The following is a 115,343-nucleotide window of genomic DNA, read 5'->3' as shown; positions in this document are numbered from 1 at the left end:
GTTCAGCCAACTGCTGGCAGACAGTGGTTGCATGGTCATGGGTAGCCCTTTTTAGTTTTTGTGGGATGACCGGAGTCTAAACAAGGGCGAGGGACGGGCAAGTAACGAAGGGGAGGTGAAATGTCACCATCTGGTGACATTCAATCGTTTCGATCGCTCCTAAGCTCCGCGTGGTAATGCAGCCCGTGGTGCGCTGCGCCCCCCATGCACAGCCGGTTGCGGGGCGCGAGCGTCCATGGCGGCACCGATCATTGGCCCAGTGGGGTGACCCGCGCCGGCGCGTTGAGCTTTTGGTTCAGGTTCTGCACCTGGCTCTGCAAGGTGGTGATGTTGCGCGTGGTCTGGATGCGGAACACATCAAACTCTTTATTGGTTGGCGCATCACTGTTGGCGAGCTGGTTTTCCTGCGCGCTTTTGAGCACTAGCAGGTCTTGTTCCAGACGGGCGATGGCTGCGCTCGGGTTGCCTTGTTTCTTCAGGGCAGCCACGTCAGCGGACAGGTCCTTGATCTCACCCTGCGTCGCCTTGAGCGTGGCCACGGCCTCGGTCAGCGCCTGTACCTGGCCCTGGAGCCTGGCATTCGCGCTCGACAGCTCGGTGGTGCTGGCGCTCATCTGTGCCAGGCGTTGGTCGAGTTCAGTCGCCTGCCCGGCCACGCCGACTTGCTGTTTGCCTTGCTCCAGCAATTGGGTTTCCAACTGCTTGATCTGCACCTTGAGGGCTTCGCTGCCGTTGTTGACGTTGGCCTCACTGGCCACCACCTTGCCGGAAATGTCCTGCAGGCGCCCCGCCGCTTCTTCGCTGATGCGCGCAAAGCTTTCCTGGGTGGCGACCAACTGCTGGCCCATCAGGGAAATCTGCTGGAAGCTCCACCAGGCCAGGCCGGCGAAGGCGATCAGCAGCGCGCCGACCAAGGCCCACAGGGGGCCGGTGCTGGCGCTCTTGACCTTGACCACCTTGGTTGTGCGCGAGCGCACGGAGGTGGCGGGAGTCGGCTCGAAATCATCATCGTCCCCGATGTCGGCCCGCAGGCTGGGAACGTTGTCGAAATCGTCTTTGGCATCGTTACGCATGAATCAACCCTGAATCGGTGAGATGGCGACCGCAATAGCCGAGCGTGCGGAGTATAAACCCCGTTCGCGCCGCATTGGTCGACCCGGAAGCCTGAATTCGGTTCCCGATGTGTTGCTGGTTGTGAGCTTATTTCAGCCCCGGATCCTGAGCTTTCCACCAACTGCAGAACTCATCGAGCGCCGTCCACAGGCTGACCTTGGGCTCGTAGTCGAGATAATGCCTGGCGCGGCTGATGTCCAGGGTGAAATCTTTGTTCATGACCTGCATGCCCAGACGCGACAACGACGGCTCCGGGCGCCCCGGCCACATCGCACAAAATGCCTCGTTCAGCGCCGCCACGCTGTAGGACAAACCGTAAGACCGATACCGGGTGACCTGGGGCATGTCCATCTGGCGCATCACGTAATTGACCACATCCCACACCGGTACCGGCGCGCCATTGCTGATGTTGTAGGCCTTGCCCAAGGCCGAGCCGGTGGCGAGCAAGCTGCTGAGCAGCGCCTCATTGAGGTTGTGCACGCTGGTGAAATCGACCTTGTTCAAACCGTCACCGACAATGGCCAGGCGGTTCTTGCGCTGCATTTTAAGCAAGCGCGGGAAGATACTCATGTCGCCCGCCCCGGTGACAAAACGCGGGCGCAGCGCGAGGACTTCGAGGCCGAACTCCTGGGCGCCGAACACCTTCTGTTCCGCCAGGTACTTGGTGGCGGCATACGGATGCTTGAAGCGCTTGGGCACTTGCTCCTCGGTCAGCCCCAGATGGTCGCGGCCATCAAAGTAGATCGACGGCGACGACAAGTGCACCAGACGCCCGACACGCTCCTTGAGGCAGGCCTCGACGACGTTTTCGGTGACCAGCACATTGCCCTGGTGGAAGTCCTGGTACTTGCCCCACAACCCGACGGCCCCGGCGCAATGCACCACGGCTTCGACATCGCGGCACAGCTCGCGCACCAGGTCGGCATCATTGAGATCACCCTGGATAAACTCGGCGCCACGCCTTACCAGGTGCTCCACACCTTCGGCGCGCCGCCCGTTGACCCGCACGTCCAGGCCCTGCTCCAGGGCGAAACGCGCAAAACGCCCGCCGATGAAGCCGCTTGCGCCGGTGACCAGAATTTTCATTTGTTACCCCATGTTCTTTCGTTTTTCATCGCTGTTGCCTTGACGCACGCCATCAGTCCAACGGCACCAACCATTGGCCACAGGCCTGGGCCAGATGATCGGTCAGCAGCCCCAACAATTGCCCGCCACTGCGCCAATGATGCCAGTACAACGGCACGTCGATGGGCTTATCTGGCAACAACTCGACTAATTGGCCGGTTTGCAGCTGGTCGCGTACCTGGAGTTCCGGGACCAGGCCCCAGCCCAGCCCGGCTTCGGTCAGGCGAATAAAACCTTCGGAGGACGGGCACAAATGGTGCTCGAAACCGCCGTCCACGCCCAGAGAGGCCAGGTAGCGGTGCTGCAGGAAATCATCCGGGCCGAACACCAGCGCCGGCGTGCGTGCCAACTGATCGGCACGCACGCCCTCGGGAAAATGCCGCGTTATAAAGGCAGGGCTCGCCAACGCACGGTAGCGCATGGCACCGAGCAACAGGCTGCGCGCCCCGGCCACCGGGCGTTCGCTGGCGCAGATACAGGCCGCCACTTCACCGGCGCGCATGCGCTTGAGGCCCACGGTCTGGTCTTCTACCACCAGGTCCAGCAACAAATGCTGCTCGGCGCAAAAGTCGCTGACGGCTTCGGCCCACCAGGTGGCGAGGCTGTCGGCGTTCAAGGCGATGCGCAGGCGCTCGGGCATGCCCTCCTCGTCCAGCGCCGGCACCTGGCTTTGCAGGTCGCGCTCGAGCAAGCGCACCTGTTGCACATGGTTGAGCAAACGCCGGCCGATGTCGGTGGGTGTCGGTGGCGTGGCCCGCACCAGCACCGGTTGGCCTATACGCGCCTCCAGTAACTTGATGCGCTGGGAAATCGCCGACTGCGAAAGCCCCAGCACCTGGGCGCCACGCTCGAAGCCGGCCTGCTCCACCACCGCCGCCAGGGCGGAAAGCAATTTATAGTCGAACATCAGTTTCTCTAATGAGCGATCAGCAATATTGGTTTTTCTTATACAGCCTGGGCCGGGAGAATGACCAGCATTGCTTCTCTATTAAAGGAACCCACACATGGCTGGCGAAACCGCGCTGACAACCCTGCTGCGCAGCATGAGCCCTCATCTAAACGAAGGCGACTACGTGTTCTGCACCCTGCCCGACTCACGTATCCCGGCAGGTTGCGAGATCATTGGCAGCTTTCGCGAGCAGGAAGGTTTGACCCTGATTGTGGAGCGTCAGCAAGCGGAACACGCCGGGCTGGCCTTCGACTATGTGGCCGCCTGGATCACCCTGAACGTGCATTCGGCCCTCGAAGCCGTGGGCCTCACGGCCGCGTTCGCCAGTGCGCTGGGCAGCGCCGGTATCAGTTGCAACGTGATTGCCGGGTTTTATCACGACCACCTGTTCGTCGGCCGCGCCGATGCCGAGCGGGCCATGGATATATTGCGCCAACTGGCGGCAAACGCGGAGTAATGACCATGTGGCAAAGCTACGTAAACGGGCTGCTGGTGGCTCTCGGGCTGATCATGGCGATCGGCACCCAGAACGCGTTTGTATTGGCGCAAAGCCTGCGCCGTGAACATCACTTGCCGGTGGCGGCGCTGTGCATCGTGTGTGATGCAATTCTGGTGGCGCTCGGGGTATTTGGCCTGGCCACCGTGCTGGCGCAAAACCCGCTGCTGCTGGGCATTGCTCGCTGGGGCGGCGCGGCGTTCCTGTTGTGGTACGGCACCTTGGCGTTGCGTCGGGCATTTTCCCGGCAAAGCCTGGAACAAGGCGCCAACCTCAAGGTGCGCTCATTGCGCGCCGTGCTGCTCAGTGCCTTGGCGGTAACGCTGCTCAACCCCCATGTGTATTTGGACACCGTGCTGCTGATCGGCTCACTGGGCGCACAACAAACCGAGCCCGGTGCGTATGTCGCCGGTGCTGCCAGCGCTTCGTTCCTGTGGTTCGCCACTCTGGCACTCGGCGCGGCATGGTTGGCGCCGTGGTTGGCGCGCCCGGCGACCTGGCGTCTGCTCGACCTTCTGGTTGCGGTGATGATGTTCAGCGTCGCGTACCAATTGATCAGTGCCGGGTGAATATTCCAAAACGCTCTGGAACCTCTATCCCACACAGTTGTTGCGTGGTTTTGCCGCACCCCCGGTGCTATGATCCGGACCCTGCGCCGCAAAGAGTACAAACTCCCCGGCGCTTGTTTGGCCGCCCGTGATCGGCCTTGCGCTCACCGCAACTGACCTGATTAGGAGAATCATCATGGCTTTCGAATTGCCGCCGCTGCCTTATGCACACGATGCCCTGCAGCCGCACATTTCCAAGGAAACCTTGGAATACCACCACGACAAGCACCACAACACCTATGTCGTGAACCTGAACAACCTGGTGCCTGGCACCGAGTTCGAAGGCAAGACCCTGGAAGAAATCGTCAAGTCTTCTTCGGGCGGCATCTTCAACAACGCCGCTCAGGTCTGGAACCACACTTTCTACTGGAACTGCCTGGCGCCAAACGCCGGCGGCCAACCGACCGGCGCGCTGGCTGAAGCCATCAACGCAGCCTTCGGTTCGTTCGACAAGTTCAAGGAAGAGTTCACCAAGACGTCCGTCGGCACCTTCGGTTCCGGTTGGGGCTGGCTGGTGAAAAAAGCTGACGGTTCCCTGGCCCTGGCCAGCACCATCGGCGCCGGCAACCCGCTGACCAGCGGCGACACCCCGCTGCTGACCTGCGACGTGTGGGAACACGCCTACTACATCGACTACCGCAACGTGCGTCCAAAGTATGTGGAAGCGTTCTGGAACCTGGTCAACTGGAAGTTCGTGGCTGAGCAGTTTGAAGGCAAGGCCTTTACTGCTTAAGCAACGCTTGCAGTAAAAAGAGCCCGGCAATTGCCGGGCTTTTTTGTGGCCGATGAAAAATGAAATTAATGCAGGACGTGTGGAACTCACTAAAAGGAATTGGCCACCCAGCAATCGAGAGAAATAACTCTCTCATTTCATCCTGTAGGAGAGTCCGCAATGGATCCGTTATCGATAGGTATGTCAGCCGTGTCTACAGCGTTGCCACTCGCAGGCAAAGGCATGGACCTGCTGGGTAAAGGTATGGACATGCTGGGTAGAGGTATGGACATGACGGGCAGACTGCTCAATTCCGCCAGTCAGGTCGCCAATGTGGCCCAAGGTAAAATCGGCGGGGATACCCACCAGAAGCACGAGCATCAGATCACGTTCAAATAAGTAAACCAACGCTCAATCAAAGTAAGCCCGTAACACTCGATGTCGGGATATCGAAGGCGTTCCCTTCCTTTCCTGCGCGGTCCCCGAGGGCGGTGGATATCATCGCCCTCTTCCTTCCAGGCATTCCCTCCACAGCCTCCAGGCGCCTTAGCCGCAATGTCCCTTTGACTGCCATCACGAGATTGCCAATACTCATGGCATATTGAGGCCGCCCGCATGGAACAAGGAATGACCCTTTGAAGCTGGAACTCAAAAACAGCTTGTCGGTGAAGTTGCTACGGGTTGTGCTGCTCTCGGCATTGATCGTGGGCGTGGCGCTGAGCGTGGCGCAGATCGTGTTTGATGCCTATAAGACGCGCCAGGCCGTGGCCGGTGACGCGCAGCGGATCCTCGACATGTTTCGCGACCCCTCTACCCAGGCAGTCTACAGCCTGGACCGCGAGATGGGCATGCAGGTAATCGAAGGCTTGTTTCAGGACGACGCCGTGCGCATGGCCTCCATCGGCCACCCCAATGAAACCATGCTGGCGGAAAAAAGCCGCGCCTTGCAGCAGTCCCCCACACGCTGGTTGACCGATCTGATTCTTGGCCAGGAACGCACCTTTACGACTGCGCTGGTCGGCAAAGGCCCCTATAGCGAGTATTACGGCGACCTGAGTATCACCCTCGACACTGCCACCTACGGCAAAGGTTTTATTGTCAGCTCGGTAATCATCTTTATTTCCGGCGTGCTGCGTGCCCTGGCCATGGGCCTGGTGCTGTACCTGGTGTATCACTGGCTGCTGACCAAGCCGCTGTCGAGGATTATCGAGCATTTGACCTCGATCAACCCCGACCGCCCCAGCGAACACAAGATCCCTCAGCTCAAGGGCCATGAACGCAACGAACTGGGGCTGTGGATCAACACCGCCAACCAGTTGCTCGAGTCCATCGAACGCAATACGCACTTGCGGCATGAGGCGGAATCGAGCCTGTTGCGCATGGCCCAGTACGACTTTCTTACCGGCCTGCCGAACCGTCAGAAGCTGCAGGAGCAACTGGACAAGATCCTCACCGACGCCGGCCGCAGGCAGCGCCGGGTGGCCGTTCTGTGCGTAGGGCTGGATGACTTCAAAAGCGTCAACGAACAGTTCACCTACCAGGCCGGCGACAAATTGCTGCTGGCCCTGGCCGACCGCCTGCGCGCCCACAGCGGCCGCCTCGGCGCCCTCGCCCGCTTGGGCGGCGATCAGTTTGCGCTGGTGCAGGCCGATATCGACCAGCCTTACGAAGCCGCCGAGCTGGCGCAAAGTATCCTTGATGACCTGGAAGCCGAATTCGCCCTCGACCAGGACCAGATTCGCCTGCGCGCCACCATCGGCATCACCCTGTTCCCGGAAGACGGCGACAGCACCGAGAAGCTGCTGCAAAAAGCCGAACAGACCATGACCCTGGCCAAGAGCCGCTCGCGCAACCGCTATCAATTCTATATCGCCAGCGTCGACAGCGAGATGCGCCGGCGCCGGGAACTGGAAAAAGACCTGCGTGAGGCCCTGAGTCGCGAGCAGTTCCACTTGGTCTACCAACCGCAGATCAGCTACCTCGACCATCGCGTGGTGGGCGTAGAGGCATTGCTTCGCTGGCAGCACCCGGAACACGGCCTGGTGCCGCCGGACTTGTTCATCCCGCTGGCGGAGCAGAACGGCACCATTATTCCGATTGGCGAATGGGTACTGGACCAGGCTTGCCGGCAGTTGCGTGAATGGCATGACCTGGGCTTCACCGAGCTGCGCATGGCGGTCAACCTGTCCACCGTGCAGTTGCACCACACCGAGTTGCCACGGGTGGTCAACAACCTGATGCAGATCTACCGCCTGCCGCCACGCAGCCTGGAACTGGAAGTGACCGAGACCGGCCTGATGGAAGACATCAGCACCGCCGCCCAGCACCTGCTGAGCCTGCGCCGCTCCGGGGCCTTGATCGCGATTGATGACTTCGGCACCGGCTATTCATCCCTCAGCTACCTGAAAAGCCTGCCGCTGGACAAGATCAAGATCGACAAGAGCTTCGTCCAGGACCTGTTGGATGATGACGACGACGCAACCATCGTGCGCGCCATCATCCAACTGGGCAAAAGCCTCGGCATGCAGGTGATTGCCGAAGGCGTGGAAACCGCCGAGCAGGAGGCCTATATCATTTCCGAAGGTTGCCATGAGGGCCAGGGCTACCATTACAGCAAACCGCTGCAGGCCCGTGAGCTGGCGGCGTTTTTGAAACAGTCCGAGCGCAACAACGCGGCGATTCTCTGAACCGACAAATCGATACCAAATATTTCCCTCGCATAAACCTTTACACAAAATGCAAATCTTTCGCATTATGTCGCAGTTTTTGCGCTTCCCCGCGCGCCCTATCAACAACCGAAGCAGGATGTTCGCCATGATTCGTATGCCCCTGGCCACCGCCAGTCTGCTGGCCATTGCCATTTCTCTCGCCGGTTGCGGCGAAGGTAAAGACAAGGCCGCCGCGCCTCAAGCGCCGACCCCGGCCGCCAGCACCACCGCTCCAGCGGCTGCCACGCCTGCCGGCCAGGTCGACGAAGCAGCTGCCAAGGCCGTTGTCGCGCATTACGCCGACATGGTGTTCGCGGTGTACAGCGACGCCGAATCCACCGCGAAGACCCTGCAAACCGCGATCGACACCTTCCTCGCCAACCCGAACGACGACACCCTCAAAGCCGCCCGCACCGCCTGGGTCGCCGCCCGTGTGCCGTACCTGCAGAGCGAAGTGTTCCGCTTCGGCAACACCATCATCGACGACTGGGAGGGCCAGGTGAACGCCTGGCCCCTGGACGAAGGCCTGATCGACTACGTAGACAAATCCTACGAGCACGCGCTGGGTAACCCGGGCGCCAATGCCAACATCATCGCCAACACCGAGATCCAGGTGGGCGAAGACAAGGTCGACGTCAAGGAAATCACCCCGGAAAAACTCGCCAGCCTCAATGAGCTGGGCGGTTCCGAAGCCAACGTCGCCACCGGCTACCACGCCATCGAATTCCTGCTCTGGGGCCAAGACCTCAACGGCACCGGCCCAGGCGCGGGCAACCGCCCGGCCTCCGACTACATGACCGGCGACGGTGCCACCGGTGGCAACAACGAGCGCCGTCGCACCTACCTGCGCGCCGTGACTCAACTGCTGGTCAGCGACCTGGAAGAAATGGTCGGCAACTGGAAACCCAAGGTCGACGACAACTACCGCGCCACCCTGGAGGCAGAACCTGCCACCGACGGCCTGCGCAAAATGTTGTTCGGCATGGGCAGCCTGTCCCTGGGCGAGCTGGCCGGTGAGCGCATGAAGGTTTCCCTGGAAGCCAACTCGCCGGAAGACGAACAGGATTGCTTCAGCGACAACACCCACAACTCGCACTTCTACGACGCCAAGGGCATCCGCAACGTTTACCTGGGCGAGTACACCCGCACCGACGGCACCAAGATGACCGGCGCAAGCCTGTCGTCGCTGGTGGCCAAGGCCGATCCAGCCGCCGACTCGGCGCTCAAGGCCGACCTGGCGTCGACCGAGGCGAAGATCCAGGTCATGGTTGACCAGGCCAACGCCGGTGAGCACTACGACCAACTGATCGCTGCCGGTAACGACAAAGGCAACCAGATCGTGCGTGACGCGATTGCAGCACTGGTCAAGCAGACCGCCGCGATCGAAACCGCCGCGGGCAAGCTGGGCATCAGTGATTTGAACCCGGATAACGCTGATCACGAGTTCTGATCGGTGCGGTGTTGAACAAGGCGGCCTTCGGGTCGCCTTTTTTGTGCGCGTTCGCCCTTCCCATACCCACTGTGGGAGCTGGCTTGCCTGCGATAGCCATAGGTCTGCTACAGATGGGTGGCTGACAGGTCGCCATCGCAGGCAAGCCAGCTCCCACAGTCGAACTGCTTCGCCTCGTACACCCCGGTTTACAAGACCCGCACCGCAGGTAGAATGGCGCCACTCTCTCAAACCCGAGCTTTCTTCATGGCGTTGCCGACCCTACGCATCATCGGTTTCATCATCGGCATCTTCCTGATCACCCTCGCGATCGCCATGGTCGTCCCGATGGCCACCCTGGTGATCTTCGAACGCACCAGCGACCTGCCCTCGTTCCTGTGGGCCAGCATGATCACCTTCCTGGCCGGCCTGGCGCTGGTTATCCCTGGCCGCCCTGAACACGTGCACCTGCGCCCCCGGGACATGTACCTGCTGACCGTCACCAGTTGGCTGGTGGTGTGCATCTTCGCCGCGCTGCCGTTTTTGCTGACTCAGCACATCAGCTATACCGACTCATTCTTTGAAAGCATGTCGGGCATCACCGCCACCGGCTCCACCGTACTGAGCGGGCTGGACAGCATGTCCCCTGGCATCCTGATGTGGCGCTCGCTGTTGCACTGGCTGGGCGGGATCGGCTTTATCGGCATGGCGGTAGCGATCCTGCCGCTGCTGCGCATTGGCGGCATGCGCCTGTTCCAGACCGAATCCTCGGACCGTTCGGAAAAGGTCATGCCGCGCTCGCACATGGTGGCGCGCCTGATCGTGGCGGCGTATGTCGGCATCACCATCCTGGGCAGCCTGGCGTTCTGGTGGGCCGGGATGGGCTTGTTTGATGCGATCAACCACGCGATGTCAGCGATTTCCACCGGCGGGTTTTCCACCTCCGATGAATCCCTGGCCCACTGGAAACAACCTGCGGTGCACTGGGTGGCGGTGGTGGTGATGATCCTCGGCAGCTTGCCGTTCACCCTGTATGTAGCCACATTGCGCGGCAACCGCCGGGCGCTGATCAAGGATCAGCAGGTGCAAGGCTTGCTCGGTTTGCTGATCGTGACGTGGCTGGTCCTCGGCACCTGGTACTGGTGGACGACCAACCTGCACTGGCTGGATGCCTTGCGCCATGTCGCCCTGAACGTGACCTCGGTGGTGACCACAACCGGCTTTGCGCTGGGGGACTACAGCCTGTGGGGCAACTTCTCGCTGATGTTGTTCTTCTACCTGGGCTTTATTGGCGGCTGTTCGGGCTCGACGGCGGGCGGGATCAAGATCTTCCGTTTCCAGGTCGCCTATATCCTGCTCAAGGCCAACTTGAATCAGTTGATCCATCCACGCGCGGTGATCAAGCAGAAGTACAACGGCCACCGTCTCGACGAAGAGATCGTGCGCTCGATTCTGACCTTTTCGTTTTTCTTCGCTATCACCATCTGCGCCATCGCCCTGGCCCTGTCGCTGCTGGGGCTGGACTGGATGACCGCGCTGACCGGCGCCGCCAGCACCGTGTCCGGCGTCGGCCCCGGCCTTGGCGAAACCATCGGCCCAGCCGGTAACTTCGCCAGCCTGCCGGATGCGGCCAAGTGGATCTTGTCATTCGGCATGCTGCTGGGAAGGTTGGAGATTATTACCGTGTTTGTTCTGTGCATTCCGGCGTTTTGGCGCCACTGACCGTCGATGCCTGCAGCAACTTCGCCCGGTATTCGCCGGGCGTGACGTCGAACCAGCGGCGGAATGCGCGGAAGAAATTGCTCGGGTCGGCAAAACCCAACAGGTAGGCGATTTCCAGCAAGGTCATGCTCGGCTGCGCCAGGTACTGCTCGGCAAGCTCGCGGCGCGTGTCGTCGAGCAGCGTCTGGAAACTGGTGCCCTCCTCCTGCAAACGCCGCTGCAACGTGCGCTGGGACAGGTGCAGGGTTTGTGCCACCACTTCACGCTTGGGCTCGCCCTGGGGCAGCAAGCGACACAGCACCTGGCGCGCCTTGTGGGTCACGCGGCTCTCGGAAAAACGTGCCAGGTATTCGCCAGCAAATCGATCATGCAGCAACGCCATGGCCTCATTGGCGGTGGGCAGCGGCGCATCCATGTCGGCCTGCTCGAAAATCAGTGCATCGTAAGGCGCATTGAACTCCATCGGCGCGTGGAAGGCCTGCTTATAGGGCGCCAGGTCGGCCGGTTGATCGCCTTGCAGCACCACCTTGCGCGGCTGCAGGGTGCGGCCGGTCAGCCAGCCGCACAAGGCCAGGGCACTGGCCAACGAGGCTTCGGCGCTTTGCCGGGTCGGCGGCAGGTGATCGCCATGCACCGTCAGAATCAGCGCATAACCTTCAGGCAGCAGTCGAAAACTCAGGTCGGCGCTTTCGGCGATGATGCGCTGGTAACGCACCAGGCGCATAAAACCTTCGGCCAGGGTGTTGCTGGACATCAAGGCGTAACCGGCCACATGAAAAGACGCCGGGCGCACCACCTTGCCCATGTTCAAGCCGATCGCGGGGTTGCCTGACAACTCGACAGCGCGCTGCCACAGCCGGGTCATGGAGTCTTGCGCAAAACGTGCGTCAGGGTCACTGAGGGCGGCGTAGTCCAGGCCCAACTGCTTGAACAGGACACGGCAATCCAGGCCGTCCATTTCCAACGCTTTGACGATGCCCATTGCCCAGCTTGCAGAAGTTGTTCGTTCGCTCATGGCGTCTTCTTGAAAAAAGCAGGCTTAAACGGCAGCCAGGAAGCCAAGGATACTAAAGTGGCATCTATTGTCACTGGCTGTTACCACTGATCACTCTAGACTCAAATAAGCTCCCCGCCGAACACCTGTTGGGCGGCATCACCAGCCCAGGGCCGATCACTGTGGAAAACGTCAAAAAATTCAACAACTTCGCTGAGTTTTACCCTTACTACTTGAGTGAGCATGCCAACAGCACCTGCCGGCGCCTGCACTTTATCGGCACCACCCTGGTGATTGGGATTCTGGCCTATGCCATTGGCCGTGGCTCATTGGGCTTGCTGCTGGCCCTGCCGGTCGCCGGGTACACCTTTGCCTGGATCGGGCACTTCTTCTTCGAAAAGAACCGGCCGGCGACGTTTCAACATCCGTTTTACAGTTTGCTGGGGGATTTTGTGATGTATCGCGACATGATTTTGGGGAAGGTGCCTTTTTGAGGTGTTTGTGGGTTTTTGTGAATTTCGTGGGGGGCTGCTGCTGAGTACATATCCGTTGCTGCGGTAACGGCGGCCTATGGTTCCGCTCTTACAGCGGGTCACTTTTGGCAAACGCCCCAAAAGTAACCAAAAGGTCTGTGCCCCACCACTCGGCACCTCGCCTAGGCTCGGTGTGCCCTCACTCCGGCTTGAATCCGTGGGCCGCCGCGATGGGCCATCCTTGGCCCAGCGCGGCTAACCCGGCGTCCTGCCGGGTTACCCACGGATTCAAGCCTGCGTTCGGCCATCGTGGTTGACGGGGCGCCTCAGATCAAAAGCAAGATCAAAAGCAGAGCACGGCGGCCTGAAAGCCGACCTGAGTGGTTGAAGCAAAAGCCAGATCAAGTGCAAGTCAAAAGCCTTTCTACCTGATGCAACTCGGTCAAAATGTGGGAGCGGGCTTGCTCGCGAATGCGGTGTGCCAGTCAATTCATCTGTCACTGACCCACCGCATTCGCGAGCAAGCCCGCTCCCACAGTTGACCGCATGTGGTTTTGAAAATGAGGTCGGCTGCGGATTTGCATGCACTGAAGAGCTGCTTCTCTGTGGGAGCTGGCTTGCCTGCGATGCAAGCACCTCGGTACATCAGGTACACCGAGTTGATGCCATCGCAGGCAAGCCAGCTCCCACCTCTAACCGAGTAGGGCTCTGCTGTTGCTGTTGCTCTGGCCCTTACATCCTTTTCGATGACGAAGTCAGCGGTCTTTTGATCTGCGCTTTTGATCTTGATCTTGATCTGAAATCGCCCCGTCAAACACGATGGCCGGAATTCGACAGTGATTTGGGGGGTAAACCGGCAGGGATGCCGGTTTAGCCGCCCCGCGCCATGGATGGCGCGTGGCGGCGGCCCCCCAAATCACTGTCGGATTGCGGGCATGCCGAGCCACAGCGAGGCACCGAGTGTTGGGGCGAAGACCTTTTGGTTACTTTTGGGTCTTTCCAAAAGTGACCCGCTGTAAGAGCGGAACCAATATCAGCCATCACCCAAATAACGGATATGCCCCCAAACCCAACACCCACCCAGCCACCCAGCCACCCAGCCACCCACCCTGCGACCCCATGCCACTTGCGCAAAAGAATGAAAATTCGTAAATCCACCGACATAAAATTCTTTTTGTCATTTTCAGTGCTGTATCCTGCCAAGGCTTTTTGAGAGCGCGGAATCACCTGCGATTGATAAAACAGATCTTGCGAGGAGCGACGACGATGCACGAGATACCTAATCTCCCCTTCCCAAGCCTGCACCCAACTGAGCAGCCAACACCGCAGCAGGCCAGTGATAAACAGTCTGAGGCCAAAGAAGCAAAACCAGTCGACAGCAAACGCCAGGACTGACGCCGTACCAGACCGTGTGGAAAGCGCACTTCAAGCGCTTTCCACACTGCCTGAATCATCGAGACCCCCGCCATGACCGACACCCTCCCCGACACCCCGGACGCCGCAGTACTGGACGCTGCCTTGCAGATGATCGAAGTCTGGAACCGCCTCAGCGCCGACAAACAAGCCCTGTTGCTCAAGCGTTTCGGTACCCAGGAAAACGCCCTGGCCGCCCTGGTGACCACGCAAATGCTGGCCCCGCCTCAAGCCTGAGGTTTTTTTGCGCTGACGTTTTGCTTTTTACCGCCCTGCGCAAGCCAAAGCATCGGTATCATTAGCAGCCTATCTTTACCTGCTGCGACGGTGGACTTCCCCCATGCCAGATACCCAGCGCCCCATGGCGGTCACGCTGCAAGTCGTTTCCATCGTGCTGTTTACCTTTATCGGCTACCTCAACATCGGCATTCCCCTGGCCGTATTGCCGGGCTATGTGCACAGCCAACTGGGCTATGGCGCGGTCATCGCGGGCTTGGTGATCAGCGTGCAATACCTGGCCACCCTGCTTAGCCGTCCGTATGCCGGCAAAATCATCGATAACCTGGGCAGCAAGCGCGCGGTGCTGATCGGCTTGGTCGGTTGCGGCCTGAGCGGCGTGTTCATGTTGCTGGCTGCGTGGTTTTCCAGCCTTCCGGGCGTCAGCCTGATCAGCTTGCTGATTGGCCGGCTGGTGCTGGGCAGCGCGGAAAGCCTGGTGGGCTCTGGCGCCATCGGCTGGGGCATCGGCCGGGTCGGCGCCGCCAACACGGCCAAGGTTATCTCGTGGAATGGCATCGCCAGCTATGGCGCGCTGGCCATCGGTGCACCGCTGGGTGTGCTGCTGGTCAGCCACTTGGGGCTGTGGAGCATGGGCGTCAGCATCATCCTGCTGGCGGTGCTGGGCGTGCTGCTGGCCTGGAACAAGGAAGCCGCGCCAATTGTGGCCGGCGTGCGCCTGCCCTTTATGAATGTACTGGGCCGCGTGCTGCCACACGGCTGCGCCCTGGCATTGGGTTCAATCGGCTTTGGCACTATCGCGACGTTTATCACGCTGTATTACACCACCCAGAGTTGGGACAACGCGGTGTGGGCATTGAGCCTGTTCGGCGCCAGTTTTATTGGCGCGCGCCTGTTGTTCGGCAATTTGATCAACCGGATCGGCGGCTTTCGTGTGGCGATTGCCTGCCTGTCGGTAGAGGCACTCGGCCTGCTGTTGCTGTGGCTGGCACCCGACGCGCAATGGGCGCTGGCCGGTGCGGCGTTGAGCGGGTTTGGCTTTTCGCTGGTGTTTCCAGCACTGGGCGTAGAAGCCGTCAACCTGGTGCCGGCCTCCAGCCGTGGCGCGGCGGTGGGGGCTTATTCGCTGTTTATCGACTTGTCATTGGGTATCACCGGCCCACTGGCCGGGGCGGTGGCGGCAGGCTTCGGCTTTGCGTCGATCTTCCTGTTTGCTGCCCTGGCTGCCGTCGGCGGCCTACTGTTGAGTGTGTATTTGTACCGGCAAGCACCCAAGGCCCGCGAGGCGAGAGGCGCCTAGAAGTCGACCTTGCCGCGCCCGGCCTTGATGCTGCCGCGCTTGGTCTTGGATTCCAGGCGACGCTTTTTCGAACCCAGGGTGGGTTTGGTCGGGCGGCGCTTTTTTTCGACCTTGGTGGCGCTGAGGATCAACTCCACCAAACGCTCCAGCGCATCGGCACGGTTCTGTTCCTGAGTGCGGTACTGCTGGGCCTTGAGCACCAGCACGCCTTCACTGGTGATACGACTGTCACGCAGCGCCAGCAAACGCTCCTTGTAGAACTCCGGCAACGATGACGCCGGGATGTCAAACCGCAGGTGCACCGCGCTCGACACCTTGTTGACGTTCTGCCCACCGGCGCCCTGGGCGCGAATGGCGGTCAACTCGATCTCGGCATCGGGCAAGTGCACGTTGTTGGAAATTACCAGCATCAATCAAAAACCTTAGGCAACGGGCGACAACCACATAAACAACAAGGACGCAGGACCATGAAAAGGCTATTCATCACTGTGCTCGGCACTTTATCACTCATTCAAACGTCACTGTCCTTTGCGGACACTGCCAACGGCAAAAACCTGTATTCACAGCGATGCGCCATGTGCCACGGCCCAGACCTCAAGGCCAGCGGGCCATTGGCCAGGAAAAGCAGCCCGCCCACGCCGGACCTCACCACACCGGCTTTCAAAAAACGGCTGGCGGATTATCCGGGCGTTATTGTGTCTTCGGTGATCCTTCGCCCCAATGGCAACCTGATCCCCAAAACCCTGCAAGACAATGGTGTGAAGGTCGCGCCGCATGCCTGGAGCGTCAAGGATTTTCGCGACTTGAACGACTACATGAGTGGCGTTATTGCAAACAGCCGATAAATCTCATCGCAAAAAAATACCCCTCAATAGAGGGGTATTAATCACGGATGGAGCGCCGCTTACTTCAGCGCTGCACTCGCCGTGCTTAGCGCAGCTTCAGCACTGCGCTTGTTTTTGATCCAGTAACACACCGCCATAAACGCTACCCACACCGGGATGGCGAACACCGACACCTGAATCCCCGGAATCATCAGCATGATCACCAGGATAAACACCACGAACGCCAGGCAGATGTAATTGCCATACGGATACCACAGCGCCTTGAACAACGGCACCTGGCCGGTTCGGTTCATGTGCTGGCGGAACTTGAAGTGCGAGAAGCTGATCATCGCCCAGTTAATCACCAGAGTGGCAACCACCAGCGACATCAGCAACTCCAGCGCGTGTTGCGGGATGAAGTAGTTCATCAACACCGCCACCAGGGTGACCGCCGCCGATGCGAGGATCGAGCGCACCGGCACGCCGCGTTTGTCGATTTTGGCGAGTGCCTTGGGCGCGTCGCCCTGCTCAGCCATGCCCAACAGCATGCGGCTGTTGCAGTAGGTGCCGCTGTTGTACACCGACAATGCCGCCGTCAGCACCACAAAGTTGAGGATATGCGCGGCGGTGTTGCTGCCCAGCATCGAGAACACCTGCACGAACGGACTGCCGCTGTAGGCATCGCCGGACGCGTTAAGGGTCGCCAGCAGGCTGTCCCACGGCGTCAGCGACAACAGCACCACTAGGGCGCCGATGTAGAAAATCAGGATGCGGTAGATCACCTGATTGATCGCCTTGGGGATCACCGTACGGGGCTGGTCGGCCTCGGCGGCGGTAAAGCCAAGCATTTCCAGGCCGCCGAACGAGAACATGATGATCGCCATGGCCATCACCAAACCGCCGACGCCATGGGGGAAGAACCCACCGTGGTCCCACAGGTTGCTCACCGACGCTTGCGGGCCGCCGCTGCCGCTGACCAGCAAATAGCTGCCCAGGGCGATCATGCCGACGATGGCCACGACCTTGATGATCGCGAACCAGAATTCGGCCTCACCGAAGACTTTGACGTTGGCCAGGTTGATCAGGTTGATCAACACGAAGAACGCCGCCGCCGAAACCCAGGTCGGGATCTCCGGCCACCAGTAGTGCACGTACTTGCCGACCGCAGTCAGCTCCGACATGCCCACCAGAATGTACAGAATCCAGCAGTTCCAGCCCGACAGGAAGCCGGCGAAACCGCCCCAGTACTTGTGGGCAAAGTGGCTGAAGGAACCGGCGACCGGCTCTTCGACGATCATTTCGCCGAGCTGGCGCATGATCATGAAGGCGATGAAGCCGCAGATGGCATAACCCAGGATCATCGACGGGCCGCGCGGATTTGAGCACGCCGGCTGAGCCCAGAAACAGGCCGGTGCCGATGGCGCCACCGAGGGCGATCAACTGGATATGCCGATTTTTCAGGCCGCGTTTCAGCTCGCCTGAAGAAGATTGGGGTCCACTCATGAAAAGGGTCTCACGCAAGGTTTGAGAATGTCGAATGCAGGTTGCTGCCTTGAATTACCGACTCAAGCAGCGCCGCTCAAACCCCAGCGCAGGCACCAGGAGTACAGCGTCTTTCTAACGGTCATGCGTCACCTGTTTGTTTTTATCTGTGACGAAATCGAACCCGTCCGACTCGTGGCCGTACGGAGTGATCAGGGTGGGTAAACCCTGAGGTCTTGGCCTTACGCGTGGATACGCAAGGGGGGTCACAGTAAAACGCGGCGCATTGTACACCGCTCGACAGCTTCAGCACGCCCCAACAGGGTGCACGCGACAAACTGTCAGCTAATCCTTACAGCGGGACGCCACTGCGCAACGCCTGGGCAAACTCGTAAAACTATCGTTACACCCCGGAAACTCAGCGTTACAGCCAGACTTTTTCATCGGCTAACGGAAAACTGTCAGTGGCAAGCGTCTGAAGAATCGGTTCAGCCAATTGGCTGTTTTTTCTCGATAAAGAAACACTCCGAAAAAACAGAAGAAAAAATCCAAATGAAACCGTGTCAATAAATATTTTGCATTTTCAAACACTCTCTCCTAGGTTCTTTCACTTGCCAGCGAAGCCCGTTGGCAAGCCGTTCTCAAACAACGTCCTCTAGGAGAAACACCATGCAAGCACTGGAAAACGACCTGGAAACCGAACTGCAACTCGACGATTGGTTTGAAGCGCCGACCCATGAGGCCGCCGTTGAAATGATGCAAGCCGATGCCGTTGTGCCCTTCGGCACTGCGATGTGGCCTTTCTAACACGCGGCAGGCATCCGGCAGGTGCTGTGCACGGCACCTGCCCCCTTACCCAAGGCACAGAAGGACACCCGTCATGGACAAGGCCCGCGCCGTCGAACACTTTCTCTACTACCTCGCGCACCACCCGGCACTTAACGGCCTGAGCCGCCCTACGGTGTTGCTGGGCCATATCGAGCGCTACGACGCCATCGCCGAAGCGATCACCCATAGCAGCGCCGCACGTTTCAATTTCCAATGCCAACGGCTGGACCTGACGCCCAGCGACACCCTGGCCCACGCCATCGAAACCTGTGACCTGTACCTGTTTCTGTATGACTCTTCGACCCTGCCCAACCCACGTGCCGAAGGCCCGGATTTTATTCGCGCCCTGCAAGGCGTAATGGCCGAACACTGGAAGAAATCCCTGCTGTTCAAGGATTATGGCGACTATTTCTACGACACCTTCAGCGTCGAGCCGCAACGCATCGCCGACCTCAACGCCACGCTGATCCGGCGTATGTCCCAGGCCAACGTGCTGAGCTTTACCGACAAACACGGCTCCCGCCTTGAGGCGCCGCTGAGCAGCATCAAGAAGTGGACCAATATCAACGGGGTCGGCAACCACGACCTGGCACCGGGCGAAATCGCCACCCACAGCGAGGCCATCAATGGCCAGGTGCGGTTTGTCGGCACCTTCCTCAGCACCATTCCGTTTGCGCGCAAATACGGCGTGCTGCAATCACCGTTGGAACTGTGGATCGAGAACTCGACGGTTTGCAGCGTGGCCAGCGACGTGCCGGGGCTGGCGGATGATTTCAACAAGTACCTGAATGCCAACCCGTCCAACCGGCGCGTGGAGGAATTGGGGATTGGCACCAATGAAGGCGTGAAAGACTTGTATGCGCGCAATGCCGGCTTCGAGGAGCGCCATTGCGGCCTGCACCTGGGATTGGGCGGCGGGCAAAAGGGTAGTCATCACCTGGATCTGATCTTCGCCAGTGGCGTGTTGGCGCTGGATGACAAGCCGGTGTTCGATGGCAGATTTGCGTTCTAAACACACCTCGTTGAAACAAAGCGGATCCCTGTGGGAGCTGGCTTGCCTGCGATAGCATCACTGCGGTTTGCCTGGTAAACCGAGGTGCCCGCATCGCAGGCAAGCCAGCTCCCACACTTGAAAGCATTTCAAATCAAGGCCCCAAAAAAAACGCCAACCCGAGGGTTGGCGTTTTTTTATACCGCAATCAAATCACTGCGGCTTCTTGCGACCAAAACCCGGGCGCTGACCGGAACCTGCCGGGGCGCCACGGCGCTTGCCCGACGGCTCGTCGGCGACCAGTTTCGGACCAGGGCGTTTGTTCGCCGCTGGCTTGGCCGGGCGCTTGGTGCTGGCGTTGTCCGCTGGGCGGTCCGCTTCACCACGGTTGCTACGGCCACCGCTGGGTGCTTCACCACGGGCAGGACGCGGAGTGCGCGGTGCACGCTCGCCTTCCTGACGCGATGGCGCGGTTGGGCGACGCTCGCCTTCGATGTGCGGCTCGCGGGAGATACGCCCACCGGTTGCCGGTGCATTCAGCGCCGGGCGCAAGGTGCGGGCAACACGCTCGGTCCGCGCCACAGGACGCGAGGATTTACGCTGCATACGCTCAAGCTTGTCTTTGCTCTTGGCGTTCATCTGCGGCATGGCCACCGGCGTCAGGCCGACTTCGGCGCTGAGGATGTCGACTTCGTACTGGCTCATTTCGCGCCAGCGGCCCATCGGCAGGTCGGAGTTGAGGAACACCGGGCCGAAACGCACGCGCTTCAGGCGGCTGACCACCAGGCCCTGGGATTCCCACAGGCGACGGACTTCACGGTTACGGCCTTCCATCACCACGCAGTGATACCAGTGGTTGAAACCTTCGCCACCGGGTGCCTGCTTGATGTCGGTGAACTTGGCCGGGCCGTCTTCCAGCACCACGCCGGCCTTGAGGCGTTCGATCATCTCGTCATCGACTTCGCCGCGTACACGCACAGCGTACTCACGGTCCATCTCGTAGGACGGGTGCATCAAGCGGTTGGCCAGCTCACCGTCGGTGGTGAACATCAGCAAGCCGGTGGTGTTGATGTCCAGGCGGCCGATGTTGATCCAGCGGCCTTCTTTGGGCTTGGGCATCTTGTCGAACACGGTCGGACGGCCTTCCGGGTCGTCACGGGTGCAGATCTCGCCGTCGGGCTTGTTGTACATGATCACGCGGCGCACCGATTCGGCGGCCTCTTCACGCTTGATGACCTTGCCATCAATGGTGATTGCATCGTGCAGGTCGACGCGCTGGCCGAGGGTAGCCTCGACGCCATTGACCTTGATGCGCTTCTGGGTGATCCAGGCTTCGACGTCGCGGCGTGAGCCCACGCCGATACGCGCCAGCACCTTTTGCAGTTTTTCGCCTGCTGGGCCGATTTCCTGGCTGTCGTTCTGGTCTTGGTCGTTCATCTTAAGCACCTCCCGGTGGGTCGATTCAGGCGTGGCCTGAAGAGTGTTGAAAGCGGGGCTTTGGCCGAATAGCTCGGCAAAGGGTCGCGAATCATACGCGCATGGCGCGGGTTTCGCATCACAGACTAGTCGATAAGGCCCAAGTCATTTGCTTTTCCGCCGACCGGTGGCGCCCAGGGCCAGCAGGCGCAGCTCGGCTTCGGCCAGAACGGTGCGTTTGTCGGCTTTGTCGAGCTTCTTCCAGGCGCGGATTTCGCGTTTGCTGCGGCCACAGCCGACACAGATGTCGTCGTTGAATTTGCAGATGCTGATGCAAGGGTCTTTGGTGGAACTCATTTGAATCCTCCCTGGGAGCTGGCTTTTCTGTGGGAGCTGGCTTGCCTGCGATGGCATCACCGCGGTGTAACAGTAAGACCGAGGCGCCTGCATCGCAGGCAAGCCAGCTCCCACAGGGTTTCCATTGTCTGGCAGAGCGGGTCAGTCCTCGAACTGGCGGCGTTCGGCCTCGATGGCTTCAGCCAGCGCCCGGGCTTCGTCTTCTTCGTCGCTCAAAGGCGGCTGTTCAAGGGCGGCAACAGCGGCCAGGAGCTTTTCACGGGCTTCGGCCACGCCGAGGATGTCTTCTTCGGGTTCAGGCTCGGACTCCAGTTCCGGTTCCGGTTCCGGTTCCGGTTCCGGTTCGACTTGCGCCTCACCCTCAACGTTCACCTGGGTTTGCGGCTCAGCCGCACCATCACGCAACAAATCATCAAAGTCAGTCTTGATGCCCTGCTCCATATCATCCAGCTCGAGCAGCAAGGTATGGAAACTGGTTTCGTCCTTGGGCTCTTCCGGCTCGGCGCTGGCGTCGGCCAGCTCTTGCAGGCTGGCCGGCACCGGCGCGTCGTCGAAGTCGAGCACCGGCTCGGCTTCCATCTCGCGCAATTCGGCAAGCGGTGGCAGGTCGTCGAGGTTTTTCAAGTTGAAGTGATCGAGGAACACCTTGGTGGTGGCGAACATCGCCGGTTTGCCGGGCACGTCGCGGTAGCCGACGATGCGGATCCACTCGCGCTCCAGCAGCGTCTTGACGATATGGCTGTTGACCGCAACGCCCCGCACATCCTCAATTTCGCCCCGGGTGATCGGCTGGCGATAGGCAATCAGCGCCATGGTCTCCAGCATCGCGCGGGAATAACGCTGCGGGCGTTCTTCCCACAACCGGCCGACCCACGGGGAAAATTTCTCACGGATCTGCAAGCGATAACCTGACGCCACCTCGCGCAGTTCAAAGGCGCGACCGTCGCAGGACTTGCGCAGAATCTCCAGCGCCTTCTTGAACACTGGCGGTTCAGGGCGCTCGGCCTCTTCGAACAACTCGAACAGGCGTTCCAGCGATTGCGGTTTTCCCGAGGCCAGGAGAAAAGCTTCCAGCAAGGGTGCCAGTTCGCGGGGTTCAGTCAGATTCATCGATTCAGCTCTTTATTCGGCTCGCGCCCGCACGTGGATAGCCGCAAAAGGCTCATTCTGGACCAGCTCGACCAAGGATTCCTTGACCAGTTCGAGGATGGCCATAAAGGTCACCACCACCCCCAGGCGCCCTTCCTCTTTAGTAAACAGCTCGACAAACGGTACAAACCCGCCGCCCTTGAGGCGCTCCAGCACATCGCTCATGCGCTCGCGGGTCGACAGCGCCTCGCGGCTGACCTGGTGGCTTTCGAACATGTCACCCCGGCGCAGCACCTCGGCCATGGACATCAGCAATTCTTCCAGGCTCACATCCGGCAACAGCTTGCGCGCCCGGGCTTCCGGGGCGTCGAGCTTGGGCACCACCACATCACGGCCCACGCGGCTCAAACCGTCGATGCCTTCGGCGGCGGCCTTGAAGCGTTCATATTCCTGCAGGCGGCGGATCAGTTCGGCACGCGGGTCGTCTTCTTCGGCCTCGATGGTCTCGGAGCGCGGCAACAGCATGCGCGACTTGATCTCGGCGAGCATGGCGGCCATCACCAGGTACTCGGCGGCCAACTCCAGGCGCACAGACTGCATCAACTCGACATACCCCATGTACTGGCGAGTGATTTCCGCCACCGGGATGTCGAGGATATTGATGTTCTGTTTGCGGATCAGGTACAGCAGCAAGTCCAGCGGGCCTTCGAAGGCTTCAAGGAAGACTTCCAGCGCATCCGGCGGAATATACAGGTCCAGCGGCATTTCCATGACCGCCTGGCCATACACCATGGCAAACGGCAGTTCCTGCTGGGCGCCGGCCTGGGGATCAGCGGTTTCCACGGCCGACATTCAGGCCTCGACCATAAACGGCGTCGGGTCGCCGCAGCCCACACGCACCACTTCCGGCTCGCCATCGGCCAGGTTGATCACGGTGGACGCCTTGTTGCCGCCGTAGCCGCCGTCGATGATCAGGTCGACGTGTTTTTCCAGCAGTCGGCGCATTTCGTAAGGGTCGTACAGCGGCTCTTCTTCCCCGGGCAAAATCAGCGACACGCTCATCAACGGCTCACCCAGTTCGGCCAGCAACGCCAGGGCAATCGGGTGCTCGGGCACACGCAGGCCAATGGTGCGCTTTTTGGGGTGCAGCAACAGGCGCGGCACTTCGCGGGTGGCGTTGAGAATAAAGGTGTATGGCCCAGGCGTGTGGGCCTTGAGCAGGCGGAAGGTGCCGGTGTCGACCTTGGCGAACAACCCCAGTTGCGACAAATCGCTGCAGATCAGCGCAAAGTTGTGGTTTTTGTCCAGGTCACGCAGGCGTCTGACCCGTTCAACCGCGCTTTTATCGCCGATCTGGCAACCAATGGCGTAGGACGAATCAGTCGGGTAGATCACCACGCCACCGGCGCGAATGATCTCCACGGCCTGTTTTATCAGGCGCGCTTGAGGGTTTTCCGGATGAATCTGGAAGAATTGACTCACGTGTTCTACCTGTTCAGACGGTGGCAATAATGGGGTCATGCTTGAATCGCCCCCACAACAGCGGCAAGTCTTCCGGGACCTGGCGGTACTCGCCGATCTCGGACCAGCCGCCTGGGCCATGAAAATCACTGCCGGCGCTGACCAGCAGACCAAATTCGCGGGCAAGAATCGCCAGGCTGCCCACCTGATCAGCGGGTTGATGCCCGTTGACCACCTCGATTGCGTGGCCGCCCGCTCCAATATAGTCGGCAATCAGCTTGCGGCGTTTGCTGCGGGTGAAATCGTAATGCCAGGGATGCGCCAGGCTAACCCAGGCCCCGGCGGCGCGCAGCGTACCGACGGTGTCTTCCAGGGTCGGCCAGTGCTGCTTCACATCGCCCAACTTGCCGGCGCCCAGCCACTTGCGAAACGCTTCGGCGCGGTCCTTAACAAAACCTTCACGCACCATCCAGTCGGCAAAGTGCGGCCGGGCCGGTGCGTTGCCGCTGTCGCCCAGTTCCTGCTGGATGGCGCGGGCGCCGTCGAGCGCATTGGGCATGCCTTTAAGGCTGAGCTTGCGGCTTATTTCTTCGGACCGCAGCCAACGGCCATCGTGCAATTGGGCGATGGCCGCCACCAAAGGCGCAGCGTTTTGATCGAAACCGTAACCGAGCACATGAATGGTGGCGCCGCCCCAGGTGCAGGACAATTCCACGCCGTTGACCAGTTGCATGCCCAGCGCATGGGCCGCCGAGCGGGCCTCATCGAGGCCTTCAAGGGTGTCGTGGTCGGTCAATGACAGGACTCGCACGCCTTTTTCAAACGCACGCGCAACCAGTACCGCGGGCGCCAGGGCGCCGTCGGAGGCTGTGCTGTGGCAGTGCAAATCAACATTCACGGGCGTGTGTAACCTCAAGTCAGCTGGCGCTTTCGCTACCAAGGATGTTTGTTATTATGCCGCCACATCCAGCTTCTGGCTCTTACTGTGAAACAATTCATCGACTTCATCCCGCTGTTGCTGTTTTTCATCGTTACCAAACTCGACCCCAGGGTCATCGATATCGCCGGTCATCAGCTCTCGTTCGGGGGCATCTACAGCGCCACTGCCGTGCTGATCGTCAGTTCTATCGTAGTCTACGGCGCCATTTTCATTTCCCAGCGCAAACTGGAAAAAAGCCAATGGCTTACCCTGGTTGCCTGCCTGGTGTTCGGCGGCCTGACCCTGGCCTTTCACAGCGAAACCTTCCTTAAATGGAAAGCCCCGGTAGTGAACTGGCTGTTCGCGCTGGTGTTTATCGGCAGCCACTTCATCGGTGACCGCCTGTTGATCAAGCGCATCATGGGCCACGCGTTGACCCTGCCGGAACCGGTATGGGTGCGGTTGAACGTGGCCTGGATCGTGTTTTTCCTGTTTTGCGGCGCCGCCAACCTGTTCGTGGCCTTTACCTTCCAGGATTACTGGGTGGACTTCAAAGTCTTCGGCAGCCTGGGCATGACCGTATTGTTCCTGATCGGCCAAGGTATCTACCTGTCGCGCCATCTGCATGACACCGCCCCTACCACGCCGAAAACCGAGGATTGACATGCTCTACGCCATCATTGCCACCGACGTTGCCGATTCGCTGGAAAAACGCCTGAGCGTACGCCCGGCGCACGTTGAGCGCCTGAAAACCCTGCAAGCCGAAGGCCGTCTGGTGATCGCAGGCCCGCACCCGGCCGTCGACAGCAATGACCCAGGCGCCGCCGGCTTCACCGGCAGCCTGATCATTGCCGAGTTCGCCTCGCTGGCCGATGCCCAGGCCTGGGCCAAAGCCGATCCCTACATTGCTGCGGGCGTCTACGCTGATGTGGTGGTCAAGCCGTTCAAGCAAGTCCTGCCTTAAAGCCCGGCTGCGCTGAACCTGATAGGTTCGGCGCGCTCCTGATTGCTCATTATTCTCGGTAACCTGCCGACAACGTTCTGAATATTCGTGTGGAATCAGGAGTTCCGATGCGCTTACGTCCGTTGTGTCTGTTGGCAGTGTTAATGATCGGGGGGACCGCCCACGCGGAAGAAACCTCAAACACCGGCAGCTCCACGCCCTTGTCCCTGAGTGTCGGCAGCCAGATCACCGAGTTGCAGCAACGCTTGAAAGAAAGCGAACGGCTGCGTGAAGCATTGAGCAAACAACTGCAAAGCACCGAGAATGCCCGTGAAAGCGCTCAACTGAATCGCTTGCGCCAGGAGAACCAACGCCTGGTCCAGCAACTCAAAGAGACACAAGGCGGCGCCTTGAACCGCTGGCTGACCGAACAACAACAGTGGTTTGTTACCGGCGGGGCTGTCGCACTGATCGCCTTGCTGTGCGGGATCTTCGCCAGCGGTGGGCACCGTCGCCGTCGACAATGGCTAAATTGAGTGAGTCATGAGCGAGCTGTTACTGATAGATGATGACCAGGAGCTCTGTGAGCTGCTGACCAGTTGGCTGAGCCAGGAAGGTTTCCAGGTGCGCGCCTGCCACGACGGCTTGAGCGCCCGCAAAGCCCTGGCCGAAGCCTCACCCGCCGCCGTGGTGCTTGACGTGATGCTGCCGGATGGCAGCGGCCTGGAGTTGCTCAAGCAATTGCGCAATGACCACCCGGAGTTACCGGTGGTGATGCTCTCGGCCCGTGGCGAACCGCTGGACCGTATCCTCGGCCTGGAACTGGGTGCCGACGATTACCTGGCCAAGCCCTGCGACCCTCGCGAACTGACTGCGCGCCTGCGCGCCGTGCTGCGCCGCAGCCACCCGGCGGCGGTGTCGACGCAGATGGAGCTGGGCGATTTGTGCTTCAGCCCGGTGCGCGGCGTGGTCAGCATCGACGAGCAGGAGTTCACGCTCACGGTGTCCGAAAGCCGCCTGCTCGAAGCCTTGCTGCGCCAGCCCGGCGAGCCGCTGGACAAGCAGGAACTGGCGCAGATCGCCCTGGGCCGCAAGCTCACTCTGTACGATCGCAGCCTGGACATGCACGTGAGCAACCTGCGCAAAAAGATCGGCCCACACCCGGATGGCCGACCACGGATCGTGGCGCTGCGCAGCCGCGGCTACTACTACAGCCTCTGAACACAACGCTATCCCCTGTGGGAGCGGGCTTGTGTGGGAGCGGGCTTGCTCGCGAAAGCGGTGGGTCAGTCTATGCACATGCTGGCTGACCCACCGCATTCGCAGGCAAGCCAGCTCCCACACTTGATCGCATCACTCCGACAGTTTTGTCAGCTCACACCAAAACCCTCTTTACCCAAGCTTTACCCTCCCCTGACCGCCGCTGACCTTGCACTGGGTAACCTACTCACATCCGGACTCACCGGAATAGAGACAGGAGAATCACCATGCGCAAGACCCTTATCGCTCTGATGTTCGCCGCTGCCCTGCCGACCATCGCCATGGCCGCAGCGCCAGAAGGCCCAGGCCCGATGGGCGGCCCTGAAGGCCATATGATGGGCGGCCCAGGCCACGGCGGTGAACACGGTCCGCGTGGCAAAGGCGGCCCCTTCAGCCAGCTCGACCTGAGCCGCGAACAGCGCGAGCAAATCGGCAAGCTGATGGGCGAACAATGGCACGGCCGCAAAGAGATCGTGCGCAAGTACCTGGACAAACTGCCGGCCGCTGACCAGCAAGCCATGAAAAACGACATGGCCGCCGCCAAGCAGAAAACCCAGGCTGACATCCGTGCCGTGCTCAAACCCGATCAACAGAAGAAATTCGACGAGATCGTCAAGAAGCAAGCCGAGCGCCGCGCCGAGTGGAAGGAATTCCAGGCCTGGAAAGCGCAACAGCCGCAAAAAGCGCAATAATGCTCTAGCGTTACCTCCCCAGCCCAGTGGCTCGCGCCGCTGGGCTTTTCCTGTTTGAGGGTTTCCTGTGCGTTCATTGTTCTGGCGCATCCTGGCCAGTTTCTGGCTGGCCATCGCCTTGGTTGCCGGGCTGTCGATCCTGCTTGGGCACATGCTCAACCAGGACACCTGGATTCTCAGCCGCCATCCCGGCCTCAACAACCTGGCGCAAGAGTGGACGCAACTCTACGAAGCCCAGGGAGAGGACGCCGCCCAGGAGTTGCTGCAACAACGCAAACGCCAGTACCACATCGACGTGCAGGTACTCAACGAAAGCGGCGACCCAGTGGTACGCGGCACCTTCCCGCGCCGTGCCGCCGCCTTCGAAGCCCGCCAGAATGACAACCAGGACAGCCATCTGCCCTGGCGCCGCCTGACCGCCGAGTACACCAGTGAAAAAACCGGTGACACCTACCTGCTGATCTACCGCATCCCCAACCCGGAGCTGGACGCCTGGCACCGCAGCAGCCTGATGTGGCCGTTGAGCGCGCTGGCCATCGCCCTGGTGGTGCTGACGCTGTTCAGCCTGCTGGTGACCTTGTCCATTACCCGCCCACTCAGCCGCCTGCGCGGCGCAGTGCATGACCTGGGCCAGACCACCTATCAGCAAAACAGCCTGGCGCAACTGGCCAACCGCCGCGATGAATTCGGCGTGCTGGCCACCGACTTCAACCGCATGGGCGCACGCCTGCAAAGCCTGATCGGCAGCCAGCGCCAGTTGCTGCGCGATGTGTCCCACGAACTGCGCTCGCCGCTGGCCCGCTTGCGCATCGCCCTGGCCCTGGCCGAACGCGCCGGCTCCGAAGAACGCGAACGCCTGTGGCCGCGCCTGACCCGTGAGTGCGACCGCCTCGAAGCACTCATCAGCGAGATTCTGGTGCTGGCCCGCGTCGACGCCGACAACGCCAGCGCCGAAGAGGTCGACCTCACCCCACTGCTCAGAACCTTACAAAAGGATGCCCAACTCAGTGCGCCGGAACAGGTGGTGCAACTGAGCGCCGAACCCGAGCTGCACCTCAAGGGCTGGCCGACCATGATCGAGCGCGCCGTGGACAACCTGCTGCGTAACGCCCAGCGCTTTAACCCCGTAGGCCAGCCCATCGAGCTAAGCGCCCAGCACCAGGGCGAGCGTATCCTGATCAACGTGCGCGACCACGGCCCCGGCGTTGAAGCCGAACACCTGAGCCAACTGGGCGAGCCGTTTTATCGCGCGCCCGGCCAAGCGGCCCAAGGCCACGGGCTGGGCCTGGCGATTGCCCGCCGCGCCGCCGAACGCCATGGCGGCAGCCTGATCCTGGCCAATCACCCGGACGGTGGTTTTATCGCCAGCATCGACTTGCCATTGGTGCCGGGAGTGGTCACAGCCGTGTGAGGATCTTCTATAGTGGCCCTTCTCTAACGGAGGGCCTTTGATGACTGACCTGCTGACACCCATCCAAGCCGCACTCGATTTACCGCAGACCCCGCTGACGTTCACCGAGGCCGGCGCCCTGCCCTCGACCTTTGCCGTGACCGAACTGGCCAGCGCCAGCCTCGGCGCTGCCGGCCAGGCGGTTGCTCAACTTATCCAGCAACAAACCGGGCGCTTGCCCAGCGTGAGCGTGGACCGGCGCCTCGCTTCCTTCTGGTTCTCCTCCTCGATTCGCCCAGTGGGCTGGCAAGTACCGCCGCTGTGGGACCCGGTGGCCGGCGACTACGCCAGCGCCGACGGCTGGATCCGTTTGCACACCAATGCGCCCCACCACCGTGCTGCCGCCGAGCACGTACTGGGCAAGGTCAATGACCGCGCCGAGATGGCCAGTAAAGTCGCCGCCTGGAACGCCGCCGAACTGGAGCAGGCGCTTGTCGATGCCGGCGGTTGCGCGGCGCAGATGCGCACATGGCAGGCCTGGCAAACCCATCCGCAAGGGCTGGCGGTGAACGCCGAGGCATTGGTGCAGCGCCAGACCTTCGACACCACTGGCGACAAACCGTGGCTCGGCTCGGTGGCACGCCCGCTGGCCGGCATCAAGGTGCTGGACTTGACCCGTGTGTTGGCCGGTCCCGTGGCCAGTCGTTTTCTCGCAGGCCTGGGCGCCGATGTACTGCGCATCGACTCGCCGACCTGGAACGAACCGGGGGTAGTGCCGGAAATGACCCTGGGCAAACGCTGCGCGCGCCTGGACCTTAAAAGTGCCGAAGACCGCCAGGTGTTCGAAAGCCTGCTCAAGGACGCCGACATCCTGTTCCACGGCTACCGCGCCGACGCGCTCGAACAGTTGGGCTACACCGCCACAGAATTACAACACCTTGCCCCCGGCCTGATCGACGTGAGCCTCAACGCCTACGGCTGGAGCGGCCCGTGGCGCAACCGTCGCGGCTTCGACAGCCTGGTGCAGATGAGCAGCGGCATTGCCGACGCCGGCATGGCCTGGAAACAGGCGGATAAACCGGTGCCGTTGCCGTTGCAGGCGCTGGATCATGCGACCGGGTATTTGATGGCGGCCAGTGCCATTCAAGCCTTGAGCGAACGCCTGAAAACCGGCCGTGGTGGTTCGGCGCGCTTGTCATTGGCGCGCACCGCGAAGTTGCTGGTGGAGGCCGGGCAAGTGCCGGAGCAGCCGGCGTTGCGGGCCGAAGAACCGGGCGATCAGGGCTTGGTGGTGGAGCAGACGGCGTGGGGGCAGGCGCATCGTTTGCTGGCGCCGGTGACCATCAGTGGCACGCCGTTGCAGTGGGATTTGCCCGCCGGGGAATTGGGCTCACATCGGGCTCAGTGGTGACTTGAGATCGCTATCGCAGGCAAGCCAGCTCCCACATTTGACTGTGTTCACACTTTCAAGTGTAAGAGCCAGCTCCCACATTTGGCCGCATTCCAAAGGATGTACTCAGTCAAGTGTGGGAGCTGGCTTGCCTGCGATGAGGCCCTGACAGCGGCCCTCAATCCACCCGACTCAACGACGTCCACAAATGCTGCGCCGCATACGCCCTTAAAGGCCGCCACGCCTCAGCTCTGGCCAACAACTGCCGCGCCGACACCGGCGCGCCTTCCAGCGCCGCCAGCGCATTGATCAAGCCAATATCCCCCGACGCAAACGCATCCGGCTCACGCAATTGACGCATGGCGATGTACTGCGCGGTCCAGTCGCCAATTCCCGGCAAGGCTACCAGGCGCGCCACGCCGTCCTTGAGACTGGCCTTGGCTGCAAATAATTGCGGATCATCCAGCAACGCCTGAGCCACACCCGACAAGGTACGGCCCCGCGCCCTGGGCATGCCCAAGGTCGCCAGGTCCGCCGCCGCCAAGACTTCAGGAGCAGGAAACACATGGGTAATACCCGCATGGTGCGTGTGCAGCGGCTGGCCATACTGCGCCACTAATTTACCCGCCAGGCGAATGGCCGCGACCACCGTGATCTGCTGGCCCAGCACCGCACGAATCGCCAGCTCCAAACCATCCCACGTCCCCGGCACGCGCAGGCCGGGGCGCGCAGCCACCAGCTGCGCCATCAACGGGTCGGTGGCCAGTTGCGCATTGATCAACCCAGGTTGGGCATCCAGGTCGAACATGGCCCGCAGGCGCCGCTCGATCTCGGGCAGCGCCGCCGTGTCGGGAAACTCAACGCCCACTTCCAGCCAATCGCCCGCGCCCGGCGCCACGCTGATGCAGCCGTGTTGCCCGCCAATGCTGATGCTGCGCCGATACACGCCGGCCTCCACGGTCTCCAGCCCGGTGATGGCCCGCGCCGATAAAAAAACCAGCATTGCCGCCCAGTCATAGGGCGGCTCATACGCCAATCTCACAACGACAACACCCCGCTATACAGCCCATAAGCCGCCAGCCCCGCGCCCGCGATCACGCAACTGAAAATGCCTTTTTCCATGTGCGTAAACAAGGGCTGGCCCTGTTCGCGCTTGGCCAGGGCAAACAGGATCACGCCGGGCGCATACAGCAGCGCCGAGAGCAGCAGGTACTTCAAGCCACCGGCGTACAGCAGCCAGATGGCATAGCCGAGGGCGATCAGGCCGACCAGCAAATCCTTGTAACGCTGACGCTGGGCACCGGCATAGGTTTCACCGCGCCCGCTCAACAGCACCGCGTAGGCCGCCGACCACAGGTACGGCACCAGGATCATCGACGACGCCAGGTAAATCAGGGTGGTGTAGGTGCTGTGGGAAAACAGCGTGATCACCAGGAACACCTGGATCATCACGTTGGTCAGCCACAGCGCATTGACCGGCACCCGGTTGGGGTTTTCCTTTTTCAGGAAGGCCGGCATGGTTTTGTCATGGGCGGTGGCGTAGAGGATTTCCGCACACAGCAGCGCCCATGACAGCAAGGCGCCGAGCAGTGACACGGCCAACCCGATGCTGATCGCCATCGCGCCCCACGGCCCGACGATATGTTCCAGCACACCTGCCAGTGAAGGGTTTTGCAATTGCGCCAGCTCCGGCTGGCTCATGATGCCCAGGGACAGCACGTTCACCAGCACCAGCAGTGCCAGCACACCCAGAAAGCCGATCACCGTGGCGCGGCCCACGTCCAAGCGCTTCTCGGCGCGCGCCGAATACACGCTGGCGCCCTCGATGCCGATAAACACGAACACAGTCACCAGCATCATGTTGCGCACCTGATCGACCACGCTGCCAAATTGCGGGTTGCCCAGGCCCCAGATATCGCGAGTAAAAATATCCGCCTTGAACGCCACGGCGGCGATCACGATAAACATCAGCAACGGCACGATCTTCGCCACCGTGGTGATCTGGTTGATGAACGCCGCCTCCTTGATGCCACGCAGCACCAGAAAATGCACCGCCCACAGCAGCAGCGAGGCGCAGCCGATGGCGACCGGCGTATTGCCTTGGCCGAACACCGGGAAAAAGTAGCCGAGGGTGCTGAACAGCAACACGAAGTAACCGACGTTGCCCATCCACGCACTGATCCAATAGCCCCAGGCCGACGAAAACCCCATGTAGTCACCGAACCCGGCCTTGGCGTAGGCGTACACGCCGGAGTCCAGTTCGGGTTTGCGATTGGCCAGGGTCTGGAACACAAACGCCAGGGTGAGCATGCCGACGGCGGTGATGGCCCAGCCGATCAGCACGGCGCCCACTTCGGCGCGTGCGGCCATGTTCTGCGGCAAAGAGAAAATCCCGCCGCCGATCATCGAACCCACCACCAAGGCAATCAGTGCGCTGAGACGCAGTTTCTCGGCCGGCTGGGACATGAAAACTCCTGAAATAAAATAGTTTGAGAGAACACGCGCGCACTCAACTAATTAACTCAGCGAGTGTAGCGTTTATTAAAGACCGCGATTAAACCGTGACGCTCATAACGCAATGGCATGACAGTTTATAAATTTTAGGCTTATTTAGAATTTAAATAGAGCAGGCACTTTGCCAGTTTGTGCGAGCGTAGTCAGTTAATTGAGAAAAGTTTGCACATTCGACAAAAAGGGCTAGGGTCAAACGTCCATACCTCCAACTAAATGATTAATCAAAACGCAGGAGCCGCTCTGGAAAGCGCCTTTGCGGGGAAGACTATTGCCTCGGGATTTTACCCTTAAGTCATTAATTCACAATGGAATGTGCCAATGAAGTGATCTGAGTCAGCTGTTTGATTAGCGCACGGAATTATTCTGTGGTCTCTCTTCTCCTGCATTGGAGTCATGCAATGTCTGAAACTCCCGGAAAACTTCGACTCGGCGCCCTGGTTGCGCTGGTCGTGGGCTCAATGATTGGCGGCGGGATCTTCTCACTCCCGCAAAACATGGCCGCCAGCGCCGATGTCGGCGCGGTGTTGATCGGCTGGGTCATTACCGCCATCGGCATGCTCACCCTCGCTTTCGTGTTCCAGACCCTGGCCAACCGCAAGCCTGACCTCGACGGCGGCGTGTACGCCTACGCCAAGGCCGGGTTCGGCGACTACATGGGTTTCTCATCGGCCTGGGGTTACTGGATCAGCGCCTGGCTGGGCAACGTCGGTTACTTCGTGTTGCTGTTCAGCACTCTCGGTTATTTTTTCCCCATTTTCGGCGAAGGCAACACGCCTGCTGCCGTGATTGGCGCGTCAGTGCTGCTGTGGGCCGTGCATTTCCTGGTACTGCGCGGCATCAAGGAAGCCGCCTTCATCAACCTGGTGACCACCGTCGCCAAGGTGGTGCCGCTGGTGCTGTTTGTATTGATCGCGCTGTTCGCGTTCAAGCTGGACATTTTCACCGCTGACATCTGGGGCGTGAAAAACCCCGACCTGGGCAGCGTGATGAACCAGGTGCGCAACATGATGCTGGTCACCGTGTGGGTGTTTATCGGCATCGAAGGCGCGAGCATCTTCTCGTCCCGTGCAGAAAAACGCAGCGACGTCGGCAAGGCCACCGTGATCGGCTTTATCACCGTGCTGCTGTTTCTGATGCTGGTGAACGTGCTGTCCCTGGGCATCATGACCCAACCGGAACTGGCCAAACTGCAGAACCCATCGATGGCTGCCGTGCTGGAGCATGTGGTGGGCCACTGGGGCGCGGTGTTGATCAGCGTCGGCTTGATCATCTCGTTGCTGGGTGCGCTGCTGTCGTGGGTGTTGCTGTGCGCGGAGATCATGTTCGCCGCCGCCAAGGACCACACCATGCCGGAGTTCCTGCGTAAGGAAAACGCCAACCACGTGCCGGTCAATGCCCTGTGGCTGACCAATGCGATGGTTCAGGTTTTCCTGGTAATCACGCTGTTTTCCGCCAGCACTTACCTGTCACTGATCTACCTCGCCACCTCGATGATCCTGGTGCCTTACCTGTGGTCGGCGGCCTACGCGCTGCTGCTGGCGGTGCGCGGCGAGACCTACGAAAACGCTCTGCGCGAGCGCAAGAAAGACCTGTTCATCGGCGCCATCGCCCTGATCTACGCGATCTGGCTGCTCTACGCCGGCGGCACCAAATACCTGCTGCTGTCCGCCCTGCTGTATGCCCCCGGCGCGATCCTGTTCGCCAAGGCCAAGCATGAACTGGGCAAACCGATTTTCACCCACGTCGAGAAGCTGATTTTTGCCGCAGTTGTCATTGGCGCCCTCGTGGCCGCCTATGGCCTCTACGACGGCTTCCTGACTCTGTAATTCTGACTGGAGGATCTGTAATGACCACGGAAAAAGTGAAGTACGGCGTACATTCCGAAGCCGGCAAACTGCGCAAAGTCATGGTGTGCTCCCCAGGTTTGGCCCACCAGCGGCTGACCCCCAACAACTGCGACGAACTGCTGTTCGATGATGTGTTGTGGGTGGCCCAGGCCAAACGCGACCACTTCGACTTCGTGACCAAGATGCGCGAGCGGGACATTGATGTGCTGGAAATGCACAACCTGCTGACCGATATCGTCGCCATCCCAGAAGCGCTGGACTGGATCCTGGAACGCAAGATCACCGCCAATACCGTTGGCCTGGGCCTGGTCGATGAAGTCGGCTCGTGGCTGCGCAGCCTGGAGCCGCGCAAGATCAGCGAGTTCCTGATTGGCGGCGTGTCGGCCGATGACCTGCCGAGCAGCTTTGGTGGCCGAACCATCGAGATGTTCCGCGACTTCCTCGGCCACTCAAGCTTCATCCTGCCGCCGCTGCCCAACACTCAGTTCACCCGCGACACCACCTGCTGGATCTACGGCGGTGTGACGCTCAACCCGATGTACTGGCCGGCGCGACGTCAGGAAACCCTGTTGGCCAGCGCCATCTATAAATTCCACCCCGAGTTCACCAACGCCGACTTCCAGATCTGGTACGGCGACCCCGATCAGGAACACGGCGCAGCCACACTGGAAGGCGGCGACGTGATGCCGATTGGCAATGGCGTGGTGTTGATCGGCATGGGCGAGCGTTCTTCGCACCAGGCGATTGGCCAACTGGCGCGCAACCTATTCAAGAACAAAGCCGTGGAACGCGTGATCGTTGCCGGCCTGCCGAAGTCCCGCGCGGCGATGCACCTGGACACCGTGTTCAGCTTCTGCGACCGCGACCTGGTGACCATCTTCCCCGAAGTGGTCAACCAGATCGTGCCCTTCACCCTGCGTCCGGATGAAAGCAAGCCGCACGGCATCGACATCCAGCGGGAGAAAACCAACTTCCTCGAAACCGTGGCCGCAGCGCTCAACCTCAAGGCACTGCGTGTGGTCGAGACCGGCGGCAACAGCTTCGCCGCCGAGCGTGAGCAATGGGATGACGGCAACAACGTGGTGGCCGTGGAGCCTGGCGTGGTGATCGGTTACGACCGCAACACCTACACCAACACCCTGCTGCGCAAGGCCGGTGTGGAAGTCATCACCATCAGCGCCGGTGAACTGGGCCGCGGCCGTGGCGGTGGCCACTGCATGACCTGCCCGATCATCCGCGACCCAATCGACTATTGATTTTTTGGCCTTGGCCGCTGCTTATCCAGCAGGGGCCAGGGGGATAACCGAAACCTAAGGAGATCCATCATGGCTTTTAATATGCGCAACCGCAGCCTGCTCTCGCTGATGCACCACACTACCCGCGAGCTGAACTACCTGCTGGACCTGTCCCGCGACCTCAAACGCGCCAAGTACACCGGCACCGAGCGTCCGCACCTGCAAGGCAAAAACATCGCGCTGATCTTCGAAAAAACCTCGACTCGCACCCGTTGCGCGTTCGAAGTGGCGGCCCATGACCAGGGCGCCCACGTCACCTATATCGACCCGGTGTCGTCGCAGATCGGCCACAAGGAAAGCATGAAAGACACCGCCCGCGTCTTGGGCCGCATGTTCGATGCCATCGAGTACCGTGGCTTTGAGCAGGAAATCGTTGAAGAGCTGGCCAAGTTCGCCGGTGTGCCGGTGTTCAACGGCCTGACCGCCGAATTCCACCCGACCCAAATGATCGCCGACACCCTGACCATGCGCGAGCACAGCGACAAGCCGCTGCATGACATCAGCTACGCCTACCTGGGCGACGCGCGTTACAACATGGGTAACTCGCTGCTGATGATCGGCGCCAAACTGGGCATGGACGTGCGCATCGGCGCGCCGAAAGCGCTGTGGCCACACGAAGACTTTATCAAGCAGTGCCAAGCCTTTGCCGAGGAAAGCGGCGCACGCATCACCATCACCGAAGACCCGAAAGAAGCCGTCAAAGGCGTGGACTTCATCCATACCGATATCTGGGTGTCGATGGGTGAGCCGGTGGAAGCGTGGGACGAGCGTATCGAGCAACTGCTGCCGTACCAGGTCAACGCCAAGATGATGAAAGCCTCGGGCAACCCGCGCGTGAAGTTCATGCACTGCCTGCCAGCGTTCCATAACAGTGAGACCAAGGTGGGCAAGGACATCGCCGCGCGTTATCCGAACCTGGCCAATGGCGTGGAAGTGACCGAGGAAGTGTTCGAGTCGCCGGCCAACATCGCGTTTGAGCAGGCGGAAAACCGCATGCATACCATCAAGGCGATTCTGGTGTCGGCGCTGGCGGATATTTAACCCTCAACACCGTTCCCACTGTTGAAGCGCGATCAAAACTGTGGGAGCGGGCTTGCTCGCGAATGCGGAGTGTCAGTCAGCACATGTATCAACTGATCCGCCGCTTTCGCGAGCAAGCCCGCTCCCACATTTGGTCCTGTGTTCGCAAAATAGAACTCTAGAAGGACATTTTTATGCGCATCGTCGTAGCCCTGGGCGGCAACGCCCTGCTCCGCCGTGGTGAACCCATGACGGCGGACAACCAACGCGCCAATATCCGCATCGCCACCGAACAGATCGCCAAGATCCACCCCGGCAACGAGCTGGTGATCGCCCACGGCAATGGCCCGCAAGTCGGCCTGCTGTCGTTGCAGGCGGCGGCCTACACCCAGGTTTCGCCCTACCCGCTGGACGTGCTCGGCGCCGAGACCGAAGGCATGATCGGCTACATCATCGAACAGGAACTGGGCAACCTGCTGGACTTCGAGGTGCCGTTCGCCACCTTGCTCACCCAAGTGGAAGTCGACGCCAAGGACCCGGCCTTCCAGAACCCGACCAAGCCGATTGGCCCGGTGTACTCCAAGGCTGAAGCCGAAAAACTTGCGGCTGAAAAAGGCTGGGCCATCGCCCCCGATGGCGATAAATACCGTCGTGTGGTGGCCAGCCCACGCCCCAAACGCATCTTTGAAATCCGCCCGATCAAGTGGCTGCTGGAAAAACGCGCCATTGTGATTTGCGCCGGTGGCGGCGGCATCCCGACAATGTATGGCGAAGACGGCACGCTGCGCGGCATTGAAGCGGTGATCGACAAAGACCTGTGTTCCTCGCTCCTGGCTTCGCAACTGGACGCCGATTTGCTGGTGATCGCCACCGATGTGAATGCGGCTTTTATCGACTTCGGCAAGCCGACCCAGAAGGCTATCGGCCAGGCCCATCCCGATGACATGGAGAAGCTCGGCTTCGCCGCCGGCTCCATGGGGCCGAAGGTACAAGCGGCCTGCGAGTTCGCCCGTCAGACTGGCAAAACTGCCGTCATCGGTTCACTCTCGGACATCGAAGCCATCGTCCAGGGCAGCGCCGGCACGCGTATCAGCACGGCAAAACCTGGCATCACCTACCTGTGAAGTAGAGGAGAAACACCTATGGCCACCTTTGAACCCGGTCACCTGCACATCGAACGTCACGCGCTCAACAAGGATGACTACAGCTACAACCTGTGCATCGACTACGAGGTCAGCCAGGATCCAAAGGAAGGCAAGGGAATGCTCTTCAAACTGCACGGCTCGGTGCAGGACAAGAACCTCAAGGAGGAGTTCTTTTTACCCAAGGACCAGGCCTTCGACTTTGCCCGGCATGCGATGAACATCGCGCAGAAATATGGAATGCCGAAGGTTGCAACGCTTAACGGCTCGATGCACAAGCAGTACGACTTGATGTTTGAGGATGTAAGGCATCAGCTGGATGTGAAGTCCGGCGATCCGGTCAAGCCCGAACACTTGGAGTAACAAGTTTGCACTGACACAACACCATCAATGTGGGAGCGGGCTTGCTCGCGAATGCGGTCTTTCAGTCAATAAATTAAGAGACTGACACACCGCATTCGCGAGCAAGCCCGCTCCCACATTTTGATCTCCATCCGCTCCAAGGCATACTTGCGGCCTCTCGCTCTGCAGATTTGTCGCCATCCCATGCGTATCCACGTCAGCTTCATCGACCGCGTCGGCATTACCCAGGAAGTCCTGGCCTTGCTCGGTGGGCGCAATCTCAACCTGGATGCGGTGGAGATGGTGCCGCCCAACGTGTACATCGACGCGCCGACCCTGAGCGCCGAGGTGCTCGAAGAACTGCGCGATGCGCTGTTCAGCGTGCACGGCGTACAGGCGGTCACCGTGGTGGATATCCTCCCCGGCCAACGCCGCCACCTGCAACTCGACGCGCTGCTGGCGGCCATGACCGACCCGGTGCTGGCCCTGGACAGCGCGGGCAAGATCCTGCTGGCCAACCCGGCGCTGATCGCGCTGTATGGCCGCGAACCGGCGGGCGAAAGCATCAGCGCGTTGTTCAACGACCCGGCGCTGCTGGAGACGTTGCTCGAACAGGGCTTTCGTTTGCCGTTGCGCGAGATCAGCGTCAACGGCCAGACCTTTTTGCTCGACGCCACACCGATCACCGACGCCGGCGCCCTGCTGACCCTGTACCAACCCAATCGCATCGGTGAGCAACTGTCGGCGCTGCATCACGACCATGCCGAAGGGTTTGATGCATTGCTGGGCGAGTCGCCGGTGATCCGCACCCTCAAGGCGCGGGCGCAACGGGTGGCGGCGCTGGATGCGCCGCTGTTGATCCAGGGCGAAACCGGCACCGGCAAAGAGCTGGTCGCGCGCGCCTGCCATGCCATCAGCGCACGCCACAGTGCACCGTTTTTGGCCTTGAACTGTGCGGCGTTGCCGGAGAACCTGGCCGAAAGTGAGTTGTTCGGTTATGCGCCTGGCGCCTTTACCGGCGCGCAGCGTGGTGGCAAGCCCGGGCTGATGGAGCTGGCCAACCAGGGCACGGTGTTCCTTGATGAAATTGGCGAGATGTCGCCGTATTTGCAGGCCAAGCTGCTGCGGTTTCTGAATGACGGCAGCTTTCGCCGGGTGGGCGGCGACCGTGAAGTGAAGGTCAATGTGCGCATCCTCAGCGCCACCCATCGCGACCTGGAAAAAATGGTCAGCGAGGGCACCTTCCGCGAAGACCTGTTTTACCGCCTTAATGTGCTCAACGTCGAAGTGCCGCCACTGCGCGAGCGCGGCCAGGACATTCTGCTGCTGGCCCGCTACTTCATGCAGCAGGCCTGTGCGCAGATCCAGCGCCCGGTGTGTCGGCTGGCGCCCGGCACTTACCCGGCGCTGCTGGGCAACCGCTGGCCGGGTAATGTGCGCCAACTGCAAAACGTGATCTTCCGCGCCGCCGCCATCTGCGAAAGCAGCCTGGTGGACATCGGCGACCTCGACATCGCCGGCACCTCGGTCGCCCGCCAGAGCGACGGCGAAGTCGACAGCCTGGAACAGGCGGTGGAAGACTTCGAGCGCAACCTGCTGGAAACCCTCTACGCCAGCTACCCCTCGACCCGCCAACTGGCGAGCCGCTTGCAAACGTCCCACACGGCGATTGCCCATCGCTTGCGCAAGTACGGCATTCCCAATAAGCCCTGAAAATGTAGAGATCAAAATGTGGGAGCGGGCTTGCTCGCGAATGCGGTGTGCCAGCCAGCTCATTTGTAACTGACCCTCCGCATTCGCGAGCAAGCCCGCTCCCACATGGACAGCGTTCCACATCTAGTCTAGAAACGACATCCGCTGTACTGAAAGCGCTACAGCGTAACGATATCGCTACAACCCTGTTTTTTACGCGCCATGCAAGGCTTTGATCCACATAGGCTTTTTTTGGTGTGCTCAAGTGTAGCGAAATCGCTACAGCTAAAAATCATATCCTCATAACCAAAATAGTTAAGCCGTTGATTTATAACGAGTTAATGACATTGGCCGCAATATTGCTAAGTAACTCCCCATTATTCCAATCCCGTCCACCAGACGAATCTGGCCCTGAGGAGTTTCCATGAGCGAGTTGCGTTTCACTGAAGATCACGAATGGCTGCGCGCCGAAGCCGATGGCAGCGTCACCGTGGGTATCACCGCTTTTGCGCAGAACGCGCTGGGTGATGTGGTTTTCGTGCAACTGCCGGAGTTGCAGGCTTACGACAAGGGCGCCGAAGCCTCCACCGTGGAATCGGTGAAAGCCGCCAGCGGTGTTTACATGCCCTTGGACGGTGAAGTCCTCGAAGTGAATGACAAACTCGATGGCAGCCCCGAACTGGTTAACGAAGACCCGATGGGCGAAGGCTGGTTCTTCCGCTTTAAACCCGCCGACGCCGATGCAGTGGCTAAGCTGTTGGATCAGGATGCGTACGACCGCCTGATCAAAGCCAACGCTGAAGCCTGAGGAGCGCACCATGACCATCAATCTCAGCACCGCCAACGAATTCATCGCCCGCCACATCGGCCCGCGCCAGGAAGATGAGCAGCAGATGCTCGCAAGCCTGGGCTTTGATTCCCTCGAAGCCCTCAGCGCCAGCGTGATCCCGGAAAGCATCAAGGGCACCAGCGTGCTCGGCCTGGAAGACGGCCTGAGCGAAGCCCAGGCCCTGGCCAAGATCAAGGCCATCGCCGGCAAGAACCAGCTGTTCAAGACTTACATCGGCCAGGGCTACTACAACTGCCACACGCCGTCGCCGATCCTGCGCAACCTGCTGGAAAACCCGGCCTGGTACACCGCCTACACCCCGTATCAACCCGAGATTTCCCAAGGCCGCCTGGAAGCGCTGTTGAATTTCCAGACCCTGATCAGTGACCTCACCGGCCTGCCGATTGCCAACGCTTCCTTGCTCGACGAAGCCACCGCCGCCGCCGAAGCCATGACCTTCTGCAAGCGCCTGAGCAAGAACAAGGGCAGCAACGCTTTCTTCGCCTCCGTGCATAGCCACCCACAGACCCTCGACGTGCTGCGCACCCGTGCCGAGCCGTTGGGCATCGACGTGGTGGTGGGCGATGAACGCGAGCTGACCGACGTCAGCGCGTTCTTCGGCGCCCTGCTGCAATACCCGGCCAGCAACGGTGATGTGTTTGATTACCGCGAACTGACCGAGCGTTTCCACGCTGCCAATGCCTTGGTCGCGGTCGCCGCCGACCTGCTGGCCCTGACCCTGCTGACCCCGCCGGGTGAGTTCGGCGCCGACGTGGCCATCGGCAGCGCGCAACGCTTCGGCGTGCCGCTGGGCTTTGGTGGCCCGCACGCGGCGTACTTCTCCACCAAGGATGCGTTCAAGCGCGATATGCCCGGCCGTCTGGTCGGTGTGTCGGTCGACCGTTTCGGCAAGCCGGCCCTGCGCCTGGCCATGCAGACCCGCGAGCAACATATCCGTCGCGAGAAAGCCACCAGCAACATCTGCACCGCGCAGGTACTGTTGGCCAACATCGCCAGCATGTACGCCGTGTACCACGGCCCCAAAGGCCTGACCCGGATCGCCCAGCGCATTCACCAGCTGACCGCGATCCTGGCCAAAGGCTTGACCGCCCTGGGCCTTAAGGTTGAGCAGGCAAACTTCTTCGACACGATCACCCTCAACACGGGCGCCAACACCGCCGCCCTGCACGACAAGGCTCGCGCCCAGCGCATCAACCTGCGTGTAGTCGATGCCGAGCGCGTTGGCCTGTCGGTTGACGAAACCACCACCCAGGCCGATATCGAAGCCTTGTGGGCAATCTTCGCCGACGGCAAGGCGCTGCCCGCCTTTGCTGCGACTGAAAGCACCTTGCCCGCCGCGCTGCTGCGCCAGTCGCCGATCCTCAGCCACCCGGTGTTCAACCGTTACCACTCCGAAACCGAGCTGATGCGCTACCTGCGCAAGCTGGCCGACAAGGACCTGGCGCTGGACCGCACCATGATCCCGCTGGGCTCGTGCACCATGAAACTCAACGCCGCCAGCGAAATGATCCCGGTCACCTGGGCTGAATTCGGTGCCCTGCACCCGTTCGCCCCGGCCGCACAAAGCGCCGGCTACCTGGAGCTGACTTCCGATCTGGAAGCCATGCTCTGCGCGGCCACCGGTTATGACGCGATTTCCTTGCAACCGAACGCCGGTTCCCAAGGTGAATACGCAGGCCTGCTGGCCATCCGCGCTTACCACCAGAGCCGTGGCGAAGAACGCCGCGACATCTGCCTGATCCCATCGTCGGCCCACGGCACCAACCCTGCGACCGCCAACATGGCCGGTATGCGCGTGGTGGTCACCGCCTGCGATGCACGCGGCAACGTCGACATCGAAGACCTGCGCGCCAAGGCCATCGAGCACCGCGAACACCTCGCCGCGCTGATGATCACCTACCCGTCCACCCACGGCGTGTTCGAAGAAGGCATCCGCGAAATCTGCGGGATCATTCATGACAACGGCGGCCAGGTGTACATCGACGGCGCCAACATGAACGCGATGGTCGGCCTGTGCGCACCGGGCAAGTTCGGTGGCGACGTGTCCCACCTTAACCTGCACAAAACCTTCTGCATCCCGCACGGCGGTGGCGGCCCGGGCGTTGGCCCGATTGGGGTTAAATCCCACCTCACGCCATTCCTGCCAGGCCACGCGGCCATGGAGCGCAAGGAAGGCGCGGTATGCGCGGCGCCATTTGGCAGCGCGAGCATCCTGCCGATCACCTGGATGTACATCAGCATGATGGGCGGCGCGGGCCTCAAGCGCGCCTCGCAGCTGGCGATCCTGAACGCCAACTACATTTCCCGTCGTCTCGAAGAGCATTACCCCGTGCTCTACACCGGCAGCAACGGCCTGGTGGCGCACGAATGCATCCTCGACCTGCGCCCATTGAAAGACAGCAGCGGCATCAGCGTGGATGACGTGGCCAAGCGCCTGATCGACTTTGGCTTCCATGCGCCGACCATGTCGTTCCCGGTGGCGGGCACCTTGATGATCGAGCCGACCGAAAGCGAATCCAAGGAAGAACTGGACCGCTTCTGTGACGCCATGATTGCCATTCGCGAGGAAATTCGCGCAGTGGAAAACGGCACCTTGGACAAGGACGACAACCCACTGAAAAACGCCCCGCACACGGCGGCTGAAATCGTCGGTGAATGGAGCCACCCGTACAGCCGTGAACAGGCGGTGTACCCGGTGGCGTCCTTGATCGAAGGCAAATACTGGCCGCCGGTTGGCCGCGTCGACAACGTGTTTGGCGACCGTAACCTGGTGTGTGCGTGCCCATCGATCGAGAGCTACGCGTAACCTGACTGACTGAACACGGTCAATGTGGGAGCTGGCTTTTGTGGGAGCTGGCTTGCCTGCGATGCAGGCACCTCGGTCTATCAGGTAGACCAGGGTGATGCTATCGCAGGCAAGCCAGCTCCCACACAAGCCCGGTTGCTACATTGACCGAGCCAGCCTTCAAAAATAATAAGAAACCGGAGAACAACCATGTCCCTTAGCGTGTTCGACCTGTTCAAGATTGGCATCGGCCCCTCCAGCTCCCACACCGTCGGCCCGATGCGTGCGGCGGCTCGATTCGTCGAAGGCCTCAAGCGTGACAACCTGCTGAACACCACCAGCGGCATCAAGGTGGAACTCTATGGCTCACTGGGCGCCACCGGCAAAGGCCACGGCAGCGACAAGGCCGTGTTGCTGGGCCTGGAAGGCGAACACCCGGACACCGTGAATACCGAAACCGTCGCCGCACGCCTTGCGCAAATGCGCAGTGACGGTCGCTTGAACCTGCTCGGCGAACACGGCATTGCGTTCAACGAGAAAGAACACCTGGCGATGATTCGCAAGCCTCTCGCCTACCACCCCAATGGCATGATTTTTCGCGCCTTCGACGCCGCCGGGATCCAGATCCGCAGCCGCGAGTATTACTCGGTCGGCGGTGGGTTTGTGGTGGATGAAGACGCCGCCGGTGCTGACCGGATTGTCGAAGACACCACGCCGCTGACCTTTCCTTTCAAGCACGCCAAGGATTTGCTCGGCCATTGCGCCACCTACGGGCTGTCCATCAGCCAGGTGATGCTGACCAATGAAAGCGCCTGGCGCCCGGAGGCGGAAACCCGCGCCGGTTTGCTGAACATCTGGCAGGTGATGCAGGACTGCGTGGATGCCGGGTGTCGCAACGAAGGTATCTTGCCCGGTGGCTTGAAGGTCAAGCGCCGTGCGGCGGCGCTGCATCGGCAGCTGTGCAAGAACCCGGAGTCGGCGCTGCGTGACCCGTTGTCGGTACTCGACTGGGTCAACCTGTATGCGCTGGCGGTCAACGAAGAAAACGCCAACGGCGGGCGCGTGGTCACCGCGCCCACCAACGGTGCGGCCGGGATCGTGCCGGCGGTGCTGCATTACTACATGCGCTTTATCCCCGGTGCGAACGAGGACGGCGTGGTGCGCTTTCTGCTCACCGCCGCCGCCATCGGAATTTTGTACAAGGAAAACGCCTCGATTTCCGGCGCCGAAGTCGGCTGCCAAGGCGAAGTCGGCGTGGCCTGTTCCATGGCTGCCGGTGCTTTGTGCGAAGTGTTGGGCGGCAGCGTGTCCCAAGTGGAAAACGCCGCCGAAATCGGCATGGAACACAACCTCGGCCTGACCTGCGACCCGATTGGCGGGCTGGTGCAGGTGCCGTGCATCGAGCGCAATGCCATGGGCTCGGTCAAGGCGATCAATGCGGTGCGCATGGCTTTGCGTGGCGACGGGCAGCACTTCGTCTCACTCGACAAGGTCATCCGCACCATGCGCCAGACCGGCGCCGATATGAAAAGCAAATACAAGGAAACCGCCCGTGGCGGTTTGGCCGTCAACATTATCGAGTGCTGACGCCCACCCGCGCGTCCGCACGTTTTTCAGGAGCTGAACATGTCCACCGAAACCCTGTTGAAAACCCCATTGCACGCCCTGCACATCGAGTTGGGCGCGCGCATGGTGCCCTTCGCCGGCTACGACATGCCGGTGCAATACCCGCTGGGCGTGATGAAGGAACACCTGCACACCCGTGATCAAGCCGGGTTGTTCGACGTGTCCCACATGGGCCAGATCCGCCTGACCGGCGCGAATGCCGCCAAGGCCCTGGAAACCCTGGTGCCGGTCGACATTATCGACCTGCCAGTCGGCATGCAGCGCTACGCTATGTTCACCAATGACCAGGGCGGCATCCTTGACGACCTGATGGTGGCCAACCTGGGCAACGACGAACTGTTCCTGGTGGTCAACGCGGCCTGCAAGGATCAGGACCTGGCCCACCTGCGCAAACACATTGGCGAGCAGTGCAGCATCGAACCGTTGTTCGAAGAGCGCGCCCTGCTGGCCCTGCAAGGCCCGGCGGCAGTGAAAGTGCTGGCGCGCCTGGCGCCGGAAGTGACCAAGATGACCTTCATGCAGTTCGCCACCCTGCGCCTGCTGGGCGTGGACTGCTACGTGAGCCGCTCGGGCTACACCGGCGAAGACGGTTTTGAGATTTCCGTACCGGCGGCCAATGCCGAGAGCCTGGCGCGCAGCCTGCTCGCCGAGGCCGAAGTACAAGCCATTGGCCTGGGCGCCCGCGATTCCCTGCGCCTGGAAGCCGGCCTGTGCCTCTACGGGCATGACATGAACACCGAGACCACGCCGATTGAAGCCAGCCTGCTGTGGGCGATCTCCAAGGCCCGTCGTGCCGATGGCGCACGTGCCGGCGGCTTCCCCGGCGCCGACCGCATCTTCACCCAGCAGCAAGCCGGTGTAACCCGCAAGCGCGTTGGCCTGTTGCCACAGGAACGGACCCCGGTGCGCGAAGGTGCAGAAATCGTCGATGAGCACGGCACGGTGATCGGCAGCGTGTGCAGCGGCGGCTTTGGTCCGACCTTGGGCGGGCCGCTGGCCATGGGTTACCTGGACAGCGCATTTATCGCACTGGACACCGAAGTGTCTGCGTTGGTACGTGGGAAAAAGGTGCCACTGCGTGTAAGTAAAATGCCATTTGTACCGCAACGTTACTACCGTGGCTGATTGACTGTTCCAATAAGTAACGCGGTTGCGTTAACGCGCACTAATTTGTAACGCAACCGCCATAAAAGAGTGCATTGACGATAGTCATTTTATAGACACCGACCTATAACAAGTGAATTACGCTATCGAATATGTGGGATCCACTTTTAGTCAACGAAGTGTCATATGGCCGAGCAAAACCTGGGGATTTGCGGGGCTTGTTTTTTCTGTATTAGTTGACGTAAAGTTTAGCCACTGTGTTTGCATGGGTCGCTTGGAACCTGACCTGGGCAGTAGCTAAAGTAGTTGCTACAACCCGTTCGACGTCTCTTACTTTCCTGCAACCCAGCCCAGTACTCTTTCAGGTGAAAGGGGCTGTCATTAATTTTTAGCGTCAAAGGAAATAAGAAATGTCGAATCGTCAGAGCGGTACCGTCAAGTGGTTTAACGACGAGAAAGGGTTTGGTTTTATCACTCCAGAAAGCGGTCCGGATCTGTTCGTGCATTTCCGCGCTATTCAGGGCAACGGCTTCAAGAGCCTCAAAGAAGGCCAGAAAGTCAGCTTCATTGCCGTGCAAGGCCAGAAAGGCATGCAGGCTGACGAAGTACAAGCAGAAGGCTGATCCTTACTGCGACAAAAAGCCCCTGATGGTGACATCAGGGGCTTTTTTATGTGCGTTTGCTCGTAAAATGGCTTTTTTCTCAAGAGAGACGGCCATGCCCAAACCTTTGTTGAGCCCCCAAGGCGAATTTCCCGCCGTTGGCCTGGGCCGTCGTCTGGCAGCGATGTTCTATGACTTCCTGTTGTGCACTGCCCTGCTGATCGTCACCGCGTTTATCTACAAGCTGGTGTGGATGGCGTTTATCGGCGAAGCCAGGATGCGTACGCTCACCGAATCCGGCGCGCTGGACGGCGACCCGCTGCTGTCAACGATTCTGTTTTTTGTGCTGTTTGGTTTCTTCGCCAAGTTCTGGACCCATTCCGGGCAGACATTGGGCATGCAGGTATGGGGCGTACGCGTGCAGAACGCCGACGGCTCGCGCATCAGCCTGTGGCAGGCGCTGCTGCGGTTTGTGGTAGCGATTGCGTCGTGGTTGTGCGTGGGGCTGGGGTTTGTCTGGACGCTGTTTGATAAGCGCAAGCGCAGCTGGCATGACATCTACTCGGATACGCAGTTGGTGCGGATTCCCAAGCAGAAAAAGTAAACCCAAGAACACTAGAGATCACGTGTGGGAGCTGGCTTGCCTGCGATGGCGGCCTATCAGTCAATATTGCTGTGACTGAACGACCGCTATCGCAGGCAAGCCAGCTCCCACATTGTGTTATGTGTTCAACTTCAGGTCAGGCGTTACCCGCCAGTTTCAAGCGCGCAGCCTGGGTAAAGTCCAGCATGCGCTTGAGCGGGCGTACGGCGTGGGGGATCACCGAGGGCTCGACGAAGATCTCATTACTGCCCTCACGCAAACATTGCAGTGTGCGCTCCAGCGTATTCATCGCCATCCACGGGCAATGCGCACAACTGCGGCAGGCTGCGCCGTTGCCGGCGGTCGGTGCCTCAACGAAGACTTTATCCGGGCACAACTGCTGCATCTTGTAGAAGATGCCGCGGTCGGTGGCCACGATGAAGGTCTTGTTCGGCAAGCGCTGGGCCGCGGCAATCAGTTGGCTGGTGGAACCCACCGCGTCCGCCAGCTCAATCACCGCCGTCGGCGACTCCGGGTGCACCAGGATCGCGGCGTCCGGGTACAGCGCCTTCATGTCTTCGAGTTGCTTGGACTTGAACTCTTCGTGGACGATGCACGCGCCGTCCCACAGCAACATGTCTGCGCCGGTCTGGCGCTGAATGTAAGTACCCAGGTGCTTGTCCGGGCCCCAGATAATCGTCTCGCCGTTGTCCATCAGGCTTTCGACGATTTCCAGCGCACAGCTGGAGGTCACCACCCAGTCGGCCCGGGCTTTGACCGCCGCCGAGGTGTTGGCGTACACCACCACCGTGCGCTCGGGGTGCTGGTCGCAGAACGCCGAGAACTCATCCACCGGGCAGCCCAGGTCCAGGGAGCAGGTGGCTTCCAGGGTGGGCATGAGGATGCGTTTTTCGGGGGTAAGGATTTTGGCGGTCTCGCCCATGAAACGCACGCCGGCGACCAACACCGTCTTGGCCGGGTGGGCCGCGCCGAAGCGGGCCATCTCCAGGGAGTCGGACACGCAGCCACCGGTTTCTTCGGCCAGGGCCTGAATCACCGGGTCGCAATAGAAGTGCGCAACCAGCACCGCGTCCTGAGCCTTGAGCTCGGCGGCGATGGCGCTGCGCAGGCTCGCCTCTTCATCGGCACTCAGCGCCTTGGGCTGCTTGGCGTCGAGGTGGGCTTGTACCAGTAGGCGTTCGGAAATTTGCGTCATGTTCGCAAGACCTGCAAGCGCAGTAAGCGCGAAAGTCGAGTGTACCACCGGCTCTGGAGCCCTTCGGGCGCCGCCGGACGAAGTGATTGTGTTCATCAAGCACGGGTAAAGCTGCGCAAGGCTACAGAATATCGAATCGATTCAAAAGCCTAATCTGGGATGGCGCGGTACGCCAATCGGGCAAAAAAACGGGAAGGCTCATCACTGAGCCTTCCCGTTTTGATCACGCCGAGTGTCAGCGCATCAATACATCCGGGTCGTCCTGCAACATGACAGAGTCATGCATCTGCGCCAGGGCATTTTTCAACGTCGACTGCTCCAGCGCATCCTTGGACTTTTTGCTTTCCTTGGCCGCGTGCTCAAGCAGCGTCAGGTAATCGCGTTTGGATGAACCTTCCTTGGGCACCACGCTGTCTTCCACCAGGTTGGCCATCACATATTTTTGCGTGTGGGTGTTCTGGGACGCCGACTGGCTGACCGAGGCATGGGTCAACTGGCCGTCTTTATAGGCAAAGCTCGCGGTGCTGCTGGCCTTGTCCAGGACTTGCACATACAGGTAATTCTGCGATTCACGGCTGCCGTCGAAGATCGGAGGTTTGCCGCCGTCGAGGCCTTTGTGGAAGTTCGCCGACAGCAGCGACTGCTGATGCTGGGTGACGCTACGGTCCGCAGTGCTGCGGCCATTGACCTGGGTTTTCTGTGACACGTTGTAGGAAAAGCTGTCGACCTCTGAAGGGCGCATCGGATTGGAGGCGTCGACGCCCTGCTTGATCGAGGCCTTGAAGTCCGCCAGGCCGTTCAACAAGCCTTTGTCAGTCGGGTTATGGGTCAAGGCATTCGAAACGGAGGCGTTGGGCGGGTAGTTGCTGTTAATGGCGCTGAAGGCGTCCTTGAACATGGCCATGAAGTCCGCATTCGCACTGCCGCGTTTTTCCACCCGGTCGAACTGGGCCAGGTAGGTTTTCAGCGCCTTGGCCTGCTGCTTGGCATCGCCGAAGATCGCGGTGTTTTTCAGGTCTACCGCCAGGTCAATTTCGCCTGCCGGGCCACTCATGCGTGTGGTGCGGCTTTGGCTGTCGGCGTGGAAGGCCAGGCTCAGGTCTTCACCGTTGGCGGCCTTGACCTTGGCATTGAGGTCGACCGAGGCCAGCAGTTGCGTATCGAACTGGGTCAGTTTGCTCAGGTCAAGTTTGGGTGGCACAGCGGTCAGCCCGTCGACCGAGGCCTGGAACGCCGCGCCCAACTGGCCGACGGCCTTGAGTTCATCCGCGCTCAAGTCACCGCCGTCCACGGTGGCCTGCACGCCCAGGCCATCTTTCTGGCTGGACAGGCTGAAGGTCACGGTCTTGCCGCTGGCGGTCTTGATGCTCAGGCTGATCTGGTTGTCGGCCTGGCTGTGCAGCACCGCTTGATCGGCCTTTAGGGCGCCCGCATCGCCGGCGCGATCAACCGTGATGTTGAGCACTGACTGGGAGATCCCGGCGCCGCCGCCTTGGGTGAACTGCGCCACCAGCGCGGCGCCCAAGCCACTGTAGCGACTGGCCGTGGAGACCGAATTGAAGCGGCTATTGATGGCCTTGGTCACCGCATCCTGGTTGTTGTTCTCCCAGGCCCGCACGCTTTCCTGGCCTGGCAACAGTCCGTTTTTGGAGTAGATGTCGACGGCATCGGCCAGCGGGTTACCGAGGCTGACCACCGAGGATGGCCTGGCCGGTGAGACGTCGAGGGTGTTCGCAAGCGTCGCCGGCGGTGTGGTCGCGGCAGTACGCACAATGAGGGGATTGGTCGCGATGATCGGCGAGAGCGTAGTCATGACAGTCCATGTCTTAAAAGCTGATTAGACTTCAATCTAACCAAGACACAGCGTGATTGACAGCCCGCAAGCCGAAATAACTGGCAAAGAGCCATGCCAAAAAACTGGCTCTTTGCGTGGTGGCGCGGGTTAGAAGCGGTAAGTCACCGAACCGCCGAACCCATTGGCGCTGTTTTCATACTTGGCGTCGTAGGTGAGCGCCAGCTGAGGGTTGTTGTCACGCACCTTGATCGGCTCCTCCTTGAGGTAGGAATAGGCCACGTCGAAGGTCAGGTTGTCGACGGGCGTCCAACCGGCACCCAGGCTGAAGACCGTGCGGTCGCCGGTCGGAATGCGCACCGAACGGTCGGTGTTGTTGGTCGGCGTCTGGTCTACCGAGAAGCCGGTACGCAGCACCAACTGCTTGTTGAGCTGGTACGACAGGCCGATCGCGTGGGACCAGGTGTCATGCCAATGCTCCTCTTCGGTAATGGACCCCAGGCCGGCCAGCTCGGCGGTAATCTCAGATACGCCGGCGTTGTTGACGGTAATCTTCTTCAACTGGCTCCAGCGCGTGTAGGTGCTGCCCACGTACAGGGTCAGGGCGTCGGTCAGCTGGTGCGTGACCGAGAAGTCCACGGACGACGGCGTGGTGACGTTCAGCTTGGCGTCATACTTCTGCGCCCCGCCATCGAGCACATCGGAAAGCACGCCCGAGGCGTTGGTATGGCCGCTCAGGTGATAAACCACTTGCGAGTGGTAGGTGACGCCGACGCGGGTGCTGTCCAGGGCCTGCACCAGGATACCGGCGTTGAAGCCCATCGCGGTGTCGTCACCCTTGATCTTGGCCGTCTCGGTGCCCAAGCCAAACGCCGGGACTTTGGAATCCAGCTCGCCGCTGATTTTGTTGAAGGTCGGGCCGAAACCCACCGAGACCTTGTCGTTGAACGCATAGCTGACCGTCGGCTGTGCGGTGATGACCTGAATCTTGCTCTTGTTACCAAAGCCATTGCCCTGGAAACCGTGTTCATAGTCGGTCACCAGGCCAAACGGCGCGTAGATCCCCAAGCCAAAGGCCCAGTGCTCATCAATCGGCGTCACCAGGTAACCCATCGGCACGGCAATGCCAGGGACCATGTCGCCTTTGTTGGTGCCAGGGTTGTCGACACCGCCTTGAGAGGAGCTGGCGTCCTTGATGTTGGTTTTGGCATCCAGGTAGGTCGCGCCGATGCTGACTTCATTGTGCTTGATGCGCGACATGCCGGCCGGGTTACCGAACACCGTGCTGGCGTCATCCGCCGAGGAAGAACGGCCGGCGTAGCCTGTACCCATTGAGCTGACACTTTGCTCGTTGAGGGCGAAGCCACCGGCAAACAGCTGTGTGGAGGCGAGCGAAATGGAGAGCGCCAGGGCGCTTTTAAGAGTTTTGTTATTCATTATTAGGACTCGAATTATTGGGCAGCGCTGGGGAAACTACCAACGTTCGAGCGGGGCGTTTATGAAGGTTTTTTCATGCATTGGATTGTCGGACAATCTTAGGATTTTCAAGGACTTTGCCTGATTTTCCGTGTCCTTTTATGACTTTTCAACCTGATCGTGACTGCCCGGTTTCACTCGTCACAGTGCGCTCTCACCTTTGACCGTCAATGCCTTAACCGCACGGCATACCCCAAGATCGCACCCTCTCTAAACGCGTTGATTAAGCGTTTGCGCTGTAACAATCAAAACCACCCAAGCGCTCCAGTTCCCCATAAAACACGGTTTCAAGGCCTAAAAATCCTCTGGCGCACTATTTTTGTGCATTTATTTGCTGAATTACGCGTAATTCATCACGTTTATGTAATAAATCCTACAGACGATGTAACAATCCGTTTAAACATGACTCAAGCGCGGCAAGTCCCCGAGCTCACGGTTTGGCTCCGGGGCATGAATCGTGTGTATTTCTACGTTAAGGATGTCGAGTGCCGAACCTGCCCTCACTCAAACGCTTGTGCCATCTCCACCCATTGGGCATCGCCCTGCTCTGCGTGTGCGCGCTGCCCGCAGCCGCCGCCGACGGCTTACAGCCAGGCCAGGAAGCCCTGCGCTTGCAGCAACAACAGCAGCGCGACCTGCAGCAAATACAGTTGGAGCAACGCCAGCGCCAACTGCAGAAAGGCAGCTTGGGCATACCAACGGCCGCCCCCTCTGTGCCGGCAGACGACGTCAAAGATGCACGCTGCTGGCCGCTAAGCGGCACACGCCTGGCCGGTGTCACGCTGTTCAGCAGGGCCGAGTTGAATAAACACATCGAGCCCTATGTCGCCCCGTGCATGGGCGCCACCCAGATCAATCGCCTGCTGGCCGAGATCACCCGCCTGTACGTCGAGGCCGGTTACATCGCCAGCCGCCCGTACCTGATCAGCAGCCCGGCGGCCGGGCAACCGCTGGATATTCACGTCGAAGAAGGCTACCTCGAAGCCATCGAACTGGCCGACCAAAGCCTGCCTGTGTCGCTGGCCGGCGCCTTCCCCGGGCTGCTCGGCAAGCCACTGAACCTGCGCGACCTGGAGCAAGGCCTGGACCAGCTCAACCGCCTGCGATCGGTGGACCTTACCGCCGATATCGCCCCCGGCAGTGAACCTGGCGCCTCGCGCATCATCCTGCGCTCGCGCACTACCGCCTCACGTTGGGGGCTGGGCCTGGGTGTGGATAACCTTGGCAGTGCCGGCACCGGCCGCGATCGCAACGCCATCAGCTTGAGCCTGGACAGCCCGCTGCAACTCAACGATTCACTCAACCTGAGCTTCAGCGACACGCTCAACCACGGCCCGCGTTACAGCCGCAGCAACAGCCTGTTTTATTCGATTCCCTACGGCTACTGGACCTACAGCCTGTTCGCCAGCCATGCCGAATACCGCTCACCGCTCAAGGTCAGCAGCACCACGCTGTACAACAGCGGCCGTACCGATCAGGTCAGCCTGCGCACCGACCGCGTGCTGTGGCGCGACCAGGGCCATCAACTCAGCGCCAACCTGCAACTGGCCTACAAGGATGTCGACAGCTACCTGCAAAAGGTCCGCCTGGGCATCCAGAGCCCAACGCTGAGCGTGGCCGAGGCCGGTTTGAATCTGTTCTGGCTCAACAGCGCGGTGTGGAACCTGGACGTCAATTACGCCCAGGGCCTGACCTGGTTCGGCGCTGATCGCGACGCCGACCAAGTGCAGAAAAACCTGCCCCAGGCGCAGTTCCACAAGTACCGCGCCAACCTCACCCAATGGCGTAACGGCCAATGGCGCACGCAACCCTGGCAGTGGCAGAGCCAGCTGTCTGCGCAATACAGCCCGGACCGCTTGCCCGCCATCGAACAACTGCTGGGCACCGACGATTCGGCTGTGCGTGGCTACCGCGAAAACAGTGCCTCGGGCGCCATCGGTGCGGTGTGGCGCAACACCTTGCGCCTGCCGCTCAACAGCGACCTGCCGGTAAAAATCACCCCGCGCCTGGGCCTGGACAACGGTTGGGTCAAGCGCGAACACGGCGCCCCAGGCCAACGTCTGAGCGGCGCAAGTGCCGGGCTCAACCTGAGCTGGAAAAACGTGCAGCTCGACGTCGATTACCAACGCAACTTGCACACGCCAACCGGCTTTGGCCAGGAGCCGCAGGTCTGGCTGACGCGCCTTAGCTTGCAGATTTAAACCAACACCCGATTAGCCTGAAACAACCGCCGTACCTGACCACCCCAGTAGCGTTGCAACGAACAACGCACGAGGCGGCTCAGCCAACACAGAGCGAACTTACTTATGCCGACTGACACCCACACGTTTCACCTTTCACCCGAGGGCAAACTGCGCTGGGCCATCGCCAGCCTGTTCCTGCTGCCGCAGCTGGCATTGGCCGCCGGCATCACCGTGGTCGAAGGGCCTGGCGGTATACCGCAATTGCAAAACCAGCAAGGCGTGCCCATCGTCAATATCGTCGCGCCGAACGCCGGCGGCCTGTCCCATAACCAATTCCTGGACTACAACGTCGATCGCCAGGGCGTGGTGCTGAACAACGCCCTGCAGGCCGGCCAGTCGCAACTCGCCGGGCAACTGGCGGCAAACCCGCAGTTCCAGGGCCAGGCGGCAAGCGTGATCCTCAACGAAGTGATCAGCCGCAACGCCTCGACCTTAAACGGTGCCCAAGAGATTTTCGGCAAGGCCGCCGATTATGTATTGGCCAACCCCAACGGTATTTCGGTGAATGGCGGCAGTTTCATCAACACCCCGAACGCCAACCTGGTAGTGGGCCGCCCCGAACTCAATGACGGCAAGCTGCAAGCCTTGAACACCCGCGACGCGAACGGTCAATTGACAGTGCACGGCCAGGGCCTGCAAAACCGCGCGGGCTCGATCAACCTGATCGCGCCGCGCATCGACAGCGACGGGCGCTTGAGTGCCCGCGACCAACTGAACCTCACCGCAGGCCGCAATCAGGTCGATTTCGCCAGCGGCCAAGTGCGCCAGGTCGACCCGGCCAGCAAGACCCAGGACCAGCGCATCGACGCCAGCCTGTTCGGCGCGATGCAGGCCGGGCGCATCAACATCATCAGCACCGCGGAAGGTGCCGGCGTGCGCGTAGGCGCCGTGCAGGTAGAAGGTCGTGACGGGGTCAACGTCAGCTCGGCCGGCGACCTCGACATCAGCGGCCAGGTCCACGCCAACAGCCTGGAAGCCACCCGTGCCGGTGTGCACAGCCAGCACGGCGATGTGGATCTGCACAGCGCCAAGGACTTGAACCTGGCCGCCACCGACGTCAGCGGGCGCAACGTCAAGCTCGACGCCGGTCGCAACCTGACCCTCAGCAGCCTGGAAAGCCGCAAGCTCCAGGAAAAACGTGAACAGTGGAACAACAGCAACTTCCTGTTCACCTACGAAACCTACGACCGCACCACCACTGACCAAGACTCGCGCCAGCACGGTAACAAGGTCGTTGCGCAGCAGGATGCCACGCTGTCTTCCGGCGCCAAGGCCGCGATCAAGGCCAGCCAAGTCGAAGCGGGCAATGCCTTACGTGTGAACAGTGGCGCCGACCTGCAGGTGAACGCCGCAACCGAAACCCATGAAACCCGCGATCAGGGCAACCATCGCAAACATCTGTGGAAAGCCAACTGGGACAAATCTTCCAGCGAGCAACGCAGCGTCACCAGCAGCCTCAAGGCCGGCAAGACGCTGGAGCTGACCAGCCAGCAGAACCTGCAATTGCAGGGCGCCGAACTGAAAACACCCGGCGATATTCAATTGGCCGGCCGCCAAGTGGAAATCACCAGCGCCAGCCGCACCCAGGTTAGCCGCGACAACGCTTACTCCGGCGACCTGACCGGCGGCAGCTTCTTCGGCAAGAGCGGCGATGGCGACCAGGGCAAGACCCTGAACACCGGCAGCAAGGTCAACGCCGACGGCAACCTGATCGTCAAGGCCGACGACGTGCGCATCAGCGGCAGCCAGGCGCGCGGCGGCAAGCAGGCCAGCGTGATCAGCGACAAAGGCTCGCTGGTAATCGACGGCGTAAAAGACACCTCCCACGCCAATAGCTACAGCAGCGACAGCAAGTTCTTCGGCATCTCCAAGGATGAAAGCCGCCAGCACCTCAAGGACAGCACCGTCGTGGCCAGCAACCTGCGCTCGGACAGCAACCTCAAGCTGCAAAGTGCCAAGGACATTCAAGTCAGTGGCTCTCAGGTATCGGCCGCAGGTGTATTGCAGGCGGACGCCAAGGGCGATATCAAGATCGCTTCGGCTGACAACACCACACACGACACCACCCGCACTCACACCCGTGGATTTGATGGCTACGCCAAGGAAACCGCCGCAGGCACCCGCCAGTACCGCGCTGGCGTGCGCTTTGAGGACCAGCAGCAAACCGGCAAAAGCGACGCCACCAAACAGCAGGCTTCCAGCCTCAGTGGCGCCAGCGTGGCGGTCACGGCCGGTGGCAATCTGAGCATCAAGGGTTCCGACGTCCAAGCCACCCAGGGCGATGCAACCTTGAGCGGCAACAACGTCGAGTTGCTGGCAACCGATAACAGCACGCGCAACACCACCGACCAGACCACCACCGGCGGTGGCGTCTACTACACCGGCGGCCTGGACAAAGCCGGCAACGGCGCACAGTTCAGCCATCAAAGCAGCCACGACAGCAGCCGCACAACCACCGCGCTAACCAGCAATGTGGCGGCGGCCGGCAAACTGACCCTCAACGCCGGCAACACCCTCACCAGCCAGGGCGCGCAGGTTAAGGCAGGCTCCGAATTGCAGGTCAACGCCGGCAACGTCGATAACCAGGCGGCGCACAACAGCCAGACCAGCACCCACAAGGAAAACGGCTGGACCGCCGATGTCGGCGCCAATGTCGAATACAAAGGCATCACCCGGCCGATCGAAAAAGCCGTCGAAGGTGTGGCCCAGGCCAAATTCCATCAGCCCGGTTTGCTCGATGCTTTCGAGCAGCCGAACGTCGGCCTGGATGTGGAAGTCGGTCACACCCACAAGACCCAAACCCAGCAGGACAGCACGGCGGTGGTCAGCCAGTTCAGTGGCGCCATGGTGCAGGTCGAGGTCGCCGGTAAGGTGCAGGATCAAGGCACTCAGTACCGCGCCACCGATGGCGGGCTGAAGATCGATGCCGGCGAGCATATCGCCAGCGCCGCAGCCAACACCCACAGCAGCAGCGAACAAGGCGTGGACGCCAAGGCCGGCGTGCGGGTCTACACCACCACCGGTGAAGACGTGAACGTGCGCGGCAGCGGCGCAGGCGGCAGCAGCGACGTGCGCGACGCCAGCAGCACGGCGGTGGTCGGCAGCTACGCGGGCACTCAAGGCGTGAACATCAAGGCCAAGGGCGATGCGCGTTACGCCGGCAGCCAGTTCAACGGTGGCCAGGCGGGCGTCAACCTCAAGGCGGGCGGCGAGTTGGCGCTTGATCAGGCCAACGACACGCAAAGCACAACCAGCAACAGCCTGCGCGGCAATGGTTCACTGACTGTGGGCACCGCACCGGGCACCCATGGTACCAACGTCAACCTCGGCGCCGGTGTGCAACTGGATAACAAGCAACTGGCCACCCAGGACAGCCAGGCGCGGATCGCGACGATTAAAGGCAGCGGGCCGATTCTGCTCAGCAGCGGTGCCGACATGACCCTGCAAGGCACGCAGATCGACAGCAGCGGTGATATCGGCCTGAATGCCGGCGGCAAACTGGACCTGCAAGCGGCCACCAGCACGCATGTCAGCAAGGGCAGCAACCTCGGCGGCGGCTTGAGCGTCGGCGCCGGCAAAACCAGCAGCGCCGACAGCAGTGGCAAGACCGGCAGCCTCAGCGCCAACTTCAACATCGGCAAGGTGGCGGAAAACGATCAGGGCGTGGTTGTCGGGCAGTTACACAGCAAGGGCAATGTGAGCCTCACCAGCGCCGATGATCTCCATCTGCAAGGTACGCAGATTGCCGCCAATACGGTCACCCTCGATGCGCAAAACGGCGGCATCCTGCAAGAGTCGGCGCAATCCACCCAGGCTCACAACAGCTGGGGCGTGACCCTGGGCGCGGGTGGCAGCGGCGGTAAAACCACCTTGGCCGACGCCGGTGAACACGACGCACCCAAGACCCAACTCGGTATCAATACCCGCGCCAAGGTCGATGTGGACAAGGTGCAAGGCATCACCCAGCACGACAGCCTGATCAAGGCCGATAACGTGGCGATCAACAGTGCCGGTGACACCCATCTGGCGGGGGCGCGGATTGAGGCCCATCAGGTCAGCGGTAAGGTCGGTGGCGATCTTGTGGTCGAGAGTCGCAAAGATCACGTCAACAGCACTACGGTCAACATCGACGCCAAACTCGACGTCGAAAAAAACCAACCGGGTGTGGTCAACAAGCTCGCAAAGACGACTGGCCCGCTTAAGGACAAGGTGCAAGCCAAGGCCGAGGGCGCGTTCGACAAGCATCGGGAGAAGTTGGAAAACGTCGTCGACAAGGGCACCGAGCATCTGGCTTCGGCCAAGGACAGCGTGGTCAATGCCAAGGAACGCCTGGGCGAAAAGCTCAGCCGCAGTGGCAGCTACGACGTAAACCCTGAACCCCGTGGCGCCATCGGCACCCGCGTGGACCAGGCCAAGACCTACCTCGCAGACAAAAAAGAGGCACTGGGCACACGCCTGTCCAGCTTCAAGGATAAAGTCTGGCCAAAAACCAGCGACAGCTACACCGTCAGCGGCAAAGACACGACCGGCAGCAAGGTGGCCGATACCGCGCAAAACGTACTGTTCGGTGACAAGAGCGGCAACACCCGCTACACGCCGACGCTGAACCTGGACGTCAGCCATAGGGTGAAAGACAGCGTGACTCAGGCCTCGGGCATTCGTGGTGCTCAGGGCGTAAACCTTGAGGTGGGCGGCGACACGCTGCTGACCGGCGCGCGGATCAGCGCCGAGCATGGCAAGGTCGCGTTGGGCGGTTCCAAGGTGACGGCAACCACGTTGGCGGGCAGCGATTATCGCGCCGATGTCGGGCTGAATCTGTCGAAATCGCCGGTTAACCTGGCGCTCGGCGCCAAGGACGAACTGACCCAGAAACAGGACGACGCCACACGTAAGGATCAGGCTTTCAACCTGGGGCCACTGCGGGTTGGCGGGCACAGTGACCAGCAGGAATTACAGGCGGGAATTGATCAAAAAGGCAGCTAAGTAGCCACGCTTGGGTGACAGCGGCCAGACTCGCTGCCACCCAGGCAAACATTTCTAAATGTTTCTTCATAAAGCCAAATCGTCATTAAACAGCAACATATCAGGAATTAAATCGTCACGTCTTAGACAGGTGGGCCTCCCCACTTACCCCTTCCCTTGAGGTGTTGTCGTGATGTTGCCGAGTAAAAAAAGTCTGTCTGTTTTGTTGAGTGCCCTGTGCCTGAGCGGCATGGCCCACGCCACCGACGTTACCGGTGCCGGCTCCAGCTTCGTCTACCCGGTGCTGTCCAAGTGGTCGCAGGACTACAGCAAGAACTCCAGCAACCGCATCAACTATCAGTCGATCGGTTCCGGCGGCGGCATCGCCCAGATCAAGGCAGCCACCGTTGACTTCGGCGCCTCCGACGCGCCACTGTCGGCTGACGACCTCAAAGCCGGCGGCCTGGGCCAGTTTCCCAGCGTGATCGGCGGCATCGTGCCGGTGATGAACGTCGAAGGCGTGGCCGCAGGCCAGTTGAAGCTCGACGGCGACACCCTGGCGAAAATCTTCCTCGGTGACATCAAGGTCTGGAACGACCCCGCCATCGCCGCGCTCAACCCTGGCGTGAAGCTGCCAAGCGCGAACATCACTGTGGTGCACCGTTCAGACGGCTCCGGCACCTCGTATAACTTCACCAACTACCTGGCCAAAGTCAGCGACAGCTGGAAAACCAGGATTGGTTTCGGCACCACCGTGCCGTGGCCGGTCGGTGTGGGCGGCAAGGGCAACGAAGGCGTTTCGGCCTACGTGAAGCAGATCAAGAACTCGATCGGTTTTGTGGAATACGCCTACGCCCTGCAGAACAAAATGACCTTTGCTTCACTGAAGAATGCCTCCGGCAAGTTCGTCGAGCCTAACGCCAAGGCGTTCCAGGCCGCCGCCGACACCGCCGACTGGGCCAGTGCCAAAGACTTCAACCTGATCATGACCAACGCCCCCGGTGAAGGCGCATGGCCGATCACGGCCACCACCTGGATCATCATGTACAAGCAGCCCAAGAATGCCGAGCAAAGCCAGGCGGCGTTCAGCTTCTTTAAATGGTCGCTGGAAAAAGGCCAGGAACAGGCTGCAGCCCTGGACTACGTCGCATTGCCGGGCTCCCTGGTGTCGCGAATCGAAGATTACTGGAAGTCTGACTTCGCCCACTGATTCGCCCTACGACCGCCTTCCTCGATAAGTGAGGAAGGCGCTGAGCGCCTCTGATATGAACGACACGGTCCACACCCTGGTTATGACTACTCACGCGAGCGACACCGGGGGCGACCGCCGCGCCGCCCGCGATCAACGCCACGACCTGTGGTTCAAACGCTCGATGTTCGGCGCCGCCATGCTGGTACTGGCGCTGCTGGGCGCCATTGCCGCCTCGACCCTGTGGGGCGGCGGGCTGGCGTTCAAGACGTTTGGTTTCGGTTTTATCACCAGCACCGAGTGGGATGCGGTCAATAACCACTTTGGTGCCGTGGTGCCGATCTACGGCACCTTGGTCACCTCCTTTCTGGCCTTGCTGATTGCCGTCCCGGTGAGTTTCGGTATTGCGATTTTTCTGACTGAAGTCGCGCCGCCCTGGCTGAAAATGCCGGTGGCCTCGGCGATTGAGCTGCTGGCCGGTATCCCGTCGATCATCTATGGCATGTGGGGTTTGTTTGTGTTCGGGCCTTTCATGGCCGAACACCTGTCGCCGTTGATCAATGATTACCTGGGCGCCCTGCCCTTTGTTGGCTCACTGTTCCAGGGGCCGCCACTGGGGATCGGCATGCTCACCGCCGGCATTGTGCTGGCGGTGATGATCATGCCGTTTATCACCTCGGTGATGCATGAGGTGTTTCGCAGCGTGCCCACGCAGTTGAAAGAATCCGCCTACGCCTTGGGCAGCACGACGTGGGAAGTGGTGTGGGACATTGTTCTGCCCTACACCCGCTCGGCGGTGGTCGGCGGCATTTTTCTCGGCCTGGGCCGCGCCCTCGGCGAGACCATGGCGGTGACCTTTGTATTGGGTAACGCGCAGCAGTTTTCCGCTTCGTTGCTGATGCCCAGCAGTTCCATCGCCTCGGTCATCGCCAACGAATTCAGCGAGGCCTACACCGACCTGCATCGCTCTGCGCTGATTGCCTTGGGCTTCCTGCTGTTTATCGTGACCTTCGTCGTGCTCGCACTGGCGCGGCTGCTGCTGATGCGCCTGTCGCGCAAGGAAGGGCTATGAGCGCCAACGAACGTCTGTACCGCAAACGCGCCGTTAAAAATGGCGTGGCCATGTTCCTCAGTTGCGGCGCCACCGCCTTTGGCTTGCTGTGGCTGACATGGATTTTGCTGACCACCATTATCAACGGTTTCCAGGCCCTGAACCTGCGTCTGTTTACCCAGATGACCCCACCACCCGGCACCGAAGGCGGCCTGGCCAATGCGTTTTATGGCAGCGCGTTGATGTCGGGCATCGCGTTGGTGATCGGCACCCCCATCGGGCTGATGGCCGGCATCTGGCTGGCAGAATTCGCACGCCACTCGCGCCTGGGAACTACGGTGCGTTTCATCAATGACATCCTGCTGTCCGCGCCCTCGATTGTGCTGGGTCTGTTTATCTACACCGGGGTCATCCTGCCGCTGAACCTGCTGACCAATCATCAGGTCGGCTTCTCTGCCATCGCCGGTGCGCTGGCACTGGCGCTGCTGGTGATTCCGGTGGTGGTGCGCACCACCGATGAAATGCTCCAACTGCAACCGTCCACCATGCGCGAGGCGGCCCTGGCGCTCGGCGTGCCGCAGTGGAAGCTGACGCTGCAAATCGTGCTGCGGGCGGCCAAGGCCGGGGTGGTCACCGGCATCCTGCTCGCTCTGGCGCGCATCACCGGCGAAACCGCGCCGCTGCTGTTCACTGCCTTCGGCAATCAGTTCTGGAGCAGCAACCTGCTCAAGCCGATTGCCAGCGTGCCCGTGGTCATTTTCCAGTACGCCATGAGCCCGTTCGACGACTGGCATGCGCTCGCCTGGGCCGGCGCGCTGGTCCTGACATTGTTCGTGCTGGTACTCAGCCTGGCATCCCGCCTGATTCTTTTACGCAATAGGTCTCACTGATGGACGCCACCGGCATTGCTCCCGACAAAACCAAAATCCAGGTGCGTGGGTTGGAGTTCTTCTACAACAACCAACGCTCGCTCAAATCCATCAACATGGATATTTCGGAAAAGCGCATCACCGCCATCATTGGCCCCTCCGGCTGCGGCAAGTCCACCATGTTGCGGGTGTTCAACCGCATCTACTCGATGTACCCCAAGCAGGAAGCGCGCGGCGAAGTGCTGCTCAACGGCGAAAACATCCTCGCCCCCGGCTACTCGATGAACCGCCTGCGCAGCCACGTAGGCATGGTGTTCCAGAAGCCGGTGCCGTTCCCGATGTCGATCTACGACAACATCGCCTACGCGGTGCGCCACCACGAAAAACTCTCGCGCCGAGAAATGAACGACCGCGTCGAACAAGCCCTGCGCGGCGGTGCGCTGTGGGATGAGGTCAAAGACAAACTCAACCAAAGCGCCCAGAGCCTCTCCGGCGGCCAGCAACAACGGCTGTGCATTGCCCGCACCATCGCGCTGCGCCCGCAGGTTCTGCTGCTGGACGAACCGACTTCCGCCCTCGACCCGATTTCCACCGGGCGTATCGAACAGTTGATTACGGAATTGAAGGCGCAGTACACGGTGATCATCGTGACCCACAACATGCAGCAGGCCGCGCGGGTGTCGGACAGCACCGCGTTTATGTTCATGGGGGAATTGATTGAGCATGGCAAGACCGATCAGATCTTTACCACGCCGAAGATGAAGCAGACGGAGGACTATATTACGGGGCGGTTTGGCTAAGGTCGGGCAAGGAGCCGTCTCTTGGAGGCGGTTTTTTACCAACGCCAAATTGCAGGCAAAAAAAAACCCGGAAATCCTCACTTGCGTGGGCCTTCCGGATTTTCTAAACCGCCAAAAATGGTGGGTCGTGTGGGATTCGAACCTACGACCAATTGGTTAAAAGCCAACTGCTCTACCAACTGAGCTAACGACCCGCTGTGTGGTGGCGCGTATAATACTGATTTCTAAGGATTATTCAACACCTTATTTTAAATAAATCAGAAATAACGCGTTGGGTCCGCAATTGCGGCGTTTTTGAAGCCTTCTGCTCGCAGTCTGCAAGCATCACATTTCCCACAGGCACGACCGGAATCGTCTGCCTGGTAGCAGGAAACTGTCAGCGCGTAATCGACGCCTAGTCCTACGCCAGCCTTCACGATGTCTGCCTTACTCATGTTCTGCAGTGGCGCCTGAATGCGGAAGCCCTGCCCTTCCACACCGGCCTTGGTCGCCAGGTTGGCCATGCGTTCGAATGCCTCGATGTACTCCGGGCGGCAGTCCGGGTAGCCGTTGTAGTCGAGGGCATTGACGCCAATGAAGATATCGCGGGCCTTCAATACTTCGGCCCAGCCAAGCGCCAACGACAGGAACACAGTGTTACGTGCCGGCACGTAGGTCAGCGGAATGCCTTCGCTGGGGGCCTCGGGCACATCGATGCTGCTGTCCGTCAGCGCCGAGCCGCCGATGCCGTTGAGGTTGAGGCCGATCACCTTGTGCTCGACCACGCCCAAGTCACGGGCAACACCCTCGGCGGCGTGCAGCTCGGCGCGGTGGCGTTGGCCGTAGTCGAAACTCAGGGTGTAGCAGCTGTAGCCTTGGGCACGGACCATGGCCACCAGCGTGGCGGAATCAAGACCGCCAGAGAGCAGGATGACCGCGCGCTTTTGCTCGGTCATGTCAGCGCCCCGGCTCGTCGTTCCACAGGTATTTGTGCAACTGCAATTGCAGGCGCACCGGCAGGTTGTCCGCCACGACCCAATCGGCCAGGTCGCGGGCGTTGAGGTCATGGTGGCTCGGCGAGAACAACACCTCGCCGGCACGGCGGTCGAGGTTGTACTGGATCAGCTTGGAGGCCGCCCAGTCATAGTCATCCCGCGAACAGATCACGAACTTGACCTGATCGTTGGCCGTCAGCAAGTCCATGTTGTCGTAGAGGTTGCGGTGCGCTTCCTTGGAACCCGGGGTCTTGAGGTCGACCACCCTGCTCACCCGCGCGTCGACCGCAGAGATATCCAGGGCGCCGCTGGTTTCCAGTGAAACCTCGTAACCGGCGTCACACAGCCGCTTGAGCAACGGAATGGCATTCGGCTGGGCCAGGGGCTCACCACCGGTCACACAGACGTAGCGCGGCTTGAAGCCGGCAACCTGCTCGATGATGTCGTCGAGGGTGCGCACGGTACCGCCGCTGAAGGCGTAGGCGCTGTCACAGTATTGGCAACGCAACGGGCAGCCGGTCAACCGTACAAATACAGTAGGCAGGCCAGCGGTACGCGTTTCACCCTGTAACGAGTAAAAAACTTCGGTAATACGTAATGTGTCTTGCATAGTCGCCACGGGCGTAACAGCTAAACAGGCTGTCCGCCTCCGTCAGGCACTTCAAGGAACCCCGCCAACGCGCAGGCCCCAAAAAGCGTGTTTCATAAAAGGGCGTGGATTCTAACGAAAAAACCCGCGCCAGGCGCGGGTTTCTTCTAAACGGGTTGCATCGCTTACAAGCGCTGCAGATCCCGCTGGGCCAACTGGGCTGCAGAGGTACCCGGATATTGGGCAACCACCTGTTGCAGAATGCCTTTGACCTTGTCGGTATGACCCAGGCGGCGTTCTACATCAGCCAATTTATACAGCGAGTCAGGCACCTTGGCATGCTTTGGGTACAGCTGGCTGACCTTGGCAAATGCCTGGCCTGCCGCTTGCAAATCACCCTTTGCCAGGTTCACCTCACCCAGCCAGTACTGGGCATTGCCCGCGTATTGGCTGTTAGGGTATTTGCGCAGGAATGCGGTAAAGGCCTGGCTGGCCTTATCGAAATCCTTGGCTTTGATCAGGTCAAAAGCTGCGTCGTAATACAGCTTTTCCTTGGCCGGATCACCCGGTTCGCTGCTGGCGGCAGGCGCCTGGCTAGCCGCTGCGCCTGCTGCTGCACCACCGGCGGCAGCGCTTGGCGCGCCACCGGCAGAAGAATTATCAGGAGTTGCGGCAGGTGTTACGCCGGCTCCAATACGTCGATCAAGATCCTGGTAACGTTCCAGGCCTTCTTGCTTCAGCTGGTTCACTTGGTTCTGCAAGATCTCAATGGTGCCTTGCTGCTGCGACAATTGATCCTGCATACGTTGCAGCTGGTTGAACAGTTCGCCCTGTGCCGAGGGAGCGGCAGTTGCCGGTCCCCCAGCATAGGCGCCGTTCGTGCCATAACCCGCTGGCGGATAACTGCTCCCGCTATTGTTATAGCCAGAGTTGCTATCTTCCACAGGAACCGCAGCCCACACCGCAAGCGGTGCGAGGCTGAGAGCCAATACAGTTAGAGCACGACGGCACGTTCGCATGACGAATTACTTACGCAGTTCGACGCGACGGTTTTGAGCCCACGACTGTTCGTCGTTGCCAGTTGCAACTGGACGCTCTTTACCGTAGGAAACCAGTTCCAGTTGGCCTGGAGCAACACCTTGCAGTACCAGGTAGCGTTGAACGGCTTTCGCACGACGCTCGCCCAGTGCCATGTTGTACTCACGAGTACCACGGGCGTCAGTGTTACCTTCCAGAACAACGCGAGCGCCGTTAGCTTTCAGGTCCTTCGCGTGAACGTCCAGAGCGCGCATGGCTTCTGGCTTCAGGTCAGAACTGTCGTATTCGAAGTAGAAAGTGGTGATAGCGCGCAGAGCAGCTTCTTCGCTCAGGGAGCCGTCAACTGCACCAGTGTTAGCGCCGTAACCAGCGTTTGGATCAACAGCTGCGCCTTCACCGGCATTGTCGCCGCCTTTAGACGAGCAACCAACGGCTACGGACAGAGCCAGAGCCAGAGCAGCAAACTTACCAAACTTCAGCATTTCCATCGTGAAACTCCTAATGAACCCCAGTGTGTTAAGCAATTCTTTTTGTAGCGCCGCGTCAGTTCAGGTAAGGGGACCAGGACGGTTCTCTGACTTCGCCTTGTGCGGTAGGAAGCGGGAGCCTTACGCGTCCATTAATGGACACGAGCATCAAGACTCCCCGGCCCTGCTGGCGGGTGGCGTAGATTACCATGGTGCCGTTGGGCGCAACAGTGGCTGACTCATCAAGGTTGGTATCTGTGAGGATTTTTACCGTTCCACGCTGCAAATCCTGGGCCGCAACCCGGAAATTAGTGAAACCATCCTGACGGTGAATCATCACCAACGTCTTTTCATCGGCCGAAAGCTTAGGATTGGCATTGTAGTTACCAATAAAGGTCACACGTTCTGCGCCACCGCCACCTACGCTCGTTTTGTAGATTTGAGGCTTGCCGCCGCGATCGGAGGTGAAGTAGATGGTCGAACCATCCTTGCCCCAGAACGGTTCGGTATTGATGCCCGGGCCACTGGTTACACGGCTGATCTGGCGCGAAGCCATGTTCATCACGTAAATGTCCGGGTTGCCATCTTTGGACAGCACGAAGGCCAGGCGCGAACCATCCGGCGACCACGCAGGGGCACCGTTGAGGCCTTCAAAGTTGGTGATCTGCTCACGGCGACCGGTGTCGATGTGCTGCACGAAAATGCGCGGGCGGCGCTGTTCGAACGACACATAGGCAATACGCTTGCCGTCCGGCGCAAAACGCGGCGACAGGATTGGCTCACGGGACTGCAGCAAGGTCACGGCGCGAGCGCCGTCGTAGTCCGAGCGCTGCAGGGTGTAACGCGTGTTGTCTACGGAGAAACGCTCAGCCGTTACATAAAGCAGACGTGTCGAGAACGCCCCCTTGATACCGGTGAGTTTTTCAAACGACTGGTCCGAGATGTAGTGCGCCATGTCCCGCAGTTGTTCGGCGGTGCCCGATACGCTGCCGGTCAGGACCTGCTGCTCGGTGGCCACGTTGAACAACGTGTACTGGATTTGCAGGCGACCGCCGGCCGGCGTAATGCTGCCGACCATCAGGTACTGGGCGCCTACGGCTTTCCAGTCACGGAAGATGACTTCGCTGGCCTGGGTCGGCTGGCTGATCATGTTGCCTTTTGGAATCGGCGCGTAGTAGCCGGAGTTGCGCAGGTCGTCGCTGACGATCTGGGCCATGTCGTCCGGCAGCACGCTGCCGCCCTGCCAGCCAAACGGTACTACCGCGATCGGGGTGGCCCGATCGCTACCGCTGGTGACCAGGATGTTCTTTTCATCCGCCGCCGCTATCCCTGCCATACAGCAAATAACGACAAGCATTCCTCGAAGAAGGTTTCTCACAAGGCTAGATCCTCAGGTGTGAATGTCATCTTGAATGAACGATAGGGAGCGAAGTCGCTTGGTTTCATTCCCTGCATCTCGGTCAACCGGCCAATGTTCTTGACCGCTGCAACCGCCGAACTGTCGAACGAGCCGTCACCACTGGACTTGGCCACGCTGACCGAAGTCACCGTACCGTCCGGCAACATGCCGATCTGCAGCACTACTGTCATGCCTTTACGTGCCGAAGGTGGACGTGTCCAACCTTCCGCTGCCCGTGCCCGAATCAGGTCGTCGAAACTGCCCGCGACTTCATCGCCACGTTCATCGGCCAAGGCTTGCTGACGCTGCGGCGTGTCGGAGAGCAAATCTGCCAAGGCCTGGGCCTTTTTCTCTTCGGCGGATTTACGCGCTGCTTCCTGGGCCTTTTTCTTGCTGGCGTCGGCGGCAGCTTTCTTCTTCGCGTCGTCGGCGACTTTCTTCTTCGCCTCGTCTGCTTCAGCTTTTTTCTTGGCGTCTTCGGCGGCTTTCTTCTTCGCGTCTTCGACTATCTTCTTCTTGGCCTCTTCAGCGGCCTTTTTCTTGGCCTCTTCTTCGGCAGCTTTTTTGGCTTCTTCTTCAGATTTCTTCTTGGCTATATCAGCCAATTGTTTCTCTTCAGCCTTTTTAGCTTCGGCAGCTTTATCGGCTTTCTTGGCTTCATCCGCCTTTTTGGCCTCGTCAGCTTTCTTGGCTTCGTCAGCCTTTTTCGATTCCTCGGCCTTTTGAGCCGCCTCTTCTTTCTTTTGTTCCGCAGCAGCCTTCACCGCTTCCTGCTCGACCTTCTTCTGTTCCATCTGCTCGACTTCGGTCTGGCGCGCAGCCGACTTCTGGGCTTCACCCGCAATCTTCTGATTGGTCTGGGTGGTGGCCTGACTTTTCGATTTCAGCTGATACAGGGTCGCCTGCACGATCGGCTTGGCTGGCGGCAGGTCCGGGGTCATGGCAAAGCTGACGAACAGCATGCCGAACACCAGGACGTGCAGGGCAATTGCCCAGACGCTAGGCCAGAAGTAGCTTTCCGAGGCGGACGGCTCTCGCTGTTGCTGCATCAGGGCGCCTCGGTAATCAAGCCAACGTTACCCACGCCGGCCTTCTGCAGCCCGCCCATGGCGCCCATGACGGAGCCATAGTCGACCACTTTGTCGCCGCGAATGAACACTTGCGTGTGCTTGCCGCCTTCGTTGCCGGACCGGATGATCTTGGTCACGGCGTCCGTCATCTGCGGCAAGGTCATGGCCTTGTCCTGCTGTTTCTGGGTGTCGACTTCGCTGCCAAGGTTCCAGTAATAGGTCTTGTCAGCCTTGATCGAAATGGTCAGGACCTGAGTGTTGTTGTCTTGCGGCAAGGCTTCGCTGGAAACCTTGGGCAGATCAACCTTCACGCCCTGATTGAGCATCGGCGCGGTCACCATGAAGATAACCAGCAGCACCAGCATCACGTCGATGTAAGGCACTACGTTCATCTCGGCGACCGGCTTGCGCTTTTTGCGAGCTCGAGCGATTAAAGCCATTGGAAATTACCTGCTTATTCTTCGCTGGTGTGCACTTTACGGTGCAGGATCGCCTGGAATTCATCGGCGAAGGTGTAGTAACGGCTGATCAAGGTTTCGCCACGGGCGGCAAAACGGTTGTAGGCAATTACTGCGGGAATAGCGGCGAACAGGCCGATCGCGGTGGCGATCAAGGCCTCGGCGATACCCGGGGCCACGGTGGCCAGGGTCGCTTGTTGCGCCTGGGCCAGGCCACGGAAGGAGTTCATGATGCCCCACACGGTACCGAACAGGCCGATGTACGGGCTCACGGAACCGACGGTAGCGAGGAACGGCAAGCTTTGCTCAAGCTTTTCTTCTTCGCGGGAGATGGCAACGCGCATGGCGCGGGCCACGCCTTCCATGACCGCTTCGGGGTCAACACCCGGTTGCTGGCGCAAGCGCGAGAATTCCTTGAAACCGGCGCGGAAGATCTGCTCTACGCCCGAATCCGGGTCCGGGTTGCTACCGGCCTGACGGTACAGCTTGGACAGGTCGATACCCGACCAGAAGCGCTCCTCGAAGCTCTCCAGGGCACGTCGACCGGCACGCAGCAGGTTGCTGCGCTGAAAAATCATGACCCAAGAGGTAACCGATGCGGCTACCAGGACCAGCATCACCAGTTGAACCACAACACTGGCATTGCTGACCAGGCTCCACATGGAGGAATGGTCGACGACGGTAGGTTCCACGCTAAATCTCCTGCTTTGATTGTTTACCCGCGCCGCTTACGTCGGCAAAGGCCGCACGTAGAGCTTCGGGAATGGCCCGGGGTTTCAAACTATTGGTGCGCACACAGGCCACCAGGAACTGCCCCTCACAGAGCAGCGTTGCATCCGTTGCCCGCCTGACCTGCTGTTTAAAGCGCAGGCTGACACGGTTCAATTCGATAACTTCAGCGCTGACCAGCAATTCGTCGTCCAGTCGCGCCGGTGCGTGGTAGCGCGCCTCGCTGGAATGCACGACGAATAACAGGTCCTCCCCTGCCAGCTGGGATTGGGCAAAGCCCAGCTCCCGTAGCCGCTCGGTTCGAGCCCGCTCCATGAACTTGAGGTAGTTGACGTAATAAACGATGCCGCCGGCATCGGTGTCCTCGTAATAAACGCGACAGCGATGTGCGAACGACTGATCCCTGTTTTGCGCGCGCATACTCTAGTGCTTACTCCTCAGGTTGCCAATCCGGCTGGGCAACTGTTTTTGCATTCTATTCAGCATTTCTAACGACTGAATGACGACACCAGCCACTAGGACAGCACAAACTTCAGATAAATCGTCTGGCGTGGAGTTATTAATCGTCCACTGCATCGAGGAATTCGTCTACTACAGGCATCTCGCCCAATCGTGACGGAATGTTTAACCCGAAATGCAAATAGGCGTGGCGCGTGACCACACGGCCCCTTGGCGTACGCATGATGTAACCCTGTTGGATCAGGTACGGCTCCAGCACATCCTCAATGGTATGGCGCTCCTCACTGATGGCCGCTGCCAGGCTGTCCACACCGACCGGGCCGCCATCGAACTTCTCGATCATGGTCAAGAGTAGACGTCGATCCTGGTGATCGAAGCCGTGCTCGTCCACATCCAGCAGGTTCAAGGCCAAATCCGCCACGGCCTTGGTGATATGCCCCTTGGCCCGCACCTCGGCAAAATCGCGCACACGACGCAGCAAGCGGTTGGCGATACGCGGCGTGCCACGGGCGCGGCGGGCGATTTCGAACGCGCCTTCCGGGTCCAGCGGCAACCCCAGGATGCCCGCCGAACGGCTGACAATCGTCGCGAGATCTGCAGTGCTATAAAACTCTAGACGTTGAACAATGCCGAAACGGTCTCGCAACGGGTTAGTCAGCATCCCGGCGCGCGTGGTGGCGCCGACCAGCGTGAACGGCGGCAGGTCGAGCTTGATCGAGCGCGCTGCCGGGCCTTCGCCGATCATGATGTCGAGCTGAAAGTCTTCCATGGCCGGGTACAGCACTTCCTCGACGATCGGCGACAGCCGGTGAATCTCGTCGATAAACAGTACATCGTGGGGCTCAAGGTTGGTCAGCAATGCGGCCAGGTCGCCCGGACGCTCCAGCACCGGGCCGGAGGTGGACTTGATCGACACGCCCATCTCCTGGGCGATGATCATGGCCAGGGTGGTCTTGCCCAGGCCTGGCGGGCCGAAGATCAACGTGTGATCGAGGGACTCGTTGCGCCCACGCGCAGCCTGGATAAACAGCTCCATCTGCTCGCGCACTGTCGGCTGGCCGATATAGTCGGCAAGGCTGACGGGGCGGATGGCGCGGTCCTGGACTTCTTCACGGTCGCGCGGGCCGGTGGCCGCGATCAGACGATCAGCTTCAATCACTTAAATCATTCCCTTCAGGGCTCGGCGGATCATGTCTTCGCTGCTCAGGTTCTTGTCCTTGATGGCCGATACGGCTTTGCTCGCCTCCTGGGGCTTGTAGCCCAGGGAGATCAGCGCGCTCACGGCATCGCTTTCGGCACTGGCGACCTGGCCGGCCGGCATGTCCGGCTGGTTCGGTACCAGGGCAAACATGTTCGGCACCACTTCCCAGGCCTTGAAACGGTCCTTGAGCTCGACCAGCAGGCGCTCGGCGGTTTTCTTGCCGACACCGGGCACCTTGGTCAACGCTGATGTGTCCTGGGCCGAAACTGCGCGTACCAGTTCGTCCACCTCCAGGCTCGACATCAACGCCAGCGCCAACTTGGGCCCCACGCCATTGAGGCGAATCAGCTCACGAAAGAAGTCGCGGTCGCGCTTGCCAATGAAACCATAGAGCAATTGCGCGTCTTCGCGCACCACCAAATGCGTGTGCAATGTTATCGGCTCGCCAATCGACGGCAGGCGATAGAGGGTGGTCATGGGCACTTCCAGCTCATACCCCAACCCATTTACATCCAGAATCAGGTGCGGCGGCTGTTTCTCAGCCAGGGTGCCGCGCAAGCGTCCAATCACGGTTCAGATCCTTAAAGCTTGGGGTCAGAACACGGCCTGACCGGAAATTACGATTGCGCTGATGCTATCAGAGACGCAGCCGCCCGCCACGACTGCGTGCGGTGCCCAAGCCATGCGGCAAGAGGCTGGAACGCGTGTGCGCATGGCAAATGGCGATGGCCAGGGCGTCGGAGGCGTCGATTTGCGGCTTTGAGGTGAGCTTGAGCATGTGCATGACCATCATCTGCACCTGCTCTTTATTCGCCGCGCCGGTGCCGACCACGGCCTGTTTGACCTGGGTCGCGGTGTATTCGGCGATTTCCATGCCCTCCTCCGCACCGGCCACAATAGCAGCGCCACGGGCCTGGCCGAGCTTTAAGGCAGAATCGGCGTTTTTGGCCATAAAGACTTTTTCGATGCCCATGGTGACCGGCCCGTAGGTCTGGATCACTTCACGCACGCCGCGATACACAATCTGCAGGCGCTCGGCCAACTCGCCCGCGCCGGTACGGATGCAGCCCGAAGCGACATAGACGCAGCCACGCGGGGTGTGTTGCACCACGCCAAAACCGGTGATGCGCGAACCGGGGTCGATACCAAGGATTAAAGTCATAACGCCTGCGGGTTGGGTAAACACAATTCTTGCGGCCAACAACAATCAAATGTGGGAGCTGGCTTGCCTGCGATGCAGACACCTCGGTACTTCTGTCAAACCGAGGTGATGCTATCGCAGGCAAGCCAGCTCCCACAGGGGATTTTCATGGTGCTCAGGTTAGCTGTTCGGCCACTTCTTCCGGGATGTCGGCATTCGAGTAGACGTTCTGCACATCATCCAGGTCTTCGAGCATGTCCAGCATCTTCAGCACTTTCTGCGCGCCGTCCAGGTCCAGTTCGGCGCTGGTGGTCGGCAGCATCACGATTTCTGCGTCGGTGCCTTTGAAACCAGCCGCTTCCAGGGCGTTACGCACGGCGTAGAAGCCCGCGAACGAGGTGAACACATCGATGGAGCCGTCTTCGTTGGTCACCACATCGTCGGCGTCTGCCTCCATGGCCGCTTCCATCAAGGCGTCTTCATCGGTGCCGGGGGCGAACGTGATCTGCCCTTTGCGCTCGAACAGGTAAGCCACCGAGCCGTCGGTGCCCAGGTTACCGCCGCATTTGCTGAAAGCATGGCGCACGGCGGCTGCGGTGCGGTTGCGGTTGTCGGTCATGCACTCGACCATCACCGCCACGCCGCCAGGGCCGTAGCCTTCGTAGCTCAGCTCGACCATATCGTCGGTATCGGCAGCGCCGGCACCACGGGCCACGGCGCGATCAATGATGTCGCGGCTCATGTTGGCGCCCAAAGCCTTGTCCAGCGCCAGGCGCAGACGCGGGTTGGAACCTGGGTCACCACCGCCTTGGCGGGCGGCGACGGTCAGTTCGCGAATCCACTTGGTGAAGATCTTGCCTTTCTTGGCATCCTGACGCTCTTTGCGGTGCTTGATGTTCGCCCACTTGGAATGGCCAGCCATAACACAACTCCGAAAATTCTCTAGAAACCTTATCAATCCCGCCCCAGGCAGGAATTCCCTCTTTTAAACGCAAAGGCGCATCCGAAGATGCGCCTTTTTGACTGCGTACAACTTTATAGCGCTTTCACGCCGCAGCCTTACTCAGCCTTCGGCGTCTCGCGCAGACGGATGTGCAGTTCGCGCAGCGCCTTGGCATCCACCACGCCCGGTGCCTGGGTCATGACGTCCGCAGCACTCTGGGTTTTCGGGAAGGCGATCACTTCACGGATCGACTGGGCGCCGGTCATCAGCATCACCAGACGGTCCAGGCCGAACGCCAAGCCACCGTGCGGCGGCGCGCCGTACTTCAGGGCGTCGAGCAGGAAGCCGAACTTCTCTTCCTGTTCCGCTTCGTTGATGCCCAGCAGGCGGAACACCGCTTGCTGCATCTCTTTGCGGTGGATACGGATCGAACCGCCACCCAGCTCGGTGCCGTTGAGCACCATGTCGTAGGCACGCGACAGCGCGCCCGCCGGGTTGGCTTCCAACTCTTCAGGCGAGCACTTCGGCGCGGTGAACGGGTGGTGCAAGGCGCTGAAGCTGCCGTCGTCGTTCTCTTCGAACATCGGGAAGTCGACGACCCACATCGGCGCCCACTTGCAGGTCAGCAGGTCCAGGTCGTGGCCGAGCTTGATGCGCAGCGCACCCAGGGCTTCGCTGACGATCTTGGCCTTGTCGGCACCGAAGAACACGATGTCGCCATCGACTGCACCGACGCGGTCGAGGATCGCGTTCAGGTTGTCCAGCGGGATGTTTTTGACGATCGGCGATTGCAGGCCGTCAACACCATTGGCGCGCTCGTTGACCTTGATGTACGCCAGGCCCTTGGCACCGTAGATGCCGACGAACTTGGTGTAATCGTCGATCTGCTTGCGCGGCATGCTCGCGCCGCCAGGCACGCGCAGGGCGGCGATGCGGCACTTCGGGTCGTTGGCCGGGCCGCTGAACACCTTGAAGTCGACTTCCTTGAGCTGGTCGGCCACGTCCACCAGTTCCAGCGGGATACGCAGGTCTGGCTTGTCGGAACCGTAGCGGCGCATGGCTTCTTCGAAGGTCATGTGCGGGAATTCGCCGAATTCCAGGTCCAGCACTTCCTTGAACAGGTTGCGGATCATTTGCTCGGTCAGGCCCATGATCTCTTTTTCATCGAGGAAGCTGGTCTCGATGTCGATCTGGGTGAATTCCGGCTGGCGGTCAGCGCGCAGGTCTTCGTCGCGGAAGCACTTGGCGATCTGGTAGTAGCGGTCGAAGCCGGCGACCATCAGCAGTTGCTTGAACAGCTGCGGCGATTGCGGCAATGCGAAGAAGGAACCGGCGTGGGTACGGCTCGGCACCAGGTAGTCACGCGCACCTTCCGGGGTGGCCCGGGTCAGGATCGGCGTTTCGACGTCCAGGAAGCCGTTTTCGTCGAGGAAGCGGCGGATGCTGGTGGTCATGCGCGAACGCAGGCGCAGCTTCTCGGCCATTTCCGGACGACGCAGGTCCAGGAAGCGGTAGCGCAGACGGGTTTCTTCGCCCACGTCGGAGTATTCGTTGAGTGGGAACGGCGGGGTTTCCGACTCGTTCAGCACTTGCAGCTCATAACCCAGCACTTCGATGGCGCCGGAGGCCATGTTGGCGTTTACAGCACCGGCCGGGCGCAGGCGCACCTTGCCAGTGATTTTAACGACGTATTCGCTGCGCACGCGGTCGGCGGCGGCGAAGCTCTCGGCGCGGTCCGGGTCGAACACCACTTGGGCCAGACCATCACGATCACGGATATCGAGGAAGATCACCCCGCCGTGGTCGCGGCGACGGTGAACCCATCCGCAAAGGGTGATTTCCTGACCATCCAGGGTCTCGTTCAGTTGGCCGCAATAGTGGCTGCGCATCATGGTAGTGGTTTCACTTCTCGTAATTCGAAATTCGGTGGAGGCTCGCCTCGTCACCGTACAGTTAAGCAGGGGACGGATAATGCAGGAGCCTGCGCGTAGAGTTCAACTCAGTCTGCTTTGTCGCCGCCCGCCAGATTCTTCTTGGCGCCGGTCTTGAAGTCGGTCTCATACCAGCCGCCGCCGCTCAGGCGGAAGCCCGGCATGGACAACATCTTCTTCAGCTCAGGTGCCTGGCAGGCAGGGCAATCGACCAGCGGCGCGGCGCTGATCTTCTGAATGGCTTCCAACTGATGACCACAGGAAGCACATTGATAATCGTACATGGGCATGGAGATGTCTCGGCGATCAGATCGTAACTGCGCCACGCCCACCCTGTGGATAAGCCAGGGGCGCGCAGCAAAGCGCGGGATTATATCTGGTAAATCGACACAGCGCAGCCGGCTTTCTGCCCGAAGCCTGGCCCGCCTTGACGGTGGGCCCGCTTCGCAACCAGCGGATTAATCCAGGCCCGTGGCGCTGACACGCTCTTTTAATACGTGGACCACGCACACCACCCGCACCAACCCGCTGAAGTTCTTCACTCCCCCGTAACGCAAATGCACTTCCCGATCGACATACGACAGCAACGCGCTGACTGAACAGGCATTGATCCTGGCTATCTCCGTGAGGATATTCCAATAGATCTGCTCAAGACGCAGGCAGGTGGAAAACCCATTGAGCCTGACCGACCGGGACAATGGCTTGGCCAGTCCCATGTCGAACCCTTTGGCAAAGGGGTCGACCTTTATCTTGTGAAAACCGGCGGTTTCCATCACTCCATTACCCACTCCGCGTGACATACACCTGACACTCCATTGCCAAACAGCAGCCCATGGGTTTCTCCCATTGGGCAGTGGGCCTATAAAACAGCAGGGCGAGAGGAGCAGCCAGAAGACGCGGATTGGAAAGTTGTAGGACAACGCCAGGAAATGCGGAGAAACAAGCGAGCGGCGCCGGGTAGGCGCCGCTCAGGCGGTGCTTTTACTGGTTTTCCAGCAAGGAACGCAGCATCCACGCGGTTTTCTCGTGAACCTGCATGCGTTGGGTCAACAGATCGGCGGTCGGCTCGTCGCTGACCTTGTCGAGCAATGGGAAAATACCGCGCGCGGTGCGGGTGACGGCTTCCTGGCCGGCCACCAGTTGCTTGATCATCTCTTCGGCACTGGGCACGCCCTCTTCTTCCTTGATCGAAGACAGCCGGGCATAGATCGAATAGGCACCCGGCGCCGGGAAGCCCAGGGCACGGATACGCTCGGCAATGGAGTCCACCGCCAGTGCGAGTTCGTTGTACTGCTCCTCGAACATCAAGTGCAGCGTACGAAACATGGGGCCCGTGACGTTCCAGTGGAAGTTGTGGGTTTTCAAATACAGTACATAGGTATCGGACAGCAGCCGTGAAAGCCCATCGACGATGGATTTACGGTCTTCTTCACTGATACCAATATCGATTGCCATGTTTTTCCCCTTCAATTGACGAACATTCATTGATCAGGTGCAGGACCACTCTAACAAGAGTGCCGGCGGTGTGCAGCCCGGCACCGGCCGGGTGAGATGCGGCAAATTGCCCCGCTCGGCCGACAAGCCTTTGCAGAGCGAGAACGCCTCAAAATGTCGCGCAAAACAGCCACACCCGTCTAGGACAAGTGTTTTACGCAGAAATGCTATTGCCCTTGCAACGCCCCGAAATGCTTGATTTGAGTAGGCACAGCCTTTGCTGTTAAATAGGCGGCGTGTGGTTACCGTTCATTTCTGCGGGACACCACATAGGCTGATACCCGCGCACGTGCCCAACGCCTCCCATTGTTCAGAAGCGAACCGTGCCAGTCAGCTCTTCCTTGTGATCCGTCTTAACGTGAGTTAATCAAAATGTTGAAAATCGTCCACCTCCTGACGGGCGTTGCAGCGTTGCTGCTGTCCTTTATTCCGAGTCTGCAGCCTGAAAGCCTGCCGTACCTGGAACAACACGACGCCCTGTACCTGGCCTTGTTCGGCCTTCTTAACCTGACGCTCGCACCGGTAATCCCTTACTGGAACAAAGGCACGCGTCATCAACTGCAAAACCTGGTCAGCGCGCTGCTGGTACTGACCGTTGTCGTGCAAACCCTCACCCTCCTGGCACCTATGCCTGAAGTGGGCGGCCACCCGGCCATCCTGCTCAGCCTGGTGATTGCTGTGGTCGCCATCGTTCTTCACCTGGCCATCAGCTTCTACCGTTCGTCGCCTGCCGCGGCGTCGCAAAACTATGACATGACCAACCGGGATACCGGGACCGTCAAGTGGTTCAACACGTCCAAAGGCTTCGGCTTTATTTCCCGCGATTCGGGCGACGATATCTTCGTCCACTTCCGGGCCATCCGTGGCGAAGGCCATCGCGTTCTGGTCGAAGGCCAGCGCGTGGAGTTCTCCGTCATGAACCGCGACAAAGGCCTGCAAGCCGAAGACGTGATTGCGGCCCTGCCGCGTCGCTGATTCCTACCCGCAGCGCATAAAAAACCGCGATCCGGCTGAGCCGGATCGCGGTTTTTTTATGAGCGGCCATTAATGCCGGGGCTATCAATAATGTGGCGGTGGCGCTTCTTCTTCGGAGGTCTCGAACTGCCCGCCCATTTCTTCCTGGCGCTTGAGCAGCGCCGTCATCTGCATTTGCAGGCGTTCAACCGCACGCTGCTGGGTGACCAGGATGTCATTGAGGGTCTCGATGGTGTCGTCCTGGAAGGCCAGGCGGCTTTCCAGATCGGTAACGCGGTCTTGCAGGTCCATGATTCAGTCCTGGGTAAAGATGAAGTCGGCAGGTAACAACCCGCGCAATTGGCTGCGAATCGCCGCCACTTGCTCATCGGTATAAGGCCGTGCCGGGTGTTTGCCCCAGACCGGTGCCGGCCAGGCCGCATCGTCACGCTTGCGCACAATGACATGCACGTGCAACTGGCTGACCACATTCCCCAGCGCACCGATGTTCATTTTGTCAGCGGCCAGCCCTTCATTGAGCAACTGCGCCAGGGTGGTCGTCTCTTGCCACAACCGCTGTTGATCGGCGACATCCAGTTGAAACACTTCGCTGATACCGTCGATGCGCGGCACCAGGATGAACCACGGGTAGTGGGCGTCGTTGGACAGCAGCAGGCGGCAGAGCGGGAAGTCCCCAATGGCCAGTGTGTCTTGTTGCAGGCGTTGGTCTAAGGCGAACACGCGGCACTCCATTCGGCAGGTCAATTTCAGGCGCCCAGCATACCTTCGAATGCCCGAGGCTTCACGGCGAATGCGGGAGCGTTGAGGCCACAGGGCAAAAAAGCACGCACCCTTTCGAGGCAGGCAAATATTTGAGCTACGCTAAATCGGGCCTCAGCGGGATGCACCAAAATGACCCACCCGTGCCTCAAAGGGATCCGCCAATTACCCACTCAAGGGGTGAACCGGTAACGCTTTGCCCTGGCACAGTTTTTTTGTACCTCCCAAAAGGTGTTTCAGCGGGGCGTCAAGCCCGAACCAAACGACGTAAAAAGCCCGTGCTTATGCGGTTTTTACACGGCCGTAACGTTTTTCACGAAAAAATGACATTCGGTTACCGCTTTGTGCACGCATGTTGCATTCACACCCGTATCGTCGGCAACGGCACCCGTTTGGATACGGGTGTTACGCGATAAGAACAGTAGCGTTCAGGTGCATTTCAAGGATGAGTTCAAACTTCGCAAGGGGTAGGAATACTGCACTTTAGTTGTCAGCCTGGTGACACTCGGGCTGTGAATTTGCGACAGGGAAATAGCAATTTACGACAGCCTCGTAAAGAAGCTGAAAGGATAGATGAGTAAGTATCGTCAATAGGGTCTGCGTGATATAACTTTGCGCCGACACAAAAAAGAAAGAGCCGCCCAGATAAAAATACAGGTGGGACGGCAGTACTCTTCCTAAAACCAAAGGAGCAAATCACGATGCGCGTGATGAAGTGGAGCATGATCGCCCTGGCTGTTTCAGCAGGCACCTCGCAGTTCGCAATGGCGTCCGCCCAGGACGATTCCAAGGGCTTTGTTGAAGACAGCACGTTCAGCATCAACACTCGCCTCCTGAACTTCGGTCGCGACTTCCGTAACAACGACACCGGCAAAAGCCGCGTCAACGAAACCGGCCTGGGCTTCAACGGTCTGTTCCAATCTGGCTACACCCAAGGCACCATCGGTGTCGGTGTTGACGTGATCGGCCTGCTGGGCGTGAAACTGGACAGCGGCAAGGGTCGCTCGGGCACTGGCCTGTTCCCTACCGGTGCCGACGGTCGCTCGCAAGACGACTACTCCAAAGGCGGCGGCGCCGTTAAATTCCGCATCTCCGACACCGTGCTTAAAGTCGGCGACCAGTACACCACCGCGCCGGTATTCGCTTCCGACGACAGCCGCTTGCTGCCAGAGCTGCCGCAAGGTGTCTCGATCACCAGCAACGAGATCAAGGGTCTGAAACTCGAAGGCGGTCACTTCACCTCGAGCGTGGCACAAGCACAGACATACCGTGACAGCCTGGGCCTGACCAAAACCGACTTTATCGGTGGTGTCTATGCCCTGACGCCGGAAGTCAGCGCCAGCCTCTACTACGCGAAGACCGAAGACTACTGGAAGAAAACCTACGCCAACCTGAACTGGACTCACGCGCTGAGCAACGAACAGTCCCTGGCCGTTGACTTCAACATCTACAGCACCAAAAGCGACGGCGCCGGCCTGCAGCGCGCAGAAAAAGACAACACCACCAAACTGGATAACCGTGCGTACAGCTTGCAAGGCGCGTACACCATCCAGGCTCACACGTTTACCCTGGCCTACCAGAAAGTCAGCGGTGACGGTGACTACGGCTACGGCGTAGACGGCGGCGGCACGATTTTCCTGGCCAACTCCATTGCCCGTTCCGACTTCAACGCTGAAGACGAAAAATCCTGGCAAGCTCGCTACGACCTGAACATGGCCACTTTCGGCGTGCCAGGCCTGAGCTTCATGACTCGTTATGTCAGCGGTAGCGGCGCCAACACTGGCACCACTTCGAACGGCAAAGAGTGGGAACGCGACATCGAAGCCAAGTACGTGGTTCAGAGCGGCCCGGCAAAAGACCTGAGCCTGCGCGTTCGTCAAGCGACCTATCGTTCGTCTGATGGCGTGTACTACGGTTCGGCATCGATCGACGAACTGCGTCTGATCGCGCAATACCCGCTGAACATCTTGTAATTAGCTGTTTAATTACAATGATGACTTAAGGCGTAAGCCTTAACTAAAAAGCCGCTCCCCTGTTTTGCAAGGGAGCGGCTTTTTTATTTCAGGTTTATTACAGAAGAAAAATAACTAGCAAGCTAAGTAACTATGTTGGCCTTACGCATCGAACTTGACCTGTCGGCCAAGTTCGACAACCTGCCGCTTAGTTATTTGGCAAGCGGTTCTTGCATCACGCGAATAACTCGCTGTGGAAACGGAATATCAATACCCGCCGCTTTCAAACGATCACGCGCCAGTTCATTGAGCATAAACACTACATCCCAATAATCCGGGGTATTGGTCCAGCAACGCAGGGAAACAGTGATCGAACTGTCACCCAAGGTCGACACCACGGCCGCAGGCGCAGGGTCAGCCAGTACGCGTGGGTCTTTGGCCAGCTCCAGCAGCACTTCACGGGCTTTCTGCAGGTCGGCTTCGTAGTCGACACCCACGTCAAACACCACTTTGCGGGTCGGCTGACGGTTGGTGTTGGTGATGATGCCGTTGGACAGGATGCCGTTGGGCACGATCACGGTCTTGTTGTCGCCCGTACGCAGCACGGTATGGAAAATCTGGATGCTGTCGACAGTCCCCGCCGTGCCCTGGGCTTCGATCCAGTCACCAATGCGGAATGGGCGGAACAGCAGAATCAGCACGCCACCAGCGAAGTTCGCCAGGCTGCCCTGCAACGCCAAACCGATGGCCAGGGTAGCGGCACCGATCGCGGCGACAAACGAGGTGGTGGCCACGCCGATCATCGAGGCCACGCTGACAACCAGCATGACCTTCAGCGCAATGTTCGCAAGGCTGGTGATGAAATGCTGCAACGCCAGGTCTGCGTTACGGATGGCCAGCAAGCGCCCCACGCGGTGGGTCAATACGTTGATCAGCCACCAGCCGATGGCCAGGGTGATTACCGCCAGCAACACGCGGCTGCCGTATTCCATGATCATGGGGATCCAGGACTGCGAGGTCTTGATCAGGTGATCCATTTCAGCGTTTAAATCCATCTATCTTCTCCTGTTGCGCGGATGTGCGGCTTAATTGACTGCCTTAAAACGCAAATGAGCCCCGAAGGGCTCAAGTGTAGGCACTGTTTCCGGGGCGTGGGACGTTAAAAACGCTCACAGGTTCCCCAATGTGCCATCAGTCGCGGAAGTTATTGAACTGCAGCGGCATGTCGAAGGTCTTGGCGCGCAGGGCGGCGATGGCTTCTTGCAGGTCGTCCCGCTTCTTGCCGGTGATACGCACCTGCTCACCCTGAATGGCGGCCTGGACTTTCAACTTGGCGTCTTTGACGTGAGCGACGATCTTCTTCGCCAGCTCCTTGTCGATGCCTTCCTTGAGCACGGCTTCCTGCTTCATCAGCTTGCCGGAGGCGTAGGCGTCCTTGATTTCAAGGCATTGCGCGTCGATCTTGCGCTTGACCAACGACAGCTTGAGGATCTCGATCATCGCTTCCAGCTGGAAATCGGCTTCAGCGGTCAGGTTGACGGTCAGTTCCTTTTCCTTGAACTCGAAGCTGCCCTTGCCCTTCAAGTCATAGCGACGGTCCAGTTCCTTGACGGCGTTTTCGACGGCGTTGGTGACTTCGTGTTTGTCCAGTTCGGATACCACGTCGAACGAAGGCATGTCATTTCTCCAATATAAGGGGCGGGCTCAGTAGAGATGGAGCGCGCCCAAGCTAAAATGCCGAGGCATTATAGCGGTTCTTTCGCACCATTCATCGCAGGCGACCCTACGGAGCACAAACTGATGTCGACCACCTGGCATATTCTCGGCGCCGGCAGCCTGGGCACCCTCTGGGCCACGCGATTGTCGCGCGCGGGCCTGCCTGTGCGCCTGATAGTGCGCGACGCAGCGCGCCTGGCCAGCTATCACAAGGCGGGCGGCCTGACCCTGGTGGAACACGGCATAGAAAATACTTACCCAGTGATCGGCGAAACACCCGACGGCCCCGAGCCGATTCATCGCCTGCTGGTAGCGTGCAAAGCCTACGACGCCCAAAGCGCCATCGCACAACTGCAGCACCGGTTGGTACCGGACGCTGAATTGATCCTGCTGCAAAACGGCCTTGGCAGCCAGGATGCGGTGGCCGCGCAATTGCCCCAGGCCCGCTGTCTCTTTGCCTCCAGCACCGAAGGCGCGTTTCGTGACGGCGATTGGCGCGTGGTCTTCGCCGGCCACGGCTACACCTGGCTGGGGGACGCGCGCCATCCCACTCCCCCGCTGTGGCTGGACGACCTGCACGCCGCCGGCATTCCCCATGAGTGGAGCACCGACATCCTGACGCGTTTGTGGCGCAAGCTGGCGCTCAATTGCGCGATCAATCCGTTAACGGTGCTTTACCAATGCCGCAATGGCGGCCTGCAAGCCCACCAATACGAAGTCGCGACCTTGTGCGCCGAACTGAGCGAGTTGCTCGAATGCTGCGGCCAACCCGCCGCCGCACACGACTTGCACAGCGAGGTGGAACGGGTGATCCAGGCCACTGCGGCCAATTATTCGTCCATGTATCAGGACGTGGCCGCCAGCCGCCGCACCGAAATCAGCTACCTGCTCGGTTATGCGTGCCAGGCCGCAGCGCGCCATCAATTGGGACTGCCGCATCTGCAACAGTTGCAGGCGCGCCTGGTCGACTACTTGCACACACGCGGATTGGCCAGCGACTGAGGCACGCGCTACCCTGCCTACCTGTCTATTACCTGGAAAAAACCTGATGCCACTGCGCCAGCGTCTAGAAAACCTACCGGTAGGGCAGAAACTGCTGGCCGCCCTGCTGGTGCTGTTGACCACGGTATTGCTGGTGGCCAACCTGACGTTTATCAGCGCCGCCTATTGGATCTCCCAGGAAAGCATGGCGCCCCAGGCGCTGCAGGCCATTGGTCGATTGGTGTCCAACCCGTCGCTGGCCGCCGAAGCCCTTGAATCCCCGGCCAAGGCCGACGCCCTGCTCAATGAGCTGACCAGCTATTCGCCCTTGCGCGCCGCTGCGCTGTACGACGGCGAAGGCACCTTGCTGGCGCAGATGCAGCACGGCAACCGCCTGCACCTGCCGGAAAACTACCGGCATATCGAAGCCTGGCGCCTTACCGAGTTTCGCAGTAACCAGGTCATCACCCTGCCCCGCACCGGCCAGCCATCCGGGCATTTGCTGTTGGTGGCCAGCAGTGAGTTGCCGGTGGCGTTCTATACCGGCACATTGACCGCCAGCCTCGGCATCCTGATTTTCAGCGTATTGCTGTGGCTGGTCATCGCCCGCCAGATCAAGCGCCTGATCACCCGGCCGATCCATGAGCTGGAAGAACTGTCACGCCAGGTGACGCGCGAAGAAAACTACGCCCTGCGTGCCGGGCGCGGCAACCATGATGAAATCGGCAGCCTGGCTGAAGCCTTCAACACCATGTTGTCGCGCATCGAAGCCCGCGAGCAGCAGCTCAAACGTGCGCGGGACGACTCTCAGGCCGCCTACGACCAAGCCCAGGGCCTGGCCGAAGAAACACGCCACACCAACCGCAAGCTGGAACTGGAAGTGCAGGTGCGCAGCAAGATCGAGAAAAAGCTCACCGGTTTCCAGAACTACCTCAACAGCATCATCGACTCGATGCCGTCGGCGCTGATCGCTCTGGATGAACAACTTTACGTCACCCAATGGAACCAGGAAGCCACGGCACTTTCCGGCACGCGCCTGGATGAAGCGCTGAACCAGCCGATCTTCCTCGCCTTCCAGCCGCTCAAACCGTACCTGCCGCAGATAAAAGCCACGGTAGAACAGCACACGGTGGAGCGCATCGAGCGTGTCACCTGGATCAAGGATGACGAACCCAAGCATTACGCCCTGACCTTCTACCCGTTGATGGGCGGTGCCGGGCGCGGCGTGGTGATCCGTATCGACGACATCACCCAGCGTTTGTCCCTGGAAGAAATGATGGTGCAGTCGGAAAAAATGCTCTCAGTGGGCGGCCTGGCTGCGGGCATGGCCCATGAGATCAACAACCCGCTGGGGGCGATCCTGCATAACGTGCAGAACATCCGCCGGCGCCTGTCTCCCGACCTGCCGAAGAACCTGGAACACGCCGAACAGGCGGGTATCGAGCTGGAGACGGTCAACCATTACCTGCAAAGCCGCGAAGTCCCGCAACTGCTCGATGGCATCCAGCAAGCCGGCGCGCGGGCGGCGAAAATCGTCACCCATATGCTCAGTTTCAGCCGCCGCAGCAACCGCCAGATGGCGCCTTGCGATTTGCCGGCACTGATCGACCAGGCCGTGGAAATTGCCGGTAACGACTTCGACCTGACCATCGGCTTCGACTTCAAGGGCCAGGCGATCATCCGCCAGTTCGACCCCCAACTGGGCCCGGTGCCCGGCACCGCCAACGAGCTGGAACAGGTGCTGCTCAACCTGCTGAAAAACGCCGCGCAAGCCATTCACCTGCGTGAAGACGACAGCGAGCCGGGGCGCATTATCCTGCGCACCCGCCTCAACCCGCCGTGGGCGGAAATCCAGGTGGAAGACAACGGCATCGGCATGAGCGAAAACGTGCGCAAACGCACCTTCGAGCCGTTCTTTACCACCAAGGAAATCGGCCAAGGCACCGGGCTTGGGCTGTCGGTGTCGTACTTCATCATTACCAACAACCATAAAGGCCAGATGGAAGTGCATTCCACCCTCGGCCAGGGCACCTGTTTTACCCTGCGCCTGCCGCTGGCCGGCAGCCAGATGCCACCCTATGAACTGACTCAACTGGAGCAATGACCATGGGCTTTCGCCTGTCGAAGATCTACACCCGCACCGGCGACAAGGGCGAGACCGGCCTGGGTGACGGCCGTCGCGTACCCAAGGACCACCCTCGCGTGGAGGCGATTGGCGAGGTGGATACGCTCAACAGCCAGTTGGGTTTGTTGCTGGCCAACCTTGAAGAACAGAGCGGCAAGCACCCGCAGCTCAACGAGGTGATTGAGGTGCTTACGCCGTGCCAGCACCGCTTGTTCGATTTGGGCGGTGAGTTGGCGATGCCCGTGTACACAGCGGTTGAATGCCGCAGAAGTCGACCGGCTGGAAGCGGCGATTGACCGTTGGAACGAGGAAGTCGGGCCGCTGGAGAACTTCATCCTGCCCGGTGGTTCAGCGCTGATTGCCCAGGCCCATGTGTGCCGCAGCCTGGCGCGCAGTGCCGAGCGACGGTGTCAGCAGTTGAATGCGATGGAGCCGTTGGAAGGCGTGGGGCTTGCGTACATCAATCGGTTGTCGGATGTGTTGTTTGTGGCGGCGCGGGTAATTGCCAAGCGCCAGGGTGTAGCGGAAGTGTTGTGGCAGGCGGCGGCGAAGCCCCACTGATGATTATTGGCTTGCCTGCGATGAGGCCGTCAAGGTTTCATCAAACCTCAGGCCAGAACGCGCGAATGCCTGCCACACCTTGAGCCCCGGCTTCCCAAGCCTGTTCCCGCTCAGCCGGCCCAACCCCGCCCAACAGAAACACCGGTTTGCTGAACCCACGGATCAACGCTGCCGCCTGTTCCCAACCCAAAGGCTGGGCATCGGGATGAGTCTGGGTCGGCTGCACCGGCGACAGCGTGACAAAATCCACGTCCATCATCTCTGCCAATGCCAGCTCTTCGGCGTTGTGGCAAGAAGCCGCCAACCAGCGATCCCTCGGCAGCGGTCGGCCTTTGCTCGCATACTTACGCAGCTGCGCCGAGGTCATGTGCCAGCCGGCGGCTGGGAAATCCCCGAGCCATTCGAACGGCCCTTTAAGCATCAGTTGCGCCTTGCCGGCACACAGGCCCACCGCGTCCACCGCCAGGTCACGGTATTTAGGGTCGTAACCGTTGGGCGCACGCAGTTGAATCAGCTTGATGCCACCGGCAATGGCTTTTTGAATGCCCCGCAGCAGCGTTGGCGCTTCCAACTCACCCGGGGTAATCAGGTATTCAGCGGGCAAACGGGCAGCTGCAACAATCGGTGAATTCGCCGCCGGAAACTCATAGTTGAGCAAGTCCCGCGGCGCCACCCATTCCAACGGCTGCCCTTCGGCACCGTGGGGCTCGCCGGTAAAGGCCGAGACTTCCCAGACATCCAGCAACACCTGCTTGTCCGGGTAGTCATGCTGCACCTTGATCAGCGGGCGCGCCGTGGTGACCTGGATGCCCAGCTCTTCCTGCAACTCGCGGGACAACGCGGCAACAACCGACTCATCCGCCTCAACCTTGCCGCCGGGAAACTCCCAGAGGCCGCCTTGATGCTGGGTGTCGGCACGGCGTGCCAGCAGGATCCTGCCGTCGACGCCACGGATCACCGCTGCTGCTACATGCACTCGTTTCACCACGCTTTCCTCTTGGCTGTCAGGTGCGGTATTCCGCGTTGATCTTCACGTACTCGTGGGACAGGTCGGTGGTCCAGATGGTTTCGCTGCACTCGCCGCGCCCCAGCTCGATGCGGATGGTGATTTCTTCCTGCTGCATCACTGCCGAGCCCTGGGCTTCGGTGTAGGTTTCGGCGCGGGCGCCACGGCTGGCAATGCACACGTCGCCGAGGAAGACGTCGATTTTGCTGACGTCCAGATCCGGCACACCGGCACGGCCGACGGCGGCGAGGATGCGGCCCCAGTTCGGGTCGGAAGCAAACAGTGCAGTCTTGATCAGCGGCGAGTGAGCGACGGTGTAACCGACATCCAGGCATTCCTGGTGATGAGCGCCGCCGTTGACTTCAACAGTGACGAACTTGGTTGCGCCTTCACCGTCACGCACGATGGCCTGGGCCACGTCCATGCACACTTCGAACACCGCCTGCTTCAATGCGGCAAACAGCGCGCCCTCGGTGGAGGTGATTTCCGGCAGGTTGGCCTGGCCGGTGGCGATCAGCATGCAGCAGTCGTTGGTCGAGGTATCGCCATCGATGGTGATGCGGTTGAACGACTTGTTGGCGCCGTCGAGCATCAGGCGCTGCAGCACGTCGCGGGAGACTTTGGCGTCGGTGGCAATGTAGCCGAGCATGGTGGCCATGTTCGGGCGGATCATGCCCGCGCCCTTGCTGATGCCGGTCACGGTGACGGTCACGCCGTCGTGCACGAACTGGCGGCTCGCGCCTTTTGGCAGAGTGTCGGTGGTCATGATGCCGGTGGCCGCAGCCGCCCAGTTATCCACAGACAGGTCATCCAGTGCGGCTTGCAGCGCGCCTTCGATTTTTTCCACCGGCAGCGGCTCACCGATCACGCCGGTGGAGTACGGCAGCACTTGGCTGGCATCCACGCCGGTCAACTGGGCCAGCTTGGCGCAGGTGCGCGCAGCGGCAACCAGGCCTGGCTCGCCGGTACCGGCGTTGGCATTGCCGGTGTTGGTCAGCAGGTAACGGATCGAACCTGCAACGCGTTGCTTGGCCAGGATGACCGGTGCGGCGCAAAACGCGTTGAGCGTGAACACGCCCGCAACCGTCGAGCCTTCGGCACAGCGCATCACCACTACATCTTTGCGCCCCGGGCGCTTGATGCCGGCCGAAGCGATACCGAGTTCAAAACCGGCGACCGGGTGCAAAGTGGGCAAAGGACCAAGACCAACAGCCATGAATGCGCTCCTTAAAGAATAGGTGATGTCTGTACCGTCGCGATCAACGGTGAAATTAATGGCAAAACGCCGCGACGGCAAAGGCCGGTCGCGGCGCAGGGTGTTGCAGCGTCAGGCAAAAATCTTAGTTGATTTCGCCGTGGCAGTGTTTGAACTTCTTGCCCGAACCGCACCAGCACAGCTCGTTGCGGCCCAGCTTCTGGTCATTGCGGACCGGGGTTTGAGCCAAGGCCACATCAACCTCTTCGCCCAAGGCTTCCGGCGCTTCCAGACCCGGTGCTTCGTCATGCTGGAACTGCATGCGCGCAGCCAGTGCCTCGGCTTCCTGACGCAGGCGGGCTTCTTCCTCGATCGGGTCTTCGCGACGCACCTGAACGTGGGAGAGCACGCGAATCGAATCGCGCTTGATCGAATCCAGCAGCTCGGAGAACAGCGTGAACGACTCGCGCTTGTACTCCTGCTTCGGGTTCTTCTGGGCGTAGCCACGCAGGTGGATACCGTGACGCAGGTGGTCCATGGTCGACAGGTGGTCTTTCCACAGGTCATCCAGCACGCGCAGTACGATTTGTTTCTCGAAGGTGCGCAGTGCTTCGGCACTCGCCTGCTCTTCTTTCTCGTTGTACGCGGCCAGCAGCTCGGTCATCAGCTTCTCGCGCAGGGTTTCTTCGTACAGGTGGTCGTCTTCGTCCAGCCACTGCTGAACCGGCAAGTCCACACCGAAGTCGCTCTTCAACGCGGCTTCCAGGCCGGCAACATCCCACTGCTCAGGCAGGGACTGTGGCGGGATGTGGGCGCTGACGGTGGCATTGAGCACGTCCTGACGGAAGTCAGCGATGGTTTCGCCAATGTTGTCGGCGGCCAGCAACGTGTTACGCATGTGATAAATCACTTTACGCTGTTCGTTGTTGACGTCATCGAACTCAAGCAGTTGCTTGCGAATGTCGAAGTTGCGGCCTTCAACCTTGCGCTGGGCCTTCTCGATGGCGTTGGTCACCATGCGATGCTCGATCGCTTCACCGGACTGCATGCCCAGGGCTTTCATGAAGTTCTTCACCCGATCCGAGGCGAAGATACGCATCAGGCTGTCTTCCAGCGACAGGTAGAAGCGGCTCGAACCGGCGTCACCCTGACGACCGGCACGACCACGCAGCTGGTTGTCGATACGGCGCGACTCGTGACGCTCGGAGGCGATTACCTGCAAACCACCGGACTCCAGCACCGCCTGATGGCGTTTCTGCCAGTCAGCCTTGATCTGGGCGATCTGCTCAGGGCTTGGGTTTTCCAGTGCTGCGACTTCCACTTCCCAGTTGCCGCCCAACAGGATGTCGGTACCACGACCGGCCATGTTGGTGGCGATGGTCAGTGCGCCTGGGCGACCGGCCTGGGCGATGATCTCGGCTTCTTTTTCGTGGAACTTGGCGTTGAGAACCTTGTGCTCGATGCCTTCCTTGTTGAGCAGGTTGGACACGTGCTCGGAAGTTTCGATGGTGGCAGTACCCACCAGGATCGGACGGCCCTGGGCCATGCCGTCCTTGATGTCGTTGATGATTGCCGCGTACTTCTCTTCGGCCGTCAGGAACACCAGGTCGTTGAAATCTTTACGCGCCAGCGGCTTGTTCGGTGGGATCACCATCACGGCCAGGTTGTAGATCTGGTGGAACTCGAACGCTTCGGTGTCGGCTGTACCGGTCATGCCGGACAGTTTGTTGTACAGACGGAAGTAGTTCTGGAAGGTGGTGGAGGCCAACGTCTGGCTTTCGGCCTGGATGTTGAGCATTTCCTTGGCTTCGATGGCCTGGTGCAGGCCTTCGGACAGACGGCGACCCGGCATGGTACGGCCGGTGTGTTCGTCAACCAGTACGACCTGGCCGTCCTGGACGATGTATTCGACGTTGCGATGGAACAGCTTGTGGGCGCGCAGGCCAGCATACACATGGGTCAACAGGCCCAGGTTGTGCGCCGAGTAGAGGCTTTCGCCCTCGGCCAGCTCGCCGATCTGGGTCAGCATCTCTTCGACAAACTGGTGGCCGGCTTCGTTGAGTTCGACCTGGCGGGTCTTCTCGTCGATGGTGAAGTGACCTTCTTTGGTCACCACGCCTTCCACTTCCTCAACGTGCTGCACCAGGCGCGGGATCAACTTGTTGATCTCGGTGTACAGGCGCGAGCTGTCTTCGGCCTGGCCGGAGATGATCAGCGGGGTACGGGCTTCGTCGATGAGGATGGAGTCGACTTCGTCGATCACGGCAAAGTTGAGTTCGCGCTGGAATTTTTCTTCCATGCTGAACGCCATGTTGTCGCGCAGGTAGTCGAAACCGAATTCGTTGTTGGTGCCGTAGGTGATGTCACACGCGTAAGCGGCGCGCTTTTCTTCCGGCGGCTGGAACGGCGTGACTACGCCGACGGTCAGGCCGAGGTATTCATACAGCGGGCGCATCCAGTTGGCGTCCCGGCGGGCCAGGTAGTCGTTCACCGTCACAACGTGCACGCCCTTGCCGGACAGTGCGTTGAGGTAAACGCCCAGGGTTGCCACCAGGGTCTTGCCTTCACCTGTACGCATTTCGGCAATCATGCCTTCATGCAAGGTCATACCGCCGATCAATTGCACGTCGAAGTGGCGCATGCCCATGACACGCTTACCGGCTTCACGGGCGACCGCAAAGGCTTCAGGCAACAGCTTGTCGAGGGTTTCACCTTTGGCTATGCGGGCCTTGAACTCTTGGGTCTTGGCGCGCAATTGCTCGTCCGACAGGGCAACCATCTGCTCTTCGAAGGCATTGACCAGCTGCACCGTCTTGAGCATGCGTTTGACTTCGCGCTCATTCTTGCTTCCAAAAAGTTTCTTTAACAAAGGCGCAAACATATCGGCAGGTTCTTCCACACATAGGGATGGAGGGCGCACCGTGAGTGGCCCGAGCAGCCCTCACGGCCGCATGCGAACGCGCATTCTACCCGGAATCGTGGGTGAGGAAAGTGGCGTTATTCCCCGATGCTGGCATGGCGCTGTGAGAGGGCCTGTTTAAAATAAGGGCTTTTGCTGGAACTTCAACCCATCAAGCGCAGAAGTTACCTATTGATTTTACTCGCATTGCCCTGCTATCGCTTTGCCTGGGGCCGCACAGGCGCTTTCTGCTAAGATGGCGGCTCTGTTACTTAAGGTGTCTAAACATGGCGTTTCGCCCACTTACAGCCCGCGCGCCCAGCGTGTTGCTCCGCGAAGCCAAACCGTTGAAAGCCATCTTCGGCCACGCGCAACGCTTGGGCCATTTGCAACGCCTTGTAGAAAGCCAGCTGCAACCTGCCGCCCGCGAACATTGTCATGTGGCGTCGTGGCGCGAAGGCAATTTACTGTTAATTGTCACCGACGGGCATTGGGCCACCCGCCTGCGCTACCAGCAAAAACGCTTGCAGCGGCAATTAATGGCATTTGATGAGTTTGCCAGCCTGACCCGCATCCAGTTCAAGGTGCAGCCGCCCACCGTGCAGCAAGGCGCGGTGGGGCACACCATGGACCTGTCGCAGAACGCGGCCGAAACCATTCAAGCCACGGCCGACGGCATCAGCGATCCGGGCTTGCGCGCAGCGTTGGAGCGGTTGGCCGCCCACGCCAGGCCCAAGCCCTGAACCGCTACTTGCGTTTACTGCCGCCCAGCAACGAGCCCAACAACCCGCGCACCAACTGCCGCCCCATTTGATTGGCCGCCTGTTGCATGGCGGATTTGAGCGCCTTGCCTGCGGTAGTCCCCAGGAACGCTCCGGCCTTGTCGGTAAAGCTCGGCTCTTCGCCGGACGGCTTGGCCTCCTCGGTCGGGCCAAGCTCCTTGCGCGCCATCAGCACTTCATAGGCCGACTCACGGTCAATCGGCTTGTCGTAGCGCCCCACTAAAGGCGAACTGGCGATGATCGCAGCGCGTTCAGCCACGGAAAGCGGCCCGATCCGCGATTGCGGCGGCGCCACCAGTACGCGCTGGACCACTTCCGGCGTGCCCTTTTCCTGCAACGCCCCCACCAGCGCCTCACCAGTACCCAACTCGGTCAGCACCGACAGGGTATCGAACGCCGGGTTGGGGCGAAAACCGTCCGCCACCGCACGCAGGGATTTCTGCTCTTTGGTGGTGAACGCCCGCAAGCCATGCTGGATACGCAGGCCCAGTTGCGCCAATACCGTGTCAGGCAAATCCCCTGGGGATTGAGTGACAAAGTACACACCCACGCCTTTGGAGCGAATCAACCGCACCACTTGCTCCAGGCGATCCTGCAATGCCTTGGGCGTATCGGCGAACAACAAATGCGCCTCGTCGAAAAACAGCGCCAGCAACGGTTTATCGGCATCGCCACGCTCCGGCAGTTGCTCGAACAACTCGGCCAACAGCCACAGCAGGAAGGTCGCATAGACCTTGGGCGCCTCATGCACCAGACGGCTCGCGTCCAACAGGTGAATGCGCCCGCGACCATCGCCGGCAGGCTGCAAGATATCTTCAAGCTGCAGGGCCGGCTCGCCGAACAAGGCTTCGGCGCCCTGCTGCTCGAGCACCGCCAAACGCCGCAACAGCGCCTGGCTGGAACCGGTGGTCATCAGCGCCGCGTCGTCGCCCAGCAGTTCCGGGTGATAACGCAAGTGGTTGAGCAACGCTTTGAGGTCTTTGAGGTCTAGCAACAGCAGGCCTTCGCGGTCGGCCACCTTGAAAGTCGCATAGAGTGCCGATTGCTGGCTGTCGGTGAGCTCCAGCAGGCTGCCAAGCAGCAACGGCCCCATTTCGCTGATGGTGGTGCGAAGCGGATGACCGGACTGCCCGTGGATATCCCACAGCGTTACCGGATAAGCCTTAGCCGTGTAATTGAGGAAAGGCATGCCCGCAATGCGCTCGGCCACCTTGCCTTGAGGGTTGGCCGCAGCGCCAAGGCCGCACAAGTCACCTTTGATATCAGCGGCAAACACGGCCACCCCCGCGTCGCTGAAGGCTTCCGCCAAGCGCTGCAACGTGACGGTTTTACCTGTACCGGTGGCGCCGGCAATCAACCCGTGACGGTTGGCCAGGCGCATGGCCTGAGCGATGGGCTGGCCGTCCAGGCCGGCGCCGATAAGGAGTTGCGAGGAATCAGGCATTTCGTCACCTTTGGTTAATCTTTAGTACCGTCAGGTCGATACAGACAGAGGTAAGACCCACAAAGTCTAAAAATAGGTCAGATAGTTCTCACAGGGACCACCGGAATTATCACAAGCAGTATCACACCTTTTTTGACACTGTCATTTTGCGCATCCTACGAGGACGCGCTTCGGATATTAAGACCTTAGCGGACCCTACAAGCCATGAATAAAAACCTGCGCTTCAGCCACAAAATCCTGCTTGCAGCCTCCCTTATCGTCATCGCCGCTTTTGCACTGTTTACCCTCTACAACGACTACCTGCAACGCAACGCGATTCGCGACGACCTCGATAATTACCTGCATGAAATGGGTGATGTCACCGCCAGCAACATACAAACCTGGCTCACCGGGCGGATTACCCTGGTCGAAAACGCTGCACAGAACATCGCGATCAACCCTGAACCCGCCGTAGTTGCTGGCCTGCTCGAGCAGAAAAGCCTGACCTCCTCGTTCATGGCCACCTACGTGGGCGACAGCAAAGGTGCCTTCACCATCCGCCCCGACACCAAGATGCCGGACGGTTTCGACCCTCGGGTGCGCCCTTGGTACAAAGGCGCCCAAAGCAGCAACGGCTCAACCCTCACCGAACCTTACATCGACGCAGCGACCGGGCAGTTGATCATTTCCGTGGCCACCCCCAGCGCCAAGGCCGGGCAAAGCATCGGCGTGGTCGGCGGCGACCTGAGCCTGCAAACCCTGGTGGATAACATCGGCGCGCTGAACTTCGGCGGCATGGGCTACGCGTTCCTGGTCAGCGCTGACGGCAAAGTGCTGGTGCACCCGGACAAGAACCTGGTGATGAAGACGCTGGCCGACATGTACCCGAAAAACACCCCGAAGATCAGTGGTGATTTCAGCGAAGTCGAAGCCAATGGCAAAGACAACATCGTGACTTTCACCCCCATCAAAGGTTTGCCGTCGGTGAACTGGTACCTGGGTATTTCGGTGGATAAAGATAAATCCTTCGCCATGCTCAGCAAATTTCGCACCTCGGCCGTTATCGCCACGATCATTGCGGTGGTGATCATCATCGCGCTGCTCGGCATGCTGATCCGAGTGCTGCTGCAACCCCTGCACGTGATGACCCGCGCCATGCAGGACATCGCCGATGGCGAAGGTGACCTGACCCGCCGCCTGAACATCCAGAATCACGACGAATTCGGTACGCTGGGTAATGCATTCAATCGCTTCGTGGAGCGCATTCACACCTCGATTCGCGAAGTGTCCTCGGCCACCGAGCAGGTCAATGAAGTGGCCCTGCGAGTGGTCAGCGCCTCCAACTCGTCGATGGTCAACTCTGACGAGCAGGCCAACCGCACCAACAGCGTGGCTGCCGCGATCAACGAACTGGGCGCGGCTGCGCAAGAAATTGCACGTAACGCCGCCCAGGCGTCCCATCAGGCCAGCGATGCCCGGCACTTGGCCGAAGACGGCCAGCAAGTGGTCGAGCGTAATATCAAGGCGATGAACCAGCTGTCCGAGATGATCAGCGCCTCCAGCAGCAATATCGAAGCGCTCAACAGCAAGACCGTGAACATCGGGCAAATTCTGGAAGTGATCACCAGCATCTCCCAGCAAACCAACCTGCTGGCACTGAACGCCGCGATCGAAGCGGCACGTGCAGGTGAAGCCGGTCGCGGGTTTGCGGTGGTGGCCGATGAGGTGCGCAACCTGGCGCATCGCACTCAGGAATCGGCGCAACAAGTGCAAAAGATGATTGAAGAGTTGCAGGTCGGCGCCCGGGATTCGGTCAGCACCATGAGTGAAAGCCAGCGCCATAGCCTGGAGAGCGTCGAGATCGCCAACCTGGCCGGCGAGCGTCTCAACAGCGTGACCCAACGCATAGGCGAGATCGACGGCATGAACCAGTCTGTGGCCACCGCCACCGAGGAACAGACTTCGGTGGTGGAGTCGATCAACATGGACATCACCGAGATCAACACCCTCAACCAGGAAGGTGTGGAAAACCTGCAATCGACCCTGCGCGCCTGTACCGACCTGGAACAACAGGCCGCACGCTTGAAACAGCTGGTGGGCAGCTTCCGGATCTGATCCCTGCGCCCGCCGAGCGTTTAAGGCGGCGGGCCGCTAGGCTTGCTCGGGATCGGTTTTAGTGTGTTCCTGGCGCCACAACTCGGCGGCACCGGGAAACTCAGTGCCGTCCTCAGGGTTAAGCTCATCCGGATCAAAACGGCTCAAACAGCCCTCGCCCAGCGTCGCTGGCGCTTTGGAGGTGGCTTTATCGAGTGGGTCGCTCATCGCTTAATCCTTAATGGCGGACAAAAAAAGGGCCTGGGACGATTTAACGCCCAGGCCCTTTTTTCTACAACTTAAACGCGGCTATTTAAACGTGGCTATTTAGACGGGGCTATCAGAACACCACAGTCTTGTTGCCGTGCACCAGCACGCGATCTTCCAGGTGATAACGCAGGCCACGGGCCAGCACCATCTTCTCGACGTCACGGCCGAAACGCACCATGTCTTCAATGCTGTCGCTGTGGCTGACGCGCACGACGTCCTGCTCGATGATCGGCCCGGCGTCGAGTTCCTCGGTGACATAGTGGCACGTTGCGCCAATCAACTTCACACCGCGCAGGGAGGCCTGGTGATACGGCTTGGCACCCACAAACGATGGCAGAAAGCTGTGGTGAATGTTGATCACTCGGCCAGCGTACTCACTGCACAGTTCCGGCGGCAGGATTTGCATGTAGCGCGCCAGCACGACCACATCGGCTTCGTGCTGCTTGACCAGGCGGGAGACTTCGGCGAATGCCGGTTCCTTGTCCTGCGGGTTGACCGGCACGTGGTAGTACGGGATGCCATGCCATTCGACCATGCTGCGCAGGTCATCATGATTGGAAATCACACAGGCTATCTCGCAGTCGAGTTCATCGCTGTGCCAGCGGTGCAGCAGGTCGGCCAGGCAGTGGGACTCGCGGCTGGCCATCAGTACGACACGCTTTTTCTGCTCCGTGTCGGTGATGTGCCAGGTCATCGAAAACTCTTCGGCGATCGGCGCAAACGCCTCGCGAAACGCTTCGAGACCAAAGGGCAGCGTGTCCGCACGTATCTCATGACGCATGAAAAACCAACCGCTGAGATCGTCCGAGTGATGGCTCGCCTCGGTGATCCAGCCGTTGTGGGAGGCCAGAAAGTTACTGACTTTGGCAACGATGCCAACCCGGTCCGGGCAAGCAATCACCAGCCGAAAAGTGCGCATTAGGGGGGAACTCCAGAACTTCGCAAAGGCCGCTATTCTAGCGATTACGCAGAAAAACTGCAGTACTCCTTGCACCTTATTCTGTCGCCCGGCCCTGGCGACAACCCTTAATAGCGTAAGGTTTTACCGCCACTATATGAAGGCCCACCCTCTGGCTCAGACAGTTATGCAAAATAAACAGAATTATGTTTACGCCTACCCCCTATTAATTAACTCGATTGCATAGCATTGCCACAAACATTCAACGTAATTCACATAAATGCCTTCTTAAATGTTTACTTGGGGAAATTGCCTGACTATTATTAGGCCACTCACTGTCAATCAGCGCTCTACATAAGGTAGTCACCATGTCCCTGATCAACGAATACCGCGCCACCGAAGAAGCTATCAAAGAACTGCAAGCCCGCTTGAAGAACCTGTCCCAAGACGACAAGCTGCAAACCGAGCTGGAATTCGAAGGCAAACTGCGCACCCTGATGGGTGAGTACTCCAAATCCCTGCGTGACATCATCGCGCTGTTGGATCCGGAATCTAAAGTTAAAGCACCGCGTGGCGCTGTGAAAACTACCGGCACCAAGCGTGCTCGCAAGGTCAAGCAGTACAAAAACCCGCACAACGGCGAAGTGATTGAAACCAAAGGTGGCAACCACAAGACTCTGAAAGAGTGGAAAGCCAAGTGGGGCGGCGACGTGGTAGAAGGTTGGGCTACCCTGCTGGGCTAAGCCTGATCGGGCTTAGGCCGGATATGCAACACATTAAAAACGCCAGCTTGCTGGCGTTTTTTATTGTCCGAATAATCTGCAAGTACCTGACTACAGGCCCAGGCGAGCGGCTAAAGAGTCGGCATACTCCTGCCATTCATCGAGCACCTGGCGCTGAAACGCTGTAGCACTAACAGCCAACTCCTCACGTGCCTGCTTAAATGCCAACAGGGTATTCGGTGCGCCCCACTCCGGGTTCGACAAACGTTGCTGACAGAAAAGTTTCCAGCGTTGTTGCTCATCGTTGTCCAAGGTGTCAGGAAAGTTACGCGCGCGGTAACGGAATAATAATTCCGGCAATCGATGATCATCGAAAGGCCACTGCTGACGTGCCAACTGTGACGGTTCAGCCACGCGCACTTGTTCGCATAACCGTCGGTCGCGGTCACCGATAAAACCGTCATAGAGCTGCTGCTCCGGGTCTGTGCTCGGCGCAAAGTCTTCCTCGGCATAAATGGCTGCCAACTTGTCGCGCCAAACTTCCTGTGCGTCAGTTAGTCGCAGCACCCGTGCCTGGCACACGTCCATATCGAAGTTCAGGCGTTCGCGATCCTGTGCGCGCAGCACACTCAATGGCGCGACCACCGGGCAGCGGTTGATATGCAACAACTTGAGCGGCACGGGCAACTCCCCTTGCGCCAACTCATCACGGCGCGTGTAAAGCCGCTGGCGCAAGGTGTCGGCGTCGAGGTCGAGCAAACCCTGCGGGTCGAGGCCAAGGTCACAGACAATCAACGCATTGCGATTGCGCGGGTGCCAGGCCAGGGGCAGTACCACGCTCAGGTAATGACGCTCGGCGGAGAAACGCCCGGAAATATGCACCATGGGCTGTAACAGGCGGACCTGATCCATTACCCGCTGCTTGCTGCGCAGGTGAAACAACCAGTCATACAATTTTGGCTGCTTGTCGCGGATCAGCCGCGCCAGGGCGATGGTGGCTCGCACGTCCGAAAGTGCATCGTGAGCCTGGCCATGATCGATGCCATTGGCTTGGGTCAAACGCTCCAGCTTGAGGGTGACACGCCCGTCCTGCTGCGGCCACTCAATGCCTTCGGGGCGCAGTGCGTAAGCCGTGCGGACCACATCGATCAAGTCCCAACGACTGTTGCCGCCCTGCCACTCACGGGCATAGGGGTCAAAAAAGTTGCGGTACAGGCTGTAGCGCGTCATTTCATCGTCAAAGCGCAAGGTGTTGTAACCGGCGCCACAGGTTCCAGGCGTGGCCAGCTCAGCATGCACGCGGGTCATGAAGTCGGCTTCGGCCAGGCCTTTTTCCGCCAGAATGCCGGGGGTGATGCCGGTTATGGCGCAGGCAGCCGGATGCGGCAGGATATCGTCGCTTGGCTGGCAATACAGGTTGACCGGCGGGCCGACCTCGTTGAGCTCGAGGTCGGTACGAATACCGGCGACCTGCAACGGGCGATCGCTGCGCGGGTTGATGCCGGTGGTTTCATAGTCGTACCAGAAAATGGTGGTCACGGGCTGTTCCTGTGCTGAAGATCGACAAAGTCTAGGCGCAGCAAGGCACTCGGGGCCAGCGCTAGATTACTGTACAAACATCCAGCAAAACCTTGAAGGGTTGCTTCCACCGTGGACACTGCTAGCATCCGTGTCTTCAAGCCGCCCGCACTGCCAAGGATCGCGATGCCATCAGTTCCATTGGATACCCACTACCCGATCGAGACTCCCGAGGGCATAGACCTGCCCTTGCGCCCGGCCGGCCTGATGCCACGTGCACTGGCTTTTGCTTTCGACCTGGGTGTGCGCGGCCTGATCATGGGTATCCTGCTCGTGCCACTGGCGCTGCTCGGCAATATCGGTATTGGCCTGGGCTCGCTGCTGCTGTTCCTGATCAGTTGGTGGTACATGGTGCTGTTCGAAGTCCTCAACCAGGGCTGCTCTCCGGGCAAGCAGGTCATGGGCTTGCGCGTCATTCAGGACGACGGCACCCCCATTGGCTGGCCGGCCTCACTCATCCGCAACCTGCTGCGCTTTGTCGACATGCTGCCTTTGGGCTACTTCATCGGCGCCATCAGTTGCCTGCAACACCCTCACTTCAAACGGCTCGGCGACCTCGCTGCGGGCACGCTGGTGGTCTACCGCGAGCAGCCACTGGCGCGCCCCAAGGTGCCTAAAGCCACCGCCCTGCGCCTGCCCTTCACGCTGGAGCTGAGCGAACAACGCGCCATATTGGGTTTCGCCGAACGCCAAGGTGAGTTGTCCGCCGACCGGGTGCACGAACTGGCGGCCATCCTGGCAACGCCGTTACACGTATCGCCAGCGCGTGCGGTAGAACAACTCAATGGCGTGGCGCGCGGCCTGGTGGGGCCGACATGAAGCAGAGCCTGTTCGAAAGCCGCCATCAGCCGCAGTGGCAAGCCTTCACCGCACAACTCATCCAGTTGGAGCAAGGCAAGGCCAAGGCCAGCGATATGTCCGACTTCCCCCATCATTATCGACGCCTGTGCCAGCACCTCGCCCTGGCCCAGGAGCGTGGCTACAGCAGCTACCTGATAGATCCCCTGCAACAACTGGCACTGCGCGGCCACCAGCAGTTGTATCGCCATCGCAGCCAATTGGGCGCGAATGCAGTGGGCTTTATCCTGGCGGGTTTCCCGCGCCTGGTGCGCGAACAATGGCGCTTCGTGTTGATCGCCGGCCTGCTGTTCTTCGGCAGCCTGGTGGGTGTTGCGTTGCTGGTCTACCTGTTTCCAGACCTGATCTACAGCATCGTAAGCCCTGCGCAGGTGGCTGAGATGCACAGCATGTATGACCCGGATGCCGGTCACCTCGGGCGTGCTGCCGACCGTGCGTCCAGTGAAGACTGGATGATGTTTGGCTACTACGTGATGCACAACATCGGGATTGCCTTCCAGACCTTTGCCGCCGGTTTGCTGTTCGGCCTGGGCAGCGTGTTCTTTCTGATTTTCAACGGCCTGATCATCGGCGCGGTCTCCGGCCATCTCACCGAGATCGGCTATGGCCAGACCTTCTGGTCGTTTGTCATCGGCCACGGCGCCTTCGAGCTCACGGCCATCGCACTGGCCGGGGCTGCCGGCTTGCAATTGGGCTGGGCGGTGATTGCTCCCGGGCACCTGACACGCGGCGAATCCCTGCGGCTGGCGGCACGTACAAGCGTACAGATGCTCTGCGGCGTCATGCTATTGCTGCTGATCGCGGCGTTTATTGAAGCCTATTGGTCTTCCTCCACCACGATCGCGCCCTGGATCAAATACTCAACGGGCGCCGGACTGTGGCTGTTGGTTGCCGCCTATCTCACTCTTGCCGGACGCACTCGCCATGCGCCTGAGTGAGGCCAGCGTGGTGATTCGTCCCCGTACCTCCTGGGAAGCCATGGACCTGGGTGTACTGATGGCCCAGGAACATCGACTGCTGTTGATGAGCAGTTGGGCAATAGTGACGTTGCCGATATTCAGCTTGCTGACCCTGCTGCTGTGGAAATACCCGTCCACGGCCATGTTCGTGTTCTGGTGGCTAAAACCGGCCTTTGACCGCTTGCCGCTGTACATCCTCTCCAAGGCCTTGTTTGGCGAGACACCCAGCCTCAAGCAGGCTGTGCGCCAGTGGCCGCGCCTGCTCAAAGGCCAGCTGCTGGCCAGCCTGACCTGGAGGCGACTGAGCCTGAGCCGCAGCTTTGTCATGCCGGTGAGCCAGCTCGAAGGCCTGGACGGCAATGCCCGTCAAATACGCCTGGGGGTGCTGCTGCAACGCAATGCTGGCGCTGCACGCTGGCTGACCACCCTTGGCGTGCATATGGAAATCGGCCTGTGGTTCGGTTGCATGGCACTGTTCTACCTGTTCATCCCGCAGCAACTGGAACTCGATTGGGACTGGCAACGGTTGGCGCTGGCAACGGGCTCGGAAGGGTTGTGGCTGGAGCATTTGAGTAACGCCTTTTACGCCCTGATTCTGGTGTTCTGGGAGCCCATCTATGTCGCTTGCGGTTTCAGCCTGTACCTCAACCGCCGCACCGTGCTGGAAGCCTGGGACCTTGAACTGGTGTTCCGCCGGTTACGCCAACGCCTGAGCAGCGTCGCAACGTTGCTGCTGCTGGTGGCTGGGCTGATGCTCGTGCCATTCGGCCGCCCCGTCATGGCGGACGAGCCCGGACCGGCCAAACAAGTCACCACCCAGGCCGCCAGCCAATCGATCAAGGCGCTGCTGGACAGCCCCCCGTTCAAGCACCCGGAAACCGTCACTCGCTACCGTTTTGGCGACGAAAAAAACGCCGCGCAACACAAGGTCAAGGGTGACGGTAAACTTCCGGCCTGGCTTCAGGCGCTACTGGACAGATTCAACAGCAATACCTTCAAAAACGCCGCACTCGGCCTGGAGGTACTGCTCTGGGGCCTGCTGGCGACTGGCCTCGCGCTAGTTGTCTGGCGCTATCGGGAGTGGCTGCACGCCTTTGTCAGTCGACGCGGGCCAACCAAAGCCAAAACCGCCAAAGCGGCCCCTGCACAATTATTCGGCCTGGCGTTGGACAGCGAGACCTTGCCTGACGACATTGCCAGCACCGCCGAACAGCTGTGGCCCACCCAACCCAGGGAAGCCCTCGGCCTGCTGTATCGCGGCCTGCTCAACCGACTGCTGCACGACTTCAACCTGCCCCTGAAAAGCGCCGACACCGAAGGTCAGGTCCTGGAGCGCATCCACTCACTGCAACAACCGCAACTGCTGGCCTTCAGTGACGCACTGACACATCACTGGCAAAACCTCGCCTATGGCCACCGCCTTCCGCCGGCGTTGGTACACCAGCAACTGTGCCGCGATTGGCGCGCCCTGTTCAGTCCGGGAGCCGCCCAATGAACCGCCCCATGCTGTGGATCGGCCTGCTGCTGGCCTGCCTGTTTGGAGCAGGTGGCCTTTACGTTTGGCACAACGCGATCCCGTACGACGAAATAGTCGATCGTGGCCCATCGCCACAAGCCATCGCCAACCCTTACCTTGCGGCTGAATACTTCCTGCGCCAGCAGGGCCTGGCCGTGGAACACGCCAACAGCCTTGAACACCTGGCCGACCAGCCAGCCAAGGGGCGTAGCCTGGTATTGCTGGGCGAGCGCAGCAACATGACCCCACGCCAGGCGGAGCAACTGCTGGACTGGGCAAAATCCGGTGGCCATCTGCTGCTGGTTGCCGAAGCGCTTTGGGATGAAGAAACCGGTAAAAGCGGCGACCTGCTGCTGGATCGGCTGGACTTCCACCAGACACTCAGCGAGGGCCTTGACGAGCCTGCTTCCCCACGCAAAAAGAAAGCACCGGACCTGACCAAACTCTACGTCGACAATGAGACCGCCCCGGCCTATTTCAGCTTCGATACCGACTTCAACCTTACCGACCCCAGGCACCTGGCGCAGTTCTCCGCCAACAGCGGCAAGTCCAGCCATTTGATGCAACGCAACTTCGGCCAAGGCACCGTAACGGTTGTAACCGACAGCGACCTGTGGAAAACCCCAGGCATCGGCAAACACGATAACGCCTGGCTGTTGTGGTATCTCAACCGGGGTACGGATGTAACGCTGCTGTTCAACAGTGACGTGGACGACCTGCTTACCCTGTTGATGCGCAACTTCCCCCAGGCACTGGTGGCGCTCTGCGCACTGATTGCCTTGGCACTCTGGCACGCTGGCATGCGCCAGGGGCCGACCCAGGCGCCCGCCCCAAAGGCGCGTCGCCAGTTACAGGAACACGTGAAGGCCAGTGCCGACTTCCTGCTGCGCCGCAGTGGCCAAGGCACGCTGCTGCACGCCTTGCAGCGTGATATCCAGCGGGCTGCACGACGGCGCCACCCAGGCTTTGAACACCTCGACAGCGACGCACAGTGGCAGGTCCTCGAACGCCTGACGCGCCAACCCTCCCAAGTCATCCGCCAGGCCCTCGGCCCACTTCCGGCAAAACGGCTCACCAGCGCCGATTTCAGCCGTCAGGTGGCGAGCCTGCAAACCCTCAGGAATGCCCTATGAGCGAATTTCCCACGGCCACCGCCCCGACTGCCGAAAGCCTTCAAAAGGCCAGCCAGCAGGCACAGGCTCTGCGTGTTGAACTGCGTAAGGCGGTGATTGGCCAGGACCAGGTGATCGACGACGTGCTCACCGCATTGATCGCCGGTGGTCACATACTGCTCGAAGGTGTGCCAGGGCTCGGCAAAACCCTGTTGGTTCGCGCGCTGGCACGCTGTTTTGGTGGCGACTTTGCCCGTATCCAGTTCACCCCGGACCTGATGCCCAGCGATGTCACCGGCCACGCCGTGTACGACCTGCACAGTGAGCAGTTCAAGCTGCGCAAGGGGCCGCTGTTTACCCACCTGTTGCTGGCCGATGAAATCAATCGCGCCCCCGCCAAGACCCAGGCCGCCCTGCTTGAAGCCATGCAGGAACGCCAAGTCACCCTCGAGGGCGAAGCGCTGCCCATTGGCCAACCGTTCATGGTGCTGGCGACCCAGAACCCCATCGAACAGGAGGGCACGTACCCCCTGCCCGAGGCCGAGCTGGACCGGTTCATGCTCAAAGTGCGCATGGACTACCCCGATGCGCAGCAGGAGCTGGAGATGGTCCGCGAAGTCACCCGCTCCTCCAGGGCCGACATGCTGGATGTGCAGCCACTGCGCACGGTGCTGCAGGCAGAGGACGTGTTGCAGTTGCAGCAAATTGCCAGCGAACTGCCGCTGGATGAGCAAGTACTCGACTACGCCGTGCGCCTGGCCCGCGCCACGCGCAGTTGGCCAGGGCTGACTATCGGTGCAGGCCCGCGTGCCTCCATCGCCCTGGTTCGCGGCGCCCGCGCCCGGGCCTTGCTGCGCGGCGGCGAGTTCGTCACCCCGGACGATATCAAGGGTTGCGCTTTGGCGGTGCTGCGCCATCGCGTGCGCATCGCCCCCGAATTGGACATTGACGGGTTGGAAGTGGATCAGGTGCTCAAGCAACTGCTGGAGCAGATTCCGGCACCTCGGCAATGACCCGGCCATGAAGCCAACTCGTCTGCTGCTGATCTGGCTTGGCGTCCTCCTGGGTTTGAACACCCTGTTGGGCGCGGCTACGGCGCTCCAGCTCAACGTACCCGACACGCTGCATAAAGTGGCGTGGGGCCTTCTGCTGGCGCTGTTTCTATTGGCACTGCTGGACGCCCTGCGCCTGCGGCGTCTTCCATGCCCACGGGTGCAACGGCAGATGCCGGGTAGCCTGGCCTTGGGCCGTTGGGGTGAAGTACGCCTGACCCTTGAACACGACTTCCCGCAGCCGCTGACCGTGCAGGTATTCGACCATGCACCTGACGGCCTGAGCGTGGAGAATATGCCGCAGTCCATCGAACTTCTGCCCGGCCTGCGAAGCGAACTGGGCTATCGATTGCGGCCCTTGCGGCGTGGGCACTTCAGTTTCAGTCGCTGCGAGATTCACCTGCCCAGCCCTTTCGGGTTGTGGTCTGCGAGGCGCTTCGTTGCAGCCCTGGATACAACGCGGGTCTACCCTGACTTTGCCCGTTTGTATGGCGCGCAACTGCTGGGCGTGGACAGTTGGTTGAGCCAATTGGGGGTTCGCCAGCGCCAACGCCGGGGGTTGGGGCTGGAGTTTCATCAGTTGCGCGAGTTTCGCGAGGGCGACAGCCTGCGCCAGATCGACTGGAAAGCCACCGCGCGCCAGCGCACGCCCATCGCCCGGGAATATCAGGACGAGCGCGACCAGCAGATTGTGCTCATGCTCGATTGTGGTCGGCGCATGCGCAGCCAGGATGCCGAACTCGCTCACTTCGACCACGCCCTTAATGCTTGCCTGCTGCTCAGTTACGTTGCCTTGCGCCAAGGCGATGCTGTCGGGCTGAGCACCTTTGCCTGCGACCAGCCGCGCTACCTGGCGCCCGTCAAAGGCAGCGGCCAACTAAACCTGTTGCTCAATGCTGTTTACGACCTCGACACCACCCGCCGTACTGCCGACTACGCGGCCGCCGCCAGCCAATTACTGGCCCGGCAGAAACGTCGAGCATTAGTGATCCTGGTAACCAACCTTCGCGATGAAGATGATGAGGAGTTACTCGCAGCGGTCAAGCGCATCAGCCGGCAACACCGGGTGCTGGTCGCCAGCCTGCGCGAAGACGTACTCGACCAACTGCGCCAGGCCCCCGTGCAAACCTTGCCTGAAGCGCTGGCCTACAGCGGGACTGTCGACTATCTCAACAAGAGAAACGATCTGCATGAGCGCTTGAGTGCCCACGGCTTGTCGGTGCTGGATACGCCACCCTCGGGGCTGGGGGCCGCCCTGGTGACGCGTTATCTGGGTTGGAAAAAAGCCGGTGTTTTATGACTCATGCACACGGCCACAAGCTCGGCTAACTCCACCCGGTCCGGGTTGCCAGCGCGCAATGCCTAGGCGGAAGCCTGCAAAGGGTCAAAGCTGAAGTAATGGCACAGGGCACTGATCAATTGCCCATATGCCTCAGGTGCTTCGACCACGCGAAACCCCGAGTCATAGTGCTGCGGAGTGACGTCTTCATGACTCCACAAGCACATCGCCGTGAGGTCAATGGCCTGGAAATCACCGTCTGCCAAAGGAATCTTCAAACGCAGTTCAAACGCTACGTCAACCATCATGGGCAATTGGCTGATCAACATCAGCCCATCTTCGGACACGTTCCCCAAATAACCAATAGGCTTATCCGTAAGCCGGTTGAAGACTTTCAAGAAACCAGACAGCTGATGCCGCTCAATCCTTCGGTCGGTAAACATGATGAAATCGCCATCCATTGGCCATATCAGTGGCCGCGCCAGTTATTCGGAACGAACGCTGAATGTTCGCTCTCCCTGGAAATTGGTGCGAATTAAGCGTGCGCTTGATCGCCCTACAGCTGCCAATCCCAAGCAATCCATCCGATTGAACATAAACTTGTACAAACGAACACTCAAAGAATAGCTTAAGACTGGCGTCGGGCCAGCTATGGAATGACAAATATCATCAAAGTGATGCGGGCCGTGGCTGCGCGACGCTGGCGCCGGAGTAGTGGCCCAGCTGCTGCAGGGTGTCGAGCCGGGCGCGGGCGCGGTAGGCATACTCGCTGGAGGGGTATTGATTGATGATGAACTGGTAGGTCTGCACCGCATCGACAAACAGCTTCTGACGCTCCAGGCATTGCCCGCGCAGCATCGAAACTTCCGGTTGCACATACCGACGGGTACGGCTCTCGCGGTCCACCTGGGACAATTCCAGGGTCACGCGTTCGCAATCACCCACCCCATAGGCGCGGTAAGCGTTGTTCAAATGATGGTCCATCGACCAGCGGGTACAGCCGACAACACTGACGGCCAGGGCAGCAATGAGCAAAATTCGCATGGGGGTTCTCCTGTCTTGTGCAGTGTATCGACCCCGCGCCAAAAATCTTCAAGGGTGTTCATCTATTCAATTGGAGCGAAAACAAGCGAATCTTCGATAAGTAGTGCAAACGAACAATGACTACAACCAAAGAGCATAGTAGCCTTCCCCAGCGCTTGAACTCAGGAGTCTGTGCATGTCCGTCCGTCGTACCAAAATCGTCGCCACCCTTGGCCCGGCCAGTAACTCGCCGGAAGTCCTCGAACAGCTGATTCTGGCTGGTTTGGACGTTGCCCGTCTGAACTTCTCCCACGGCACCCCGGACGAGCACAAGGCTCGCGCCAAGCTGGTGCGTGACCTGGCCGCCAAGCACGGCCGCTTCGTGGCACTGCTGGGTGACCTGCAAGGCCCGAAAATCCGTATCGCCAAATTCGCCAACAAGCGCATCGAGCTGAAGATCGGTGACAAGTTCACCTTCTCCACCAGCCATTCGCTGACCGAAGGCAACCAGGAAGTCGTGGGTATCGACTACCCGGACCTGGTCAAGGACTGCGGCGTCGGCGACGAACTGCTGCTGGATGACGGCCGCGTGGTCATGCGCGTCGACACGGCCACCTCGACGGAGCTGAACTGCACCGTGATCATCGGTGGCCCGCTGTCCGACCACAAAGGCATCAACCGTCGCGGCGGTGGCCTGACGGCGCCGGCCCTGACTGAAAAAGACAAGGCCGACATCAAGCTCGCCGCCGAAATGGAAGTGGACTACCTCGCCGTGTCCTTCCCGCGCGACGCTGCCGACATGGAATACGCCCGTAAGCTGCGCGACGAAGCCGGCGGTACTGCCTGGCTGGTGGCCAAGATCGAACGTGCCGAAGCCGTGGCCGATGACGAAACCCTCGACGCCCTGATCAACGCTTCCGACGCTGTGATGGTTGCCCGTGGCGACCTGGGCGTGGAAATCGGTGACGCCGAGCTGATCGGTATCCAGAAGAAGATCATCCTGCACGCACGCCGCCACAACAAGGCCGTGATCGTGGCGACCCAGATGATGGAGTCGATGATCCAGAACCCGATGCCGACCCGTGCCGAAGTGTCCGACGTGGCCAACGCCGTGCTCGACTACACCGACGCCGTGATGCTCTCGGCTGAAAGTGCTGCCGGCCCTTACCCGCTGGAAGCCGTACAGGCCATGGCGCGTATCTGCGTCGGTGCCGAAAAGCACCCGACCAGCAAGACCTCCAGCCACCGTATCGGCAAAGTGTTCGAAAGCTGCGACCAGAGCATCGCCCTGGCGGCCATGTACACCGCTAACCACTTCCCGGGTGTGAAAGCGATCATTGCCCTGACCGAAAGTGGCTACACCCCGCTGATCATGTCGCGTATCCGTTCGTCGGTGCCGATCTACGCGTTCACCCCACACCGCGAAGCCCAGGCCCGCGCGGCGATGTTCCGTGGCGTGTACACCATTCCGTTCGATCCGGCTTCGCTGGCACCGAACGAAGTGAGCCAGAAGGCGATCGACGAGCTGGTCAAGCGTGGCGTCGTAGAGAAAGGCGACTGGGTCATCCTGACGAAGGGCGACAGCTATCACACCACCGGTGGCACCAATGGCATGAAGATCCTGCACGTGGGCGACCCGCAGTTCTGAGTGACACGCTGAAAAACAAAAGCCCTGCCATGTGAATGGCGGGGCTTTTTGTATTTAAAGGCCTGGAGATCTGTTGAATCAAAGGGCCTCATCGCAGGCAAGCCAGCTCCCACATTGGAATGCGGTCAACTGTGGGAGCTGGCTTGCCTGCGATGGCGTCATCAACGCCGGGTGATAAACCCCGACAACGCCGCAATCGCCTCCGGCGACTTCAAGCGCTGCACAAACAACGCCCCCTCGTCCTCAATCACTTGCCGCAACTGTTCACGGTCGACACTTTTCATCAGCTGCTTGCTGACCTGCACCGCGCCCGGCGCCAGAGTTTCAAAGCGCTGCGCAACTTCCAGCGCCTTGGCCAGCGCCGCTTCACCACTACCCATCGCCTCAGTCGCGATCCCCCACGCGGCCGCTTGCTCGCCGGTAAAACCTTCGCCCAACAGCAACAGTTCAGCCGCTTTCGCATGCCCCAGCAGCCGAGGCAGGATCAGGCTGGAGCCAAATTCCGGGCACAGCCCCAGGTTGACGAACGGCATGCGCAAACGCGCATCGCGACTGATATAGACGAGATCGCAATGCAGCAACAGGGTGGTACCGATACCGACCGCCGCACCCGCCACCGCCGCGATCACCGGTTTGCGGCAATTGAGCAGGCTTTGCATGAAGTGAAACGGCGGGCTGTCCAGATCACTGGGCGGCTGTTCGAGGAAGTCGGCGATGTCGTTGCCGGCGGTAAAACACTCATTGCTGCCCTGTATCAGCACCGCCCGGATACCTGAGTCCGCATCAGCCTGTTCCAGCGCTTCGGCCAGTTGGGTGTACATGGCGCGGGTCAGGGCATTTTTCTTGTCGGGGCGATTGAGCTGCAGGGTCAGCAGCCCGCCTTCGCGTTGCAGCAGGATGGCGTCGGTCATGGCGAATCTCGCGGCTGGAAAAGTCAGCGCTCAACCACGCGGCAGGAACACATCGGCCAGCAGTTGATTGCGCGGCAATCCCTCCAGGAACAGGCGTTTGGAAAACGCCTCGACATTGGCAGGGTGCCCGCAGAGTAAGGCCAGAGTTTGTCGCGAAACAAGCCGCAGTTGCGCCAATGCCTGGGCCGACTCCGCCGCCGTCCACAGCTCCACAGTCAGGTTCGCGTGCTGCGCAGCCAACGCCGCCAGGGGCTCGGCCAGATAATGCCCATCGGCATCATGGGCCAGGTGAATCACGCGGATGGCGCCTTGGTGATCCTGGCGCAGCGCCTCGCGCAGCACGCCCCATAAAGGCCCAAGCCCCGTGCCGGATGCCAGCAGCCACAGCGGCCGCGATTGCCAGTCAGGATCATATTGCAGCGCTCCGCCCCGCAACTCACCGAGCCGCAGGCCGTCGCCCACCTGTAATTGCCGGGCAATATCGCTGAATTCGCCGGGCAGACGGCAATCGAGATGAAACTCCAAAAACGGGTCTTCCTGGGGCAAGCTGGCCAACGAATACGGGCGCGCCACCTGCCCCGCCCACAGCACCAGATGTTGCCCGGCCCGATAACGCAAGCCACGTTCGGGTTGCAGGCGCAGGCGCAGTACCTCGGGGTTCAACCAGTCGACGCCCACCACAGGCGCGGGCAAGCCATCGCGCAGCGGGTCAAATGCTTCAACCTGTAAATCTGCGACAACCTCACACTGGCAGGCCAGACGCCAACCGTCCTGACGTTGCACCGGGCTCAGGGCATCGGGCTGCTTATCAACAACCTCACCCTGGCAACGCACCAGGCACGCATGGCAACTGCCCGCCCGGCAACTGTAGGGCACAGCCACACCCGCCTGATTCAAGGCATCCAGCAGGTTGCTGCCGGTGGCTACCGACCAGTGGCGTTCGCCGACGTGCAGTTCAGGCATATAAAGGCTCAATCACTTCAAAGATTGCCAACGATAACGCGGACAGGCTTTTTGTGGGAGCGGTGGTGCGACGATTCGACTTGCTCGCGAAAGCGGACTATCTGCCCCTATGTGTTGGCGGACACACCGCCTTCGCGGGCAAGCCCGCTCCCACATTGGCGCGGTGTTCACAATCATCCGAGTTTGACCATAGTCGGGTGTATCGGCCACCGCGTCGGGTTATACTGCCGCGCCTTTTTAGCGTCGCGCCTTGCACCACTGTGGCGTGCCTTGGAAAGGTGGTTTCAGCCGACCGATGCAACACTGAAGCCACCTTTATTGAATGTTCCCTTATAGAGGAGCGCGACTCATGACCGTGATCAAGCAAGACGACCTGATTCAGAGCGTTGCCGACGCCCTGCAATTCATTTCCTACTACCACCCCGTTGACTTCATCCAGGCCATGCACGAAGCCTACCTGCGCGAAGAATCGCCGGCAGCCCGTGACTCCATCGCCCAGATCCTGATCAACTCGCGCATGTGCGCCACCGGCCATCGCCCGATCTGCCAGGACACCGGCATCGTGACCGTGTTCGTGCGCGTGGGCATGGATGTACGTTGGGACGGCGCCACCATGGGCCTGGACGACATGATCAACGAAGGCGTGCGTCGCGCCTACAACCTGCCGGAAAACGTCTTGCGCGCGTCCATCCTGGCCGACCCGGCAGGCAGCCGTAAAAACACCAAGGACAACACCCCGGCTGTGATCCACTACTCCATCGTCCCGGGTAACACCGTGGAAGTGGACGTGGCGGCCAAGGGCGGCGGCTCCGAGAACAAGTCGAAAATGGCCATGCTCAACCCGTCCGACTCGATCGTCGACTGGGTGCTCAAGACCGTTCCGACCATGGGCGCCGGCTGGTGCCCACCGGGCATGCTCGGCATCGGCATTGGCGGTACCGCCGAGAAAGCTGCGGTAATGGCCAAGGAAGTGTTGATGGAGTCCATCGACATCCACGAGCTGAAAAAGCGCGGCCCGCAGAACCGTATCGAAGAGATGCGCCTGGAGCTGTTCGAGAAGGTCAACCAACTGGGCATCGGCGCCCAGGGCCTGGGTGGTTTGACCACCGTGCTCGACGTGAAAATCATGGACTACCCGACCCACGCAGCCTCGCTGCCGGTGTGCATGATCCCCAACTGCGCCGCCACCCGTCACGCGCACTTTGTGCTCGACGGTTCGGGCCCGGCGTCGCTGGAAGCGCCACCGCTCGATGCCTACCCGGAAATCGTCTGGGAAGCCGGCCCGTCGGCCCGCCGCGTCAACCTCGACACCCTGACCCCGGAAGAAGTACAAAGCTGGAAGCCGGGCGAAACCGTGTTGCTCAACGGCAAGATGCTCACTGGTCGTGACGCGGCGCACAAGCGCATGGTCGAGATGCTCAACAAGGGAGAAACCCTGCCGGTGGACCTCAAGGGTCGCTTCATCTACTACGTCGGACCGGTTGATCCGGTGCGCGAAGAAGTGGTTGGCCCGGCTGGCCCGACCACGGCCACGCGGATGGACAAGTTCACCCGTCAGATCCTCGATCAAACCGGCCTGTTGGGCATGATCGGCAAATCCGAGCGCGGCCCTACCGCTATCGAAGCGATCAAGGACCACAAGGCCGTGTACCTGATGGCCGTGGGCGGCGCTGCTTACCTGGTGGCGCAAGCCATCAAGAAGTCGCGCGTTGTCGCGTTTGCCGAACTGGGCATGGAAGCGATCTACGAGTTCGACGTCAAAGACATGCCGGTCACCGTTGCGGTGGATAGCAAGGGCGAGTCCGTGCACATCACAGGTCCTGCCATCTGGCAGAAAAAGATCAGTGAAAGCCTGGCGGTAGAAGTGCAGTAAGCACTTCCCCGCAAGGATAAAGGCGACTGCGGCCCCACGGCCCAGTCGCCTTTTTTATGGCGAACTCGGTCATGTGGGAGCTGGCTTGCCTGCGATGGCTTCACCGCGGTTTTTCAGTTGCTCCGAGGTGAAGCTATCGCAGGCAAGCCAGCTCCCACAGAAACTCCACTGACCACAAGTTTTCGGCGGCTCATGCTATGGTGCTCGCCCCTTACCGCGCCTGTTCATCACCGTATGATCGTGATCCCTCGCCCCCTGCGACTGACTTTCTACTCGCTGTTGATCATCGCCGGCGCCGTGCTGGCCGCCGCCTTGGCCACCCGCCATGCCGAACGTCAGGCCTTGGTGGATGACGCCACTCGCGCCAATCAGCAACTGGCGCTGTATGCCAATTCCTTGCACACCCTGATCGAACGCTACCGCGCCCTGCCCGCCGTACTGGCGCTGGATTCGGAAATGATCAGCGCCCTCAAAGCCCCGCTGGACCCCGCCACCCAGGACTTGCTCAACCGCAAGCTCGAGCGCATCAACGGTGCCGCACAGTCTTCCACCCTGGAGCTGATGGACCGTAACGGCCTGGCCGTGGCCGCCAGTAACTGGAACCTGCCCAGCAGCTATGTCGGGCACAACTACGCGTTTCGTCCGTATTTCAGCCAGACCAAAAGCCAGGGCACCGGGCGTTTTTATGCGGTGGGGGTGACCACCGGCATTCCGGGTTATTTCCTCTCCAGCGCCGTGGTCGATGAACACGAACAGTTCCTCGGCGCCATGGTGGTGAAGCTGGAATTCCCCGAGCTTGAGCGCGAATGGGCTCAAGGCAACGACCTGCTGCTGGTCAGCGATGCGCGGGGCATCGTGTTTATCGCCAACCAGCCGGGCTGGCGTTACCGTAACTTGCGCCCCTTGTCGGCCAATGATCTGGCCGAACTCAAGGCGACTCGCCAATACGACAAGAAACAGCTGCAGCCGCTGGACACTCAGACGCTGCAGCGCTTTGACGAAAACAGCCACCTGATGCGGGTCAACGGCCCCGACGGCAACGCCCGTTACATCTGGGAATCCCTGCCGCTGAAAGCCGAAGGCTGGACCTTGCACCTGCTGCGCAAACCGCAGTTCGCTTTTGAAGACCAACGCAACGCCGGCCTTGCCGCCGCCGGTTCATGGCTGGCGCTGGTGTTCCTGCTGCTGTTCCTGAATCAACGCTGGCGCCTGGCCCGCTTGCGTCAACGCGGCCGCGAAGAGCTTGAACAGCTTGTCGAAGAACGCACCCAGGCGCTGCGCACTGCGCAGGACGGCCTGGTGCAGTCGGCCAAGCTGGCGGCCCTGGGGCAAATGTCCGCAGCCCTCGCCCACGAAATCAACCAGCCGCTGACCGCCCAGCGCATGCAGTTGGCGACCTTGCGCCTGCTGCTCGATCACGGCCGCGTGGACGATGCCTATAAGGCGCTCACCCCGCTGGACGACATGCTCACGCGCATGGCGGCGCTCACCGGCCACCTCAAGACCTTTGCGCGCAAGAGCCCCAGCGGCCTGCGTGAACGGCTGGATTTAGCCACGGTGGTCGACCAATCCTTGCACCTGCTCGACGCCCGTCTGCGCGATGAAAGCATTGGTGTGGTGCTGGACCTTAGCCGCCCTGCCTGGGTGCGTGGTGACGCGATCCGCCTGGAGCAAGTGCTGATCAACCTGCTACGCAATGCGCTGGACGCCATGGCCGACAAACCGCGCAAACGCCTGGAAATCCGCCTGCACGCCGACCAACAGCTGTGGCAATTGACCGTCAGCGACAGCGGCGGCGGGATAGCCGAAGCGCATCTGAACAGCGTGTTCGATCCATTTTTCACCACCAAACCGGTGGGCGACGGGCTTGGCTTGGGGTTGGCCGTGTCCTATGCCATCGTGCATGAACTGGGCGGGCGCCTGCTCGCCGGCAACCGTGGCGACGGCGCGGTATTTACCCTGACCTTGCCTATTGCGCTGGAGACACCCGACCTATGTTGAACGCAGTGATTGTGGTGGATGACGAGGCGAGTATTCGCTCCGCCGTCGAACAGTGGTTGAGCCTGTCGGGGTTTGAAGTGCAGTTGTTCAGTCGCGCTGAAGAATGCCTGGCCCATCTGCCCAAGGACTTTCCTGGCGTCATTTTGAGCGACGTGCGCATGCCCGGCCTCAGCGGCCTGGAGCTGCTGGCCGAAGTGCAGCGGCGCGACGCCGACTTGCCGGTGATCTTGCTCACCGGCCATGGCGACGTGCCGATGGCCGTGGAAGCCATGCGCGACGGTGCCTACGACTTTCTGGAAAAGCCCTTCAGCCCGGACGCACTGCTCAACAGCCTGCGCCGCGCCTTGGACAAACGCGGGCTGATCCTGGAGAACCGTCGCCTGCATCAACAGGCCGACCATCGGGCGCAGCTGGAGTCGAGCCTGCTCGGCGTGTCCCGTGGTTTGCAGACCCTGCGCCGCCAAGTGCTGGACCTGGCCAGCTTGCCGGTCAATGTGCTGATCCGTGGCGAAACCGGCAGCGGCAAGGAACTGGTTGCCCGTTGCCTGCATGATTTCGGCCCACGGGCAAAAAAGCCCTTTGTCGCGCTCAACTGCGCGGCCATCCCCGAGCAGCTGTTTGAAGCCGAGCTGTTCGGCCACGAAAGCGGCGCGTTCACCGGCGCCCAGGGCAAGCGCATCGGCAAGCTGGAATATGCCCACGGCGGCACGCTGTTTCTGGATGAAATCGAAAGCATGCCGCTGGCCCAGCAGGTCAAATTGTTGCGGGTGTTGCAGGAACAGAAACTGGAGCGGCTGGGCTCCAACCAAAGTATCCATGTGGACTTGCGCATCATTGCCGCCACCAAGCCCGATTTGCTCGAAGAGGCCCGCGCCGGGCGTTTTCGCGAAGACCTGGCGTACCGTTTGAACGTCGCACAACTGCGCCTGCCGCCGTTGCGCGAGCGTCGTGAAGATATTCCGCTGCTGTTTGACCACTTTGCCCAAAGCGCCGCCGAG

At 60.3% G+C, this 115,343-nt stretch carries 104 protein-coding genes, 1 tRNA gene and 3 pseudogenes (2 of these 108 only partly in view); 57 read left to right on the top strand and 51 right to left on the bottom strand.

Features of this window, described 5'->3' with window-relative positions:
* From QF043_RS04845 to QF043_RS04830, 4 genes are all read right to left on the bottom strand, one after another.
* Positions 1-39, bottom strand: the beginning of a protein-coding gene (locus QF043_RS04845; RefSeq protein ID WP_307417672.1) for an AGE family epimerase/isomerase. The gene continues 1,221 nt to the left of window position 1, outside the view; 39 of the gene's 1,260 nt are visible here — the first part of the coding sequence; its start codon is at positions 37-39; its stop codon lies off the left edge, out of view.
* Positions 40-248: 209 nt separating this feature from the next.
* Positions 249-1,073, bottom strand: a complete 825-nt coding sequence (locus QF043_RS04840; RefSeq protein WP_307417671.1) for an ATPase — start codon at positions 1,071-1,073, stop codon at positions 249-251.
* 127 nt (positions 1,074-1,200) lie between these two features.
* Positions 1,201-2,199 carry an NAD(P)-dependent oxidoreductase gene (locus QF043_RS04835; RefSeq protein WP_236370483.1) on the bottom strand — a complete coding sequence of 333 codons (999 nt, stop codon included), beginning with the start codon at positions 2,197-2,199 and terminating at the stop codon, positions 1,201-1,203.
* Between the two features lie 52 nt (positions 2,200-2,251).
* The gene (locus QF043_RS04830; protein ID WP_307417670.1) at positions 2,252-3,145 is read right to left on the bottom strand and encodes a LysR family transcriptional regulator ArgP; all 894 of its coding nucleotides are present in this window, start codon (positions 3,143-3,145) and stop codon (positions 2,252-2,254) included.
* A gap of 97 nt (positions 3,146-3,242) precedes the next feature.
* Between QF043_RS04830 and QF043_RS04825 the strand changes: the two genes are divergently transcribed.
* From QF043_RS04825 to QF043_RS04795, 7 genes are all read left to right on the top strand, one after another.
* A complete protein-coding gene (locus QF043_RS04825; protein WP_307417669.1) occupies positions 3,243-3,644 on the top strand; it encodes an ACT domain-containing protein in 402 nt (133 codons plus the stop codon).
* A 5-nt stretch (positions 3,645-3,649) separates the two neighbouring features.
* Positions 3,650-4,252 carry a LysE/ArgO family amino acid transporter gene (locus QF043_RS04820; protein WP_307417667.1) on the top strand — a complete coding sequence of 201 codons (603 nt, stop codon included), beginning with the start codon at positions 3,650-3,652 and terminating at the stop codon, positions 4,250-4,252.
* A 175-nt stretch (positions 4,253-4,427) separates the two neighbouring features.
* The gene (locus QF043_RS04815) at positions 4,428-5,024 is read left to right on the top strand and encodes a superoxide dismutase (protein ID WP_043049045.1); all 597 of its coding nucleotides are present in this window, start codon (positions 4,428-4,430) and stop codon (positions 5,022-5,024) included.
* A gap of 159 nt (positions 5,025-5,183) precedes the next feature.
* Entirely contained in the window at positions 5,184-5,402 is a 219-nt protein-coding gene (locus QF043_RS04810; RefSeq protein ID WP_307417666.1) for a hypothetical protein, read from the top strand.
* A gap of 236 nt (positions 5,403-5,638) precedes the next feature.
* Positions 5,639-7,690, top strand: coding sequence for a bifunctional diguanylate cyclase/phosphodiesterase (locus QF043_RS04805; protein ID WP_307417665.1), 2,052 nt, complete (start codon positions 5,639-5,641; stop codon positions 7,688-7,690).
* A gap of 127 nt (positions 7,691-7,817) precedes the next feature.
* Positions 7,818-9,161 (top strand): imelysin family protein, encoded by a 1,344-nt coding sequence (locus QF043_RS04800; protein ID WP_056858617.1) that lies wholly within the window; start codon positions 7,818-7,820, stop codon positions 9,159-9,161.
* Positions 9,162-9,407: 246 nt separating this feature from the next.
* Positions 9,408-10,862 (top strand): TrkH family potassium uptake protein, encoded by a 1,455-nt coding sequence (locus tag QF043_RS04795; protein WP_056858616.1) that lies wholly within the window; start codon positions 9,408-9,410, stop codon positions 10,860-10,862.
* Here QF043_RS04795 and QF043_RS04790 read toward each other — a convergent pair.
* The gene (locus QF043_RS04790) at positions 10,819-11,877 is read right to left on the bottom strand and encodes an AraC family transcriptional regulator (RefSeq protein WP_307417664.1); all 1,059 of its coding nucleotides are present in this window, start codon (positions 11,875-11,877) and stop codon (positions 10,819-10,821) included. The two genes, QF043_RS04795 and QF043_RS04790, sit on opposite strands and share 44 nt — an antisense overlap.
* 161 nt (positions 11,878-12,038) lie before the next feature.
* On the opposite strand from QF043_RS04790, the gene QF043_RS04785 reads away from it, so the two are divergent.
* The 3 genes from QF043_RS04785 to QF043_RS04775 all read left to right on the top strand — a co-directional run bounded on the left by QF043_RS04785 (position 12,039) and on the right by QF043_RS04775 (position 15,279).
* Complete coding sequence (locus tag QF043_RS04785) at positions 12,039-12,350, top strand: DUF962 domain-containing protein (protein ID WP_307417663.1); 312 nt, start codon at positions 12,039-12,041, stop codon at positions 12,348-12,350.
* A gap of 1,446 nt (positions 12,351-13,796) precedes the next feature.
* A complete protein-coding gene (locus QF043_RS04780) occupies positions 13,797-13,979 on the top strand; it encodes a hypothetical protein (protein ID WP_017139170.1) in 183 nt (60 codons plus the stop codon).
* Between the two features lie 103 nt (positions 13,980-14,082).
* Positions 14,083-15,279 (top strand): MFS transporter, encoded by a 1,197-nt coding sequence (locus QF043_RS04775; RefSeq protein WP_056858612.1) that lies wholly within the window; start codon positions 14,083-14,085, stop codon positions 15,277-15,279.
* On the opposite strand, the gene arfB is transcribed toward QF043_RS04775, so the two are convergent.
* The gene (gene arfB / locus QF043_RS04770; RefSeq protein WP_016975416.1) at positions 15,276-15,689 is read right to left on the bottom strand and encodes an alternative ribosome rescue aminoacyl-tRNA hydrolase ArfB; all 414 of its coding nucleotides are present in this window, start codon (positions 15,687-15,689) and stop codon (positions 15,276-15,278) included. The genes QF043_RS04775 and arfB overlap by 4 nt on opposite strands.
* A gap of 57 nt (positions 15,690-15,746) precedes the next feature.
* On the opposite strand from arfB, the gene QF043_RS04765 reads away from it, so the two are divergent.
* Entirely contained in the window at positions 15,747-16,124 is a 378-nt protein-coding gene (locus QF043_RS04765; protein ID WP_058422262.1) for a cytochrome c, read from the top strand.
* Between the two features lie 59 nt (positions 16,125-16,183).
* On the opposite strand, the pseudogene QF043_RS04760 reads toward QF043_RS04765, so the two are convergent.
* Positions 16,184-17,606 (bottom strand): annotated as a pseudogene (locus QF043_RS04760) (amino acid permease).
* A 648-nt stretch (positions 17,607-18,254) separates the two neighbouring features.
* On the opposite strand from QF043_RS04760, the gene QF043_RS04755 reads away from it, so the two are divergent.
* Together QF043_RS04755 and QF043_RS04750 are read left to right on the top strand one after the other, a co-directional pair.
* On the top strand, positions 18,255-18,392 hold the full coding sequence (locus QF043_RS04755) for a hypothetical protein (protein ID WP_003175756.1): 138 nt from the start codon (positions 18,255-18,257) through the stop codon (positions 18,390-18,392).
* 73 nt (positions 18,393-18,465) lie between these two features.
* Positions 18,466-19,425, top strand: a complete 960-nt coding sequence (locus QF043_RS04750) for a leucyl aminopeptidase (RefSeq protein ID WP_307417662.1) — start codon at positions 18,466-18,468, stop codon at positions 19,423-19,425.
* A 192-nt stretch (positions 19,426-19,617) separates the two neighbouring features.
* On the opposite strand, the gene rluB is transcribed toward QF043_RS04750, so the two are convergent.
* From rluB to QF043_RS04720, 6 genes are all read right to left on the bottom strand, one after another.
* The gene (gene rluB, locus QF043_RS04745; protein ID WP_017139164.1) at positions 19,618-20,841 is read right to left on the bottom strand and encodes a 23S rRNA pseudouridine(2605) synthase RluB; all 1,224 of its coding nucleotides are present in this window, start codon (positions 20,839-20,841) and stop codon (positions 19,618-19,620) included.
* A 144-nt stretch (positions 20,842-20,985) separates the two neighbouring features.
* Positions 20,986-21,177, bottom strand: a complete 192-nt coding sequence (locus QF043_RS04740) for a DUF1289 domain-containing protein (RefSeq protein WP_044267786.1) — start codon at positions 21,175-21,177, stop codon at positions 20,986-20,988.
* A gap of 141 nt (positions 21,178-21,318) precedes the next feature.
* Complete coding sequence (scpB, locus tag QF043_RS04735) at positions 21,319-22,287, bottom strand: SMC-Scp complex subunit ScpB (protein ID WP_307417661.1); 969 nt, start codon at positions 22,285-22,287, stop codon at positions 21,319-21,321.
* Between the two features lie 12 nt (positions 22,288-22,299).
* Positions 22,300-22,998 (bottom strand): ScpA family protein, encoded by a 699-nt coding sequence (locus tag QF043_RS04730; protein ID WP_169875663.1) that lies wholly within the window; start codon positions 22,996-22,998, stop codon positions 22,300-22,302.
* A gap of 120 nt (positions 22,999-23,118) precedes the next feature.
* Positions 23,119-23,748, bottom strand: coding sequence for an L-threonylcarbamoyladenylate synthase (locus QF043_RS04725; protein ID WP_017139161.1), 630 nt, complete (start codon positions 23,746-23,748; stop codon positions 23,119-23,121).
* Between the two features lie 13 nt (positions 23,749-23,761).
* Positions 23,762-24,625 carry a PHP domain-containing protein gene (locus tag QF043_RS04720; RefSeq protein WP_307417660.1) on the bottom strand — a complete coding sequence of 288 codons (864 nt, stop codon included), beginning with the start codon at positions 24,623-24,625 and terminating at the stop codon, positions 23,762-23,764.
* A gap of 87 nt (positions 24,626-24,712) precedes the next feature.
* Between QF043_RS04720 and QF043_RS04715 the strand changes: the two genes are divergently transcribed.
* The 7 genes from QF043_RS04715 (at position 24,713) to QF043_RS04685 (ending at position 30,342) form a co-directional block, all read left to right on the top strand.
* Complete coding sequence (locus tag QF043_RS04715) at positions 24,713-25,309, top strand: septation protein A (RefSeq protein WP_099486471.1); 597 nt, start codon at positions 24,713-24,715, stop codon at positions 25,307-25,309.
* Between the two features lies 1 nt (position 25,310).
* Entirely contained in the window at positions 25,311-25,610 is a 300-nt protein-coding gene (locus QF043_RS04710) for a YciI family protein (RefSeq protein WP_099486469.1), read from the top strand.
* A 107-nt stretch (positions 25,611-25,717) separates the two neighbouring features.
* Positions 25,718-26,125 carry a translation initiation factor 2 gene (locus QF043_RS04705; protein WP_307417659.1) on the top strand — a complete coding sequence of 136 codons (408 nt, stop codon included), beginning with the start codon at positions 25,718-25,720 and terminating at the stop codon, positions 26,123-26,125.
* Positions 26,126-26,132: 7 nt separating this feature from the next.
* A complete protein-coding gene (locus tag QF043_RS04700) occupies positions 26,133-26,810 on the top strand; it encodes a response regulator transcription factor (RefSeq protein WP_099486465.1) in 678 nt (225 codons plus the stop codon).
* Between the two features lie 266 nt (positions 26,811-27,076).
* Positions 27,077-27,541 (top strand): LTXXQ domain protein, encoded by a 465-nt coding sequence (locus QF043_RS04695; RefSeq protein WP_056858600.1) that lies wholly within the window; start codon positions 27,077-27,079, stop codon positions 27,539-27,541.
* A gap of 67 nt (positions 27,542-27,608) precedes the next feature.
* Positions 27,609-28,952 carry a HAMP domain-containing sensor histidine kinase gene (locus QF043_RS04690; RefSeq protein WP_307417657.1) on the top strand — a complete coding sequence of 448 codons (1,344 nt, stop codon included), beginning with the start codon at positions 27,609-27,611 and terminating at the stop codon, positions 28,950-28,952.
* 40 nt (positions 28,953-28,992) lie between these two features.
* Positions 28,993-30,342, top strand: a complete 1,350-nt coding sequence (locus QF043_RS04685) for a CoA transferase (RefSeq protein ID WP_307417656.1) — start codon at positions 28,993-28,995, stop codon at positions 30,340-30,342.
* 157 nt (positions 30,343-30,499) lie between these two features.
* Here the strand turns inward: QF043_RS04685 and QF043_RS04680 are convergent, their stop codons facing one another.
* Together QF043_RS04680 and arcD (QF043_RS04675) are read right to left on the bottom strand one after the other, a co-directional pair.
* Positions 30,500-31,363 carry a DNA-3-methyladenine glycosylase gene (locus tag QF043_RS04680; RefSeq protein WP_307417654.1) on the bottom strand — a complete coding sequence of 288 codons (864 nt, stop codon included), beginning with the start codon at positions 31,361-31,363 and terminating at the stop codon, positions 30,500-30,502.
* Positions 31,360-32,787 carry an arginine-ornithine antiporter gene (gene arcD / locus QF043_RS04675; RefSeq protein ID WP_307417653.1) on the bottom strand — a complete coding sequence of 476 codons (1,428 nt, stop codon included), beginning with the start codon at positions 32,785-32,787 and terminating at the stop codon, positions 31,360-31,362. The genes QF043_RS04680 and arcD (QF043_RS04675) overlap by 4 nt, the downstream gene beginning before the upstream one ends.
* Positions 32,788-33,233: 446 nt before the next feature.
* Here arcD (QF043_RS04675) and arcD (QF043_RS04670) point away from each other — a divergent pair, with 446 nt between their 5' ends.
* The 12 genes from arcD (QF043_RS04670) (at position 33,234) to QF043_RS04615 (ending at position 47,744) form a co-directional block, all read left to right on the top strand.
* Positions 33,234-34,661, top strand: a complete 1,428-nt coding sequence (arcD, locus tag QF043_RS04670; protein WP_307417652.1) for an arginine-ornithine antiporter — start codon at positions 33,234-33,236, stop codon at positions 34,659-34,661.
* Positions 34,662-34,681: 20 nt separating this feature from the next.
* Complete coding sequence (arcA, locus tag QF043_RS04665) at positions 34,682-35,938, top strand: arginine deiminase (RefSeq protein ID WP_058422253.1); 1,257 nt, start codon at positions 34,682-34,684, stop codon at positions 35,936-35,938.
* Positions 35,939-36,007: 69 nt separating this feature from the next.
* Entirely contained in the window at positions 36,008-37,018 is a 1,011-nt protein-coding gene (locus tag QF043_RS04660) for an ornithine carbamoyltransferase (protein ID WP_015885593.1), read from the top strand.
* Between the two features lie 173 nt (positions 37,019-37,191).
* Positions 37,192-38,121 (top strand): carbamate kinase, encoded by a 930-nt coding sequence (gene arcC, locus QF043_RS04655; RefSeq protein ID WP_058422252.1) that lies wholly within the window; start codon positions 37,192-37,194, stop codon positions 38,119-38,121.
* Between the two features lie 18 nt (positions 38,122-38,139).
* Positions 38,140-38,502 carry a DUF5064 family protein gene (locus QF043_RS04650; RefSeq protein WP_307417651.1) on the top strand — a complete coding sequence of 121 codons (363 nt, stop codon included), beginning with the start codon at positions 38,140-38,142 and terminating at the stop codon, positions 38,500-38,502.
* Between the two features lie 183 nt (positions 38,503-38,685).
* On the top strand, positions 38,686-40,194 hold the full coding sequence (locus QF043_RS04645) for a sigma-54-dependent transcriptional regulator (RefSeq protein ID WP_305455253.1): 1,509 nt from the start codon (positions 38,686-38,688) through the stop codon (positions 40,192-40,194).
* A 403-nt stretch (positions 40,195-40,597) separates the two neighbouring features.
* The gene (gene gcvH / locus QF043_RS04640; RefSeq protein ID WP_005790845.1) at positions 40,598-40,981 is read left to right on the top strand and encodes a glycine cleavage system protein GcvH; all 384 of its coding nucleotides are present in this window, start codon (positions 40,598-40,600) and stop codon (positions 40,979-40,981) included.
* A gap of 10 nt (positions 40,982-40,991) precedes the next feature.
* Complete coding sequence (gcvP, locus tag QF043_RS04635) at positions 40,992-43,829, top strand: aminomethyl-transferring glycine dehydrogenase (RefSeq protein ID WP_305455256.1); 2,838 nt, start codon at positions 40,992-40,994, stop codon at positions 43,827-43,829.
* Positions 43,830-44,018: 189 nt separating this feature from the next.
* On the top strand, positions 44,019-45,395 hold the full coding sequence (locus QF043_RS04630; protein ID WP_307417650.1) for an L-serine ammonia-lyase: 1,377 nt from the start codon (positions 44,019-44,021) through the stop codon (positions 45,393-45,395).
* 39 nt (positions 45,396-45,434) lie between these two features.
* Positions 45,435-46,559, top strand: coding sequence for a glycine cleavage system aminomethyltransferase GcvT (gene gcvT / locus QF043_RS04625; RefSeq protein ID WP_307417649.1), 1,125 nt, complete (start codon positions 45,435-45,437; stop codon positions 46,557-46,559).
* A gap of 389 nt (positions 46,560-46,948) precedes the next feature.
* Positions 46,949-47,161: a cold-shock protein gene (locus QF043_RS04620; protein ID WP_017139143.1), complete on the top strand. Its 213-nt coding sequence runs from the start codon at positions 46,949-46,951 to the stop codon at positions 47,159-47,161.
* A 94-nt stretch (positions 47,162-47,255) separates the two neighbouring features.
* Positions 47,256-47,744, top strand: coding sequence for an RDD family protein (locus QF043_RS04615; protein ID WP_307417648.1), 489 nt, complete (start codon positions 47,256-47,258; stop codon positions 47,742-47,744).
* Positions 47,745-47,880: 136 nt separating this feature from the next.
* On the opposite strand, the gene nadA is transcribed toward QF043_RS04615, so the two are convergent.
* The 3 genes from nadA to QF043_RS04600 all read right to left on the bottom strand — a co-directional run bounded on the left by nadA (position 47,881) and on the right by QF043_RS04600 (position 52,168).
* Positions 47,881-48,939 carry a quinolinate synthase NadA gene (gene nadA / locus QF043_RS04610; protein ID WP_056858584.1) on the bottom strand — a complete coding sequence of 353 codons (1,059 nt, stop codon included), beginning with the start codon at positions 48,937-48,939 and terminating at the stop codon, positions 47,881-47,883.
* 235 nt (positions 48,940-49,174) lie between these two features.
* Positions 49,175-50,614: a lactate dehydrogenase gene (locus QF043_RS04605; protein ID WP_373460774.1), complete on the bottom strand. Its 1,440-nt coding sequence runs from the start codon at positions 50,612-50,614 to the stop codon at positions 49,175-49,177.
* Positions 50,615-50,881: 267 nt separating this feature from the next.
* Positions 50,882-52,168 carry an OmpP1/FadL family transporter gene (locus tag QF043_RS04600; protein WP_307417646.1) on the bottom strand — a complete coding sequence of 429 codons (1,287 nt, stop codon included), beginning with the start codon at positions 52,166-52,168 and terminating at the stop codon, positions 50,882-50,884.
* A 524-nt stretch (positions 52,169-52,692) separates the two neighbouring features.
* Between QF043_RS04600 and QF043_RS04595 the strand changes: the two genes are divergently transcribed.
* From QF043_RS04595 to pstB, 6 genes are all read left to right on the top strand, one after another.
* Positions 52,693-54,408, top strand: a complete 1,716-nt coding sequence (locus QF043_RS04595; RefSeq protein ID WP_373460657.1) for a ShlB/FhaC/HecB family hemolysin secretion/activation protein — start codon at positions 52,693-52,695, stop codon at positions 54,406-54,408.
* A gap of 105 nt (positions 54,409-54,513) precedes the next feature.
* A complete protein-coding gene (locus QF043_RS04590; RefSeq protein WP_307417645.1) occupies positions 54,514-59,433 on the top strand; it encodes a hemagglutinin repeat-containing protein in 4,920 nt (1,639 codons plus the stop codon).
* 172 nt (positions 59,434-59,605) lie between these two features.
* Positions 59,606-60,622: a phosphate ABC transporter substrate-binding protein PstS gene (gene pstS / locus QF043_RS04585; RefSeq protein ID WP_307417644.1), complete on the top strand. Its 1,017-nt coding sequence runs from the start codon at positions 59,606-59,608 to the stop codon at positions 60,620-60,622.
* Positions 60,623-60,677: 55 nt separating this feature from the next.
* On the top strand, positions 60,678-61,673 hold the full coding sequence (gene pstC / locus QF043_RS04580) for a phosphate ABC transporter permease subunit PstC (RefSeq protein ID WP_017139135.1): 996 nt from the start codon (positions 60,678-60,680) through the stop codon (positions 61,671-61,673).
* Complete coding sequence (gene pstA / locus QF043_RS04575) at positions 61,670-62,542, top strand: phosphate ABC transporter permease PstA (protein WP_307417642.1); 873 nt, start codon at positions 61,670-61,672, stop codon at positions 62,540-62,542. The genes pstC and pstA overlap by 4 nt, the downstream gene beginning before the upstream one ends.
* Entirely contained in the window at positions 62,542-63,321 is a 780-nt protein-coding gene (pstB, locus tag QF043_RS04570; RefSeq protein ID WP_056858577.1) for a phosphate ABC transporter ATP-binding protein PstB, read from the top strand. The genes pstA and pstB overlap by 1 nt, the downstream gene beginning before the upstream one ends.
* Before the next feature lie 118 nt (positions 63,322-63,439).
* On the opposite strand, the gene QF043_RS04565 is transcribed toward pstB, so the two are convergent.
* From QF043_RS04565 to QF043_RS04480, 18 genes are all read right to left on the bottom strand, one after another.
* Positions 63,440-63,515: transfer RNA gene (locus QF043_RS04565), tRNA-Lys, on the bottom strand.
* 63 nt (positions 63,516-63,578) lie between these two features.
* Entirely contained in the window at positions 63,579-64,256 is a 678-nt protein-coding gene (gene queC / locus QF043_RS04560; RefSeq protein ID WP_307417641.1) for a 7-cyano-7-deazaguanine synthase QueC, read from the bottom strand.
* A 1-nt stretch (position 64,257) separates the two neighbouring features.
* Positions 64,258-64,905: a 7-carboxy-7-deazaguanine synthase QueE gene (queE, locus tag QF043_RS04555; protein ID WP_017139819.1), complete on the bottom strand. Its 648-nt coding sequence runs from the start codon at positions 64,903-64,905 to the stop codon at positions 64,258-64,260.
* Between the two features lie 164 nt (positions 64,906-65,069).
* A complete protein-coding gene (gene ybgF, locus QF043_RS04550; RefSeq protein ID WP_017139818.1) occupies positions 65,070-65,903 on the bottom strand; it encodes a tol-pal system protein YbgF in 834 nt (277 codons plus the stop codon).
* Between the two features lie 6 nt (positions 65,904-65,909).
* A complete protein-coding gene (pal, locus tag QF043_RS04545) occupies positions 65,910-66,410 on the bottom strand; it encodes a peptidoglycan-associated lipoprotein Pal (RefSeq protein ID WP_003193861.1) in 501 nt (166 codons plus the stop codon).
* 55 nt (positions 66,411-66,465) lie between these two features.
* On the bottom strand, positions 66,466-67,746 hold the full coding sequence (gene tolB, locus QF043_RS04540) for a Tol-Pal system beta propeller repeat protein TolB (protein ID WP_032865998.1): 1,281 nt from the start codon (positions 67,744-67,746) through the stop codon (positions 66,466-66,468).
* A 17-nt stretch (positions 67,747-67,763) separates the two neighbouring features.
* Positions 67,764-68,837, bottom strand: a complete 1,074-nt coding sequence (tolA, locus tag QF043_RS04535; protein ID WP_056858573.1) for a cell envelope integrity protein TolA — start codon at positions 68,835-68,837, stop codon at positions 67,764-67,766.
* Positions 68,837-69,289: a protein TolR gene (tolR, locus tag QF043_RS04530; protein ID WP_161630238.1), complete on the bottom strand. Its 453-nt coding sequence runs from the start codon at positions 69,287-69,289 to the stop codon at positions 68,837-68,839. The genes tolA and tolR overlap by 1 nt, the downstream gene beginning before the upstream one ends.
* A gap of 23 nt (positions 69,290-69,312) precedes the next feature.
* Complete coding sequence (gene tolQ / locus QF043_RS04525) at positions 69,313-70,008, bottom strand: protein TolQ (protein ID WP_003209819.1); 696 nt, start codon at positions 70,006-70,008, stop codon at positions 69,313-69,315.
* Position 70,009: 1 nt separating this feature from the next.
* Positions 70,010-70,465, bottom strand: a complete 456-nt coding sequence (ybgC, locus tag QF043_RS04520; RefSeq protein ID WP_307417640.1) for a tol-pal system-associated acyl-CoA thioesterase — start codon at positions 70,463-70,465, stop codon at positions 70,010-70,012.
* Between the two features lie 139 nt (positions 70,466-70,604).
* Entirely contained in the window at positions 70,605-71,663 is a 1,059-nt protein-coding gene (ruvB, locus tag QF043_RS04515; protein WP_017139814.1) for a Holliday junction branch migration DNA helicase RuvB, read from the bottom strand.
* Positions 71,664-72,275, bottom strand: a complete 612-nt coding sequence (gene ruvA / locus QF043_RS04510) for a Holliday junction branch migration protein RuvA (RefSeq protein WP_056858571.1) — start codon at positions 72,273-72,275, stop codon at positions 71,664-71,666.
* Positions 72,276-72,342: 67 nt separating this feature from the next.
* Complete coding sequence (gene ruvC / locus QF043_RS04505) at positions 72,343-72,867, bottom strand: crossover junction endodeoxyribonuclease RuvC (protein ID WP_024077147.1); 525 nt, start codon at positions 72,865-72,867, stop codon at positions 72,343-72,345.
* Positions 72,868-73,021: 154 nt separating this feature from the next.
* Entirely contained in the window at positions 73,022-73,768 is a 747-nt protein-coding gene (locus QF043_RS04500; RefSeq protein ID WP_010208107.1) for a YebC/PmpR family DNA-binding transcriptional regulator, read from the bottom strand.
* Positions 73,769-73,905: 137 nt separating this feature from the next.
* The gene (gene aspS / locus QF043_RS04495) at positions 73,906-75,681 is read right to left on the bottom strand and encodes an aspartate--tRNA ligase (RefSeq protein WP_307417639.1); all 1,776 of its coding nucleotides are present in this window, start codon (positions 75,679-75,681) and stop codon (positions 73,906-73,908) included.
* Between the two features lie 107 nt (positions 75,682-75,788).
* Complete coding sequence (locus tag QF043_RS04490) at positions 75,789-76,010, bottom strand: FmdB family zinc ribbon protein (RefSeq protein ID WP_017139808.1); 222 nt, start codon at positions 76,008-76,010, stop codon at positions 75,789-75,791.
* A gap of 168 nt (positions 76,011-76,178) precedes the next feature.
* Positions 76,179-76,520, bottom strand: a complete 342-nt coding sequence (locus QF043_RS04485) for a ribbon-helix-helix domain-containing protein (RefSeq protein ID WP_307417638.1) — start codon at positions 76,518-76,520, stop codon at positions 76,179-76,181.
* Positions 76,521-76,701: 181 nt separating this feature from the next.
* On the bottom strand, positions 76,702-77,175 hold the full coding sequence (locus tag QF043_RS04480; protein WP_003193874.1) for a Dps family protein: 474 nt from the start codon (positions 77,173-77,175) through the stop codon (positions 76,702-76,704).
* 411 nt (positions 77,176-77,586) lie between these two features.
* Here QF043_RS04480 and QF043_RS04475 point away from each other — a divergent pair, with 411 nt between their 5' ends.
* Entirely contained in the window at positions 77,587-78,189 is a 603-nt protein-coding gene (locus QF043_RS04475) for a cold-shock protein (RefSeq protein WP_003193875.1), read from the top strand.
* Positions 78,190-78,273: 84 nt separating this feature from the next.
* Here the strand turns inward: QF043_RS04475 and QF043_RS04470 are convergent, their stop codons facing one another.
* A complete protein-coding gene (locus tag QF043_RS04470) occupies positions 78,274-78,480 on the bottom strand; it encodes a SlyX family protein (RefSeq protein WP_017139805.1) in 207 nt (68 codons plus the stop codon).
* 3 nt (positions 78,481-78,483) lie between these two features.
* Positions 78,484-78,909 carry an HIT domain-containing protein gene (locus QF043_RS04465; protein ID WP_307417636.1) on the bottom strand — a complete coding sequence of 142 codons (426 nt, stop codon included), beginning with the start codon at positions 78,907-78,909 and terminating at the stop codon, positions 78,484-78,486.
* 740 nt (positions 78,910-79,649) lie between these two features.
* On the opposite strand from QF043_RS04465, the gene QF043_RS04460 reads away from it, so the two are divergent.
* The gene (locus QF043_RS04460; RefSeq protein WP_307417635.1) at positions 79,650-80,921 is read left to right on the top strand and encodes an OprD family porin; all 1,272 of its coding nucleotides are present in this window, start codon (positions 79,650-79,652) and stop codon (positions 80,919-80,921) included.
* Between the two features lie 191 nt (positions 80,922-81,112).
* Here QF043_RS04460 and QF043_RS04455 read toward each other — a convergent pair whose 3' ends face one another.
* Positions 81,113-81,955 (bottom strand): mechanosensitive ion channel family protein, encoded by an 843-nt coding sequence (locus tag QF043_RS04455; RefSeq protein ID WP_307417634.1) that lies wholly within the window; start codon positions 81,953-81,955, stop codon positions 81,113-81,115.
* Between the two features lie 136 nt (positions 81,956-82,091).
* Positions 82,092-82,577, bottom strand: a complete 486-nt coding sequence (locus QF043_RS04450; RefSeq protein WP_003209785.1) for a YajQ family cyclic di-GMP-binding protein — start codon at positions 82,575-82,577, stop codon at positions 82,092-82,094.
* A 123-nt stretch (positions 82,578-82,700) separates the two neighbouring features.
* On the opposite strand from QF043_RS04450, the gene QF043_RS04445 reads away from it, so the two are divergent.
* The 3 genes and pseudogenes from QF043_RS04445 to QF043_RS04435 all read left to right on the top strand — a co-directional run bounded on the left by QF043_RS04445 (position 82,701) and on the right by QF043_RS04435 (position 86,283).
* On the top strand, positions 82,701-83,618 hold the full coding sequence (locus QF043_RS04445) for a putative 2-dehydropantoate 2-reductase (RefSeq protein WP_307417633.1): 918 nt from the start codon (positions 82,701-82,703) through the stop codon (positions 83,616-83,618).
* Between the two features lie 46 nt (positions 83,619-83,664).
* Positions 83,665-85,701, top strand: a complete 2,037-nt coding sequence (locus QF043_RS04440) for a PAS domain-containing sensor histidine kinase (protein WP_307417632.1) — start codon at positions 83,665-83,667, stop codon at positions 85,699-85,701.
* A 2-nt stretch (positions 85,702-85,703) separates the two neighbouring features.
* Positions 85,704-86,283, top strand: a pseudogene (locus tag QF043_RS04435) (cob(I)yrinic acid a,c-diamide adenosyltransferase).
* 40 nt (positions 86,284-86,323) lie between these two features.
* Here the strand turns inward: QF043_RS04435 and QF043_RS04430 are convergent.
* The 3 genes from QF043_RS04430 to secA all read right to left on the bottom strand — a co-directional run bounded on the left by QF043_RS04430 (position 86,324) and on the right by secA (position 91,365).
* Complete coding sequence (locus QF043_RS04430) at positions 86,324-87,268, bottom strand: Nudix family hydrolase (RefSeq protein WP_307417631.1); 945 nt, start codon at positions 87,266-87,268, stop codon at positions 86,324-86,326.
* A 19-nt stretch (positions 87,269-87,287) separates the two neighbouring features.
* Complete coding sequence (gene argJ / locus QF043_RS04425; protein ID WP_307417630.1) at positions 87,288-88,505, bottom strand: bifunctional glutamate N-acetyltransferase/amino-acid acetyltransferase ArgJ; 1,218 nt, start codon at positions 88,503-88,505, stop codon at positions 87,288-87,290.
* A gap of 124 nt (positions 88,506-88,629) precedes the next feature.
* A complete protein-coding gene (gene secA / locus QF043_RS04420; RefSeq protein WP_307417628.1) occupies positions 88,630-91,365 on the bottom strand; it encodes a preprotein translocase subunit SecA in 2,736 nt (911 codons plus the stop codon).
* 305 nt (positions 91,366-91,670) lie between these two features.
* Between secA and QF043_RS04415 the strand changes: the two genes are divergently transcribed.
* Positions 91,671-92,126: a DUF721 domain-containing protein gene (locus QF043_RS04415; RefSeq protein ID WP_056858560.1), complete on the top strand. Its 456-nt coding sequence runs from the start codon at positions 91,671-91,673 to the stop codon at positions 92,124-92,126.
* A gap of 4 nt (positions 92,127-92,130) precedes the next feature.
* On the opposite strand, the gene QF043_RS04410 is transcribed toward QF043_RS04415, so the two are convergent.
* Positions 92,131-93,609, bottom strand: a complete 1,479-nt coding sequence (locus QF043_RS04410) for a helicase HerA-like domain-containing protein (RefSeq protein ID WP_307417627.1) — start codon at positions 93,607-93,609, stop codon at positions 92,131-92,133.
* A gap of 204 nt (positions 93,610-93,813) precedes the next feature.
* Between QF043_RS04410 and QF043_RS30705 the strand changes: the two are divergent.
* A pseudogene (locus QF043_RS30705) lies at positions 93,814-94,845 on the top strand (cache domain-containing protein); the annotation flags it as partial.
* 93 nt (positions 94,846-94,938) lie between these two features.
* A complete protein-coding gene (locus QF043_RS30700) occupies positions 94,939-95,703 on the top strand; it encodes a methyl-accepting chemotaxis protein (protein ID WP_370589484.1) in 765 nt (254 codons plus the stop codon).
* A 36-nt stretch (positions 95,704-95,739) separates the two neighbouring features.
* Here the strand turns inward: QF043_RS30700 and QF043_RS04400 are convergent, their stop codons facing one another.
* Positions 95,740-95,910, bottom strand: coding sequence for a hypothetical protein (locus QF043_RS04400; RefSeq protein WP_305455306.1), 171 nt, complete (start codon positions 95,908-95,910; stop codon positions 95,740-95,742).
* Between the two features lie 112 nt (positions 95,911-96,022).
* Positions 96,023-96,871 carry a formyltetrahydrofolate deformylase gene (purU, locus tag QF043_RS04395; RefSeq protein WP_017139791.1) on the bottom strand — a complete coding sequence of 283 codons (849 nt, stop codon included), beginning with the start codon at positions 96,869-96,871 and terminating at the stop codon, positions 96,023-96,025.
* Between the two features lie 347 nt (positions 96,872-97,218).
* Between purU and mvaT the strand changes: the two genes are divergently transcribed.
* Positions 97,219-97,593 carry a histone-like nucleoid-structuring protein MvaT gene (mvaT, locus tag QF043_RS04390; protein ID WP_005790963.1) on the top strand — a complete coding sequence of 125 codons (375 nt, stop codon included), beginning with the start codon at positions 97,219-97,221 and terminating at the stop codon, positions 97,591-97,593.
* 90 nt (positions 97,594-97,683) lie between these two features.
* Here mvaT and sbcB read toward each other — a convergent pair whose 3' ends face one another.
* Entirely contained in the window at positions 97,684-99,111 is a 1,428-nt protein-coding gene (sbcB, locus tag QF043_RS04385) for an exodeoxyribonuclease I (RefSeq protein ID WP_307417625.1), read from the bottom strand.
* Positions 99,112-99,276: 165 nt separating this feature from the next.
* Between sbcB and QF043_RS04380 the strand changes: the two genes are divergently transcribed.
* The 6 genes from QF043_RS04380 to QF043_RS04355 are packed head-to-tail and all read left to right on the top strand — an operon-like array spanning position 99,277 to position 105,947.
* Positions 99,277-99,969, top strand: a complete 693-nt coding sequence (locus QF043_RS04380) for an RDD family protein (protein ID WP_307417624.1) — start codon at positions 99,277-99,279, stop codon at positions 99,967-99,969.
* Entirely contained in the window at positions 99,966-100,946 is a 981-nt protein-coding gene (locus QF043_RS04375) for a stage II sporulation protein M (protein WP_307417623.1), read from the top strand. The genes QF043_RS04380 and QF043_RS04375 overlap by 4 nt, the downstream gene beginning before the upstream one ends.
* The gene (locus tag QF043_RS04370; protein WP_307417622.1) at positions 100,933-102,462 is read left to right on the top strand and encodes a DUF4129 domain-containing protein; all 1,530 of its coding nucleotides are present in this window, start codon (positions 100,933-100,935) and stop codon (positions 102,460-102,462) included. The genes QF043_RS04375 and QF043_RS04370 overlap by 14 nt, the downstream gene beginning before the upstream one ends.
* Positions 102,459-103,616, top strand: a complete 1,158-nt coding sequence (locus tag QF043_RS04365) for a DUF4350 domain-containing protein (RefSeq protein WP_307417620.1) — start codon at positions 102,459-102,461, stop codon at positions 103,614-103,616. Before QF043_RS04370 ends, QF043_RS04365 begins: the two co-directional genes overlap by 4 nt.
* A complete protein-coding gene (locus tag QF043_RS04360) occupies positions 103,613-104,608 on the top strand; it encodes a MoxR family ATPase (RefSeq protein WP_056858552.1) in 996 nt (331 codons plus the stop codon). The genes QF043_RS04365 and QF043_RS04360 overlap by 4 nt, the downstream gene beginning before the upstream one ends.
* Positions 104,609-104,615: 7 nt before the next feature.
* Positions 104,616-105,947 (top strand): DUF58 domain-containing protein, encoded by a 1,332-nt coding sequence (locus tag QF043_RS04355; RefSeq protein ID WP_307417619.1) that lies wholly within the window; start codon positions 104,616-104,618, stop codon positions 105,945-105,947.
* A 62-nt stretch (positions 105,948-106,009) separates the two neighbouring features.
* On the opposite strand, the gene QF043_RS04350 is transcribed toward QF043_RS04355, so the two are convergent.
* Together QF043_RS04350 and QF043_RS04345 are read right to left on the bottom strand one after the other, a co-directional pair.
* Positions 106,010-106,369 carry a PilZ domain-containing protein gene (locus QF043_RS04350; RefSeq protein ID WP_307421302.1) on the bottom strand — a complete coding sequence of 120 codons (360 nt, stop codon included), beginning with the start codon at positions 106,367-106,369 and terminating at the stop codon, positions 106,010-106,012.
* 226 nt (positions 106,370-106,595) lie between these two features.
* Positions 106,596-106,970, bottom strand: a complete 375-nt coding sequence (locus QF043_RS04345; protein WP_017139782.1) for a tol-pal system YbgF family protein — start codon at positions 106,968-106,970, stop codon at positions 106,596-106,598.
* A 175-nt stretch (positions 106,971-107,145) separates the two neighbouring features.
* On the opposite strand from QF043_RS04345, the gene pyk reads away from it, so the two are divergent.
* Entirely contained in the window at positions 107,146-108,597 is a 1,452-nt protein-coding gene (gene pyk, locus QF043_RS04340) for a pyruvate kinase (protein WP_065930427.1), read from the top strand.
* Positions 108,598-108,758: 161 nt separating this feature from the next.
* Here the strand turns inward: pyk and QF043_RS04335 are convergent, their stop codons facing one another.
* Together QF043_RS04335 and QF043_RS04330 are read right to left on the bottom strand one after the other, a co-directional pair.
* Positions 108,759-109,508, bottom strand: coding sequence for an enoyl-CoA hydratase-related protein (locus QF043_RS04335; RefSeq protein ID WP_307417617.1), 750 nt, complete (start codon positions 109,506-109,508; stop codon positions 108,759-108,761).
* Positions 109,509-109,538: 30 nt separating this feature from the next.
* The gene (locus QF043_RS04330) at positions 109,539-110,471 is read right to left on the bottom strand and encodes an iron-sulfur-binding ferredoxin reductase (protein ID WP_307417615.1); all 933 of its coding nucleotides are present in this window, start codon (positions 110,469-110,471) and stop codon (positions 109,539-109,541) included.
* A 349-nt stretch (positions 110,472-110,820) separates the two neighbouring features.
* Here QF043_RS04330 and QF043_RS04325 point away from each other — a divergent pair, with 349 nt between their 5' ends.
* The 3 genes from QF043_RS04325 to QF043_RS04315 form a co-directional block, all read left to right on the top strand.
* Positions 110,821-112,344, top strand: coding sequence for a fumarate hydratase (locus tag QF043_RS04325; RefSeq protein WP_307417614.1), 1,524 nt, complete (start codon positions 110,821-110,823; stop codon positions 112,342-112,344).
* Between the two features lie 234 nt (positions 112,345-112,578).
* On the top strand, positions 112,579-114,345 hold the full coding sequence (locus tag QF043_RS04320; protein ID WP_307417613.1) for an ATP-binding protein: 1,767 nt from the start codon (positions 112,579-112,581) through the stop codon (positions 114,343-114,345).
* Positions 114,339-115,343: the 5' portion of a sigma-54 dependent transcriptional regulator gene (locus QF043_RS04315; protein WP_058422723.1), read on the top strand. Its footprint extends 321 nt past the window's final position; 1,005 of the gene's 1,326 nt are visible here — the first part of the coding sequence; its start codon is at positions 114,339-114,341; its stop codon lies beyond the right edge, outside the window. Before QF043_RS04320 ends, QF043_RS04315 begins: the two co-directional genes overlap by 7 nt.

Origin of the sequence: Pseudomonas sp. W3I7 (genome assembly GCF_030816095.1) — a bacterium.
In the GTDB taxonomy this organism is placed as follows: Bacteria; Pseudomonadota; Gammaproteobacteria; order Pseudomonadales; family Pseudomonadaceae; genus Aquipseudomonas; species Aquipseudomonas salomonii.
This window is presented reverse-complemented; position numbering and strand designations above follow the sequence as displayed.

Coding starts and splice junctions, on each gene's coding strand:
- QF043_RS04840 (WP_307417671.1), bottom strand. CDS start 1,073: ATGCGTAACGATGCCAAAGACGATTTCGACAACGTTCCCAGCCTGCGG.
- QF043_RS04835 (WP_236370483.1), bottom strand. CDS start 2,199: ATGAAAATTCTGGTCACCGGCGCAAGCGGCTTCATCGGCGGGCGTTTT.
- QF043_RS04830 (WP_307417670.1), bottom strand. CDS start 3,145: ATGTTCGACTATAAATTGCTTTCCGCCCTGGCGGCGGTGGTGGAGCAG.
- QF043_RS04825 (WP_307417669.1), top strand. CDS start 3,243: ATGGCTGGCGAAACCGCGCTGACAACCCTGCTGCGCAGCATGAGCCCT.
- QF043_RS04820 (WP_307417667.1), top strand. CDS start 3,650: ATGTGGCAAAGCTACGTAAACGGGCTGCTGGTGGCTCTCGGGCTGATC.
- QF043_RS04815 (WP_043049045.1), top strand. CDS start 4,428: ATGGCTTTCGAATTGCCGCCGCTGCCTTATGCACACGATGCCCTGCAG.
- QF043_RS04810 (WP_307417666.1), top strand. CDS start 5,184: ATGGATCCGTTATCGATAGGTATGTCAGCCGTGTCTACAGCGTTGCCA.
- QF043_RS04800 (WP_056858617.1), top strand. CDS start 7,818: ATGATTCGTATGCCCCTGGCCACCGCCAGTCTGCTGGCCATTGCCATT.
- QF043_RS04795 (WP_056858616.1), top strand. CDS start 9,408: ATGGCGTTGCCGACCCTACGCATCATCGGTTTCATCATCGGCATCTTC.
- QF043_RS04790 (WP_307417664.1), bottom strand. CDS start 11,877: ATGAGCGAACGAACAACTTCTGCAAGCTGGGCAATGGGCATCGTCAAA.
- QF043_RS04780 (WP_017139170.1), top strand. CDS start 13,797: ATGACCGACACCCTCCCCGACACCCCGGACGCCGCAGTACTGGACGCT.
- QF043_RS04775 (WP_056858612.1), top strand. CDS start 14,083: ATGCCAGATACCCAGCGCCCCATGGCGGTCACGCTGCAAGTCGTTTCC.
- arfB (WP_016975416.1), bottom strand. CDS start 15,689: ATGCTGGTAATTTCCAACAACGTGCACTTGCCCGATGCCGAGATCGAG.
- QF043_RS04765 (WP_058422262.1), top strand. CDS start 15,747: ATGAAAAGGCTATTCATCACTGTGCTCGGCACTTTATCACTCATTCAA.
- QF043_RS04755 (WP_003175756.1), top strand. CDS start 18,255: ATGCAAGCACTGGAAAACGACCTGGAAACCGAACTGCAACTCGACGAT.
- QF043_RS04750 (WP_307417662.1), top strand. CDS start 18,466: ATGGACAAGGCCCGCGCCGTCGAACACTTTCTCTACTACCTCGCGCAC.
- rluB (WP_017139164.1), bottom strand. CDS start 20,841: ATGAACGACCAAGACCAGAACGACAGCCAGGAAATCGGCCCAGCAGGC.
- QF043_RS04740 (WP_044267786.1), bottom strand. CDS start 21,177: ATGAGTTCCACCAAAGACCCTTGCATCAGCATCTGCAAATTCAACGAC.
- scpB (WP_307417661.1), bottom strand. CDS start 22,287: ATGAATCTGACTGAACCCCGCGAACTGGCACCCTTGCTGGAAGCTTTT.
- QF043_RS04710 (WP_099486469.1), top strand. CDS start 25,311: ATGCTCTACGCCATCATTGCCACCGACGTTGCCGATTCGCTGGAAAAA.
- QF043_RS04705 (WP_307417659.1), top strand. CDS start 25,718: ATGCGCTTACGTCCGTTGTGTCTGTTGGCAGTGTTAATGATCGGGGGG.
- QF043_RS04700 (WP_099486465.1), top strand. CDS start 26,133: ATGAGCGAGCTGTTACTGATAGATGATGACCAGGAGCTCTGTGAGCTG.
- QF043_RS04695 (WP_056858600.1), top strand. CDS start 27,077: ATGCGCAAGACCCTTATCGCTCTGATGTTCGCCGCTGCCCTGCCGACC.
- QF043_RS04685 (WP_307417656.1), top strand. CDS start 28,993: ATGACTGACCTGCTGACACCCATCCAAGCCGCACTCGATTTACCGCAG.
- arcD (WP_307417653.1), bottom strand. CDS start 32,787: ATGTCCCAGCCGGCCGAGAAACTGCGTCTCAGCGCACTGATTGCCTTG.
- arcD (WP_307417652.1), top strand. CDS start 33,234: ATGTCTGAAACTCCCGGAAAACTTCGACTCGGCGCCCTGGTTGCGCTG.
- arcA (WP_058422253.1), top strand. CDS start 34,682: ATGACCACGGAAAAAGTGAAGTACGGCGTACATTCCGAAGCCGGCAAA.
- QF043_RS04660 (WP_015885593.1), top strand. CDS start 36,008: ATGGCTTTTAATATGCGCAACCGCAGCCTGCTCTCGCTGATGCACCAC.
- arcC (WP_058422252.1), top strand. CDS start 37,192: ATGCGCATCGTCGTAGCCCTGGGCGGCAACGCCCTGCTCCGCCGTGGT.
- QF043_RS04650 (WP_307417651.1), top strand. CDS start 38,140: ATGGCCACCTTTGAACCCGGTCACCTGCACATCGAACGTCACGCGCTC.
- QF043_RS04645 (WP_305455253.1), top strand. CDS start 38,686: ATGCGTATCCACGTCAGCTTCATCGACCGCGTCGGCATTACCCAGGAA.
- gcvH (WP_005790845.1), top strand. CDS start 40,598: ATGAGCGAGTTGCGTTTCACTGAAGATCACGAATGGCTGCGCGCCGAA.
- gcvP (WP_305455256.1), top strand. CDS start 40,992: ATGACCATCAATCTCAGCACCGCCAACGAATTCATCGCCCGCCACATC.
- QF043_RS04630 (WP_307417650.1), top strand. CDS start 44,019: ATGTCCCTTAGCGTGTTCGACCTGTTCAAGATTGGCATCGGCCCCTCC.
- gcvT (WP_307417649.1), top strand. CDS start 45,435: ATGTCCACCGAAACCCTGTTGAAAACCCCATTGCACGCCCTGCACATC.
- QF043_RS04620 (WP_017139143.1), top strand. CDS start 46,949: ATGTCGAATCGTCAGAGCGGTACCGTCAAGTGGTTTAACGACGAGAAA.
- QF043_RS04615 (WP_307417648.1), top strand. CDS start 47,256: ATGCCCAAACCTTTGTTGAGCCCCCAAGGCGAATTTCCCGCCGTTGGC.
- nadA (WP_056858584.1), bottom strand. CDS start 48,939: ATGACGCAAATTTCCGAACGCCTACTGGTACAAGCCCACCTCGACGCC.
- QF043_RS04600 (WP_307417646.1), bottom strand. CDS start 52,168: ATGAATAACAAAACTCTTAAAAGCGCCCTGGCGCTCTCCATTTCGCTC.
- QF043_RS04590 (WP_307417645.1), top strand. CDS start 54,514: ATGCCGACTGACACCCACACGTTTCACCTTTCACCCGAGGGCAAACTG.
- pstS (WP_307417644.1), top strand. CDS start 59,606: ATGTTGCCGAGTAAAAAAAGTCTGTCTGTTTTGTTGAGTGCCCTGTGC.
- pstC (WP_017139135.1), top strand. CDS start 60,678: ATGAACGACACGGTCCACACCCTGGTTATGACTACTCACGCGAGCGAC.
- pstA (WP_307417642.1), top strand. CDS start 61,670: ATGAGCGCCAACGAACGTCTGTACCGCAAACGCGCCGTTAAAAATGGC.
- pstB (WP_056858577.1), top strand. CDS start 62,542: ATGGACGCCACCGGCATTGCTCCCGACAAAACCAAAATCCAGGTGCGT.
- queC (WP_307417641.1), bottom strand. CDS start 64,256: ATGACCGAGCAAAAGCGCGCGGTCATCCTGCTCTCTGGCGGTCTTGAT.
- queE (WP_017139819.1), bottom strand. CDS start 64,905: ATGCAAGACACATTACGTATTACCGAAGTTTTTTACTCGTTACAGGGT.
- ybgF (WP_017139818.1), bottom strand. CDS start 65,903: ATGCGAACGTGCCGTCGTGCTCTAACTGTATTGGCTCTCAGCCTCGCA.
- pal (WP_003193861.1), bottom strand. CDS start 66,410: ATGGAAATGCTGAAGTTTGGTAAGTTTGCTGCTCTGGCTCTGGCTCTG.
- tolB (WP_032865998.1), bottom strand. CDS start 67,746: ATGCTTGTCGTTATTTGCTGTATGGCAGGGATAGCGGCGGCGGATGAA.
- tolA (WP_056858573.1), bottom strand. CDS start 68,837: ATGCAGCAACAGCGAGAGCCGTCCGCCTCGGAAAGCTACTTCTGGCCT.
- ybgC (WP_307417640.1), bottom strand. CDS start 70,465: ATGCGCGCGCAAAACAGGGATCAGTCGTTCGCACATCGCTGTCGCGTT.
- ruvC (WP_024077147.1), bottom strand. CDS start 72,867: ATGACTTTAATCCTTGGTATCGACCCCGGTTCGCGCATCACCGGTTTT.
- QF043_RS04500 (WP_010208107.1), bottom strand. CDS start 73,768: ATGGCTGGCCATTCCAAGTGGGCGAACATCAAGCACCGCAAAGAGCGT.
- aspS (WP_307417639.1), bottom strand. CDS start 75,681: ATGATGCGCAGCCACTATTGCGGCCAACTGAACGAGACCCTGGATGGT.
- QF043_RS04490 (WP_017139808.1), bottom strand. CDS start 76,010: ATGCCCATGTACGATTATCAATGTGCTTCCTGTGGTCATCAGTTGGAA.
- QF043_RS04485 (WP_307417638.1), bottom strand. CDS start 76,520: ATGTCACGCGGAGTGGGTAATGGAGTGATGGAAACCGCCGGTTTTCAC.
- QF043_RS04480 (WP_003193874.1), bottom strand. CDS start 77,175: ATGGCAATCGATATTGGTATCAGTGAAGAAGACCGTAAATCCATCGTC.
- QF043_RS04475 (WP_003193875.1), top strand. CDS start 77,587: ATGTTGAAAATCGTCCACCTCCTGACGGGCGTTGCAGCGTTGCTGCTG.
- QF043_RS04470 (WP_017139805.1), bottom strand. CDS start 78,480: ATGGACCTGCAAGACCGCGTTACCGATCTGGAAAGCCGCCTGGCCTTC.
- QF043_RS04460 (WP_307417635.1), top strand. CDS start 79,650: ATGCGCGTGATGAAGTGGAGCATGATCGCCCTGGCTGTTTCAGCAGGC.
- QF043_RS04455 (WP_307417634.1), bottom strand. CDS start 81,955: ATGGATTTAAACGCTGAAATGGATCACCTGATCAAGACCTCGCAGTCC.
- QF043_RS04450 (WP_003209785.1), bottom strand. CDS start 82,577: ATGCCTTCGTTCGACGTGGTATCCGAACTGGACAAACACGAAGTCACC.
- QF043_RS04445 (WP_307417633.1), top strand. CDS start 82,701: ATGTCGACCACCTGGCATATTCTCGGCGCCGGCAGCCTGGGCACCCTC.
- QF043_RS04440 (WP_307417632.1), top strand. CDS start 83,665: ATGCCACTGCGCCAGCGTCTAGAAAACCTACCGGTAGGGCAGAAACTG.
- argJ (WP_307417630.1), bottom strand. CDS start 88,505: ATGGCTGTTGGTCTTGGTCCTTTGCCCACTTTGCACCCGGTCGCCGGT.
- secA (WP_307417628.1), bottom strand. CDS start 91,365: ATGTTTGCGCCTTTGTTAAAGAAACTTTTTGGAAGCAAGAATGAGCGC.
- QF043_RS04415 (WP_056858560.1), top strand. CDS start 91,671: ATGGCGTTTCGCCCACTTACAGCCCGCGCGCCCAGCGTGTTGCTCCGC.
- QF043_RS04410 (WP_307417627.1), bottom strand. CDS start 93,609: ATGCCTGATTCCTCGCAACTCCTTATCGGCGCCGGCCTGGACGGCCAG.
- QF043_RS30700 (WP_370589484.1), top strand. CDS start 94,939: ATGGTCAACTCTGACGAGCAGGCCAACCGCACCAACAGCGTGGCTGCC.
- QF043_RS04400 (WP_305455306.1), bottom strand. CDS start 95,910: ATGAGCGACCCACTCGATAAAGCCACCTCCAAAGCGCCAGCGACGCTG.
- purU (WP_017139791.1), bottom strand. CDS start 96,871: ATGCGCACTTTTCGGCTGGTGATTGCTTGCCCGGACCGGGTTGGCATC.
- mvaT (WP_005790963.1), top strand. CDS start 97,219: ATGTCCCTGATCAACGAATACCGCGCCACCGAAGAAGCTATCAAAGAA.
- QF043_RS04380 (WP_307417624.1), top strand. CDS start 99,277: ATGCCATCAGTTCCATTGGATACCCACTACCCGATCGAGACTCCCGAG.
- QF043_RS04375 (WP_307417623.1), top strand. CDS start 99,966: ATGAAGCAGAGCCTGTTCGAAAGCCGCCATCAGCCGCAGTGGCAAGCC.
- QF043_RS04370 (WP_307417622.1), top strand. CDS start 100,933: ATGCGCCTGAGTGAGGCCAGCGTGGTGATTCGTCCCCGTACCTCCTGG.
- QF043_RS04365 (WP_307417620.1), top strand. CDS start 102,459: ATGAACCGCCCCATGCTGTGGATCGGCCTGCTGCTGGCCTGCCTGTTT.
- QF043_RS04360 (WP_056858552.1), top strand. CDS start 103,613: ATGAGCGAATTTCCCACGGCCACCGCCCCGACTGCCGAAAGCCTTCAA.
- QF043_RS04355 (WP_307417619.1), top strand. CDS start 104,616: ATGAAGCCAACTCGTCTGCTGCTGATCTGGCTTGGCGTCCTCCTGGGT.
- QF043_RS04350 (WP_307421302.1), bottom strand. CDS start 106,369: ATGTTTACCGACCGAAGGATTGAGCGGCATCAGCTGTCTGGTTTCTTG.
- QF043_RS04345 (WP_017139782.1), bottom strand. CDS start 106,970: ATGCGAATTTTGCTCATTGCTGCCCTGGCCGTCAGTGTTGTCGGCTGT.
- pyk (WP_065930427.1), top strand. CDS start 107,146: ATGTCCGTCCGTCGTACCAAAATCGTCGCCACCCTTGGCCCGGCCAGT.
- QF043_RS04335 (WP_307417617.1), bottom strand. CDS start 109,508: ATGACCGACGCCATCCTGCTGCAACGCGAAGGCGGGCTGCTGACCCTG.
- QF043_RS04330 (WP_307417615.1), bottom strand. CDS start 110,471: ATGCCTGAACTGCACGTCGGCGAACGCCACTGGTCGGTAGCCACCGGC.
- QF043_RS04325 (WP_307417614.1), top strand. CDS start 110,821: ATGACCGTGATCAAGCAAGACGACCTGATTCAGAGCGTTGCCGACGCC.
- QF043_RS04320 (WP_307417613.1), top strand. CDS start 112,579: ATGATCGTGATCCCTCGCCCCCTGCGACTGACTTTCTACTCGCTGTTG.